At 70.1% G+C, this 115,343-nt stretch carries 96 protein-coding genes (1 of these 96 cut by a window edge); 46 read left to right on the top strand and 50 right to left on the bottom strand.

Annotated elements, in window-relative coordinates; all coding sequences use genetic code 11:
- Both rsgA and bcp read left to right on the top strand, forming a co-directional pair.
- On the top strand, positions 1 to 1,023 hold the 3' portion of the coding sequence (gene rsgA, locus ASE56_RS07685; RefSeq protein ID WP_056226911.1) for a ribosome small subunit-dependent GTPase A. 42 nt of this gene lie to the left of the window's left edge; only the last 1,023 of its 1,065 coding nucleotides appear in the window; its start codon lies beyond the left edge, outside the window; the stop codon is at positions 1,021 to 1,023.
- Positions 1,020 to 1,493: a thioredoxin-dependent thiol peroxidase gene (gene bcp / locus ASE56_RS07680; RefSeq protein WP_056226909.1), complete on the top strand. Its 474-nt coding sequence runs from the start codon at positions 1,020 to 1,022 to the stop codon at positions 1,491 to 1,493. Before rsgA ends, bcp begins: the two co-directional genes overlap by 4 nt.
- Positions 1,494 to 1,558: 65 nt before the next feature.
- On the opposite strand, the gene ASE56_RS07675 is transcribed toward bcp, so the two are convergent.
- On the bottom strand, positions 1,559 to 1,939 hold the full coding sequence (locus ASE56_RS07675) for a hypothetical protein (protein WP_056226908.1): 381 nt from the start codon (positions 1,937 to 1,939) through the stop codon (positions 1,559 to 1,561).
- Between the two features lie 212 nt (positions 1,940 to 2,151).
- On the opposite strand from ASE56_RS07675, the gene ASE56_RS07670 reads away from it, so the two are divergent.
- Positions 2,152 to 2,400, top strand: coding sequence for a WhiB family transcriptional regulator (locus tag ASE56_RS07670; protein ID WP_013583608.1), 249 nt, complete (start codon positions 2,152 to 2,154; stop codon positions 2,398 to 2,400).
- 133 nt (positions 2,401 to 2,533) lie between these two features.
- Here the strand turns inward: ASE56_RS07670 and ASE56_RS07665 are convergent, their stop codons facing one another.
- Positions 2,534 to 4,030 carry a sensor histidine kinase gene (locus ASE56_RS07665; protein ID WP_056226906.1) on the bottom strand — a complete coding sequence of 499 codons (1,497 nt, stop codon included), beginning with the start codon at positions 4,028 to 4,030 and terminating at the stop codon, positions 2,534 to 2,536.
- A 657-nt stretch (positions 4,031 to 4,687) separates the two neighbouring features.
- Between ASE56_RS07665 and ASE56_RS07660 the strand changes: the two genes are divergently transcribed.
- A complete protein-coding gene (locus ASE56_RS07660) occupies positions 4,688 to 5,122 on the top strand; it encodes an Rv3235 family protein (RefSeq protein WP_056226904.1) in 435 nt (144 codons plus the stop codon).
- Positions 5,123 to 5,181: 59 nt separating this feature from the next.
- On the opposite strand, the gene ASE56_RS07655 is transcribed toward ASE56_RS07660, so the two are convergent.
- Together ASE56_RS07655 and secA are read right to left on the bottom strand one after the other, a co-directional pair.
- Positions 5,182 to 6,408: a pyridoxal phosphate-dependent aminotransferase gene (locus tag ASE56_RS07655; protein ID WP_056226902.1), complete on the bottom strand. Its 1,227-nt coding sequence runs from the start codon at positions 6,406 to 6,408 to the stop codon at positions 5,182 to 5,184.
- A 148-nt stretch (positions 6,409 to 6,556) separates the two neighbouring features.
- Positions 6,557 to 9,352, bottom strand: coding sequence for a preprotein translocase subunit SecA (gene secA, locus ASE56_RS07650; protein WP_056226900.1), 2,796 nt, complete (start codon positions 9,350 to 9,352; stop codon positions 6,557 to 6,559).
- Between the two features lie 183 nt (positions 9,353 to 9,535).
- On the opposite strand from secA, the gene ASE56_RS07645 reads away from it, so the two are divergent.
- Complete coding sequence (locus ASE56_RS07645; RefSeq protein WP_056226899.1) at positions 9,536 to 10,843, top strand: hypothetical protein; 1,308 nt, start codon at positions 9,536 to 9,538, stop codon at positions 10,841 to 10,843.
- A 74-nt stretch (positions 10,844 to 10,917) separates the two neighbouring features.
- Here the strand turns inward: ASE56_RS07645 and raiA are convergent, their stop codons facing one another.
- The 5 genes from raiA to mtrA all read right to left on the bottom strand — a co-directional run bounded on the left by raiA (position 10,918) and on the right by mtrA (position 16,462).
- Positions 10,918 to 11,580, bottom strand: a complete 663-nt coding sequence (gene raiA / locus ASE56_RS07640) for a ribosome-associated translation inhibitor RaiA (protein ID WP_056226897.1) — start codon at positions 11,578 to 11,580, stop codon at positions 10,918 to 10,920.
- A 93-nt stretch (positions 11,581 to 11,673) separates the two neighbouring features.
- A complete protein-coding gene (locus tag ASE56_RS07635; RefSeq protein WP_056226895.1) occupies positions 11,674 to 12,342 on the bottom strand; it encodes a ComF family protein in 669 nt (222 codons plus the stop codon).
- A gap of 91 nt (positions 12,343 to 12,433) precedes the next feature.
- Positions 12,434 to 14,092 carry an LpqB family beta-propeller domain-containing protein gene (locus ASE56_RS07630; protein WP_056226890.1) on the bottom strand — a complete coding sequence of 553 codons (1,659 nt, stop codon included), beginning with the start codon at positions 14,090 to 14,092 and terminating at the stop codon, positions 12,434 to 12,436.
- Positions 14,089 to 15,774, bottom strand: a complete 1,686-nt coding sequence (gene mtrB / locus ASE56_RS07625) for an MtrAB system histidine kinase MtrB (protein ID WP_056226887.1) — start codon at positions 15,772 to 15,774, stop codon at positions 14,089 to 14,091. Before mtrB ends, ASE56_RS07630 begins: the two co-directional genes overlap by 4 nt.
- Before the next feature lie 7 nt (positions 15,775 to 15,781).
- Entirely contained in the window at positions 15,782 to 16,462 is a 681-nt protein-coding gene (gene mtrA / locus ASE56_RS07620; protein WP_056226885.1) for an MtrAB system response regulator MtrA, read from the bottom strand.
- Positions 16,463 to 16,625: 163 nt separating this feature from the next.
- On the opposite strand from mtrA, the gene ASE56_RS07615 reads away from it, so the two are divergent.
- From ASE56_RS07615 to ASE56_RS07580, 8 genes are all read left to right on the top strand, one after another.
- Entirely contained in the window at positions 16,626 to 18,005 is a 1,380-nt protein-coding gene (locus ASE56_RS07615) for a glycerophosphoryl diester phosphodiesterase membrane domain-containing protein (RefSeq protein WP_056226882.1), read from the top strand.
- Positions 18,002 to 18,655, top strand: coding sequence for a DUF4129 domain-containing protein (locus ASE56_RS07610; protein WP_056226880.1), 654 nt, complete (start codon positions 18,002 to 18,004; stop codon positions 18,653 to 18,655). The genes ASE56_RS07615 and ASE56_RS07610 overlap by 4 nt, the downstream gene beginning before the upstream one ends.
- Positions 18,652 to 19,830: a DUF4350 domain-containing protein gene (locus ASE56_RS07605; RefSeq protein WP_056226878.1), complete on the top strand. Its 1,179-nt coding sequence runs from the start codon at positions 18,652 to 18,654 to the stop codon at positions 19,828 to 19,830. Before ASE56_RS07610 ends, ASE56_RS07605 begins: the two co-directional genes overlap by 4 nt.
- Before the next feature lie 74 nt (positions 19,831 to 19,904).
- Complete coding sequence (locus tag ASE56_RS07600) at positions 19,905 to 20,834, top strand: MoxR family ATPase (RefSeq protein WP_143017800.1); 930 nt, start codon at positions 19,905 to 19,907, stop codon at positions 20,832 to 20,834.
- Positions 20,834 to 22,135, top strand: a complete 1,302-nt coding sequence (locus tag ASE56_RS07595; protein WP_056226873.1) for a DUF58 domain-containing protein — start codon at positions 20,834 to 20,836, stop codon at positions 22,133 to 22,135. Before ASE56_RS07600 ends, ASE56_RS07595 begins: the two co-directional genes overlap by 1 nt.
- 125 nt (positions 22,136 to 22,260) lie before the next feature.
- Positions 22,261 to 23,283, top strand: coding sequence for a 3-oxoacyl-ACP synthase III (locus ASE56_RS07590; protein ID WP_056226871.1), 1,023 nt, complete (start codon positions 22,261 to 22,263; stop codon positions 23,281 to 23,283).
- On the top strand, positions 23,280 to 25,958 hold the full coding sequence (locus tag ASE56_RS07585) for an alpha/beta fold hydrolase (protein ID WP_056226869.1): 2,679 nt from the start codon (positions 23,280 to 23,282) through the stop codon (positions 25,956 to 25,958). The genes ASE56_RS07590 and ASE56_RS07585 overlap by 4 nt, the downstream gene beginning before the upstream one ends.
- Positions 25,955 to 26,914, top strand: coding sequence for an NAD(P)-dependent oxidoreductase (locus tag ASE56_RS07580; RefSeq protein ID WP_056226867.1), 960 nt, complete (start codon positions 25,955 to 25,957; stop codon positions 26,912 to 26,914). The genes ASE56_RS07585 and ASE56_RS07580 overlap by 4 nt, the downstream gene beginning before the upstream one ends.
- Before the next feature lie 184 nt (positions 26,915 to 27,098).
- Here the strand turns inward: ASE56_RS07580 and katG are convergent, their stop codons facing one another.
- The 3 genes from katG to ASE56_RS07565 form a co-directional block, all read right to left on the bottom strand.
- The gene (gene katG / locus ASE56_RS07575) at positions 27,099 to 29,351 is read right to left on the bottom strand and encodes a catalase/peroxidase HPI (RefSeq protein WP_156371632.1); all 2,253 of its coding nucleotides are present in this window, start codon (positions 29,349 to 29,351) and stop codon (positions 27,099 to 27,101) included.
- Positions 29,348 to 29,809 (bottom strand): Fur family transcriptional regulator, encoded by a 462-nt coding sequence (locus tag ASE56_RS07570; RefSeq protein WP_056226865.1) that lies wholly within the window; start codon positions 29,807 to 29,809, stop codon positions 29,348 to 29,350. The genes katG and ASE56_RS07570 overlap by 4 nt, the downstream gene beginning before the upstream one ends.
- Before the next feature lie 94 nt (positions 29,810 to 29,903).
- Positions 29,904 to 30,899, bottom strand: a complete 996-nt coding sequence (locus ASE56_RS07565) for a stage II sporulation protein M (protein WP_056226863.1) — start codon at positions 30,897 to 30,899, stop codon at positions 29,904 to 29,906.
- 16 nt (positions 30,900 to 30,915) lie between these two features.
- On the opposite strand from ASE56_RS07565, the gene ASE56_RS07560 reads away from it, so the two are divergent.
- Positions 30,916 to 31,746 carry an RDD family protein gene (locus tag ASE56_RS07560; RefSeq protein ID WP_056226861.1) on the top strand — a complete coding sequence of 277 codons (831 nt, stop codon included), beginning with the start codon at positions 30,916 to 30,918 and terminating at the stop codon, positions 31,744 to 31,746.
- A gap of 82 nt (positions 31,747 to 31,828) precedes the next feature.
- Here ASE56_RS07560 and ASE56_RS07555 read toward each other — a convergent pair whose 3' ends face one another.
- Positions 31,829 to 32,035, bottom strand: a complete 207-nt coding sequence (locus tag ASE56_RS07555; protein WP_056226859.1) for a DUF3499 family protein — start codon at positions 32,033 to 32,035, stop codon at positions 31,829 to 31,831.
- Between the two features lie 100 nt (positions 32,036 to 32,135).
- A complete protein-coding gene (locus tag ASE56_RS07550) occupies positions 32,136 to 32,633 on the bottom strand; it encodes a MarR family winged helix-turn-helix transcriptional regulator (protein WP_056226857.1) in 498 nt (165 codons plus the stop codon).
- A 90-nt stretch (positions 32,634 to 32,723) separates the two neighbouring features.
- On the opposite strand from ASE56_RS07550, the gene ASE56_RS07545 reads away from it, so the two are divergent.
- Entirely contained in the window at positions 32,724 to 33,653 is a 930-nt protein-coding gene (locus tag ASE56_RS07545; RefSeq protein ID WP_056226855.1) for an NADP-dependent oxidoreductase, read from the top strand.
- 105 nt (positions 33,654 to 33,758) lie between these two features.
- Entirely contained in the window at positions 33,759 to 34,193 is a 435-nt protein-coding gene (locus ASE56_RS07540; RefSeq protein ID WP_074694109.1) for a hypothetical protein, read from the top strand.
- A gap of 21 nt (positions 34,194 to 34,214) precedes the next feature.
- Here ASE56_RS07540 and ASE56_RS07535 read toward each other — a convergent pair whose 3' ends face one another.
- The 4 genes from ASE56_RS07535 to manA all read right to left on the bottom strand — a co-directional run bounded on the left by ASE56_RS07535 (position 34,215) and on the right by manA (position 40,162).
- Positions 34,215 to 35,609 (bottom strand): DUF5719 family protein, encoded by a 1,395-nt coding sequence (locus ASE56_RS07535; protein WP_056226853.1) that lies wholly within the window; start codon positions 35,607 to 35,609, stop codon positions 34,215 to 34,217.
- On the bottom strand, positions 35,606 to 38,449 hold the full coding sequence (locus ASE56_RS07530; RefSeq protein ID WP_056226851.1) for a glycosyltransferase: 2,844 nt from the start codon (positions 38,447 to 38,449) through the stop codon (positions 35,606 to 35,608). Before ASE56_RS07530 ends, ASE56_RS07535 begins: the two co-directional genes overlap by 4 nt.
- Positions 38,450 to 38,537: 88 nt before the next feature.
- Positions 38,538 to 38,861, bottom strand: coding sequence for a WhiB family transcriptional regulator (locus tag ASE56_RS07525; protein WP_074694106.1), 324 nt, complete (start codon positions 38,859 to 38,861; stop codon positions 38,538 to 38,540).
- A 146-nt stretch (positions 38,862 to 39,007) separates the two neighbouring features.
- Entirely contained in the window at positions 39,008 to 40,162 is a 1,155-nt protein-coding gene (manA, locus tag ASE56_RS07520) for a mannose-6-phosphate isomerase, class I (RefSeq protein ID WP_056226849.1), read from the bottom strand.
- Between the two features lie 61 nt (positions 40,163 to 40,223).
- On the opposite strand from manA, the gene ASE56_RS07515 reads away from it, so the two are divergent.
- The 3 genes from ASE56_RS07515 (at position 40,224) to ASE56_RS07505 (ending at position 44,603) form a co-directional block, all read left to right on the top strand.
- A complete protein-coding gene (locus ASE56_RS07515; RefSeq protein ID WP_056226847.1) occupies positions 40,224 to 41,624 on the top strand; it encodes an O-antigen ligase in 1,401 nt (466 codons plus the stop codon).
- Between the two features lie 97 nt (positions 41,625 to 41,721).
- On the top strand, positions 41,722 to 43,635 hold the full coding sequence (locus ASE56_RS07510) for a glycosyltransferase (RefSeq protein ID WP_056226844.1): 1,914 nt from the start codon (positions 41,722 to 41,724) through the stop codon (positions 43,633 to 43,635).
- Entirely contained in the window at positions 43,632 to 44,603 is a 972-nt protein-coding gene (locus tag ASE56_RS07505; protein ID WP_056226842.1) for a glycosyltransferase family 2 protein, read from the top strand. The genes ASE56_RS07510 and ASE56_RS07505 overlap by 4 nt, the downstream gene beginning before the upstream one ends.
- A 45-nt stretch (positions 44,604 to 44,648) precedes the next feature.
- On the opposite strand, the gene ASE56_RS07500 is transcribed toward ASE56_RS07505, so the two are convergent.
- Together ASE56_RS07500 and glf are read right to left on the bottom strand one after the other, a co-directional pair.
- Positions 44,649 to 46,691 carry an acyltransferase family protein gene (locus tag ASE56_RS07500; protein ID WP_056226840.1) on the bottom strand — a complete coding sequence of 681 codons (2,043 nt, stop codon included), beginning with the start codon at positions 46,689 to 46,691 and terminating at the stop codon, positions 44,649 to 44,651.
- 7 nt (positions 46,692 to 46,698) lie between these two features.
- Positions 46,699 to 47,835 carry a UDP-galactopyranose mutase gene (gene glf / locus ASE56_RS07495; protein WP_056226837.1) on the bottom strand — a complete coding sequence of 379 codons (1,137 nt, stop codon included), beginning with the start codon at positions 47,833 to 47,835 and terminating at the stop codon, positions 46,699 to 46,701.
- Positions 47,836 to 47,984: 149 nt separating this feature from the next.
- On the opposite strand from glf, the gene ASE56_RS07490 reads away from it, so the two are divergent.
- Genes ASE56_RS07490 through ASE56_RS07455 form a run of 8 tightly spaced genes read left to right on the top strand, consistent with a single transcriptional unit; the run spans position 47,985 to position 57,676 of the window.
- Complete coding sequence (locus ASE56_RS07490) at positions 47,985 to 49,910, top strand: DUF6541 family protein (protein ID WP_056226835.1); 1,926 nt, start codon at positions 47,985 to 47,987, stop codon at positions 49,908 to 49,910.
- Positions 49,911 to 51,107, top strand: coding sequence for a glycosyltransferase family 4 protein (locus ASE56_RS07485; protein ID WP_056226834.1), 1,197 nt, complete (start codon positions 49,911 to 49,913; stop codon positions 51,105 to 51,107).
- Positions 51,104 to 52,300 (top strand): glycosyltransferase family 2 protein, encoded by a 1,197-nt coding sequence (locus ASE56_RS07480; RefSeq protein WP_082450348.1) that lies wholly within the window; start codon positions 51,104 to 51,106, stop codon positions 52,298 to 52,300. Before ASE56_RS07485 ends, ASE56_RS07480 begins: the two co-directional genes overlap by 4 nt.
- On the top strand, positions 52,300 to 53,427 hold the full coding sequence (locus ASE56_RS07475) for a glycosyltransferase family 1 protein (protein ID WP_056226832.1): 1,128 nt from the start codon (positions 52,300 to 52,302) through the stop codon (positions 53,425 to 53,427). Before ASE56_RS07480 ends, ASE56_RS07475 begins: the two co-directional genes overlap by 1 nt.
- Positions 53,424 to 54,668: a lipopolysaccharide biosynthesis protein gene (locus ASE56_RS07470; RefSeq protein ID WP_056226829.1), complete on the top strand. Its 1,245-nt coding sequence runs from the start codon at positions 53,424 to 53,426 to the stop codon at positions 54,666 to 54,668. The genes ASE56_RS07475 and ASE56_RS07470 overlap by 4 nt, the downstream gene beginning before the upstream one ends.
- Before the next feature lie 37 nt (positions 54,669 to 54,705).
- Complete coding sequence (locus ASE56_RS07465) at positions 54,706 to 55,767, top strand: glycosyltransferase family 1 protein (protein WP_056226827.1); 1,062 nt, start codon at positions 54,706 to 54,708, stop codon at positions 55,765 to 55,767.
- Between the two features lie 37 nt (positions 55,768 to 55,804).
- Positions 55,805 to 56,686, top strand: a complete 882-nt coding sequence (locus ASE56_RS07460) for a glycosyltransferase family 2 protein (RefSeq protein ID WP_056226825.1) — start codon at positions 55,805 to 55,807, stop codon at positions 56,684 to 56,686.
- 48 nt (positions 56,687 to 56,734) lie between these two features.
- Positions 56,735 to 57,676: a UDP-glucuronic acid decarboxylase family protein gene (locus tag ASE56_RS07455; RefSeq protein WP_056226823.1), complete on the top strand. Its 942-nt coding sequence runs from the start codon at positions 56,735 to 56,737 to the stop codon at positions 57,674 to 57,676.
- Positions 57,677 to 57,752: 76 nt separating this feature from the next.
- Here the strand turns inward: ASE56_RS07455 and ASE56_RS16545 are convergent, their stop codons facing one another.
- From ASE56_RS16545 to ASE56_RS07440, 3 genes are all read right to left on the bottom strand, one after another.
- Entirely contained in the window at positions 57,753 to 58,628 is an 876-nt protein-coding gene (locus tag ASE56_RS16545) for an alpha-1,2-fucosyltransferase (protein ID WP_082450347.1), read from the bottom strand.
- Positions 58,625 to 59,788 carry a lipopolysaccharide biosynthesis protein gene (locus ASE56_RS07445; RefSeq protein WP_162234498.1) on the bottom strand — a complete coding sequence of 388 codons (1,164 nt, stop codon included), beginning with the start codon at positions 59,786 to 59,788 and terminating at the stop codon, positions 58,625 to 58,627. Before ASE56_RS07445 ends, ASE56_RS16545 begins: the two co-directional genes overlap by 4 nt.
- A 71-nt stretch (positions 59,789 to 59,859) precedes the next feature.
- Positions 59,860 to 61,482, bottom strand: a complete 1,623-nt coding sequence (locus ASE56_RS07440) for a DUF2142 domain-containing protein (protein ID WP_056226816.1) — start codon at positions 61,480 to 61,482, stop codon at positions 59,860 to 59,862.
- A 166-nt stretch (positions 61,483 to 61,648) separates the two neighbouring features.
- On the opposite strand from ASE56_RS07440, the gene ASE56_RS07435 reads away from it, so the two are divergent.
- Entirely contained in the window at positions 61,649 to 62,704 is a 1,056-nt protein-coding gene (locus ASE56_RS07435) for a glycosyltransferase family 2 protein (RefSeq protein ID WP_056226814.1), read from the top strand.
- On the top strand, positions 62,701 to 63,792 hold the full coding sequence (locus tag ASE56_RS07430; RefSeq protein WP_056226811.1) for a UDP-N-acetylglucosamine 2-epimerase: 1,092 nt from the start codon (positions 62,701 to 62,703) through the stop codon (positions 63,790 to 63,792). Before ASE56_RS07435 ends, ASE56_RS07430 begins: the two co-directional genes overlap by 4 nt.
- A gap of 40 nt (positions 63,793 to 63,832) precedes the next feature.
- On the opposite strand, the gene ASE56_RS07425 is transcribed toward ASE56_RS07430, so the two are convergent.
- On the bottom strand, positions 63,833 to 64,237 hold the full coding sequence (locus ASE56_RS07425) for a DUF2304 domain-containing protein (protein ID WP_056226810.1): 405 nt from the start codon (positions 64,235 to 64,237) through the stop codon (positions 63,833 to 63,835).
- Positions 64,234 to 64,962: a glycosyltransferase family 2 protein gene (locus tag ASE56_RS07420; protein ID WP_056226808.1), complete on the bottom strand. Its 729-nt coding sequence runs from the start codon at positions 64,960 to 64,962 to the stop codon at positions 64,234 to 64,236. The genes ASE56_RS07425 and ASE56_RS07420 overlap by 4 nt, the downstream gene beginning before the upstream one ends.
- An 80-nt stretch (positions 64,963 to 65,042) precedes the next feature.
- On the opposite strand from ASE56_RS07420, the gene ASE56_RS16900 reads away from it, so the two are divergent.
- On the top strand, positions 65,043 to 67,190 hold the full coding sequence (locus tag ASE56_RS16900; RefSeq protein WP_162234497.1) for a glycosyltransferase: 2,148 nt from the start codon (positions 65,043 to 65,045) through the stop codon (positions 67,188 to 67,190).
- Here the strand turns inward: ASE56_RS16900 and ASE56_RS07410 are convergent.
- The 5 genes from ASE56_RS07410 to rfbA all read right to left on the bottom strand — a co-directional run bounded on the left by ASE56_RS07410 (position 67,187) and on the right by rfbA (position 74,040).
- The gene (locus ASE56_RS07410) at positions 67,187 to 68,383 is read right to left on the bottom strand and encodes an ABC transporter ATP-binding protein (RefSeq protein ID WP_056226804.1); all 1,197 of its coding nucleotides are present in this window, start codon (positions 68,381 to 68,383) and stop codon (positions 67,187 to 67,189) included. The two genes, ASE56_RS16900 and ASE56_RS07410, sit on opposite strands and share 4 nt — an antisense overlap.
- Positions 68,383 to 69,228 (bottom strand): ABC transporter permease, encoded by an 846-nt coding sequence (locus ASE56_RS07405; protein ID WP_056226802.1) that lies wholly within the window; start codon positions 69,226 to 69,228, stop codon positions 68,383 to 68,385. Before ASE56_RS07405 ends, ASE56_RS07410 begins: the two co-directional genes overlap by 1 nt.
- Before the next feature lie 144 nt (positions 69,229 to 69,372).
- Complete coding sequence (locus ASE56_RS07400; protein WP_156371629.1) at positions 69,373 to 71,397, bottom strand: rhamnan synthesis F family protein; 2,025 nt, start codon at positions 71,395 to 71,397, stop codon at positions 69,373 to 69,375.
- Positions 71,280 to 73,163, bottom strand: a complete 1,884-nt coding sequence (locus tag ASE56_RS07395; RefSeq protein ID WP_056226797.1) for a rhamnan synthesis F family protein — start codon at positions 73,161 to 73,163, stop codon at positions 71,280 to 71,282. The genes ASE56_RS07400 and ASE56_RS07395 overlap by 118 nt, the downstream gene beginning before the upstream one ends.
- On the bottom strand, positions 73,156 to 74,040 hold the full coding sequence (gene rfbA / locus ASE56_RS07390) for a glucose-1-phosphate thymidylyltransferase RfbA (RefSeq protein ID WP_056226795.1): 885 nt from the start codon (positions 74,038 to 74,040) through the stop codon (positions 73,156 to 73,158). Before rfbA ends, ASE56_RS07395 begins: the two co-directional genes overlap by 8 nt.
- Positions 74,041 to 74,123: 83 nt before the next feature.
- Between rfbA and rfbB the strand changes: the two genes are divergently transcribed.
- Both rfbB and ASE56_RS07380 read left to right on the top strand, forming a co-directional pair.
- Positions 74,124 to 75,119: a dTDP-glucose 4,6-dehydratase gene (gene rfbB, locus ASE56_RS07385; RefSeq protein WP_056226794.1), complete on the top strand. Its 996-nt coding sequence runs from the start codon at positions 74,124 to 74,126 to the stop codon at positions 75,117 to 75,119.
- Positions 75,120 to 75,124: 5 nt separating this feature from the next.
- Positions 75,125 to 76,561 (top strand): bifunctional dTDP-4-dehydrorhamnose 3,5-epimerase family protein/NAD(P)-dependent oxidoreductase, encoded by a 1,437-nt coding sequence (locus ASE56_RS07380; RefSeq protein ID WP_056226792.1) that lies wholly within the window; start codon positions 75,125 to 75,127, stop codon positions 76,559 to 76,561.
- A 55-nt stretch (positions 76,562 to 76,616) separates the two neighbouring features.
- Here ASE56_RS07380 and ASE56_RS07375 read toward each other — a convergent pair whose 3' ends face one another.
- The 9 genes from ASE56_RS07375 to ASE56_RS07335 all read right to left on the bottom strand — a co-directional run bounded on the left by ASE56_RS07375 (position 76,617) and on the right by ASE56_RS07335 (position 86,485).
- On the bottom strand, positions 76,617 to 79,046 hold the full coding sequence (locus ASE56_RS07375) for a hypothetical protein (RefSeq protein ID WP_056226790.1): 2,430 nt from the start codon (positions 79,044 to 79,046) through the stop codon (positions 76,617 to 76,619).
- Complete coding sequence (locus ASE56_RS07370) at positions 79,043 to 79,564, bottom strand: hypothetical protein (protein WP_056226788.1); 522 nt, start codon at positions 79,562 to 79,564, stop codon at positions 79,043 to 79,045. The genes ASE56_RS07375 and ASE56_RS07370 overlap by 4 nt, the downstream gene beginning before the upstream one ends.
- A gap of 62 nt (positions 79,565 to 79,626) precedes the next feature.
- Positions 79,627 to 80,562 (bottom strand): glycosyltransferase family 2 protein, encoded by a 936-nt coding sequence (locus ASE56_RS07365; RefSeq protein WP_056228394.1) that lies wholly within the window; start codon positions 80,560 to 80,562, stop codon positions 79,627 to 79,629.
- A 25-nt stretch (positions 80,563 to 80,587) separates the two neighbouring features.
- A complete protein-coding gene (locus ASE56_RS07360) occupies positions 80,588 to 81,691 on the bottom strand; it encodes a glycosyl transferase (protein ID WP_056226786.1) in 1,104 nt (367 codons plus the stop codon).
- A complete protein-coding gene (locus tag ASE56_RS07355) occupies positions 81,688 to 83,151 on the bottom strand; it encodes an LCP family protein (protein ID WP_056226784.1) in 1,464 nt (487 codons plus the stop codon). The genes ASE56_RS07360 and ASE56_RS07355 overlap by 4 nt, the downstream gene beginning before the upstream one ends.
- Positions 83,148 to 83,615 (bottom strand): 5-(carboxyamino)imidazole ribonucleotide mutase, encoded by a 468-nt coding sequence (purE, locus tag ASE56_RS07350; RefSeq protein ID WP_056228390.1) that lies wholly within the window; start codon positions 83,613 to 83,615, stop codon positions 83,148 to 83,150. The genes ASE56_RS07355 and purE overlap by 4 nt, the downstream gene beginning before the upstream one ends.
- Positions 83,616 to 83,709: 94 nt before the next feature.
- The gene (locus tag ASE56_RS07345; RefSeq protein ID WP_056226783.1) at positions 83,710 to 84,843 is read right to left on the bottom strand and encodes a 5-(carboxyamino)imidazole ribonucleotide synthase; all 1,134 of its coding nucleotides are present in this window, start codon (positions 84,841 to 84,843) and stop codon (positions 83,710 to 83,712) included.
- A gap of 242 nt (positions 84,844 to 85,085) precedes the next feature.
- Positions 85,086 to 85,643, bottom strand: a complete 558-nt coding sequence (locus ASE56_RS07340) for a PH domain-containing protein (RefSeq protein WP_056226781.1) — start codon at positions 85,641 to 85,643, stop codon at positions 85,086 to 85,088.
- A gap of 59 nt (positions 85,644 to 85,702) precedes the next feature.
- A complete protein-coding gene (locus ASE56_RS07335; protein WP_056228388.1) occupies positions 85,703 to 86,485 on the bottom strand; it encodes a biotin--[acetyl-CoA-carboxylase] ligase in 783 nt (260 codons plus the stop codon).
- 149 nt (positions 86,486 to 86,634) lie between these two features.
- On the opposite strand from ASE56_RS07335, the gene ASE56_RS07330 reads away from it, so the two are divergent.
- The gene (locus ASE56_RS07330) at positions 86,635 to 88,233 is read left to right on the top strand and encodes an acyl-CoA carboxylase subunit beta (protein WP_056226779.1); all 1,599 of its coding nucleotides are present in this window, start codon (positions 86,635 to 86,637) and stop codon (positions 88,231 to 88,233) included.
- Positions 88,230 to 88,466, top strand: a complete 237-nt coding sequence (locus ASE56_RS07325; protein ID WP_056226777.1) for an acyl-CoA carboxylase subunit epsilon — start codon at positions 88,230 to 88,232, stop codon at positions 88,464 to 88,466. Before ASE56_RS07330 ends, ASE56_RS07325 begins: the two co-directional genes overlap by 4 nt.
- 322 nt (positions 88,467 to 88,788) lie before the next feature.
- Here ASE56_RS07325 and ASE56_RS07320 read toward each other — a convergent pair whose 3' ends face one another.
- Genes ASE56_RS07320 through ASE56_RS07305 form a run of 4 tightly spaced genes read right to left on the bottom strand, consistent with a single transcriptional unit; the run spans position 88,789 to position 93,056 of the window.
- Positions 88,789 to 89,823: a hypothetical protein gene (locus tag ASE56_RS07320; protein WP_081349633.1), complete on the bottom strand. Its 1,035-nt coding sequence runs from the start codon at positions 89,821 to 89,823 to the stop codon at positions 88,789 to 88,791.
- Positions 89,820 to 91,055 (bottom strand): ATP-binding protein, encoded by a 1,236-nt coding sequence (locus ASE56_RS07315; RefSeq protein ID WP_235556948.1) that lies wholly within the window; start codon positions 91,053 to 91,055, stop codon positions 89,820 to 89,822. Before ASE56_RS07315 ends, ASE56_RS07320 begins: the two co-directional genes overlap by 4 nt.
- A 13-nt stretch (positions 91,056 to 91,068) precedes the next feature.
- Positions 91,069 to 91,737 carry a response regulator transcription factor gene (locus ASE56_RS07310; protein ID WP_056226776.1) on the bottom strand — a complete coding sequence of 223 codons (669 nt, stop codon included), beginning with the start codon at positions 91,735 to 91,737 and terminating at the stop codon, positions 91,069 to 91,071.
- Between the two features lie 59 nt (positions 91,738 to 91,796).
- A complete protein-coding gene (locus ASE56_RS07305) occupies positions 91,797 to 93,056 on the bottom strand; it encodes a class I SAM-dependent RNA methyltransferase (protein ID WP_056226774.1) in 1,260 nt (419 codons plus the stop codon).
- A gap of 144 nt (positions 93,057 to 93,200) precedes the next feature.
- Here ASE56_RS07305 and ASE56_RS07300 point away from each other — a divergent pair, with 144 nt between their 5' ends.
- Together ASE56_RS07300 and ASE56_RS07295 are read left to right on the top strand one after the other, a co-directional pair.
- A complete protein-coding gene (locus ASE56_RS07300) occupies positions 93,201 to 93,848 on the top strand; it encodes a nucleoside triphosphate pyrophosphatase (RefSeq protein WP_056226772.1) in 648 nt (215 codons plus the stop codon).
- Between the two features lie 77 nt (positions 93,849 to 93,925).
- Positions 93,926 to 95,692 carry a biotin carboxylase N-terminal domain-containing protein gene (locus ASE56_RS07295; RefSeq protein ID WP_056226771.1) on the top strand — a complete coding sequence of 589 codons (1,767 nt, stop codon included), beginning with the start codon at positions 93,926 to 93,928 and terminating at the stop codon, positions 95,690 to 95,692.
- A gap of 202 nt (positions 95,693 to 95,894) precedes the next feature.
- Here ASE56_RS07295 and ASE56_RS07290 read toward each other — a convergent pair whose 3' ends face one another.
- Positions 95,895 to 97,355 carry an NAD(P)H-quinone dehydrogenase gene (locus ASE56_RS07290; RefSeq protein WP_056226769.1) on the bottom strand — a complete coding sequence of 487 codons (1,461 nt, stop codon included), beginning with the start codon at positions 97,353 to 97,355 and terminating at the stop codon, positions 95,895 to 95,897.
- Positions 97,356 to 97,463: 108 nt separating this feature from the next.
- On the opposite strand from ASE56_RS07290, the gene ASE56_RS07285 reads away from it, so the two are divergent.
- From ASE56_RS07285 to ASE56_RS07275, 3 genes are all read left to right on the top strand, one after another.
- A complete protein-coding gene (locus tag ASE56_RS07285) occupies positions 97,464 to 98,297 on the top strand; it encodes a purine-nucleoside phosphorylase (RefSeq protein ID WP_056226767.1) in 834 nt (277 codons plus the stop codon).
- Between the two features lie 29 nt (positions 98,298 to 98,326).
- A complete protein-coding gene (locus ASE56_RS07280) occupies positions 98,327 to 99,991 on the top strand; it encodes a phospho-sugar mutase (protein ID WP_056228377.1) in 1,665 nt (554 codons plus the stop codon).
- Positions 99,992 to 100,295: 304 nt separating this feature from the next.
- A complete protein-coding gene (locus ASE56_RS07275; RefSeq protein ID WP_156371628.1) occupies positions 100,296 to 101,156 on the top strand; it encodes a hypothetical protein in 861 nt (286 codons plus the stop codon).
- Between the two features lie 301 nt (positions 101,157 to 101,457).
- On the opposite strand, the gene ASE56_RS07270 is transcribed toward ASE56_RS07275, so the two are convergent.
- Complete coding sequence (locus ASE56_RS07270; RefSeq protein ID WP_235556947.1) at positions 101,458 to 103,425, bottom strand: transcription antiterminator; 1,968 nt, start codon at positions 103,423 to 103,425, stop codon at positions 101,458 to 101,460.
- 150 nt (positions 103,426 to 103,575) lie between these two features.
- Here ASE56_RS07270 and ASE56_RS07265 point away from each other — a divergent pair, with 150 nt between their 5' ends.
- From ASE56_RS07265 to ASE56_RS07235, 7 genes are all read left to right on the top strand, one after another.
- Positions 103,576 to 103,902, top strand: a complete 327-nt coding sequence (locus tag ASE56_RS07265; RefSeq protein WP_056226764.1) for a PTS sugar transporter subunit IIB — start codon at positions 103,576 to 103,578, stop codon at positions 103,900 to 103,902.
- 20 nt (positions 103,903 to 103,922) lie between these two features.
- The gene (locus tag ASE56_RS07260) at positions 103,923 to 104,198 is read left to right on the top strand and encodes an HPr family phosphocarrier protein (protein WP_056226762.1); all 276 of its coding nucleotides are present in this window, start codon (positions 103,923 to 103,925) and stop codon (positions 104,196 to 104,198) included.
- Positions 104,199 to 104,213: 15 nt separating this feature from the next.
- A complete protein-coding gene (gene ptsP, locus ASE56_RS07255; RefSeq protein ID WP_082450345.1) occupies positions 104,214 to 105,899 on the top strand; it encodes a phosphoenolpyruvate--protein phosphotransferase in 1,686 nt (561 codons plus the stop codon).
- 96 nt (positions 105,900 to 105,995) lie between these two features.
- Positions 105,996 to 107,660: a PTS mannitol transporter subunit IICB gene (locus ASE56_RS07250; RefSeq protein ID WP_056226760.1), complete on the top strand. Its 1,665-nt coding sequence runs from the start codon at positions 105,996 to 105,998 to the stop codon at positions 107,658 to 107,660.
- Between the two features lie 104 nt (positions 107,661 to 107,764).
- A complete protein-coding gene (locus ASE56_RS07245) occupies positions 107,765 to 108,202 on the top strand; it encodes a PTS sugar transporter subunit IIA (protein WP_056226758.1) in 438 nt (145 codons plus the stop codon).
- A complete protein-coding gene (locus ASE56_RS07240; protein ID WP_056226757.1) occupies positions 108,199 to 109,350 on the top strand; it encodes a mannitol-1-phosphate 5-dehydrogenase in 1,152 nt (383 codons plus the stop codon). Before ASE56_RS07245 ends, ASE56_RS07240 begins: the two co-directional genes overlap by 4 nt.
- Before the next feature lie 21 nt (positions 109,351 to 109,371).
- A complete protein-coding gene (locus ASE56_RS07235; protein ID WP_056226755.1) occupies positions 109,372 to 110,154 on the top strand; it encodes an alpha/beta hydrolase in 783 nt (260 codons plus the stop codon).
- 108 nt (positions 110,155 to 110,262) lie between these two features.
- Here ASE56_RS07235 and ASE56_RS07230 read toward each other — a convergent pair whose 3' ends face one another.
- The 5 genes from ASE56_RS07230 to ASE56_RS07210 form a co-directional block, all read right to left on the bottom strand.
- Positions 110,263 to 111,369, bottom strand: coding sequence for an adenosine deaminase (locus ASE56_RS07230; RefSeq protein ID WP_056226753.1), 1,107 nt, complete (start codon positions 111,367 to 111,369; stop codon positions 110,263 to 110,265).
- 23 nt (positions 111,370 to 111,392) lie between these two features.
- Positions 111,393 to 112,682, bottom strand: coding sequence for a thymidine phosphorylase (locus ASE56_RS07225; protein WP_056226751.1), 1,290 nt, complete (start codon positions 112,680 to 112,682; stop codon positions 111,393 to 111,395).
- Complete coding sequence (locus ASE56_RS07220; RefSeq protein WP_013583709.1) at positions 112,679 to 113,080, bottom strand: cytidine deaminase; 402 nt, start codon at positions 113,078 to 113,080, stop codon at positions 112,679 to 112,681. Before ASE56_RS07220 ends, ASE56_RS07225 begins: the two co-directional genes overlap by 4 nt.
- Positions 113,081 to 113,116: 36 nt before the next feature.
- Positions 113,117 to 114,394 (bottom strand): ABC transporter permease, encoded by a 1,278-nt coding sequence (locus tag ASE56_RS07215; protein ID WP_056226749.1) that lies wholly within the window; start codon positions 114,392 to 114,394, stop codon positions 113,117 to 113,119.
- Positions 114,391 to 115,343, bottom strand: a 953-nt coding sequence (locus ASE56_RS07210) for an ABC transporter permease (RefSeq protein WP_235556946.1), incomplete at its 5' end; no start/stop codon positions are given. The genes ASE56_RS07210 and ASE56_RS07215, both read right to left, overlap by 4 nt.

Genomic DNA, 115,343 nt, shown 5'->3' with positions numbered 1-115,343 from the left:
CGCTACGACGAGTCGTCCATCCGCGTCCGCCCCAATCCCAAGGCGAACAGGCCTCGGACGAAGCGGCGTCCCGCTCATGCCGACGCGCAGATCGCCCGCGTGCTCGGTGTCGACCGCGGCCGCTACACGGTCCTCGTCGACGAGGACGGCCCCGACGAACGTCGTGTGCTGGCCACTCGCGCGCGCGAGCTCCGCAAGCAGCCCATCGTCAACGGCGACCGCGCCCGCGTCGTCGGCGACCTCACGGGCGACGAAGGCACCCTCGGGCGCATCATCGGTCTTGAGGAGCGCACGTCGCTGCTGCGCCGCAGCGCCGACGACACCGACCAGGTCGAGCGCGTGATCGTGGCCAATGCCGACCAGATGCTTGTCGTGGTCGCCGCGGCCGACCCCGAACCCCGCGCCCGCCTCGTCGACCGTTACCTCGTGGCGGCGCTGGATGCCGGCATCCGTCCCCTGCTCGTCGTCACCAAGACCGACCTGGCCGACCCGACGGAGTTCCTCGCGCACTTCGTCGGTCTCGACCTGCGCGTGTTCACCAGCGCGCAGGGGCAGATGCCCCTCGACGAGATCGGCGAGGCCCTCGTCGGCCACTCGACGGTGTTCGTGGGGCACTCGGGCGTGGGCAAGTCGACGCTGGTGAACGCCCTCACGGGGTCGGAGCGCGCGATCGGTCATGTGAACACCGTCACCGGGCGGGGGCGTCACACCTCCTCGTCCGCGGTGTCGCTGCGGTACCGCGGACGCGCCGGCTCGGGCTGGGTCATCGACACCCCCGGCGTGCGGTCGTTCGGTCTCGGACACGTCGACCCCGCGCACGTCCTCGGCGCGTTCACGGATCTGGCCGAGGTGGCCGAGGAGTGCCCGCGCGGCTGCACGCACCTGCCCGACGCTCCCGACTGCGCCATCATCGAGGCGGTCGAGTCCGGCCGCCTCGGCCCCGGGGCCGCCGCCCGGTTGGACTCCCTGCAGCGCCTGCTGACGACGTTCCAGGGCATCGAGCGTTCTAGGCTGGAGGGGTGACGAACCTCGAAAAGGGCGACATCGCCCCCGACTTCACCCTCATCGACCAGGACGAACACCCCGTCTCGCTGGGCGACTTCCGCGGCCGCCGCGTGATCCTCTACTTCTACCCCGCGGCTCAGACGCCGGGATGCACCACGCAGGCGTGCGACTTCCGCGACAGCCTCGCCTCTCTCCAGGGCGCCGGGTACACGGTGCTCGGGATCTCGCGCGACACCCCCGAGAAGCTGCGCGCGTTCCGCGACAGCGACGGTCTGACCTTCCCGCTGCTGAGCGACGCCGACCACGCCGTGCACGAGGCCTACGGCGCGTGGGGCGAGAAGCAGAACTACGGCAAGACGGTCACGGGCGTGCTCCGCTCGACCTTCGTCGTCGACGAAGAGGGCAAGATCGTCGAGGCGATGTACAACGTCAAGGCCACCGGCCACGTGGCGCGTCTGCGCAAGACCCTCGGTCTCGCCGTCGCCTGATCCGCGGATGCCGCGACCCCGCCCCGCACGAGCGGTCGGCGGGGTCTTCGCGTCTGCGCCGTGACTCAGTCGTCGTCGCGACGTCGCGGCGCCGCCGCGCGCACCGCCAGCGCGAGCAGCACGAGACCGACGACGGCCGGCACCGCGATGAGCACGGCGATCGCCGGAGACGCCCACTCCCCCGTCACCGCGCCGATGGCGACCGAGAGGATGAGTAGTTGCGTGACGATCCCTCCGGATCGACCGGCCGAGACATCGCGGGCCGTGGCGACGCCGAAGGCACCGACGATGGCCGCACCGATCACGGTGAGGACGATGAGGGCGACCGAGCTCACCACCGAATCGGTGTCGCCGCCGACGAGGGCGACCGTCTGCCAGCCCGCGAGCGCCAGGATGCCGAGGCTTTCGAGTCCGAGCAGGACCGCGGCAGCGAGACGAATCGGCATCCGGAAAGCCTCCCCGGCGGGCGAATCCGCGCCGTTACGATCTGGAAACCTCGCGGTTACCTCTTGATCAGGCGGAATCGCTATGGGAGCATGGAACAAGCCGTGTGCTCCCACAGCGAAGTGGGGCGAGCAATCGCTCGCGTTCCCACCAGGGTACCGGACCCGAATCCCGGTGCCGAATCGACCAATTTTCTGTTACAAGGAGCACCCCTATGGATTGGCGCGACAAAGCAGCCTGCCTCACCGTCGACCCCGAACTGTTCTTCCCGGTCGGCAACACCGGCCCGGCGGTCGACCAGATCGAGAAGGCCAAGTCGGTCTGCGCTCGCTGCACCGTCACCGAGGTCTGCCTGCAGTACGCCCTCGAGTCCGGCCAGGACTCGGGCGTCTGGGGTGGTCTGAGCGAAGACGAGCGTCGCGCGCTCAAGCGCCGCGCCGCTCGCGCCCGCCGCGCCTCCTGACCTCACGGCATCCGCCGTTCGACGAAGCCCGTCCCTCCGGGGGCGGGCTTCGTCGTGCCGCGGTAGGGAGAGGCGCGCAGACCTCGCCCCGAGAACGGCGGGACTCCCGCGTACCCGCGAGCAACGCGATGCCTCAGGCGGACGAGCCGCCGATGTAGCGCAGCGGGATCTCGATGGTGACCTCGGTTCCGCTGCCCATCAGCGTGTGCCAATCGATGGTTCCGCCGAGCTCGCCCTGGATGAGGGTGCGCACGATCTGCGTGCCCAGGCCGCGGCCCACCTGGCCCTCGGGCAGGCCGACGCCCGTGTCGCGGACGCTGACCTCGAGCATCTCGCCGGTGCGTTCGGCGGCGATCTCGACGTCGCCCTCCTGACCGGCGAGCCCGTGCTCGACCGCGTTGGTCACCAGCTCGGTGAGCGCGAGCGCGAGGGGCGTGGCGAACTGGCTGGGCAGCGTGCCGAACTTGCCCGTGCTGCGCGTGCGCGCGCGGGTGTTGGGGGCCGCCGCAACCTCGGCGACGAGCTTGAGCACGCGCGCGAAGACGTCGTCGAAGTCGACGTTCTGCGCGAGGCCCTCCGACAGCGTGTCGTGCACGACGGCGATGGCCGAGACCCGTCGCATGGCCTGCGTGAGCGCGTCTCGCGCCTCGTCGGAATGCGTGCGCCGCGCCTGGATGCGCAGGAGCGACGCCACCGTCTGCAGGTTGTTCTTCACCCGGTGGTGGATCTCGCGGATCGTCGCGTCCTTGGTGATGAGCTCCTGCTCCTGGTGGCGGATCTCGGTGACGTCGCGGCTGAGCACGATCGCGCCGATGCGGTTGCCGCGATCGCGCAGGGGGATCGTCCGCAGCGAGACCTGCACGCCGCGCGCCTCCATGTCGGCGCGCCATGGTGCGCGCCCGCTCACCACGACCGGGAGCGACTCGTCGACGTCCTGTCGCTTCGCCGGCAGGATGCGAGCGGTGACCTCGGCCAGCGACTCGCCCTCGAGCTCGTCGTCGAAGCCCATGCGGTTGAACGCCGACAGCGCATTGGGGCTCGCGAAGGTCGTGATCCCGTCGACGTCGAGACGGATCAGCCCGTCCGACGCGCGCGGGGCTCCACGACGAGGTGCGGTCGGCGCGGACAGGTCAGGGAACTCCGCCGAAGAGATCATGCCGAACAGGTCGTCGGCGCAGTCGTTGAAGGTGATCTGCTGACGCGACGGCGTGCGCGTCTCGCCGAGGTTCGTGTGCCGGGTCAGCACGCCGACGGTCGTGACGGCGTTGCCCTCGCGCGAGAGCTCGCGCACGATCGGCACCGCACGCACGCGCGTGGGGGTCTCCTCGAACCAGTCGGGGGATGCCGAGTCGACGATGCGTCCGCTCTGGAACGCCTCGCGCACCTGGGTGCGCCACTGCGGACGGACGCGGTCGCCGACGATGTCGCGGTAGAAGAGCGTCGCCGCTCCCCCGGGCCGCGTGTGGGCGACGGCGACGAACGAGTCGTCGGGAGTGGGGACCCAGATGACGATGTCGGCGAACGCGAGGTCGGCGAGCAACTGCCCATCGCCCGCGAGCCGGTGCAGCCACTCGACGTCCGCCTCGCTGGAGCGGCCCTGGGCGTAGACAAGTTCACTGAGTGTCGACACCCCTCCACCCTAGGGGGAGCCTCCGACGCGGGCATCCGCACGAGGCGTCCGGCCGGCGCTCGGTGAGGCTGCGGGTGAGGTTCGACCGCCTCGAATGCGTCGGCAGGCTAAGGCGCGGGCGAGAGAAACCAACCCGTCCCCTCGAGGTCTCCTGCCCAGCAGGCCCGGGCGGTGCGCAGGGTGAGGTCGCGACGTCCGCACAACGGTGGACGTGGTGAGGCCAAGACGGAGAGGCACTCACCCCGCGGACGATTTACCGTGACGACGAACGTCGCACAATCGCCCGGAAGCGATCCCGTCCGGGTGGTCGCGCCAGCGCCCGACGATGCGTGCCGCGACCTCGAGGTCTGGGCTCCTCCGCGCCGGGACGCCGATCCCGAAGGCGTTCCCGCGTCCGCCGGCGAGCAGCCCGACATGCCGCGGAGAGCGTCCCTCTCGAGCGACCCGTGGGTGACGAGGTCCGTGGAGCTGAGGGGAAGAGTCGCGGTGTGGGACGGTCGGCGCTGCGACGAGAAGAATGACCGCGGCTCCTCCTCAACCTCACCCCGTCGAAAGCCCTCCACAGACACCGCGAAAACTCCATGGCCCGTGCGATGACTGTCCTACTGTCGGCCTCACCCCGACTCGCCGAACCTACGACGCACAGACAGAGGACCCATGCCCGAATCAGCACGGCGACGCGAACCTTCGCGGCGCGCCCAGCAGAACGCCCGTCCAGCGAGCAATCCGGGTCCGGAGCACGCCGCTGACGGCCTCCCCGCCATCGAGGTCTTCGTCGGCAACATGGTCCGCGGTGTCCTCGAGGTGGTCGCCGGCGTCCGTGACCCGGAGCAGTTGGCACGGTGGATGTCCGAAGAGGTCTACCGTGCGCTCCTCGTGCGAACGAGCCTCGCCGCCCGCGCCCGGAGTGCGCGAGGCGTTCAGATGTACCGCGCCGTCCACCATGTCCGCGGCATCCGCCTCTTCTCACCTCGGGAAGGTGCCCTCGAAGCGACCGTCATCGTCTCGGGTCGTCTGCGCACCCGCGCCATCGCCCTCCGGCTCGAGACGGTCGAGCGACGGTGGCGCATCACGGCGCTCCACCTGCTGTAAACGGCGACCGCCCGACGAGACCGCGCCGACCGTGCGGAGAGGTCCCCGCCCGCCCGGGGTCAGGGACGCCAGGACGCCAAGAAGTTGCCGAGACGCTCGATCGCGTCGGTGATGACGCGAGCCTCGGGGAGCGTGACGATGCGCACGTGATCGGTCGCGGGCCAGTTGAAGCCCGACCCCTGGACCAGCAGCACGTGCTCGGCCAGAAGGAAGTCGCGGACGAACTGCGCGTCATCCGGGATCTCATACACGTCGGGATCGAAGCGCGGGAAGGCGTAGAGCGCCCCCCGCGGCATGACGCACGAGACGCCCGGAATGGCCTCGAGGCCCTGCCACGCGGCATCCCTCTGCTCGTGAAGACGACCGGTCGGGGCGATGAGCGCGTCGATCGACTGCACCCCCGACAACGCCGCCTGCACCGCGAACTGCGCCGGCACGTTCGGGCACAGACGAGTGGATGCCAGCAGGTTGATGCCGTGCAGGAATCCCTGCGCGTGCTCCTTGGGTCCGGTGATCGCGAGCCATCCGGAGCGGTATCCCGCCACCCGATAGGTCTTGGAGAGGCCGTTGAAGGTGAGGCAGAGCAGGTCGGGGGCGATCGTGGCCATCGGGATGTGCACGGCGTCGTCGAACAGGATCCGGTCGTAGATCTCGTCGGCCAGCAGCAGGAGCGAGTGCTCCCGGGCGATGTCGGCGATGCCCTCGAGGATCTCGCGCGAGTACACCGCGCCCGTGGGGTTGTTCGGGTTGATGACGACGATCGCCTTGGTGCGGGGCGTGACCTTGGAGCGGATGTCCTCGAGGTCGGGCTGCCACTCGCGCTGCTCATCGCACAGGTAGTGCACGGGCGTGCCGCCGCCCAGGCTGGTCATCGCCGTCCACAGCGGATAGTCGGGGGCGGGGATGAGCACCTCGTCGCCCTCATCGAGCAGCGCCTGCATCGTCATCGTGATGAGCTCGGACACGCCGTTGCCCAAGAAGACGTGATCGGGGTCGAGGTGGGGGAAGTCGGGCTCCTGCTCGTACCGCGAGACGACCGCGCGACGAGCGGACAGGATGCCGCGGCTGTCGCTGTAGCCGTGGGCGTTGGGGACCGAGGCGATCATGTCGCGCACGATCTGGTGCGGAGCCTCGAAGCCGAAGATCGCCGGGTTGCCGGTGTTGAGCTTGAGGATCGAGTGCCCCTCGGCCTCGAGTCGGTCGGCCTCGACGAGGGCCTCCCCGCGGATCTCGTACAGGACGTCCTTCAGCTTGGATGACTGGTCGAGGGGGCGCAGCGGGCTCATCGGTTCAGGATATCCCCGGGCCGTCGCGGCCAATCGACACCGCGTGGACCCCTCGGTCGGGCCAGTCCCCCGACCGGCGGCCGGACGACGTACCCGGAAACAACGGATGCCGCGCCCCCGACCTCGGGGCGCGGCATCCGTCGTGCGATCACTTCTTCTTGGCTGCGCGACGATCGGCGCGGTTGCTCGCGGCGGGCTCGTCGCTCGGGGCCACCCGCTGCCCGAAGGCTCCGCGGGCGGCGGGGGCCTGCTCGGCAGCCGGCTCGGCCTGCTGCTCGGCCTGACGGAGGCGGTTGGTGGCGGCCTGCTGCACCTGACCGCGGTCGTTGCGGACCTCGACCTCGCCGGCGTCGTTGGCCGCGGAGTACTCGAGGCGCTGGGTCTCGACCGGCGTCGGGGCGAGGCCCTTCGCCTCGACCTGAGCCTCGTCACCCTCGACCTTGCGCACTTCGACCTCGAGGTTGTAGAGGAAGCCGACCGACTCCTCCTTGATCTGCCCCATCATCGACTGGAACATCTGGTAGCCCTCGCGCTGGTACTCGATGAGCGGGTCGCGCTGGGCCATGGCGCGCAGGCCGATGCCGTCCTTGAGGTAGTCCATCTCGTACAGGTGCTCGCGCCAGCGGCGGTCGAGGACCTGCAGCACGACGCGTCGCTCGAGCTCGCGCAGCGCCTGCTCGCCGAGGGCCTTCTCGCGGTTCTCGTACGCGATGCGGGCGTCGGAGATGATCTCTCGCTTGAGGCCCTCGGGCGTGATGCGACCCTTGTTGCCACCCGCCTCGGCCACGACCTCGTCGATCGTGACGCTCACGGGGTACATGGTCTTCAGCTCGGTCCACAGGGCGTCGAAGTCCCACGACTCGGTGTGACCCGAGCCGGTGTGGTCGTCGATGACGGCGGTGATCGCGTCCTCGATGAAGTGCTGCACGCGATCGGCGATGTCGTCGCCCTGGAGCATGTGACGACGGTCGGCGTAGATCGCCTCGCGCTGACGGTTCAGCACGTCGTCGTACTTCAGCACGTTCTTGCGCATCTCGGCGTTGCGCGCCTCGACCTGCGACTGGGCGCTCTTGATCGCGCGCGAGACCAGGCCCGATTCGATCGCGACGTCGTCGGGGAAGTTGGTGCGCGCGAGGATCGCCTCCGCCGCACCCGACTGGAACAGGCGCATGAGGTCGTCGGTGAGCGAGAGGTAGAAGCGGCTCTCGCCGGGGTCGCCCTGACGGCCCGAACGACCGCGCAGCTGGTTGTCGATGCGACGCGACTCGTGACGCTCGGTGCCCAGCACGTACAGGCCACCGGCCTCGACCACCTTCGCGGCCTCTTCGGCCACGGTGTCGCGCATGCTCTGGTACACGGTGTCCCACTCGGACTCGTAGGCCTCGGGGGTCTCGACCGGGTCGAGGTTCTTCGCCTTCATCTCCTGCACGGCGAGGAACTCGGCGTTTCCGCCGAGCATGATGTCGGTTCCGCGACCGGCCATGTTGGTGGCGACGGTGACGGCACCCAGGCGACCTGCGCGCGCGACGATCTCGGCCTCGCGCGCGTGGTTCTTGGCGTTGAGGACCTCGTGACGCACGCCCTTCTTCGCCAGAAGCCGCGAGAGGTACTCGCTCTTCTCCACGCTCGTGGTGCCCACGAGGACCGGCTGGCCCTTCTCATGGCGCTCGACGATGTCTTCGACGACCTGCGCGAACTTGGCCGTCTCGTTCTTGTAGACGAGGTCGGACTGGTCCTTGCGGATCATCGGCTTGTTCGTGGGGATGGGAACCACGCCGAGCTTGTAGGTCGACATGAACTCGGCCGCCTCGGTCTCGGCGGTACCGGTCATGCCGGCGAGCTTGTCGTACAGACGGAAGTAGTTCTGCAGGGTGACGGTCGCGAGGGTCTGGTTCTCGGCCTTGACCGGCACGCCCTCTTTGGCCTCGATCGCCTGGTGGATGCCCTCGTTGTAGCGACGACCCACGAGGATGCGGCCGGTGTGCTCGTCGACGATCATGACCTCGTCGTTCATCACGACGTAGTCGGTGTCGCGCTTGAACAGCGCGATCGCCTTGATCGAGTTGTTCAGAAACGAGATCAGCGGGGTGTTGGCCGATTCGTACAGGTTGTCGATGCCGAGGTAGTCCTCGACCTTCTCGATACCGGGCTCGAGCACGCCGATCGTGCGCTTCTTCTCGTCGACCTCGTAGTCGACGCCGGCCTCGAGCGTGCGGGCGAGCTTGGCGAACTCCGCGAACCAGCGGTTGGCTTCGCCGGATGCCGGGCCCGAGATGATCAGCGGGGTGCGGGCCTCGTCGATGAGGATCGAGTCGACCTCGTCGACGATGGCGTAGAAGTGACCGCGCTGCACGAGGTCTTCTTTGCGCCAGGCCATGTTGTCGCGCAGGTAGTCGAATCCGAACTCGTTGTTCGTGCCGTAGCTGATGTCGGCCTCGTACTGCTCGCGGCGCACCTCGGGGGTCTGTCCTGCGACGACCGTTCCCGTGGTCATGCCGAGGGCGCGGTAGACGCGACCCATGAGCTCGGACTGGTAGCTCGCGAGGAAGTCGTTGACCGTGATGACGTGCACGCCCTGGCCGGCGATCGCGTTGAGGTACGCGGGAAGCGCCGCGGTCAGCGTCTTGCCCTCACCGGTCTTCATCTCGGCGATGTTGCCGAGGTGGAGGGCTGCCCCACCCATGATCTGCACGTCGTAGGGACGCTGGCCGAGCGTGCGCTTGGCCGCCTCGCGAACGGCGGCGAAGGCCTCGGGCATGAGCTGGTCGAGCGTCTCACCGGCTTCGTAACGCGCGCGCAGCTCGACGGTCTCGTTGCGCAGCTCGTCGTCGGTGAGCTGCTCGTAGTCCTCTTCGAGCGCTCCGGTCGCTTTCACGACGCCCTGCAGTCGGCGCAGGATGCGGCCCTCGCCGGCGCGCAGCAGTTTCTCGAGCGGATTGGCCACGGAGCATCTCCATCTGTCGGGTGCGGCGCCCGCGTGGACGCCGGCCTGCGAACAGGCATACATCGCCCATGTTATCCGTGTTACCCGTTCGTGACCTGCGAGGAGGCCGCAATCCGAAAGAGGAGCGCGCGCCCGCAGCGAACACACGGCGACGCCGCCGAACCCGACGCCTAGGATCGACCCATGGCCGGTTTCTGGGGCAAGAGGAAGCGCGAAGAGCAGGACGCGGCGGATGCCGATCTGGCACGCCGAGCGGAGCTCGCGATCGTCGCGGCCGACGAACGCGTGCGCCTGACCTCGGACGAACTCGATTTCGCCCGCGCCGAACTCGGCGACAAGGCGACCGACGACCTCGCGGCGGCCCTCGACTCCGTGCGCACCCACCTCGCCGAGGCGTTCCAGCTGCACCAGCTGAACCACGACGAGATCCCCGACACCAAAGAAGAACTTCGCACGCGCAACGCCCGCATCATCCAGCTGTCGCAGTGGGCCGAAGACCTGCTCGAAGAGCGCACCCAGGTGCTCCAGCCCAAGATCGACGCCGTGCGCCGCGCCCCCGAGACCCTGGCGCGGGTGCGCGCGGATCGCGACCGGCTCGCCGAGCGCATCCCGAACGCCCGCGAGGTCGTCGACCGGCTGTCCCGCCGCTACAGAGATTCGGCGCTGGCACAGATCGGCGGCAACCCCGAAGAGATCGAGCAGTTGCTCGACTTCGCCGTGCACACCGCGGCCGTCTCGGAGCGCCGCCGCGAAGCGGGCCAGCGCGAGCAGGCGTCGGTCGCCCTCGAGGCGGCCACCGAAGCCGTTCGTCGGGCGGAATCGCTCCTGGATGCCGTGGACACCTTCGAGATCGAAGCCCTCCGCGCCGAGTCGACTCTCGCCGCCGTGGTCGACGACTCCCGCAACGACCTGATCGAAGCGCGCCTCGGCGCGCAGACGCCGGCCGTGGTCCAGGCCATGGCCACGCTGCAGCAGGCCTTGACCGCGCTCCCCGCCTCGGGATCGCGCAGCGATCCCTTCCAGGCGCTGTCGTCGCTGCGCCAGGCCAACGCCGATCTCGACCTCGCGCGCGAGCGTGCCGCCCGCCCCGTCCCCTCGCAGGATCAGGTGGAGCACGCGATCGACGACGCCGACCGGCAGATCGCCGTCGCCCGCGGCCTCATCACCGGTCACCGCGGATGGATCGGTGCCGACGCGCGCACCCGCTTCGTCGAGGCCGAACGCCTTCGCGCGGGTCTGCCGCTCGGTCCCGTGCCCGAGGACCGGCGCGAGACGGTTCTCGCGACCGCGCGGCGCGCCGGGTCGCTGGCATCCGAGGCCCTGCAGATCGCTCAGCGCGACATCGAGCAGTCCCGCCCGAACGACTGGGGCGGAGATAACCGCGGCGGCGGGTACGGCCGCGGGGGCGGAATGGGCGGCGGCAACATGGTCGGCGGCATGCTCGGCGGCCTCGTCATCGGCTCGCTGCTGGGCGACATCTTCGACGGCTGAGCCTGCCTTCCACGGCTCGCCCCGCACGACGACGCCCCCGGTCCGAGGACCGGGGGCGTCGTGTCGTTCTCAGGTCAGGATGCGACCCCGACGGCCGGGGCGGCCTGGGTCGCCAGCGCGATCACACCGTAGTCCCAGCCCTTGCGGCGGTAGACGACGCTCGGGTGATCGGTGCGGGCGTCGATGAAGAGGAAGAAGTCGTGGCCGACGAGTTCCATGCGGTCGACGGCGTCTTCGACGGTCATCCACTCGGCGCCGAACTCCTTCTGTCGGATGACCACGGGCGAGTAGTCCTCGTCGTCGGCACCGGTCTCTTGCACGGGCACCGAACCGGTCGCGACGGCACGCAGCACCTCGACGGAGGCGGGCTCGACGTCGATGCCGGCGAGCTCTCCCGTGCCCTTCTCGAACTTCGCGCCCCGGGGGTGGTTTCGCGCGTCGATGCGCTTGTCCTTCGCGCGGCGCACCTGCTCGGAGATCTTGTCGACCGCGAGGTCGAGGGCCGCGAACTTGTCGGTGTCGGTCGCCTCCGCGCGAACGACCGGGCCCTTGCCGTCGAGCGTGAGCTCGACGGTGTCGTCTTCGAGACGACCGTTGCGATAGGAGCGGTGGGTCACCTTGACCTCGAGCGCTTGAGCGCGCGGCGCCAGGTGCTCGATGCGACTGACCTTCTCTTCGACCACCGAGCGGAAACGATCGGTGATACCGACTCCCACGCCGACGATGTTGGTGTCCATCTGTGACCTCCTTGTTCCGGGTTCCGCCCGGTCTAAGGGCGGAACATCCGTCGCCTTCAGTCATCCTTACGCTAGTAGCCCGCCACCCCCGTGTCACGTCTCAATCACCCGGGATTCACCTTCGATGTTCCTGCGACGCGGCGTGTGCGCCAGCGCCACGGCGATCACCTCGTCCGCCCCCGCCGCGCGCAGGGCGCGTGCCGCCTCGGACAGCGTCGATCCGGTGGTCACGACATCGTCGACGACCACGACGACCCCGCCCGGCACCGGTCGGGCGGCGAAGGCTCCCCCGACGTTCTCGCGGCGAGCGCTGCGACCGAGTCCCCGCTGGTCATCGGTCGCGCGGGCCACCCGCAGCAGTCGCTCGTGCGTCCACCCCGCCCGCCGCAGCAGGATGTCGAGGGGGCGGAAGCCCCGTCGCCGGAAGGCCGCACGCGTCCCCGGCACGGTCGTCACGCGCGCGTCGGTAGGCACCGTGAGACGCAGCACGGCATCGAGCGCCGGGGCCAGGTCGCGCGCGAGGCCGGTCCGCCCCTCCTCTTTGAGCGAACGGATGACGCGGGCCGCGACCCCGTCGAACGCGAGCGCGCTCGTGACCGTCATCCCCGATCCGATGGCGCGGCGGATCGGGCTCGGGGCCAGGGCGTCACGGCATCCGGCACAGAGATCGGTGTCGACGACACCGCACCCGGCGCACGCGACGGGGAGCCAGAACGTCAGGGCATCTCGCAACGACGAGGTCAGGGCGGCGGACAGTGACATGCGCTCAGCCTGCTCCGCGGCGCGAGGGCTCCGCCCGCCCCGCCGCCCCATCGGGGCGGAACTGCCCGGACGAGCGCGCTGGGGAGAAGGGTCAGGAGGTCGTGCCCTGCTGGGCCGCGAGCACGCGGATGCCGGTCGCCACCAGGGTCCACGAGCTGCCGCGACGGCTGTAGAGGCGACCGGTGTCGTCGAGGACGCGGACGCTCGTGCTGCCGGCGGCGAGAGTCGTCGCGCCGTCCGGTGCCGCGGCCTCGGTGCCCCGGCCCCCCACATTGAGCTCGCGCAGACGGCTGGCGCCGTCGACATCGGCCAGAACTCCGACCGTGGTGTCGTCGAGCCACGCCAGATCGAACGCCCCCTGCTGCGCGAACGACAGCACGTGCGGAACCCCGAGATCCACCTCGCCGCCCTCGCGCTGGATGCCGGCCACCCACACCTCGCGCGTACCCGAGACCGTCACGATCGCCGCGACCCGTGTGCCGTCGCGCGAGATCTGCATCGCACTGATTTCGGAGGCATCGGGCCACGCGTTGCCCACGTTGCGCGGAACGCCCTCGGCCGTGATGACCCGCAGCTGCGTCGGAGCGGCGCTCGGCACGCTCCAGATCGCCCCCTCGGCATCGATCGTGGGCGCGATGAGCCCCGAGCGCTCGTCGAGGAGGAAGGTGCGCCCGTCGGCGAGCGCGCTCGCGACGGTGCCCTGCTGCGTGCGGACGGCCGCCAGGCTCCGATCGGCCTCGAGCTCCACCGAGGCCGGCGAGAGCGACTCGATCGCGTCGGAGAGCCCGCCGAGCGACTCGACCGTGTCGCCGGCGAGCGCGCCGAACGCCCCCGCCGTCGTGAGCACGGCCGGAGAGGGGTCGACGCGCGTGACGCGGACCGACACCTCGGACGCGGGGACGGGAGTGCCCTCGACCGTCATCTGGACGTCGCTGATCCCCGCCGTGACGAGACTCTTCGACAGCTGGGTCTGCATGCGGTCCAGCGTCGTCCGGTCGAGGCTCAGAGCGGCCCGCGGCAGCTGCACCTGGGCGACCCCGCTCGACGAGAGCGTCACCGACCGCCCCACCAGGGAGAGCTCGTCGGGGAACGCCGTCTTGACCGCCCCCGCGAGCCACGCACTCGGCTGACCGTCGACCAGGGCCGTCGCCACCCGGCTGGCCACCAGAGCCCGCGGGAACCAGCGGACGTCGGGGACGATGAAACTCCACGTGGGATCGAAGTACGCGATGGATGCCGACTGGTAGACGGTCGGGAACACCTCCTCGTACAGCACGACCCCGTCGGGCGCCGAGGTGATGCGCCACTGATCGTCGACGCGCGCGAGGGTGAACGACAGCGTCTCCGCGGTCCCCGAGGCGGTCGGAGCGTAGGCGCCGTTGGCATCCACTCCCGCCATCGTCGTGAGCGAGACCGTCACCCCGGTGCCGTCGGCGTTCGCAGTGGCGCGGCGATCGGCCAGACGGTCGATCGTGACGCGCGCTCGCGGATCCCACTGCGTCCCGGACGCCAGGAACAGCTTCGCCGTGGCCCAGTCGTCGGCGGGACCGGAGCCGGCGCGGAGGAACCCCTCCACGATCTCGGCGGGAGACGCGTCGTCCTGCGGCCCGTCGGGGACGAACGCGAAGGCCTGCGTGTCGTCGACCTGCGGGCCGCGACCGGGGTTGACGTACCCGGAGGTCGGCAGGCCCGTGCAGGCGGTGAGCACGAGGACGAGGGCGAGGCCGACGAAGGCGATAGCGCGTCTCATGTCGTCTTCCTCACTCCCGGACGGGTGGAGATGGGCTGTGTGAGCCCGAGGGCCTCCAGGGCCCCACCCTGCTCGTCGTCGGGGACGAGCGGCAGGGGCGAGCTGCTGACCGGCTCGCCGGCCCGCGGGAGCGTGAGCACGAAGTTCGAGCCGCGTCCCGGCTCCGACCAGACCGACAGGGTCCCCCCGTGCAGCTTGGCGTCGCCGAGCGCGATCGACAGGCCGAGGCCCGTGCCGCCGATGGTGCGCACGCGCGAGGGGTCGGCGCGCCAGAAGCGGTCGAAGACGCGCTCGACGTCGTCGGGCTGCATGCCCAGACCGAAGTCGCGGACGCCGAGGGCCACGGCATCCCGATCACTGTCGACCGACACCACGATCGGGCGTCCCTCCCCGTGCTCGATGGCGTTGCCGAGAAGGTTGCGCACGATCCGGCGCACGCGCCGGGCGTCCATGTCGACCGGGGTGTACCCGCCCGGCGCGACCAGACGCACGTCCGAACCGTGCCCCTCGGCGAGCTGCTCCATCGAGAGGATGACGTCTTCGGCGAGGTGGGCCAGGCTCGTCGGCTCGAGCTCGAGCTGCACGGACCCGGCGTCGTACCGGCTGATCTCGAGCAGGTCGGTGAGCAGCACCTCGAAGCGCTGCACCTGCGCGTGGAGGAGCTCGGCCGCGCGGCCGGTGGCGGGGTCGAACTCCTCGCGCTGATCGTTGATCATGTCCGCGGCGAGCTTGATCGTGGTCAGGGGCGTCCGCAGCTCGTGGGAGACGTCCGAGACGAAGCGCTGCTGCACGAGCGAGAGGTCGGCCAGCTCCTTGATCTGCGACTCGATGCTGTCGGCCATCGCGTTGAACGAACGGTTCAGGGTCGCCAACTCGTCCTCGCCGCGCACCGGCAGGCGCACGCCGAGGTCACCCGCGGCGAGCTTGGCACTGGTCTCGGCGGCATCCGCGATCGGGGTCGTCACCGATCGGAGGACGAACCACGCGATCGCACCGATCAGCAGGACCAGGACGAGCCCGACCACCCACAGCAGCACCTGGACGAACGCGAGGGTCTGCGAGGCGCTGGTGAGGTCGTATCCCATGTACAGCTCGTAGGAATCGACCCCGTCCTCGGCGGGGAAACGCAGTTGATGACCGACCAGGATGCCGGGAACCTCACGGCCGTCGTCGGCGGGCAGCGCCACCGATTGCCACCACTGCAGATCGGGACTCGACTGCACCTGCGTGCGCAGGGCATCGGTGACCATGCTCGACTCGAAAGCCGGGGAGATGAAGGGCTGCGGGGCCAGGGGCGAGGGCGGGCCGATGCGGTACAGCGCGATGAGATCGCTCGACGACTGCTGCGACAGGCGCGTCGCAATGCCGTTCATCAACGTCTGCGCGGCGGCGGGATCGGTCGAGTCGACGGCGGCGTCGAGGGTGGCCTGGGCCGCCGCGGTGGCGCGCTGGGCCTCGAGGAGCACCTGGTCCTTGCGGGCCGTGAACAGCTCGTTCTGGATGACGAGCGCCATCGCGACGCAGGTCACGAGGATGGTCGCCGCCGTGAGCGTCACCGTCAGCACGATGGTGCGGAACCGCAGCGAGCGGCGCCACAGGGTGGCGAGGCGGTCGCGCACCACGCGCCAATCCCGCCATCCCCGCACCCGTGGCCGCGGGAGGGTGCGCACCGCCCCCGTCATGAGGGGTTCAGGCCACCGCGCCGGCGCGGTAGCCCACGCCGCGCACGGTCGTCACGATGCGCGGGTTGTCGGGGTCGGCCTCGATCTTGGCGCGCAGTCGCTGGACGTGCACGTTGACCAGGCGCGTGTCGGCCTTGTAGTGGTAGCCCCACACCTGCTCGAGCAGCATCTCGCGGGAGAACACCTGTTGCGGCTTCTCGGCCAGGGCGACGAGGAGCTCGAACTCGAGGGGGGTCAGGGCGATCGGGACGTCGCCGCGGCGGACCTCGTGCGCGGCGACGTCGACGACCAGGTCGCCGATGCGCAGCGTCTCGTCGACGGGGGCCTGCACGGGACGCAGACGCGTGCGGATGCGCGCGACCAGCTCCTTCGGGTTGAAGGGCTTCATGATGTAGTCGTCCGCACCCGACTCGAGGCCCTTGACCACGTCGGCCGTATCGGTGCGCGCCGTCAACATGATGATCGGGACGCCGGACTCGGCCCGCACGCGCGTGCAGATCTCGATGCCGTCGACGCCCGGGAGCATGAGGTCGAGCAGGATGAGGTCGGGACGCTCGGTGCGCCAGGCGTCGACGGCCTGGGCGCCGTCCGCGCAGAACACCGTGTCGAATCCCTCGGTGCGCAGCACGATGCCGATCATCTCGGCCAGCGCGGTGTCGTCGTCGACCACCAGGATCCGTGAAGTCATTCGGGTGCAGGTCTTCCGTCTCGAACCCGCTCGGGGACGGGTAGAGCGCCCCGGGTGAGGGCGCGTCGTATCGAGAGTAGTCGACCTGCCTGGACGACAGGGGTGCGTGTCGGGGGTGTGTGACACGATGAGGGCACCGCCATGTGACGAGGAGGGGCCCCACATGACCGCGTACCCGGCTTGGACACCGGCATCACGACCGGGCATCGTCCCGCTGCACCCCTACGGGTTCGGCACGATCCTGGCCCGCTCGTTCGTCGCTCTGCGGCACAACCCCAAGGTGCTGCTGGGGTTCGCGCTCGTCGTGCAGGCCGTGGCGTACATCCTCGTGACGGTCGCGATCGGCGGGGTGGCGATCGCGAGCTTCTCGCGACTCGACACCGTCGCCCCGGGCAGCGACGAGTTCGACGCGATCACCGCGGGCTCGGTCGCGCTGACCGGTATCACCGCTCTCGTGCTGGGGGTGCTGTCGGGAGCGCTCGGCGTCGTCGTCCAGGGCGTCGTCGTCGCCGAGGTCGCCCACGCGGTGGTCTCCGAGAAGCCGACCCTGCGGGCCGTCTGGGGCCGTGTCCGCCCGGTGTTCTGGCGGCTGATCGGCTACAGCGCGCTCACGATCGGTGTCGTCGTGATCGTGGTCGGCGTGCTCGCCGGGATCGTGACGTTGCTGGTGATCGCCGCGACCTGGGTCGGAGCGCTCGTCGGCGTGCTGTTCTTCCTCGCGCTCATCCCGCTCTACCTGTGGCTGACCCCGAAGCTGTTCCTCGTCCCCTCGGTCATCATCCTCGAGCAGGCCCCCGTGTTCCGGGCGATCGCCCGGTCGTGGCAGCTGACCCGGGGGCGCTTCTGGTCGACGCTCGGCGTCATCATCGTGATCTCGATGGCGTTCAGCCTCGTCGCCCAGATCATCTCGATCCCCCTCAGCCTCGTGAGCGGGTTGGTGCCGGCCATCATCGCCCCCACGGGCGACAGCGACGTCAGCACCGTCATCGGGTTCATCGCCCTGCAGGTCGTCGGGCAGTTCGGCATCCTCCTCGTCCAGTGCATCGCCCTCGTGGTGCAGTCGACCTCCGCCGTCCTCGTCTACGTCGACGCCCGCATGCGCGTCGAGGCGCTCGATCACGACCTTCAGTCGTACGTCGAGGCCCGCGACGCCGGTGCGAGCGACCTGAGCGACCCATACCTCGTGGGGGTCGGTCGCGTCGTCGAGCGCCCCGCCCCCGTGCCGTTCGGCGCCGCCCCCGCGTTCGCGGGCTACGCGCCGCCCGTGGGCGCCGCGGGTTACGCCGCACCCGCCGGATACGGCCCGCCGTCGGCCGGTGGTTACGCTCCCGCCCTGCAGGGGTACGCAGCGCCGCAGGGGTACGCACCGCCGCAGGGGCCGCCGGCTCCGCAGGGGCCCGCCACCCCGCAGGGGTATGGGCCGCCGCAAGGACCCGCGGTGACGCAGGTGCCGGCGCCCGGCGCCACGACCGAGCCCTCGCCGCCCGCAGCGGACCGCTCCCGAACGACGTGGGCCGCCCCCGGGTCGAGCGAAGACGCGTGATCCTCACCGCGCTGGCGGCGGCGTTCCCGCTGCTCCCCGACCCCGACCAGGCCCGCGAATGGGCCGAGCAGGAACTGCGCGATCCCACCTACCAGGCCGCCGAGCCCACGTTCATCGACCGCATCTCGCAGGCGGTCGGGCGGTTCCTCGAAGACCTCCTGCGCGTCCCTGAAACCGGCGGATGGGGACCGTCGGCCCTGATCGTGCTGGGCGTCATCGTGGTCGCCGCGATCATCGTCGGCATCCTGATCTGGGGCCGCCCGCGGCTGTCGACGCGCGCCACCGAGGCGGCTCGCGCGCTGTTCGACGACGACGATGCGCGCTCGGCCGACGAACTCCGCGCCGACGCCGCCGCTGCCGCCGGCAGAGGCGAGTGGGCCGAAGCGATCGTGCTGCGCTTCCGGGCCGTCGCCCGCGGCCTCACCGAACGCGGGCTCGTCGACCCTCCGCCGGGCGCCACCGTGCGCGCATTCGCCCGCGAGACGGCCGCCGCTCTGCCCTCGCTCGTCCCCCTGCTCGATCCGGCGGCGACGACCTTCGACGACGTCCGATACCTCCGCCGCCCCGGCACCGCCGAGCGCTACCGCGCGGTGGCCGATCTCGACGACGCGGCGGTGCGCGCCCGCGCTCTGCCGGTGGCACCCCGATGAGCGCGCCGACGGCAACCGCCGCTCCCGTGCGCTCCCGGCGCAAAGCCGCGCTCGGGTGGGTCGCACTCGTCGTCGGGCTCCTCGTCGTGGCCCTCGTCGGCGGCACCCTCGTCTTCGGCGGATACACGCAGCGCGCGATCCTCGATCCCGAGTCGGCGGGGCCCGAAGGCAGCCGCGCGGCCGTGCGCATCCTCGAACAGCAGGGGGTCACGGTCACCGTCGCCCGTGACCGGTCCGCCGCCGAGCGCGCCCTCGCGGGCGGCGGGGCCACCCTCGTCATGCGGGACGCGCCGATGCTGTCCGACGAGGGCCTGCGCGATCTGGCCGGACGCGCCGCGCACGTGGTCCTCGTCGAGCCCCGCTCCCGCGCTCTCGACGTCCTCCTCGACGGTTCGGCGCTCGGGGGCTTCTCCGCCGACCTGGCCACGAGTCCCGAGTGCGCCGTCCCCGCCGCGGTGAACGCCGGAACCGCCCGCGTCGGCGAGCTCCTGCGTCCCGGCGACGGCGTCGACGGGTGCTATCCCGTCGACGGCGAGTTCGGACTCCTCCGCTCCGTCGCGGCCGACGGCACGACGGTGACGGCCCTCGACGGCCTCTCGGTGCTGACCAACACCGCACTCCCCCTCGACGGCAACGCCGCTCTCACCCTCGGCGTGCTCGGGCAGACCGACTCCGTGGTCTGGTACGTCCCCTCGCTCTCCGACGCGGATCAGGGGACCACCGCCCCCACCCTCGGCGACCTCACCCCCGACTGGGTGACGCCCGCCCTGCTGTTGCTGCTGACCGCGGCCGTCGCGGCCGCGATCTGGCGCGGCCGTCGCTTCGGGCCCCTCGTCGCCGAGCGCCTTCCCGTCACCGTCCGCGCCACCGAGACCACCGAGGGTCGCGCTCGTCTGTACGCCTCGTCCAAGGACGCCGCGCACGCGCTCGACGAGCTGCGACGCGCCGCCCGCTCCCGCCTGGGACGACTGCTCGGCCTGACAGCACGCACCTCGCCGAACGACGTCGCCGACGCCGTGGCGCAACGCCTCGGCGCGGACCGCGCCCAGGTGCGCGGCATCCTCGTCGACGACACCCCCCGCACCGACCGCGAACTCGTCGCGGCGGCCGATCGCCTCCGCGACCTCGAAGAGAGCGTGCGCGCCGCCGTCCGAACCGAAGGGACCACCCGATGACCGACAGCCCCGAGACCCCCGCAGCCGCGGCCCCCGTCGCGCGCGGCGACGACCACGCGGAGCTGCGCGACGCGATGCACCGCGTCCGCCTCGAGGTCGGCAAAGCCGTCGTCGGACAGGACGGAACCATCACGGGCCTGCTCATCGCCCTCCTCTCCCGGGGGCACGTGCTCCTCGAGGGCGTCCCCGGCGTGGCCAAGACCCTTCTCGTGCGCTCCTTCAGCCGCGCCCTCGGCCTCGACACGCGCCGGGTGCAGTTCACGCCCGACCTCATGCCCGGCGACGTCACCGGGTCGCTCGTGTACGACGCCCGCGCGGGGAACTTCGAGTTCCGCCCCGGTCCGGTCTTCACCCACGTGCTGCTCGCCGACGAGATCAACCGCACGCCCCCGAAGACGCAGGCGGCGCTGCTCGAGGCCATGGAAGAACGACAGGTGTCGTCCGACGGCGAGAGCCGCGCACTCCCCGATCCCTTCCTCGTCGCCGCGACGCAGAACCCCATCGAGCACGAGGGCACCTACACCCTGCCCGAGGCGCAGCTCGACCGCTTCCTCCTCAAGCTCGTCGTCGATCTGCCCGGTCGCGACGCCGAGGTCGACGTGCTGCGGCGGCACGCCTCCGGCTTCGACCCGCGCCGCCTCGACGACGCCGGTGTCGCGCCGGTCGTCACGGCGCCGCAGATCCTCGCGGCCCAGCGTGCCGCGGCATCCGTCGCCGTCGACGACGACCTGCTCGGCTACGTCGTCGACCTCGCCCGCGCGACCCGCCAGAGCCCCTCGGTGCTGGTGGGGGTGAGCCCCCGCGCCTCCACGGGTCTGCTGGCCGCGGCCAAGGCCTGGGCCTGGCTGAGCGGCTACCCCGCGATCACACCCGACCACGTGCAGACGATGCTCGTACCCGTGTGGCGCCACCGGATCCGCCTGCGCCCCGAGGCCGAGATCGAGGGCGTCTCGGTGGATGCCATCCTCACCTCGGTCCTGCAGCAGACCCGCGTTCCCATCTGATGTTCGTCACCGGCCGTCTCGCCCTGCTCGTCGCCCTCGGCGTCGTCCCCCTCGTGCTGTTGAGCACGGGGGGGGTTCCGGCGTGGGCGGTCGCCGGCGGATGGGTCCTGCTGTGCGTCGTGCTGGCGGTCGTCGACACGACGCTCGCGGCCGATCCGCGTCGCGTCGAGATCACGCGCACGCACCCCGAGCGGGCGCTGCGCGATGAACCCGTGGCCGGCGAGCTGAGGGTCCGCAACCTCGGTACCCGCTTGCTGCGCGCGCGCGTGCGCGACGCGTGGCAGCCGACGGCCGGGGCCCCCGACGAGCGCCAGCGCTTCACGGTTCCCCCGGGCGAGCGGCGTGCCGCCCCCCTGCCGCTGCTCCCCCGCCGTCGGGGAGAGCTGCGCAGCGCCTTCGTGGTGGTGCGCGCCCTGGGCCCCCTGGGGCTGGCCGGCCGGCAGGGGCGTGTCGACGCCCCCGCCCGGATCCGCGTGCTGCCGCCGTTCACCTCGCGGCGGCATCTGCCGTCTCGTCTCGCCCGGCTCCGCGAACTCGACGGCAACACGAGCCTGCAGGTGCGCGGGCAGGGCACCGAGTTCGACAGCCTGCGCGAGTACGTGCGCGGAGACGACGTGCGCTCGATCGACTGGCGCGCCACCGCCCGCGCGGGGACCACGATGCTCCGCACCTGGCGGCCCGAGCGCGACAGACACGTCGTGATCGTCATCGACACGGGTCGGACGGCGGCAGCGCGCGTGGGCGACGGGGTGCGCCTCGACGCCGCGATGGAAGCGGCCCTGCTCCTATCGGTGCTGGCGACGCGCGCGGGCGACCACGTGCACCTGCTGATGTTCGACCGCCTGCCCCGGGCGCGCGTCACCCGCGTCGACGGGACCCAGCTGCTTCCCGCCCTGGTGGATGCCATGGCCCCGGTCGACCCGCAGCTCATCGACACCGACTGGGATGCCGCCTTCGCCCACGTCCGCGGGTTCACCGTGCGCCCGGCGCTGGTCGTCCTGCTGACGGCGGCCGACGACCCCGACGCCGCGCGGGCCTTCCTCGCCTCGCTCCCCGCGGTCGCCTCGCGCTCGCGCCTGCTGGTGGCGACCGCCACCGACGGCCCCGGAGACACCCCGGTGCACCGCGACGCGTCGGACGTCTACGCCGCCGCCGCGATCGAGCGGGCACGTCACGACGCCGAGCGGGTCGCCGCGGCCATCGTGCGCGCCGGGGGCGACGCCGTCTCGGCATCTGCCGACGACCTGCCGCCCCTCGTCGCCGACCGTTACCTGGCGCTGAAAGCCGCCGGTCGGCTGTAGCACACCCACCCCCCATGCAGCCTGCGACATATCTCGCGGCTTATCCTGGGGGGTACCCTTCCAGCCGTCGATGCGTTCCCTCCGCGCCCGGCTGCGCCGTCTACGCACAGGATGCGGGAGATCTCTTGCCAGGTAACGCCACCACGCACTTCGACGATGTGGCCCTCGTTTCGGTGGCGAGCGTCTTGCCCAGCCGCGTCACGACGTCGGACGACATCGAAGACCGTCTCGCCCCGGCGCTGCAGCGCCTGAAGCTCAAGCCGGGACTCCTGCGGCGCGTGGCGGGCGTCAACGAGCGCCGCAACTGGGCGGAGGGCGAGTCCTCCGACGAGGCGACGATCGCCGCCGGCAAGCAGGCCCTCGCCGAGGCGGGCGTCGACCCGAGCGAGATCGGGCTGATCATCAACACCTCGGTGACGCGCAAGCACCTCGAGCCCTCGGTGGCCGTACGCCTGCACCACGGCCTGGGCCTGCCGAGCTCGGCGATCAACTTCGACGTCGCGAACGCGTGCCTCGGTTTCATCAACGGCATGAGCCTGGCCGCCGGCATGATCCAGTCGGGTCAGGTCAAGTACGCCCTCATCGTCAACGGTGAGGATGCCGACGAGATCCAGGTCAACACGATCAACCGTCTCGTCCGCGAGGACCTCGACCGCGACGCCTTCATGCAGGAGTTCGCCTCCCTGACCCTCGGCTCGGGAGCCGCCGCCGCCGTCCTCGGCCGCGCGAGCGACCACCCCGAGGGCCACCGCATCGTGGGCGGCGTCACGCGCGCCGCGACGCAGTTCTACGACCTCTGCGTCGGCAGCGTCGACGGCATGTTCACCGACGCCAAGGCCCTGCTGAAGGGCGGGCTCGACCTCGTCGTCTCCGCCTGGAAAGAGGCGAAGGGCGAGTTCTCGTGGACCGGCATGGACCGCTACATCACGCACCAGGTGTCCTCCGTGCACACTTCGGCCATCGTCCGCGCCGCCAAGCTCGATCGCGAGCGCGTCCCCGTGACCTACCCCACCCTCGGCAATGTCGGCCCGGCCTCGATCCCGATTACGCTCGCCGCCGAGCAGAAGACGCTGCGCCGAGGTGATCGCGTCCTCCTGATGGGAGTGGGCTCCGGCCTGAACACCGGCATGCTGGAGCTGGCCTGGTGAGCTTCGCGCGCGTCACAGGACCCCAGGCCACGCTTCCCCCCGCGGGTCTGCCCGGGCTCGACCCGGCCCTGTCGCGCCTCGTGAGCGTCGACGGCCTCCTCGCCGATGCCGGCGCCACGCGCCTGTGGCACGTCCTCGACACGGGCGACGCCCTCGCCGAGCGCGGCCTCGAGCCGATCGGCACGATCGTCGCCGTGCACGGCAATCCCACGTGGTCGTACCTGTGGCGAGCCCTCGTGAACGCCTCCCTCGCGCGCGCCGAAGCCGGAGCGGCCGTGTGGCGCGTGGTGGCCGTCGACCAACTCGAGATGGGCTTCTCGGAGCGATCGTCGCTGCGGCGCACCCTGGCCCAGCGCATCGCCGACCTCGACGCTCTCGTCGAGGGTCTCGGCATCCGGGGTCCGATCGTGACCATCGGTCACGACTGGGGCGGGCCGGTCTCGCTCGGCTGGGCCGTGGAGCATCGCGATCGTCTCGCCGCGGTGATCGCCTTGAACACCGCCGTGCACCATCCCGAGGGGGCGTCGCTGCCGTTCGCGTTGCGCGTGGCCACGGCTCGCGGCATGCTCGCCGCCGGCACGACGGGCACGACGGCGTTCCTCGAAACCACCTTGGCGCTGGCCGAGCTCGATCCGGCGGTCAAGGCCGCGTTCCGGGCGCCGTACGCCACCGTCGCGCGTCGCCGCGGGATCGGCGGCTTCGTCGCCGACATCCCCGCGACCCCCGAGCATGAGAGCACGCCCGCGCTGCACCGCATGTCGGCGGGTCTGCGCGAGCTCGAGGTGCCCGCACTGCTGCTGCGCGGCCCGAAGGACCCGGTGTTCGGCGAGGACCATCTCGACGACCTCACCGACCGCCTGCCGCACGCGGACGTGCACCGTTTCGAGGGGGCCGGCCACCTGGTCGCCGAGGAGCGCCCCTATGCCGACGTCGTGCTCGACTGGCTCGACGAGAAGGTCGTGGATGCCGTCGCCCCCGCGACCCGTTCGCGTCGCTCCGCCGCCGCGAAGCGCGCCGCCGCCGTTCCCGCCCCCGAGGCCGCCGCCGCGCCCTCCGGCCACCTGTGGGACTCTCTCGACGCCCGGCGCGATGACGACGGCACCGCCGTCATCGACATGACCACCGAGACCGACGGGGCACCGCTGCGCGTGAGCTGGCGCCGGCTGTCCGTCCGCGTCGACGAGCTCGCCGCGGGACTCGACGCCTTCGGCGTGCGCGCGGGCGACCGTGTCTCGCTGCTCGTGCAGCCCGGCCCGACCCTCACCGCCGCCCTGTACGCGTGCCTGCGCATCGGGGCCGTGGTCGTCGTGGCCGACCGGGGTCTCGGCATCCGGGGTCTGTCGCGCGCCGTGCGCGGTGCCGTCCCCGACGTCGTCATCGGCGAGGTCGCCGGTCTGGCCGCCGCTCGCGCCCTCGGCTGGCCGGGGCGTCGGATCTCGGCAGCCGCCCTTCCCGCCGTCACCTCCCGCGCGCTCGGTGTCGAAGCGAGCCTGTCCGACCTGGCCCGCGCCGGTCGGGGCCGCGCCGTGCCCGCTGCCCCGGGCCCCGACGCCGACGCCGCGGTGCTCTTCACCTCGGGTTCGACGGGACCGGCGAAGGGCGTCGTCTATACGCACGCGCAGCTGACCGCGTTGCGCGACACCCTCGCCGCGCACTTCGGCGTCACTGCCGAAACGGGCCTGGTCACCGGCTTCGCCCCCTTCGCCCTGCTCGGACCGGCGCTCGGCACGCGCTCAGCGACGCCCGACATGGACGTGTCCGCCCCGCGCACCCTGACCGCGGCCGCCGTCGCCGCCGCCGTCCGGGCGTCCGATGCGCGGATCGTGTTCCTGTCGCCGGCGGCGGTCTCGAACGTCGTCGCGACGGCGTCCGACCTGACCCGCGACGACCGCGCGGCCCTCGAGAAGGTCGAGACGTTCCTCTCGACCGGTGCCCCCGTGAGCGTCGATCTGCTGCGCCGCGCGCAAGAGCTCATGCCGAACGCCGTGGCCCACACCCCCTACGGCATGACCGAGTGCCTGCTCGTCGCCGACGTGACCCTGCCCGAGATCGAACAGGCGCGCGGCGACCGCGGGGTCTGCGTCGGCCGCCCGCTCGGCACCGGCCAGGTGCGCATCTCGGCCCTCGACGCCGAGGGTCGCGCCGCGGGCGAACCCCGGACGGACGCCGGGGTCACCGGCGAGGTCGTCATCTCGGCGCCCCACCTCAAGCGCGGCTACTTCCGGCTGTACCTCACCGACCGCGAGGCCCGGCGCGGGCTTCCCGAACGCTGGCACCGCACGGGCGACGTCGGTCACCTCGACGTCGACGGCCGCCTCTGGATCGAGGGGCGCCTCCCCCACGTGATCACCACCGCCGACGGCCCCGTCACTCCCGTCGGGATCGAGCAGGACGTCGAGTCGGTTCCCGCCGTCGAACGCGCCGCGGCCGTGGGCGTGGGACCGGTGGGCCGACAGGTCGTCGTGACGGTCGTCGAAGCCGGCGTGCGGCGCCCCGGTCTGGCATCCCCCGATCTGACCGAGAGGGTCCGCGCGGCGACGTCGCAGCGTCTCGCGGCCGTGCTCGTGGTCCCGACGCTCCCGACCGACATCCGCCACAACTCGAAGATCGACCGGTCGCGCCTGGCCCGGTGGGCGGAGCGCGTGTTGGCCGGAGAGAAACCGACGGCGCCGTGAAGGTCCTCGCCACCGGGTCGTCCGGCTTCCTCGGCCGCGCCGTCGTTCGCGCTCTCCACGACGCGGGGCACGAGGTGCGGACCCTGCAGCGCCGCCCCTCGGGCGTCGACGGCGCCGACGACCGGCTCGGATCGGTCACGGACCCGGATGCCTTGGCATCCGCCCTCGAAGGCATCGACGGGATCGTCCATCTCGCGGCGAAGGTCTCGCTCGCCGGTGACCCCGCGCAGTTCCGCGCCGTGAACGTCGACGGCACCCGCACCCTGCTCGACGCCGCCGCGGCGGCGGACGTCACGCGCGTCGTGCACGTGTCGTCGCCCTCGGTCGCGCACGCGGGACACGCTCTGGCCGGCGTGGGCGCGGAGCCCGCTGATCCGGATGCCGCGCGCGGCGAATACGCCCGCACGAAGGCCGAGGCGGAGGTGCTCGCGCTCTCCCGCGCCGGCGGGGGGACGGCCCTCGTCGCGATCCGCCCGCACCTCGTCTGGGGCCCGGGCGACACCCAACTCATCGAGCGCGTCGTCGCCCGCGCGCGCCGGGGCACCCTGCCCCTGCTCGACGGCGGCACGGCGCTCATCGACTCCACGTTCGTCGACAACGCGGCATCCGGGATCGTCGCCGCCCTGCACCGTGTCGACGAGGTCAGCGGGCGCGCCTACGTGCTGACCAACGGCGAACCGCGGCCGGTCGGCGACCTTCTCGCCGGCATCTGCCGCGCCTCGGGCGTCACTCCCCCTCGATTCAGCGTGCCCGCGGGAGTGGCCAAGGCTGCAGGCTCGCTCATCGAGCGGGTCTGGGCCGTGCGCCCGGGTCAGGACGAACCGCCCATGACCCGCTTCCTCGCCGAGCAGCTGTCGACCTCGCACTGGTTCGACCAGACCGAGATCCGCCGCGACCTGCGGTGGACGCCGTCGGTGACGATCGACGAGGGCCTCCGCCGCCTCGCGCGCGCCTGACCCCGCGGCATCCGGCCCCTCCGCCGACCCCCGCGTCCCACTTTTCGCAGAGCATGTCCCGAAAAGGGCTGCCTGACCCCCGCCCAGACAGCCAGAAGTGGGACATGGTCCGCCCCGACCCCGGCGCTCCACACGCGCGAAAGGCCCGCCCCCGCGAGGGGACGGGCCTTCCGGGTGCCGCGGCTCAGACCAGGTCGAACCGGTCGAGCTCGGTGACCTTGCGCCACGCGGCGACGAAGTCGCGCACGAACTTCTCCTTGGCGTCGTCCGAGGCGTAGACCTCGGCGAGCGCGCGCAGCTCGGAGTTCGACGAGAACACCAGGTCGACGCGGGTGCCGATGCCGACCTTCTCGCCCGAGCCGTCCTTGGTGCCCTCGAACGCGTGCTTGCCGCTGTCGAGCGGCTTCCACGTCGTGCCGAGGTCGAGGAGGTTCGCGAACACGTCATTGGTCAGGGCGCCGGGGGTGTCGGTGAACACGCCCCAGTCGCTGCCGTCCCAGTTGGCACCGATCGCGCGCAGGCCGCCGACCAGTACGGTCATCTCGGGAGCCGTGAGCGTCAGCAGGTTGGCCTTGTCGAGCAGCAGGAACTCCGCGGGCAGACGCGCCTCGCGCGAGGCGTAGTTGCGGAAGCCGTCGGCGATCGGCTCGAGCCAGCGGAACGACTCGATCTCGGTCTGCTCCTGCGAGGCGTCGGTGCGGCCGGGGGTGAAAGGCACCTCGACCTCGACGCCGCCGGCGAGGGCGGCCTGCTCGACACCGGCGTTGCCCGCGAGGACGAGCAGGTCGGCGATAGAGACCTTCTTCTCGCCCTGCGCGTCGAACTCCGCCTTGATCTTCTCGAGGGTTTCCAGGACGGATGCCAGCTGCTCCGGGTTGTTGACCGTCCAGCTCTTCTGCGGCTCGAGGCGGATGCGCGCACCGTTCACACCACCGCGCTTGTCGCTGCCGCGGAAGGTCGAGGCGGAGGCCCACGTCGTGGTGACCAGCTGCTGCACCGACAGACCGCTGTCGAGGATCTGCTGCTTGAGGACAGCGGCATCCGTCTGATCGATCAGCGGGTGGTCGACGGCGGGCACGGGGTCCTGCCAGACGAGCACCTCGGCGGGCACCTCGGAGCCGAGGTAGCGCTCGCGCGGGCCCATGTCACGGTGGGTGAGCTTGAACCAGGCGCGGGCGAAGGCGTCCTGGAAAGCGGCCGGGTCCTCGGCGAAGCGACGCGAGATCTTCTCGTACGCCGGGTCGACGCGCAGCGCCAGGTCGCTCGTGAGCATGCGGGGCTCGCGGCGGCCGTCGGAGTGCGCCTCGGGGACCATGTCGGCTCCCCCGCCGTTCTTGGGACGCCACTGGTGCGCACCCGCCGGGCTCTGGAAGAGCTCCCACTCGTAGGCGAAGAGGATGTGGAAGAACTCGTTGTCCCAGCGGGTGGGGTGGTAGGTCCACGTGACCTCGAGGCCGCTGGTGATGGTGTCGTCGCCCTTGCCGGTGCCGTGGCTGTTCTTCCAGCCCAGGCCCTGGTCGTTGATATCGGCGGCCTCGGGGTTGGCGCCGACGTGCGAGTCGCTCGCGGCCCCGTGCGTCTTGCCGAAGGTGTGACCACCGGCGATGAGGGCGACGGTCTCCTCGTCGTTCATGGCCATGCGACCGAACGTCTCGCGGATGTCGTGGGCCGACAGCTGCGGGTCGGGGTTGCCGTTAGGGCCCTCGGGGTTGACGTAGATCAGGCCCATCTGCACCGCCGCGAGCGGCTTCTCGAGCTCGCGGTTGCCCGTGTAGCGCTCGTCGCCGAGCCACGTGGTCTCGGGGCCCCAGTACACGTCGTCGTCGGGCTCCCACACGTCGGTGCGGCCGCCGGCGAAGCCGAAGGTGGGGAAACCCATGTCCTCGAGCGCGACGTTGCCGGCGAGGATCATCAGGTCGGCCCACGAGATCGACTGGCCGTACTTCTTCTTGACGGGCCAGAGCAGACGGCGGGCCTTGTCGAGGTTGACGTTGTCGGGCCAGCTGTTCAGCGGGGCGAAGCGCTGCATGCCCGCGCCCGAGCCGCCGCGGCCGTCGGTCACGCGGTAGGTACCGGCGCTGTGCCACGCCATGCGGATCATGAGGGGCCCGTAGTGACCAAAGTCGGCGGGCCACCAGTCCTGCGACGTCGTCATGACCTCTTTGAGGTCGCGCTTGACGGCGTCGAGGTCGAGCGCCTCAAAGGCGGCCTTGTAGTCGAACCCCTCATCGAGCGGGTCGCGCAGGGCGTTGTTCTTCGCGAGGATCTTGACGTTCAGGCTCTCGGGCCACCACACGCGGTTGGCGGAGCCCTGGGTGGGGTGGGGCAGGGCGCCGGCGGGCTCGCTGTCGGCGGGGGCTTCGCCCACGGGCAGTCGGTTGTCGTCGGGGGCGGCACCATCGTGGAAGACGGGGCACCCGTTCAGAGCGTCGCTCATCGGGATCCTCTCGGTTTTTCGGCTTCGGACTTCGCCCGACAATCGGAGCACACGCCCCAGAACGTCACCTCTGCGGTTTCGATGAGAAAGCCGCTTCCCTCCGGCATGTGCAGGCACGGCGCAGACCCGACGACGCAGTCCACGTCGTCGATGCGGCCGCACCCGGTGCACACCACGTGGTGGTGGTTGTCGCCCACGCGCAGTTCGAAGGTTCCGGCGTGGCCGGCGGGTTCGATACGGCGGGCGAGTCCCGCGTCGGCGAAATCGCCGAGCGCGTTGTACACCGACTGCTTGCTCGTTCCGGGGAGGGAGCCGACGATCCGGTCGAAGACGTCGTCGGCAGTGGCGTGCGGCCGGGCGCGGAGGGCTTCGAGGACGGCGACGCGTGTCGCCGTCACCCGCAGACCCGCCCCGCGGATGAGGGCATCCGCGGGAGCGTCCGGTCGACTGTCGAGCATACGACCAGCGTATCTTTTTTTGAGTGAATCAAAAATGACACGCCGGGAAACAGACGGAACCTCGAACCTGGTTCACCCGAGTGAGCGGCTGCCGTCACCCCGCCGTCAGCGTCGGAGTGCCCGCCTCGTACTCGGTGAGGTCGCCCGTCTCGCCCACGCGCGCCGCGCGTCGACCCACGACCAGCATGTAGAAGAGGAAGATCCCGAGGGCCAGAGCGCCGATCGTGATCTTGATCTGCCACGGCCACTCGCGCGGGGTCACGAACCCCTCCACGAGGCCCGACAGGGCCAGGGCGAACACCAGACCCACGGCCACGGTCGCGAGCGACCGACCCGCCGCCGCGAGCGCCTCCGCCCGCGTCCGCCGGCCCGGGGCGACCCACGCCCAGAAGATCTGCAGGCCCGCCCCTCCCGCGACGAAGATCGCCGTGAGCTCGAGCAGACCGTGCGGGAGGATGAACTGGAAGAACAGGTCGCCGCGGTCGAACGAGAACATGATCGCCGCCGACGTCCCCACCCCCACGGCGTTCTGCATGATCACCATGAGCGGCCAGATGCCCGTGACCCCGAACAGCACGCACTGCGCCGCGATCCAGGCGTTGTTCGTCCAGACCGACCCGGCGAAGATCGCGTTCGGGTTCTCGCGGTAGTAGCTCACGAACTGCTCGTCGGCGTAGTTCTGCAGCTGACTCCTATCCCCCAACGCCGCCACGGCCGCGGGGTCGCCCGAGATCCACAGGGCGACGAGCGTCGCCACCACGAGGAAGCCCAGGGTCACGGCGAGCGTGCTCCAGCGCACGCGGTACAACGCCGCCGGAAGCTGCAGCACGAAGAAGCGCGGGAGCTGCCGCAGGACGTTGTCGCGGACGCCCGTGAGACGCAGGCGCGTCCGCGCCAGCAGGATGGAGACGTAGTCGCCCTCGGGCGTGCGTCCGGCCGAGGTCTTGATGTCGGCCAGGTCGGCCGAAGCCGCGCGGTAACGGGTGACGAGTTCGTCGACGTCGGGGCCGCTCAGGCGCTTGCGGCGGCCCAGTTCGTCGAGCCGCGCCCACTCGTCGCGCCGGGCGGCCGTCAGGGCGTCGAGGTCCATGTGGTCAACTGTACGCATGGCTTCGTCGTCGACCCCCGCTCCCGCGGTCGCCCTCGTCCACACGAGCGCCGATGAGACGCTGACCGGAGAGGCCGTCGCCCTCGACGTCCAGCCCGTCGGTTTCTTCTTGCGCGCGGTCGGCGCCGTCATCGACTTCCTCGTCGGGGTCGTCCTCCTCATCGGCGGCGCACTGCTGCTGGTGTCGATGGTCGGGGCGGGCACCCTGCCCGAGTCCGCCGTCCGGATCGGCGTCATCTCGCTGCTGGTGCTCGTGACGGTCGCGATCCCCACCACCGTCGAGACCCTCTCGCGCGGCCGGAGCCTCGGCCGCCTCGCCGTGGGCGCCCGCATCGTCCGTACCGACGGCGGGGCCGCGGGGTTCCGCCAGGCCCTCATCCGCTCGCTCACCGGGGTGCTCGAGGTGTGGTTCACGCTCGGCGCGATCGCGGCGGTCGTCGGCATGTTCACCCCGCGCGCTCAGCGTCTGGGCGATCTGCTCGCCGGGACCGCGAGCGAGCGCACGCGCACGCGCCGGCTTCCTGCTCCGGCCCCGGGCCTGCCCCCGGGCTGGGAGTCCTGGGCGGCGATCGCCGACGTGTCGCGCCTGCCCGATCGACTGGCCGTGCGCGTCGCGCAGTTCGTCCGCGGAGCCGACGCGCTCGAGCCGGCCGCCCGGGTACGCGTGGCCGCCTCGCTCGCCCAGGCCGTGCGTCCCTTCGTCTCGCCGCTGCCCCCGTCCGACCCGGAGGGGCTCGTTCGCGCGGTGTCGGCGGTGCGCCGGGACCGCGAGTACCGCGCGCTGCTGCTCGAGAACGAGCGGGCAGCGACCCTCACCGAGAAAGCCTGAGTCGCCGAAAGCCGTTGCCGCGAGCGGCTATTCCCAGCGACGCGCGCCTGAGGGACGCTCCCTCGCGAGAGCGCTCAGCGGCTCAGGTGCGCAGCGTCTCGTGACGAACGACGACCCAACCCTTGGGCACCGACAGCCGGTCGGCGTGGATCGCGCACAGATCGTGCGCGTGCGGGTCGCCCGAGGGACCGAGGGGGCCGAGGGCCGCCATCTGGTCGCCGTAGTCGTAGGTGAGGGTGCTCATCGCCTCGCGGGCGCATCCCACCTTCGAGCAGAGTCTGTCGCGCATCGCGGGTCAGCCTAGTCAGCCCCTCCGACACCGCGCGGACGCCGCGCCGCGCTTCGCTCGCCGAGCGACCGGCATGGACGGTCCGCCGATCGACCGCTCGTCACGCCTTGCGTCGACGCGGAGCCGCGGATCGCGGCGGATCCGCCCGCAGGTGATCGGCGGCGCGCTGCAGGATCCGCGCCAGGTCGGCGATGTCCGCGTCGGTGAGCGATGAGAAGAGCAGTCGGTGCAACGCATCGATGTGGCCGGGGAAGACGGCGCCGAGCACGTCGCGCCCCGCCGAGGTGAGGGCGACCACCACGCTGCGCTCGTCGTCGGGCGACGGCGCCCGCGTCACCAGACCCCGCCCCTCGAGCACCTGCGCCTGGTAGGTCAGACCGCTACGACTGTAGACGACCCGGTCGGCGAGGTCCGTCATGCGCAGGCGCCCGTCGGGACTGTCACCCAGGATCGCCAGCAGCTGGAACTGCACGTAGCTCAGATCACCGGCATCGCGGAGCTGCTTCTCGACCGCGTGACGCAGCAGGCTGCTCACTTCGGTGAAGGCGAAGTACGCCTGGAGCTGCGTGCGGGTGACTTCCGCGGTGTTCCGTGTCATGCCGGAATCCTATCTTGCTTCGAGTTCGTAGCAGTGTTAGCGTTCCGGTATTGCTTCGAATCCGAAGCACAACGCGAAAGGACATCCCCCATGAAGGCCATGCGATTCCACGAAGTGGGCGGACCCGACGTCTTGCGACTCGACGACGTCGAGCTGCCGACACCCGGCCCGGGGCAGGTGCGACTTATGGTCGCGGCATCCGCGTTCAACGCCGCCGACAACGGCATGCGCGCCGGCTTCCTCCCGATTCCCGTACAGCTCCCCCATGTCCCCGGCTACGACGTGTCGGGCACCATCGACGCGGTCGGTGCCGGCGTCGAGGGCGTCGAGATGGGTCAGGCGGTGATCGGGTTCCTCCCCATGCAGACCGACGGCGGCGCCGCGGAGTACGTCCTGGCCCCCGCCGATGCGGTCACGGCGGCTCCCCGCGCCGTCGATCTCGTCGATGCGGCAGCCCTTCCTTCCGTCGCGCTGACCGCGTGGCAGGCGCTGTTCGACGACGGCGGGCTCCGCGTCGGCCAGCGGGTGCTGATCGTGGGCGCGGGAGGAGCCGTCGGCATCCACGCTGTGCGCCTCGCCCACCGCGCGGGGGCGCACGTCATCGCCACGGCGAGCCCGCGCAGCCTCGACGCCGTCGGTGCGGCGGGGGCCGACCAGATCGTCGACCGCACGCGGGCCTCGCTGCTCGACGTCGTCGACGAACCCGTCGACGTGCTGCTGAACCTCGCCCCTCTCGATCCCGACGACTTCGCCGCTCTGGTCGGCCTGGTGCGCGACGGCGGGGTCGTCGTCAGCACCACGGCGTTCATGGCGACCCCCGGCGACGAACGCCGCGGCGTCGACGCCAAGACCGTCTTCGTCCGGGCCGACACCCCGCGGCTCGCCGCGATCGTCGCTCTCGTCGACGCGGGCGAGCTCATCGTCGCGGTGGACCGGCGCATCGACCTCGTCGACCTGCCCGCCCTGCACGCCGAGGCCATGGCGGGGCGCATCGCCGGCAAGGTCGTCGTCGTCCCGTGAGTCGATCGCGGCCCGCCTCTTCGCCCGACGCGCCGACGCCGACCCGCGGGCCGTCCGGCGTCCGCCGGATGACTTCGGGTCGGCGGGCGAACGTAGGATGAACGCATGATGCGTCGTCGGTCCCGCGAAGCGCGACCCGTGGCCCGCCCCTCGCGGCACGGTCGTCACGGCCGTGAGAATCGCAGCCCGGTCGTACGCCCGCCGTTGCCTCCGATCGACACCCGCGTCGAGAGATTCGACATCGCGGTCGGCGCCGCCGCCGAGTTCCTCCGCTCGGCCTGGACCGACCTGCGCGAGGTCTCGTTCGAGATCGGGATCATGCCTCCCGCCGCGGCCGACGGCATCCCGCGCTGGACCGTCCTGCGCGAAGAGAAGCGCATCATCCTCTACCGCGTGCCGATCGAACGCCTGGGTCACCCCCATCACGACGATGACCTGCACCGGCGGATGATGATCGAGGGCGCGGTCTTCCGGGCGGCCGCCGAGTACCTCGACCGCGACCCGTGGGACCTCGGCCCCGAACGCTTCCGCTTCTTCTGACCCGCACCGGGCGGCGCGACGCTACGGCAGGATCGTGAGCGCCGAGGCCGCGGCATCCGCCGGCCACAGGGGGTACGACGCCAGCGCACCGGCGCCCGCGTACGTGACGGCCGCGCGCACGGGCGCCCCCGTCTCGAGACGATAGACGCCCGCCGCGACCGGCACGGCGACGCTCGCGCCGGCGGCGACCGCCGTGGTCACCGCGGCGCCCCCGTCCGCGGGGGTGAGGGTGACGGTCGTGTCGGTGTCGCCGCCGGCGATCACCAGGTTCGCGCCCACGCCCGAGGCGACCGCGATCGCGCTGGGCGTCGAGACGGCGGGCGCGGGGACGTACCAGGCGAAATCGGAGCCCTCCCCGAAACCGGTGGTCGACCACGTCGACCCGACGATCGGCGCGGTGGCCGACACGTCGACCGTGTACGCGCCGGCAGCGGCACCCGACAGGTTCACCGAGGTGGGCAGCCCCGCCGTGAGGGGGATGTCGGTGGGGGCGGGAGCGCTGACCGAGGGGTCGTTCGGCACGAGCGTCACGGTCGCCGAGGCGTCGGATCCGGGAGACAGCAGGCGCAGCACCGTGCCCGCCTGGCTGGCGTCCGCGGCGGCGGGGACCTGGACGCCAGGCATGATCAGTCGCGTGTCGGCCTGCGCGAGAGGCGCGACCTGATCCACCCCGCCCGGCAGCAGCAGACGCGTCAGCTGCGCCTGCAGCGACGCGTGCACCGGGGCACCCGACGACACCACGCGCACGACCGGGCTCTCTTCTCCGAGCAGCAGACCGGCGAGGGGCACGACACGGCGACCGCCCGCGGGGACCACGAGGTTCTGACCGCTGGGCGGATCCGACACCCCCTTGGCGCCGTAGACCGACAGCTGGACGGTCGCGGGGACGGCTCCGGGATTGGCGAGGACGACCAGATCGTTGGCGCCCGTCGTGGTCGCGCCCCCGACGAGCCACGATTCCGCCAGGGGCGGGCGGCAGGCGGATGCCGCGAAACCGACGAGGTCGCTCGCGGCGGCCGTGGCGGACCCGGCGGCGGCGAGCGGGGACGGGGCGCCGTCACGGGGGGCCGCGCGCAGGGCCTCGGCGTCGCCCGAGGCGTCGGAGGTCGCCCCCGTCAGCGCGGTCGGGGAGGCGTCAGAGTCGGCGGGACCGCTGACCACCTGCTGGCCGGCCGCCGAGCTCAGCGAGCTCGCGGAGTCGGCGCTTCGCCCGAGGGCCAGCAGCGGACCGTCGCACGCGAGGAGCGTGTCGCCGGGGGCCGGCGTGGCCTGCACGCGCACGGGGGTCGCGGAGTACTGCGGCCAGGGCGCGGCGATGCCGACGACCGTGCCGATGACGGCGGCCGTCGCCACCGCGGCTCCCGCGACGACGCGGGCGCTCGTGGCGGCGACACGGACGAGACGACGCTCGCTCATCGGGATCCTCCCGGGTTCGGGCCGACGATGCGCGGCGTCCGGCGGGCGACCCGACGCGAGGCCGCGGTGGGTACCGCGAGCAGGAGCGCGACGAGCACGACACCGAGCGAACCGACGGCGACGAGTCGCTGGAGGCCCAGACGGTGGTCGTCGAGCGCGGGACGCGGCGTGATCGCCGTGTTCACCCGCCACAGGTCGCCGCGTGTGGTCGCCCCCACGGGGTCGAGCAGGTCGCGCTGGTCGAGCGAGGTGGCCGCTCCGAGTCGCGTGCCCCGGATCACGTCGTCCTCGCCGGCGGGGGCCGACTCGAGCAGCACGAACGAGATCCCGCGCGCGGCGAGCCGCGACACGACGTCGTCGGCGGAGGGGGTGACCAGGTCGGCCGCGAGGGCCGCGAGCTCGACGTCCTGATCGTCGGCCGTCGTGCGCGTTGCTTCGACGGTGCTCTGCCCCGAGAGGGTGGCGCTCCCGCCCCACACCACCTGTACGCGCAGCCCGTCGGAGCGCGGGTCGAGGACGATCGTGCCGATGTCGAGCGAACCGCGGCCCTCGGCGGCGACGAACGCCGGGAGGGTCGAGACGGGACCGTTCGTGAGGACGGAGCGGTCGGTGCCGGGGCCGGCGGTCTGCGCGGTCAGGGCTGGGGCGACCGAGACGGCGAGAGCGGCGAGGGCGAGGAGCGCGCCGACGGGTCGGAGCACGCGAACGCGCGCGGGGATGCCAGCGTCCAGGGCCACTACGGCCCCGCCGACGAGCCCGATCCACGCGAGGCTGAGACCCGCTCCCGGCCAGATCGGCACGGGCTCCGAGTGGTCGAACGACACGGCGATCCCCACCGCGGCGAAGGCGGTGGCCAGGCCCGCGACGGCGATGACGATGAGGGCGGATGCCGTTATCCACCGCGGCGTGAGCACGGCGAGAACGGCCAGGACCGCGAGAGGGGCCACGAGCAGGCCCACCCACCAGACCGGTCCCCCGGTCAGGCTGGCCCACCCGCCCGGGTCGGACGTGGGGAACCCGGCCGCCAACAGCGCGCGGCCGAGCGGCGTGGCCGAGGCCTCGGCTCCCGCGTAGACGATGCCGGGGTCGGCGAGCAGGCCCCAGGGGTTGCCGGCGCGCACCTGGGTCCACACGAGGGGGGCGAAGACGACCGCCGAGGGGATCAGGAGCCACACGACGCGGGCGACACCGCGGCCGGCCACGAGCGCGACGACGACGAGCGCCGCCGACCACAGGACCACGACCGCCGGCGCGAGCGAGGGCGCGCACGCGAGGACGGCGACGAGCAGGAGGGATGCCGCTCCCGCGGGAGCCCACGAGCGATGCGCCACGCACGCGGCGTAGAAGAGCCATGGCAGGAGCAGGTGGACGAGCACACCGGCCGGGCGCCCCTCGGTGAGGGACGCGAGGAAGGTGGGGGCGAGCGCCCAGGCGCCACCGGCGACGATGCGCAGCATCGACGACTCGGTCACGCGGGTCGCGGCGAACCACCCGCCCAGCACCGCGAGCGGAAGAGCGAGCACCCACAGCACGACGAACACGCGCGAGGGGTCACCGGGCGACAGTGTGCCGATCAGGGCGACGAGAGCCGAGAACGGGTCGGCCGGGCCGATGGCATCCAGGCCGAGGGGGCGCGCTCCCCACGCGGCGTCCTGCCACAGCTGGGCGACGTTCTGGCGCAGCGGGGCGAGCGCTCCCCCGCCGAGCACGGGCCACGCCAGCAACGGGGCGAAGAGGGCCGCCGAGACCGCGAGGGCGCCGAGCACAGCCCATGCTCCCCCGCCGACGAAGAAGCGCAGTTCCGAGCGCACGGGGGCGTCGGGGTCGGCGACGTCGCTCTCCCAGCGCAGCCGCATCTCCGAGCGGGAGACCCGGAGCGGCGCGAGTCGTGACCATCCGACCACCCGCGAGGAGCGGATGCGACGACGGGCCCGGGCGATGGCCGCCGGTCGGGCCATGACGAGCAGCGTCGCCCCCCACTCGGGGAGGACGCGGTACGGGACCTTCGAGACCAGGTGCAGGATCGTGCGCCACAGGGCGAGCGGCAGCAGCGACAGCCAGTGCAGCGCCACCGCCGGGGCGGGCGCGTAGACCAGACGGCGGTGGAGTTGCGCGGTCCGTGTCGCGAAGGCGCGGCGCCGCGCGCGGCGGCGACCGCGGGCCATCGCCGCGACCCCGTCGCCGGCGACGGCGACACGGGCGGCGGGCACGAGCGAGACGAGGTGGCCCGCGAGACGCGCGCGCACGCCCAGATCGAGCCCCTCGTCGGCGCCGCCCAGCGCGGGGTCGAGACCGCCGAGGGCTGTCCAGGCGTCGCGGCGGACGAGCAGGCCGCGGACGTCGGCGCCGAGCACGTCGGCATCGCCGTCGCGCTGTCCCTGGTCGAGTTCGCCGGCCGCGAGCTCGACGGTGCCGCCGTAGCGGTTCATGCTCACGCCCAGCGAGAGGATCGCGTCGCGGTCGTCCCACGCGACGAGCTTGGGGGCCGCGACGACCAGCGGGGGCGAGAGTTCGAGGGCGCCGGCCAGGCGCACCAGGGCGTCGGGGTCGGGCGCGGTGTCCTGCGCGAGCAGCCAGACCGCATCGCCGGTGAGGCGTGGGGTGGCCAGGGCCGTGGCGGCGGCGAACGAGGTGCCGGCCGGGGCCGTGATGACTCCCTCCGCACCGGAGGAGGCGGCGAGACGCGTCAGCGTGGGGTCGGAGCCGCACAGCACGATCGTGAGGGCGTCGACCGGGCGGGTCTGGGCGGCGAGGGCCGAGAGGGTGCGCTCCAGATGGTTCGCTGCAGGAGTGCGTCCTTCGGGACGCACGACGAGGATGGCGTGAACACGGGCGGGCATGACGCGGATCAGCCTAAGCGCGTGCTCCTCCGATCACGGACGCCGCGCCGTCGGCGCGAGGATCGCTCGAGCGGACGGATGACGCGGATCAGGCGCGACGCTTGAGCTTGCGGCGCTCGCGCTCGCTGAGGCCGCCCCAGATGCCGAAGCGCTCGTCGTTCTGCAGCGCGTACTCGAGGCACTCCGACTTGACGTCGCACGACGTGCAGATGCGCTTGGCATCTCGCGTCGAGCCGCCCTTCTCGGGGAAGAACGCCTCAGGGTCGGTCTGCGAGCAGAGCGCATCGGTCTGCCAGGCGAGTGTGTTCTCTTCGGTGGAGTCGATGTCGCGGCGGACGCCGGGTACACCGAGATCGACCGGATCGACGAACCAATTCTCCGGGACACCGGACCGGTACTGCGACGTCGCCATATCGTCCTCCGCCTCGTTCAAGCCCCCATGACGCGGTTCCGCGCAGTCATAATTACACCCGTGTCATTCCGCTGAGTCAAGTCGCGGATCGTAAACCCTCAAGGGCGAGGTGAACCTTTAGCCGCGTCCCCGGCGTGTCGCGGCTCTCACGCACCGGGCATGGCGACGAAGACCTCGCCGCCACCGTCCGCGGCGAGAGGGGACTCGTCGGGCGTGACGAGGGCGGCCTGACCCGGGAGCACGGTGATGCTCCGCCCCGAGGCGCCCGTGAGCACGGTCTCGCCCGTCACGCCGAGGGCGATCGCGACACCGCGGAGCTCCAGGCTGCCCGCGGCGCCCACCTCGAAGCGACCGAGCGCGAAGTCGGCGATCCCGGGCGCGAAGACCTCGGCGTTCTCCCCCGTCGCGACCGGGCGCAGGAACGGGGGCTCGGCCGGCCGGAAGTCGACCAGGGCAAGCAGTTCGGACACGTCGATGTGCTTGGGTGTCAGGCCCCCGCGCAGCACGTTGTCGCTCGCCGCCATGATCTCGACGCCGAGACCGGCGACGTAGGCGTGCAGGACGCCGGCGGGGACGAAGATCGCCTCCCCGCGGCGCAGCTCGACGAGGTTCATCAGCAGGGCCACCACGATGCCCGGGTCGGCGGGGTACGCCGCGTGCAGCGACCGCGTCAGGGCCAGCTCGGCGCCGAACTCCGGCGCCTCGGCCGAGGCCGCGGCATCCACGATCTCTTCGATCTCGGCGCGCTCGGCCCCGCCGAGCAGCCAACCGATCGCGGAGCGCAGCGGGTCATCGCCGACCAGGTGGGCCCGCAGGGTCTCGACGGCGGGAGCGTCACCCAGGGCCGAGACGAGGGCACGCGTGCGCTCCAGGTCGCGGAGCCCCGCGAGGGCGGTGAAGGTGTCGCTCAGCGCGACGATCACCTCGGGCTTGTGGTTGTCGTCCTTGTAATTGCGCTCCCCCGCATCGCGGGGAACCCCGGCACGCTCCTCACGGGCGAAGCCCTCGACCGCCTGCTCCTTCGAGGGGTGCACCTGGATCGAGAGGGGAGCTCCCGCGGCGAGGAGCTTCAACAGGTACGGCAGCTTCGCGGGAACACCCTGCTCGGCCGCGACGGCCGGCAGCCACGCGTCGAGCGTGCGGGCGGAGCCGTCGTGCACCTCGGCCGGCGATCCCGGGTGGTCGCCGAACCACACCTCGGCTTCGGGGGCCCCGGTGGGCTCGCGCCCCTCCAGGTCGGCGATGAGGGTCGGGCTCCCCCAGGCGTAGTCGCGGGGGGTGTTCGAGATGGCGATCAGCACGGCGTCAGCATAATGTGCGCACCCGACGGCGACGGATGCCGACCGCTACCCTGAACAGACCATGGCGATGCACACGAATCACCCGGTGTCGGCGCTGCCGACGGCACCGGCGCGCGAGACGACCGGGCACCTGCTGCTCCGGGCCTGGTGCGTCCTCCTGCTCGTGCTCGCCCTGGGCGGTGTCGGCCTCGTGCACGCCGTCGGACCGGCCGCGACCGCCGTGGTCGTGGCGGCCACCGCCGTCGTGTCGGCGGTCGTGTGGCTCGTGGTCCGCCCACCCCTCGCGGTCCGGCGACTGCCGTGGATCGCCGCCGGCTACCTCGTCTGGGCGACCGCATCGCTCGCATGGAGCGCGTGGCCCGCGGCATCCGTCCTGACTCTCCTTCTGCTGTGGATCACGACCTTCCAGGGACTGTTCGTCGGCGCCGTCCTCACCTGGAGGGATGTCGTGCGGGCGATTGCGTCCGCCGCGAAGTGGGTAGTCGGGCTCTCGCTCCTCTTCGAGATCGCGGTCGCTCTGATCGTCCGGGGACCGCTGCTCCCGGGATTCGCCGCGCCGACCGCAGGCGCGGATCCGGTCGCCCCCTGGTCCGACGGCGCCCTCCTCACGGGCGGCCGGATCCAGGGGATCTACGGCGACGCCGACCTGTTGGCGGCCGTCATGCTCGTCGCCATCATCGTCTTCGGCGTGCGGTTGGCGGCGGGGGCGCCTCGGCGGGCCCTGCTCATCGTGTGGATCGCGGTGGCCGGATTCCTCTTCGTCCGCGCCGCGTCGATCACCGCCGTCATCGCCGCGGCCTTCGTCGCGCTCGTGCTGGGGACCGTCCTGGTCATGCGGACGGCCAAGCGCCCCGGCGAGCGCACGCGGTGGTACCTGCTCTACGCCGCGATCGGGCTCGGTGGCGCGGCGGCGCTGTGGTTCGGGCGCGACACGATCTTCGAGATGCTGGGCCGCGGCGCCGACCTCACGGGTCGCGAGGGCATCTGGGCCGACGTGCTCACCCGGGCCGACCAGCATCCGTTCATCGGCTGGGGGTTCTCGACGCCGTGGATCACCACGGAGCCGCTCATCGACGGCTGGATCGTCGACCAGGGGCAGACCGTCGCCCAGGCGCACGGCATGTGGCTCGACGCGTACCTGCAGCTCGGCGGGGTGGGCGTGGCACTGCTGGCGCTCGTGTACCTCGCCTACCTGTGGAGGTCGTGGTTCTTCGCCGTCGATCGTCCCCGGTGGGACCTGCGTGCCGACCGCCCGCACTCTCCCCTCACGCTCCTGCCGACCCTCGTCGGCGCCCTCCTCGTCGCGCAGGGACTGACCGACTCGGGCCCCCTGCTGCTGTGGGGCTGGATGTTCGTGGTCCTGTTCGGCGCGAAGATCAAGCAGACCCCGCTCGTGGGGGTCGGCCCGAGCGAACAGAGCATCTCGATCGAACGCGGCGAACTGCAGCGCCCCGCGCTCTGACCGGCGAGCGTCGGACGCTCAGGGTGGCGCGGAGAGCGCCCGGTAGACTTCCCGCTGGCCGTCCGCGGCCGCGGCTCCTCGACCGAAAGATCTCTTCGTGACGTACACCCTGCAGAACGCCGTGCTGCCGCTCGACCGCGACCCCGACCTCCTCCCGTTGTACGTCGACCCCGAGACGTGGTCGACCATCGACGAGGAACCGGTGCGGGTCACCAACGTCGCCCAGCTCAGCAACATCCTCGATCGCCACCGCGCCCGCATCGTCGCGGGTCGACGCGTGTCGTTCGGCACGTACTTCAACGCCTTCCCCGCCTCGTACTGGCAGCACTGGACGGCCGTGCGCCAGGTCCGCCTCACGGTGCACACCTCGGGCGACGCCACGGTGCTCGTGTACCGCTCGAACGGCGGCGGCACCAAGCAGCGCATCGAGACCCGTGAGGTGCACGGCGATGCCGTCGCCACCTCGTTCGACCTCGTCCTCGATCAGTACAGCGACGGCGGCTGGATCTGGTTCGACGTCGCCGCCGACCGCGCGGACGCCATGTTCGAGGGCGCCGAATGGACCACCGAGCAAGAGCCGGTCCGCGGCGGCAAGGCGAGCATCGGCGTCACGACCTACAACAAACCCGACTACTGCGTCGAGACGCTGAAGGCCCTCGCCGACGCGCCCGACGTCCTCGACGTCGTCGACCGGGTGTTCATCATCGACCAGGGCACCGACCTGGTCGAGGCGCAGGACGCCTACCCGGAGGTGGCCGAGCGTCTCGGCGACACTCTCCAGGTGCTGCGTCAGCCCAACCTCGGCGGCTCCGGCGGCTTCGCCCGCGCCATGGTCGAGACCCTCGCCCGCGAGGGCAGCGACTTCGTGCAGCTGCTCGACGACGACGTGCGCATCGAGCCGGAGTCGATCCGCCGCTCCGTGGTGTTCGGACGGTACGCCTCGGTGCCCACGATCGTCGGCGCCCACATGTTCGACCTGCTCGACCGGCCCAAGCTGCACGCGTGGGCCGAGGTCGTCGACGACGCCCCCTTCATGTGGCGCGCGCTGTACCAGGAGCGCCTCCCCCACGACTTCAGCGTCGCCAACCTGCGCCAGAGCCCCCTGCTGCACATGCGGCTCGACGCCGACTACAACGGCTGGTGGATGTGCCTCATCCCCACCAGCATCCTGCGCGAGATCGGCCTGTCGCTCCCCGCCTTCATCAAGTGGGACGACGCGGAGTTCTGCGTCCGGGCTCGGGATGCCGGCTACCCCACGGTCTCCATGCCCGGTGTCGCGCTCTGGCACGTGTCGTGGCTGGGCAAGGACGACTCGATCGACTGGCAGGCGTACTTCCACGCGCGCAACCGCATCGTCGCCGCCCTCCTGCACTCGCGATCGTCGCTGGGCGGGACGCTGATCCGCCACAGCCGTCGCGTCGACCTCAAGCACCTCATGATGATGCAGTACTACCCCGTCGAGCTGCGTCACCGCGCCCTGCGCGACGTCCTGTCGGGTCCCGATCACATGCGCGCGAACCTCGCCACCGCCATGCCCGAGGCCCGGCTGGTGGCGAAGAAGCACGCCGAGACCGTCGTGCACAAGGACTCCGGCGTCCCGCTGCGCTCGCGTCGCGGCCGCCAGGTCTTCAAGCTGCTCAAGAAGCACGAGTTCGACAGCCCGACCGGCCTGTCGCTGCGCACCTTCACGGCGCGGACGCTGGTGTCGCACTGGTTCCACACCCCCAAGCCCGAGAACGTCGCGCAGCCCGAGGTCGAGTTCGGCAAGGGCGACGCGCACTGGTGGCGCGTGCCGCGCTTCGACAGCGCTCTCGTGAGCGCCGCCGACGGGTCGGGCAAGAACATCTACACGCGCGATCGCGCGATGTTCCGCCGCATGCTCATCGACAGCTGGAAGCTGCACCGCCGCCTCCAGCGCGAATGGCCCCGCCTGTCCCGTCAGTACCGCCGCGCCCTGCCCGACCTCGTCTCCGAGGCCAACTGGCGCGCGACCTTCGAGGAGCGTCCGTGACCACGGCCCCGTTCGACCCGAAGACCGCGACGATCGTCGTGGTCACCTACAACCGCACGCACCTGCTGACGCGGTTGCTTGAGAGCATCGAGCGCATGGACCCGGCGCCCGGTCGCCTCGTCGTGATCGACAACGCCTCGACCGACGACACGACCGCGGTGGTCGAGTCGTTCCGCGACCGCCTGCCCACCGAACTGGTCTACCGCCGCCTCGACACGAACACCGGTGGTTCCGGAGGCTTCAGCGAGGGCATGCGCGTCGCCTACGAACTCGGGTCCGAGTGGATCTGGCTCATGGACGACGACGTCGAGGTGGTCACCGACGGGCTCGCCCGCATGGGCCACTGGACCCCCCGCTTCCGCAGCATCCAGGGCCGCCGGTACGACTACGACGGCAGCGAGTTCTACTGGCAGTACCGGGTGGCCGAGTCGATGGCGATCCCCATCCCCTTCGCTCCGGCGGAGTTCGACGACTCCGGCTTCAAGCCGATGAACTCGGGCTGCTTCGAGGGCATGTTCATCCACCGCGACATCGTGGCCAAGATCGGCCTCCCCGATCCGCGCTTCTTCATCTACTGGGACGACCAGCTCTACGGGTGGTTGGCCTCGCGTCAGACGCCGTCGGTCATCGTGAACGAGTTCGTGCTGCGTCGCACGCGCGAGATCAAGCAGTGGGACATGGGCATCCGGCACATGAACGCCTCGAGCGACGCGTACCGGTACTACATCATGCGCAACCGCGCCTACCTGCAGAAGTACTACCGCGCGCTCGGCGTCTACCGCGCGCTGCCCTTCACCCTCGGGACGACGCTCACCTTCGTCAAGGAACTCATCCGCCTCGTCGTCGTCGAGCGCAAGATCACCGGCACGAGCCACCTCTTCCGCGGACTCCGTGACGGCCGGCGCATCCTGCACGACGCGTCGTGGAAGCCCATGCCGCCGCTGGAGCAGTCGCAGCCGGTCAGCTGAACCGATCGCGCGGCTCGACGCGGGGCACGCTCTTGCGCGCCCCGCTCAGCCGATCGTGCCCGGGAGCTGCTCGGCCAGCGACGGGCTCAACGTGCGTGCGTAGAGGCGGCTCAGGTGATTGTCGTCGCGGTAGACCGCGACGTTCCCGATCACACCGACGCAGAGGTCGTCGGGGCAGATCCACGGCGTGAGGTCGAGAAGGTGAAGACCGGCGCGGTCGAGATCGTCGGCGGGGTTCCGGTCGGCGAGCGACGCCGACCGCGGAACCGCGCAGTCGAGCGGGTCTTCCGATGCGACGACGCAGTCGTACATGTTGAACGCGAAGCGCGGGTTGTCGCGCACCCCCAGCACCTGCACCCCTGCGCCGTCCATCCGGTCCAGGAAGCGTTCGATGCCCGGACGCAAACGCTCGTCGTCCTCGCCGGCGTCAGATCGGGTCACCACGGTCAACGCCGCATCGGGCCGCACCCGTTCGACGAGCTCGATCGCCGCCTCGCGCCACCCGTCGCACCGCTCGTCCATTCCCGGCTCGTCGAGCCCCATCGAGCATCCACCCTTGATGAGGAAGACCACGCCCCATCCGTTCGCCTCGGCCACCGGAAGCAGGGCGCTCGTGATCTGTTGAGCGTGCGAGTCCCCGATCACGGCGACCGTGTGACGAGCCCGAGGTGTGCCGGTGGTCTCGGAGCAGGTCCCCCGCAACTCCTCGATGTCATTCGCCCACTCCGCCGAGCACTCGCGGTCCAGATGGACCCACTCGTCGTCGATGAGGGACGGCAGTGGAAGCAGCGGGGCATCGGCGGGAGTCCTGGCCAGCGAAGGATCGCGGAGGACTGCCGCCCCGGGATTGGCCTGCAGCGCCCTCGCCTCGATCGCTCGCTCCTGCACCCACGTCGCGGTCTGCCAGGTGCCGACCGGAACGGCGACGATCGCGACAGCGACCGCGAGAACCGCGACCGGCACCAGTGGGGAGCTGTTGCCGCGTCGCCACGCGCGGACGGGACGGTCGACGGCCCACGTCAGAACGCGAGCGAGCAGCAGCGAGAGCGCGATAATCCCCGCCCCACCGACCAGGCCCACCTCGGTGCGGCCGTTGACGATCAGAAAGGTGACCAGGATCGGCCAGTGGACCAGATACAGCGCGTACGCGTCGCGACCGATCGCCTGCAGCGGACGCGAAGAAAGCAGCGCGGCGAGCGAGAACCGGCCGGTCTCGCCCGAGCCCGACACCACGATCGCCGCCGCGCACAGCACGGGCCACAGGGCGAGGAACCCGGGGAACCCGCCCTGGACGTCGAGCACGGCGCCGAGGACGAGCAGGCCGACCAGCCCGGCCCACCCCACGAGCGTGCGCGCCACCTTCCCGAGACGCACGTGGGGCAGGGCGACGACCACCAGCGACCCCGCGGCGAACTCCCACAGCCGCGCCCCCGTGTCGAAGTACGCCAGCTGCTGAGCCGAGGCGGTGCGGACGACGGAGTAGACGAACGAGATCGCAAACACCGCGCCGAAGACCACACCGACCACGCGGTCGGGGGACCATCCGCGACGCCGGACCACGATCTGGCAGCCCCAGAGCAGGAGCACCCACAGCACGAAGGCCTGCCCCTGCACCGACATCGACCAGAAATGCTGGAGCGGGCTCGGGACGTCGGTGCGGGCGTAGTAGTCCACTGACTCGGATGCCAGCAGCCAGTTCTGCACGTACCCGAGCGATGCCCACGCCTGCTCGGCGACCGAACGCCGCATCGCCTCGGGATATACCGCCCACACCACGGCCAGGATGCCGACCAGGGTCACGGCTGCCGCCGGGAGCAGGCGGCGGAACACACCGAGCAGGTGTCGGATCGGGCGGACCGGAGCCGGGCCCGCCATCCGACGGACGAATCCGCGGGTGAGGAAGAACGCCGACAGCATCAAGAAGACGTCGACGCCGCCCGAGACCCGCCCGAACCAGACGTGGTACGACACCACCAGGAGGATCGCGACGGCGCGCAGCCCGTCGATGTCGCGACGGTACGCCCAACGCCCCTCCGCCGGCCGCTCGAGGGGCACGGGGCGGGTGGGCGACCCGAGGGTCAGATGCACGACGACGTCACGCGAGCTGGTTGTTCCACATCGAGAGGGCGGAACCGATCGCCATGTGCATGTCGAGGTACTGGTATGTGCCGAGACGACCGCCGAAGTGCACGTCCCGTTCCCCCTTGGTCAGCTCGCGATAAGCGAGCAGGCCGGCGCGGTCGTCGGCGGTGTTAACCGGGTAGTACGGCTCGTCCGCGCGCGTCGCGAAGCGCGAGTACTCGCGCACGACGACCGTCTTGTCGGTCGGATAGCGGTCGGCACGCTCGGGGTGGAAGTGCTTGAACTCGTGGATGCGGGTGTACGGCACGTCGGCGTCGGCGTAGTTCATCACGCTGGTGCCCTGGAAGTCGCCGATCGGCAGGACCTCCTGCTCGAAGTCGAGCGTGCGCCACGACAGCTCGCCCTCGGCGTAGTCGAAGTAGCGGTCCACCGGTCCGGTGTAGACCACGGGCACCTGTCCGACGGTCGCCTTCTTGTTCAACGGCTGCGACTCGTCGAAGTAGTCGGTCGAGAGCTTCACGTCGATGTTCGGGTGATCCGCCATGCGCTCCAACCAGGCGGTGTAGCCGTCGACGGGGAGGCCCTCCCACGTGTCGTTGAAGTAGCGGTTGTCGTAGGTGTAGCGGACGGGCAGACGCGAGATCACCTCGGCGGGCAGATCCTTCGGGTCGGTCTGCCACTGCTTCGCGGTGTAATCGCGGATGAACGCCTCGTACAGGGGGCGACCGATCAGGGCGATCCCGCGCTCTTCGAGGTTGGCGGCATCCTTCGCCTCGAACTCCCCCGCGAGCTCGTGCACGAGCGCACGCGCCTGGTCGGGGGTGTAGGCGGCCTGGAAGAACTGGTTGATGGTGCCGAGGTTGATCGGCAGGGGGAAGACGACGTTCTTGTGCGTCGTGTACACGCGGTGCACATAGTCGGTGAACTGGGTGAAACGGTTGACGTACTCCCACACCGTCGGGTTGGAGGTGTGGAAGAGGTGGGCACCGTACTGGTGCACCTCGATGCCCGTTTCGGGCTCGTTCGCCGAGTAGGCGTTTCCGCCGATGTGATGACGCCGGTCGATGACGGTCACCTTGCGACCCGCGGCGGCCGCGCGCTCGGCGATGGTGAGGCCGAAGAAGCCTGAGCCGACGATGAGGAGGTCCATGCAGAGAGGCATCTTTCGTGTCGACGGGTGCGCGAGGACGGAAGCCGCGCTCTCCCAGTCTAAACGGGCACCCCGCCGGGGCCTTCAGGGGCGGGTCAGCGACCGTCCGTTAGCATGGCTGACTGTCGTCGAGCGAGAAATGGGAGTGCATGAGCGATTCCTGGTCGGTGATCGTGATGCCGTTGATCGTCTCGATCCTCGCACTCACCGTCCCCGGAATCCTGGTTCTCGCGGCCGGATGGGGCGTGAGGCGCCTGCGCATCCTCGCCCTCGCGCCGGTCGTGTCGATCGCGCTCCTGGGCGTCTCCGCGACCATCGCCCCGATCGTCGGCCTCGGCTGGTCACCGCTGCCGCTGCTGATCCTGTCGGTCGTCGCTGCGGCCGCCGCGTACGGCCTGCGGCGCTGGGTCGGCCCTGAGGTCGAGGATCGCACGCCGCGCCGCGTCGCGATCGGCGGCTCGCTCGCGCTCGTCGTCGCCGCGGTGGTGATCGCGCTCCAGCTGGCATACGTGTTCGGCGCCCCCTCCAACATCTCGCAGACGTTCGATGCGATCGTTCACCTGAACACCGTGGCGTTCGCCGTGGACACCCACGACGCCTCGGCCTTCCACATCGGCGCCACCAGCGACATCGGCTTCTATCCGAACGGCTGGCACACCGTGGCGGCGCTCGCCGCCGAGGTGACGGGCGTCTCGGTCCCCGTCGCCGTCAACGCGGCGAACATCGCCCTCGGCGCCGTCGCGTGGCCGCTCTCGGTCGTCGCGCTGAGCACTGCGCTGCTCTCGGAACGCCTCGCCGTCGCCGTGAGCTCGGCAGCCCTGGCGACCGGTTTCGGCGCCTTCCCGATCCTCCTGATGTACTTCGGCGTCCTCTACCCGAATGCCATGGGGTACGCCGTCCTCCCCGGCGGCGTCGCCGTGGTCGTGCACCTGCTTCGATCCCGCGGTCTTCCGGCTCTCGTCCGTGCGGGCGTGCTCCTGTTGGTCGCCTCCGCCGGCGTCGGCCTGTCGCACCCGAACGCTTTCCTCGGGATGGTGGCTCTCGGCGCCTCCATCGCCACGGTCCAGCTGGTCACGGACGCCCTCGCGCACCGGAGCCGCCGCCGCTGGATCACGGTGGGCGTCATCCTGCTCGCCATCCTGCTCGTCCTGGTGTTCCTCTGGCGGTTCTCGCGGACGAACGCAGAGATGTCACGCTGGGCCCCCTGGCAGAGCACCGCCCAGTCGATCGGTGAAGCCCTCCTGCTCTCGCCGCACGGCTACACGATCACCATCACCGTGTCGGTCCTGGTGATCACCGGCCTCGTGACGATCCTCCGCACGCCTCGACTCCTCGTCGTGGCCGCCCCGATGGCGGTGGCGTCGGTCCTGTTCGTGCTCGTCTCGGGAACGGCCGTCGGCAACCCGATCCGCGAAATGTTGACCAACCCCTGGTACAACGACTCGTTCCGGCTCGCCGCTCTGCTCCCCGCCGCCGGCATCCCCGTCGCGGTGCTCGGTGCGGTGACGATCTGGGACCTCGCCTCGCGGGCGCTGCGCGCGCGGTCGTCGCGGCGATCGCTGCAGGTCGCGCTAGCGGTCGTCGGCGTGCTCGTCGTCTTCTCGGTCGGAGCGAGCCCGAACATCATCCGGGCCGCCCAGGAGGCGCGCGGCGCCTACGCGTTGACGCCGACCTCTCCGTTGTTGACCTCCGACGAGGAAGCCCTGTTGGAGCGCCTCCCCGTGACGACGCCGCAGGACGCGCTCATCGCCGGAAGCCCCTGGACGGGTACCTCCTTGGCGTACGCGATCGGCGACCGTGAGGTCCTGCGCAAGCATGTGTTCGGAACGTTCGGCCCCTATGAGGAGCTGCTGAACAACGACCTGCGCGACATCGAGTCCGACCCGCGGGTCTGCGAGGCGGTCGACCGCCTCGGCATCGACTACGTGCTCGACTTCGGCTCGCAGAACGTCTGGAACAACCCCGGCGTGGGACTCGACCGCAAGGGTCTGTACGACCTCACCCCCTCGCAGCACCTCGTGCTCGTCGACTCCCAGGGGCCGAGCGCCCGGCTCTTCCGTATCGAGGGGTGCTGAGTGGAGCGCTCTTCGACGGTCGCCGTCGCTTACGACTGCCTCTTCCCCTTCACCACGGGCGGCGGCGAGCGCCAATACCGCGCCACGGCCGAGGTTCTCGACGACCTGGGCTTCGAGGTCGACTACCTCACCTCGCGACAGTGGGACGGCGAGACCCCCACGGTTGAGAGTTTCCGCGTCCTTCCGATCACCCCTCGCCTGTCGCTGTACGACGACCGGGGCGTGCGGCGCATCCCCGCGGCTGTGCGCTTCGCCGCCTCGCTCTTCACCTCGCTGGTGCGCCGGCGCCGGCGATACGCCGCCGTGATCGTCAGCGGACTGCCGATCTTCAACGTCTTCGCTGCGCGCCTCGCCCTTCTCGGATCGGGGACCGCGCTCGTCATCGACTACCTCGAGGTGTGGCATCGCCGCCAGTGGGTCGAGTACGCGGGACCCGTCACGGGAACGATCGCCTGGGCGCTGCAGCGCGCCGCCGTCGCGATCACACCGGTGGCCACGTGCCACTCGCAGTTGACCGCCGACCGGCTGCGTCGCGAGGGCCTGCGTCGAGCGCCCCTCGTGAGCCCTGGTTTGATCGACGGTGCGGTGAAGGTGGCCGAGCCCGGCCCGGCGGCCCGCCCGCCCTACGTCCTTTACGCCGGCCGACACATCCCCGACAAGCGCGTGGACGTCCTCCCCGCCGCGATCGCCGCGGCCCGCGAGCACATCCCCGACCTGCGCCTCGTGATCCTCGGCACCGGTCCCAGCTCCGAAGCCGTCCGGGCCGAAGTCCGCCGCGTGGGCGGGGAGTCGTGGACCGACTTCCCCGGCTTCGTGTCCGAGGCCGAGCTGGACCGCCTCATGCACGGCGCCCTCGCCCTCGCGAACCCCTCGCGCCGCGAGGGGTACGGTCTCGTCGTCGTCGAGGCGAACGCGCACGGCACCCCCGTCGTCCTCGTCGCCGACGAGGGCAACGCGGCCACCGAACTCATCGAAGACGGCGTCAACGGCGTCGTCTCGCCCACCACTCGACCCGCCGACCTCGCCCGGGCCATCCGGGACGTCGCCGACGGAGGTGACGACCTGCGCCGCTCTTCGCGCGCCTGGTACGACACCGCCGTCGGCACCCGAACCATCCGCCGCACCGTGGAAGGCATCCTCTCGGCACTGCCGCTGCCGAGCCCCGCCACGGTGAAGACGAAAGAAGACAGCCCGTGACAACTCCCGCACCGTCCGACCTCGAGTTGACGATCCTCATGCCCTGCCTCAACGAGGTGGAGACGCTGGAGGTCTGCATCCGCAAGGCGCAGGGCTTCCTCGAGCGCAGCGGCATCCAGGGTGAGATCCTCATCTCCGACAACGGGAGCACGGACGGCTCGCAGGCCCTCGCCGAAGGTCTCGGTGCGCGGGTCTCGCACGCCCCGCGCCGTGGCTACGGTGCCGCGCTCATCAACGGCATCGAGACGGCCCGCGGTCGGTACATCATCATGGCGGACGCCGACGACAGCTACGACTTCGAGAACCTCGAGCCGTTCGTCGAGCGCCTGCGCGCGGGCGCCGACCTCGTCATGGGCAACCGGTTCCGCGGCGGCATCGAGCCGGGTGCCATGCCCCCGCTGCACAAGTACCTCGGCAACCCGGTGCTCTCGTTCATCGGCGAGCTGTTCTTCAAGCCGGGCATCCGCGACTTCCACTGCGGCCTGCGCGGCTTCAACCGCGCGCGCATCCGCGAGCTCGACCTGCAGACCACGGGAATGGAGTTCGCCTCCGAGATGGTGGTGCGCGCCTCGCTGGCCCGCTTCCGCATCGAAGAGGTGCCGACGACACTTAAGAAGGACGGGCGCTCGCGTCCGCCGCACCTGCGCAGCTGGCACGACGGGTGGCGCCACCTTCGCTTCCTCCTGCTGTTCGCCCCCCGGTGGCTCTTCGTCTACCCGGGGCTGGTCGCCTTCTTCCTCGGCGCGATCGCGGTGGGGGTGCTCGCCTTCGGCGGCATCCGCGTCGGGGGCGTGGGCTTCGACGTCACGACCATGGTCTACGCGAGCGCCCTGTGCGTGATCGGGTTCCAATCCCTGCTGTTCTTCTGGTTGACCAAGCTGTACGCCACCCAGGAAGGGTTCCTGCCCACGAGCGAGAGATACCGACGCATCGTGGCGAAGTGGTCGGCCGAGCGCGGCCTGTTGATCGGTGTGGGTCTGTTCTTCCTCGGCATCATCATCGGCATCGTCCAGGTGGCGCTGTGGGGCAGCCTCGACTTCGGTGCGCAGAATGCCGCGCAGGCCGTGCGCATCGCCGTGCCGAGCGCGCTGTTGATCATCCTCGGTTTCCAGACGGCGATGATGAGCTTCTTCTCGGGCGTGCTGACCACGCCCCGGCGCGAGCAGCGCCCCGAAGCCGTCATCGAGAGCTGATGGCCGCGCGCCGCGTCCTCGTCGACCTCCTGGGATTCACCGGCTCGCGCGGGGGCACCGAGACCTACGTCCGCGAGCTGCTCCCCCGCATCGCCGATCTTCTGCCCGACACGCGCTTCGCCGCGCTCACCGGGCGCGATGGCACCGACCGCGTGTCGGCGTTCTTCCCCGGCCACGTGCAGACGGTGTCGTGGGTGGGTTCCGACCCGGCGACGTGGGCTCTGGGCGCGGTCGCGGCGACCGATCTGCTCGCTCGGCGGGGGCGCGCCGATCTCGTGTGGGCGCCGGCGAACTTCGGTCCCGTCTTCCGCGGAGTCCCCCGGGTCGTCACCGTGCACGACGCGATCTACGACGAGGTGCCCGGCGGTCTCGCCCAGCGGGCGCAGCGGAGTGCGACCTCGCTCCTCATGCGTCGCTCGGCGCAGACGGCCGACCGAGTCGTGACGGTCTCGCACGCCGCCGCCGACAGCATCGGGCGCTTCCTCGGCGTTCCCGCCTCGCGTATCGCGGTCGTGCACAACGGCAGCTCGGAGCCGGCTCCGGTCGCCGCACCGGGCGGCATCCTGTCGACTCTGGCCCTGCCCGCGGATCGCCCGGTCGTGCTCAGCGTCGGCAACCGCATGCCGCATAAGAACTTCCCGGGGCTGCTCCGCGCCCTCGCGAGCATCGCACCCGCCGAACGCCCCGTGACCGTCATCGCCGGCAGCAAGCTGCCCGACCCGCTCGCCGACGACGTCGCCCGGCTGGACCTGGAGCGCGACGTGATCCTGCCCGGCTGGGTCAGCGACGAGCAGCTCGAGGCGCTCTATCAGCGCGCCGATCTCTACGTCTGCCCGTCTCTCGCCGAGGGCTTCGGTCTGCCGGTGGTCGATGCGCTGCGCCGACGCGTTCCCGTTCTCGCCCACGATGTCCCCGTCCTGCGGGAGGTCGGTGGCGACGCTGCCCGCTACGCCGATGCCCGGGATGCCGACACCTTCGGCGCCGCGATCACGGCGGCGCTGCGGGCCCCCGTCGATGACGTCGCGCGGGCGGACGCGCAGCGGTGGGCGTCGCGGTTCACGTGGGATGCCGCCGCCGAGGCCACCGCAGGAGTGCTCGACTCCGTCGCTGCGGGAGCTCGACGGTGACCGCCGCGCCCTCCATGAAGCGGCGGCTGCTCGGCTTCCTGCTCATTCCCGCGATCGCGGCGCTCTCGCCGCTGATCGCTCTTCCGGCCGTGACCGCCATCGCCGGTCCATCCGGGTGGGCGAGCGCGATCGCGGGCGAGTCCATCGGCACCTTCGCGGCCATCGCGATCGGCTGGGGGTGGGCCACCGTCGGACCGGCCCTCATCTCGATCGCCGGCGACGACGACGAGCGGGCCCGCCTGTACCGGGAATCGATCGCCGTGCGCCTGTCGATCTCGGTGATCGCGCTTCCCGCGCTCGCCGTCATCTGCTGGTTCGTCGCGTCGCCCGGTTCGGAATGGCTCACCATCCTGATGGGCATGCAGGGCGCGCTGATCGCTCTGTCGTTCACCTGGTTCTGCGCGGGCGTCGGCGACCCTCGCACGATCGTGATCTTCGACGCCGCGCCTCGCCTTCTGGCGAACCTCGCGGCGGCCGGTCTGGTCCTGACCACCGGGGTCGTGGTCCTCTACCCGCTCGCGGGCATCGTGGTCACCCTCGTCGGCACCTCGATCTTCACGGTGCGGTTGCTGCGGCGGCATCCGGGATCCTGGCCCCGCGTGCGCGACCTGCCTCGCCTCCTCCGGGCGAACCTCGCCGTCGCATTGAACGACGCGGGCCTGAGCGGATACTCGAGCGTTCCGGCCCCGGTGGTCAACGTCACCGCGATCCCGTCCGCTGCGGCCGGGTACGCGACGGCCGACAAGATGCTCAAGCTCGGGCAGTTCATCCCGATGACGCTCGCCAACGCACTGCAGGCCTGGGTGGGCGAGGCGCACGGGCACCACCGCGGGCGTCGCATGAGCATGTCGATCGGGCTGGCGGCAGTCGCCGGTCTGCTGGGGTGGGCGGGCTTGGCGCTGGTCGGCCCCTGGCTGACCCAGACGTTCCTGCCCGCCGCTCCCGCTCCCTTCGACATCCTGTTCGTCATGGGCCTGGTGTTCTTCTTCTTCTCCGTCCGCACCGCCGTGGCCCGCCTGGTGCTCTTCCCCGCCGGGCAGGCATCGGCGGTCATGCGCGCGACGCTGCTCGCCACGGCCGCAGGAATCCCCCTCATGATCGGCCTCGGCATCGCCTGGGGCCCGATCGGCGCGGCCCTCGGCTACGCGTTCACCGAGGGAGCCGCCGCTCTCCTGCTCACCCGCCGCTGCCTGCGCGTGCTGCACGACCTGCGCCACACCCCCGCCGAGGCCGCGGCGTGAGCCCTCACGCTGCACGCCCCCACGAAAGGACCGCGCGATGACCATCGCCGTCAACGGCCGCTTCCTCATCGACTCCTTCGGCGGAGTGCGACGCTTCGCGACCGAGCTGACCCACCACCTCGCCGAGTCCCGCGACGACATCGTGCTGCTGGTTCCGGCGTCAGCCGACACCTCCAGCGTGGAGGGGATCCGCACCGAGACGGTCGGGCGCCTCGCGGGGCCCGCGTGGGAGCAGCTCGAGCTGCCGCGCTGGCTGCGGCGGCACGGATCGCCACTGCTGCTCAACCTGGCGAACATCGCGCCGATGACGTACCGCCACCAGATCACCGTTCTGCACGACATCGCCCCCGCCATCCGCCCGCAGGACTTCACGCTTCCGTTCCGCCTCCAGTGGCAGCTCGCGGTCCGTTTCGGCATGCTCCGTCGCGGGCAGCGCCTCGTCACCGTCAGCCACGCCTCGCAGCGAGAGATCGCCGAGCGGTTCGGGGTGGACCCCACCGCGATCGAGGTCGTCTACGAGGGGGCGGACAGCCTGCCGCTCATTCCGCGGCAGACGCCGCCCGGCGAGCGCCGCACGCGCGTGGTCGCCTTCGGACGCCACGGGGCCGCCAAGAACACCCGCGCCGTGATCGACGCCCTCGCCCTCCTGCCCGCGTCATCCGACGTCGACGTGGAGTTCGTGGGCAACCTCGACCCCGAGCTGGAGCCCCACGCCGCGTCTCGGGGCGTTGCGCCGGCGAGGATCCGATGGACCGGCCCGGTGAGCGACGACGAGCTCGCGGCCGCCTTCGCCCGGGCGGACGCGTTCGTGTGGCCGTCGCTGCACGAGGGCTTCGGGCTGCCTCCCCTCGAGGCGCAGCGACTGGGTGCTCCGGTCCTGGCATCCGACATCCCCATCAACCGTGAGATCCTCGGCGATTCCGCGCGGTACTTCGCGCCCACGCAGCCGGAGGAACTGGCATCCCTCCTCTCGGAGATCTCCGACTCCCCCGCGCTTCGCGAGACCCTGTCGGAGGCGAGCCTCGCCAACGCGGAACGCTTCACATGGGATGCCACGACCACCGACTGGAACCGGATCATCGACCGCGAGGCGCGCTGATTCCCGCACCGGGCTCCCCGACAGGCAGAATCGTCTGGTGAACATCGGATTCGTCGTGACGACCCTGGGTCGCTTGGACCCCCTCCGCGCCCTCCTCACCTCCCTCGAGGGGCAGCTGCGCGACGGCGACCACGTCGTCCTCGTCGCGCAGGGGGCGCAGGACGAGGTCGCGGCCCTCGCCGCGGAGTTCGCCGAGCGCGGCGTCGCCGTGTCGGCCACGACCTCCGGACGGGGTGCGTCCCTCGGCCGCAACACCGGGGTGGCGGCCCTCCCCGCCGGTGAAGCCATCGTGACCTTCCCGAACGACAACACGACCTACCCGGCGGGAACCGTGGCCGCCCTGCACGACGCCGTCGACGACGCAACCTTCCGCGCCGGGGGGTTCACCTCGTGGGACGAGCGCGGCCCCAAGACGACGCTGCCCGAGCCGGGCACCCCTCTCGACAAGTACAACGTGTGGTCGGTGATCGAGATGGGGATCCTGATGCGTCGGTCCCTCTTCGACGCCGTCGGCGGTTTCGACGAGCGGATGGGACCGGGGGCCTCGACACCGTGGCAGGTCGCCGAAGGAACCGACCTTCTGCTGCGCGCCCTGGCGCACGAGCCGGGTCTCGTCCGCGACTTCCGATGGCTGCCGGCATCCGTCCACGTCGACGGGATCTCGACGGGATTCGGTCTCGGGGCAGCCGAGCGTCGCCGCAAGCTCCGCGCCTACGGTCGCGGCACGGGCCGTGCGTTCGCCGTGCACGGCTACCCCCTGTGGTGGCGGGCGGCGTTCACCGGCGCTGGTCTGCTCTACGGCGTCCGCAACCCCCGGCCGATCACTGTCCTGGACGGCTGGCCCATGTTCGTAGGGCGTCTCGAGGGCGCGCTGGGGAGGACGTTCGGGCAGGCCCGGATGGTGTCGACCACCCGCTGATCGGGTCCTTCCCCGGGCACCGCCGACCCCCGCTGATAGGGTGGGGAAGTGTCATCCAGAGTTCTGATCACCGGCGGAGCCGGCTTCATCGGGTCCCATTTGTCGGAACGCCTCCTCGCCGAGGGCAACGAGGTCATCTGCGTCGACAACTTCTTCACGGGTTCCCGCCGCAACGTCGAGCACCTCTTCGACAACCCGCGTTTCGAGCTGATGCGTCACGACGTGACCTTCCCGCTCTACGTCGAGGTCGACCAGATCTACAACCTGGCGTGCCCCGCCTCCCCCGTGCACTACCAGCACGACCCGGTGCAGACCACCAAGACGAGCGTCATGGGTGCGATCAACATGCTCGGTCTCGCCAAGCGCCTCCGTGTGCCGATCCTGCAGGCCTCGACCTCCGAGGTCTACGGCGACCCCGCCGTTCACCCGCAGACCGAGGACTACTGGGGCAACGTGAACCCCATCGGCACCCGCTCCTGCTACGACGAGGGAAAGCGCGCCGCCGAGACGCTCTTCTTCGACTACCGGCGCCAGCACGACCTGTCGATCAAGGTCATCCGCATCTTCAACACCTACGGCCCGCGCATGCACCCCAACGACGGCCGAGTCGTGTCGAACTTCATCGTGCAGGCCCTGCGCGGAGAACCGATCACCATCTACGGTGACGGCTCGCAGACGCGCTCGTTCTGCTTCGTCGACGACCTCGTCGACGGCATGGTGCGCCTGATGAACACCGACCACTCGGTGACCGGCCCGATCAACGTCGGCAACCCGGGCGAGTTCACCATGCTCGAGCTCGCGAACGCCGTGCTCGAGATCACGGGCAGCACCTCGACCATCGAACACCGGGAACTGCCTCAGGACGATCCCAAGCAGCGCCAGCCCAACATCGACCTCGCCCGTCGCGAGCTCGGCTGGGAGCCGACGATAGCCCTGCGCGCGGGCCTCGAGCGGACGGTGGAGTACTTCCGCGGGGTGCTCGCCTCTTGACGTCTGCGTCCTGACGACGAAAGAGCCGCCCGGTTCGTTCGCAGGACCGGGCGGCTCTCTCGTTCGTCGCGCGGGGTTACCGCGCGTCGAGGGTGATCCAGTCAGGCCCCAGCAGGTCGGCCTTCGCCGTACCGCCTGCCGTCCACGGGCGCGGCCCGATCACGATAGGCGAGGTGCCACGGTGTTCCATGAGAGTGGCGGCCCACCAGCTGAAACTCGAATTGCTCATGATCATCGCTGATCCCGACGCCATCGCCTTGATCGTGCTCCAGATCCCCAGCGAACGGTCGTCGACGAAATCGAACTCGGCCTCGACATCAGCGAGTTCGTCGCGCACCAGGTCGACCGAGTCCGAGAACACGCGCACGGGCAGGCGGAGGCCCAAATAGTCGAGCAGGCGGAGCGCACGGCGTGCGTATCCCACGGAGGCGATGAACTGACGATCCGACGGTACGGCGAGGTAATCGCCTCGCCGCAGGTGCAGCGTGATCGCCGGCTCACTCCGCATGCGTTGAAGAGTCGCAGCTTCGACGTCGGTCTCGGGCATGCCCACCATCGCCTCGAGCAGGCGGGGTCCCACGGTCGGGAAGTACCGCGGCGACTGGAAATATCCGACGAGGGTCGTCCCCGGACGAACGGATTGAATAGACGGGGAGTATCGATCGGCGTCGCGTTCGAGATGAATACGACCCAGTCGCGTCGGGAACGGCAACACGCGCTCCGACGATATGCGCACCGACCTCCAGCTCTCGCCAGGATCGAGAACCCGTGCCGGGGTGGGCAGAGCGTCCAGCTCGAACCCACGGGTCCCCGTAACGCCGAAGTGGGAACGGTCCAGGAGCAAAGGAACCCCGAGGCGCTCCGCCTGTTCCCATGCCGCGCCGAGGATGAAGAGCTGGTTGCCCAGGCCTCCGGCGATATACCCGGTGATGCCTTCGCGACGGCGGTTCATCTAATACTCCGATCTGACGACACGCGCCTGAGCCTGATCATGATTGCGGCGACGAGAACGCCGCACAGCACCCACCCCAAGATGCCGAACGCCACGAGAGTGGCGCCGAGATCGGGCAGGAAGACGAAGAAGACGGCGGCCTGGACACCGACGGCCATCACGAGTGCCACCGCCGCTACGCGAGACGCGTCCGAGATGAGCTGGATGAGCAGACCCTGGAGGATGATCCAGGGGACGTACGCGGCGGCGATGGGGACGAGCAAGGGTTTCGCCCCGGCGTAGCCGCCGGACAGGATGACGTCGATCACCGGGCCACCGACGAGCCAGAACGCCAGCAGAAGGACGAGTCCCGCAGCAGCCGAGACACCGATCGACGCGAAGACACCGACGCGGGTGAGCTCCACGCTCTCCCTGTTTCGTGCGAACCGCGGCAATAGGTAGAGCGACAACGTCGACGGAAGGATGAAAGAAGCCTTCACCAGCACGGCGACCGACGCGTACTCCCCCGCGAGAACGGGAGGAGCGAGAACGCGGAGGAAGAACACATCAGCGCTCGTCAACCACGCCAGGGCGATCGTGATCACCATGATCGTCGCGCCATCGGCGGTGAAGATCGTTCGACGCGGGGCCGGAGTCCGTCGGGCCGTGATCGCCGCCCCCACCGTCGCCAGGCCAGTCGCCGCTACGACTGCACCCGCCGCGCCGCCCACTCCCGCGCCGAGCAGCAGCGTGGGCACAGCGATGAGGACACGCAGCACGAGGGATGCCGTCGACCATCCCACCGCCGCAGTGGCACGCCCTGCACCCTGGATGCGTCCCACGTAGGCCGCGAATAGGAAGCTGAGGGGAATGCTCAGCGCCGCCGCCACCACGATGCCCAGGCTGGATCCGAGGGCATCAGCCAGTAACGGCGAGATGGCGACGACGAGGGCGCCGCCGACGAGCCCCACGATGAGGGCGTCGACGGGCACTCGCACACCCGAGCGGACCGTCATCGAGCCACCCTCCGCAGTCTGAACCGCGACGGAGTTCTGCAGTGCCGAGCTACCGATGGCCGCCACGTTGACGATCGAAAAGAAAGCCGCGAGCAGGCCGAAATTGTCGGGTCCGATGATGCGCGCCGTCACGACTTGGAACGCGAAAGCGGCAACGGCACCCACGATGCTCGCCACACCCACCGAACCCAATGCCGTGGCGTGTGATCGAACATGCCCCCAGCGACCGGAGGAGGTCACAGCTGCCCACCGGGAGTGGCCCCGGGTTCGGCTCGCGTCGCCGGGGCCGCGGCATCGCCCACGTGGAGGCTCTGAACCCCGAGCCGCTGCGGCACGGTCGTCGAGTCGCCCAGGCTGGGAACGTCCTCGAGGACGCCCGCAGCACGCGCAGCTCGCGTGCTCGTGTCCACCCCGTCGGCTCGAGGCCAGGCGAGGGAAAGGAGGAACAAAACCGTCAGGGCGAATGCGAATGTGCCCATCACCCACAGCCCCATGGGTGAGACCGGAGCGTTCCACCACCACTCGATGTCACGGTCGAGGTTGATCCCGACGCGGTCGAGGCCGGTGACGTATCGACGCAGGTTCACGTGCAAAGCGACACTGTTCGCAACGACCAGACCGACCGCCGCAACGGTCAACTGAACGCGACCCATTCCCAGGGAGGAGCGCGCGAACCCGAACACTGCAATGCCGGCGAACATGACGATCAAGGGGAAGACGTACCGGGGCTGCACCCCGTTACCGACGACGACGCCGTCATGCATGAGGATGTAGAGCGGGACAGCAATGACACCCGCGCCGACCCCCGCGAGAGCCAACCATTTGCGGGCATCGCCGAGTCGCAGCCCCCAGAACACCACGCCGGCGAACACCGTCAGCGCCGTCACCCAGACGATTCCAGGCATGTAGGTGTCGAGCCATCCCAGTCCCCACGTGCCGAGGAATCCTGCGAGAAGTTGCGGCAGCGCCTTCAGATTGATGAACAGCAGCTCGGAGAATGTGTAGGTGTCGTTCTTCACCACCGTGGCCCCGCCCACCACGGCCGACTGTCCCGCGGTGAAGAAGAGGGCCGCCGCGACGACCACCAGGCCGACCGGCAGTAGGAGATCGCGCACATAGCGGCGGTCGCGCCGGAATGCGATCACGGCTCCCGCGATGAGCGCCAGCACCGAGTACGCGGCCGAGTCACCACGAGCGCCCGCGCCGATGACGACGAGAAGGACCGTGAGGACGCCGGCGCCCGCCTTTCGCCAGCCCGACTGAACGAAGAATGCCCACACCGCGAGCCAGAGCCCGGATGCGGAGATGACCGCCCACGAGCTGGGATTGACACTCGCCACGATGAACACGCCGAGAGGTACGGAGGTGACCAGAGCGCCCCACACGAGAGCCCGTCGCCCCGCACGGGGTACGAGGACGAAGAGGAGAGCGAGGATGCCGACGTAGAGCACGGAGTTCACCGCGCGAATGGTGACGACGGCGACGGAGAGATCGTGCCCGGCGAAGGCGTGCATCACCGCGTAGTAGACCGGTGGATACGCTTCACCATTCCAGTTGCCACGGGTACTGAGCTTGTCCGACTCGGCGTCGAGTCGGCAGTTCGCCGCCTTATCGGGATCGAAGGCGAAGCAACTGGAGGCTTCGAGCACATCAGCCGGGAGCGCCCGCTCCGACGGGACTCCGGTCTGCTCGCAGAGATCCGTCGAATCGGTCGTTCCGCACCAGATGCTGGCCATGTGGTAGTCGTCGTCGGGGCTGGACCCCGGAGGCGACGACACGGCCCATGCCAGCAACGCGATCAGCGCGGCAACGACGACGATGACCGGGCGAACGGCGCGGCTCAGACGGCGGAGTCTCATGGATCCAGGCTCCTCGAGGGAATGAAAGCGGGAGAAGAAGGGCAAGAAAGGGGCGGCGCCGGCGGCACGGCTAGTCTGGGTATGTGTCTCCCTGCCCCGCTTCATGTTATCCGGCACGGTGCTCTGGACCTGAGCGTGCCGTGACCCTCGGGGGTGACGGCAGCTGATGAGCTCTGACCTCAACTCGCCGGAGCTGAGCGTGGTGATCCCCTCGTACAATTCCGCCCCGTGGCTGCCGAGCACTCTCGACACCCTACGGACGGCGATCGATCGTGCAGCCATCAGCGCCGAGGTGATCGTCGTCGACGACGGCTCCACGGACGACACGGTCGAGGTTCTGCGCGGCTGGCACGACGACACCGTCGCCCCCGTGCGGGTTCTCTCCCAGCCGAACACCGGCCGATTCGCGGCCCGGCGCGTCGGCCTCGAGGCCTCCTCCGCCTCGATCGTCATGCTCCTGGACTCACGCGTCCTGATCGATGCCAACAGCCTTGTACGCATCTGGGCTGAGGCACAGCAGGGCGTACGCGTTTGGAACGCCCACATCGAAACCGATCCCGACGCACCCCTGGTCGGTCGATTCTGGGACGTTCCGACGCGACTGTTCTGGGGGGACTACCTTCGCCGTCCGCGGGCGATGACCTTGACCTCCGAGAACTTCGACACCGCGCCCAAGGGGACGACCCTCCTGCTCGCTCCTCGCGATGTGCTCTCCGAGGCGTTCCGCCAGGCTGCTCCCACCGTCGCCTCACCGCTGGTGTCCGATGACACCAAGATCTTGCGGTGGGTCGCCGAGAATCACGGCATCCAAATCGATCCGCGCTTCACGGCGGTCTATCGACCACGGACGACCGTGACGGGATTCCTGCGACACGCCAGAGATCGTGGGACGCTCTTCGTCGATTCCTACGCGGGGACGACACCTGCTCGATCGGCGATCCTCGTCGGTTTGGCCGCCGCCCCACCGGCCGTCTTCGCACTTCTCGTCGCGCTCGTCATGAAACGGAAAGCACCCTGCGCACTGGCAGTCGTGGCCGCGGGCGGTCTCGCCGCTGCGGCGCCCGCGATCGTCGCCGCGGCCCAGCGGGCGCCGCGACGCGCAGTACTGGCTTACCTCACCTACATCGTCCCCTTCGCCGGTCCCTTCTGGGCGGGGATCGTCCGCGGCATCGTGGTACATCGCTCCGCCTTCTCGCCTTCGTCGAAAGAACCGACCCCATGATCGTCTTCATCTACGGAACCACCGCCGAGGCAATCAAGCTGGCGCCTGTGATGCGTCGACTCGACGCCCGCGGCATCGAGTACCAGCAGTGGGTGACCTTCCAGCACACTGAGGCGCTTCGCACGGCGATGCCGCAGCTCGGCCTGCGGGCTCCCGATCGCGTGATCGCGGACGGCTGGAGAGGGAAACCCCTGAAGAAGCCGATCCAGATGGTCGGCTGGATGACGACGGTCGGCCTGTGGACGCTCAAGAACCTCGGGTCGTTGCGCCGAGCGCCTCGTCCGAGCATCGTCCTTGTCCACGGAGACACCATGACGACGGTGCTCGGCACCTTCATCGGACGGCTTGCCGGACTACCCGTCGCTCACGTCGAGGCGGGATTGCGCTCGGGCGATTGGAGGCACCCTTTCCCCGAGGAGCTGGACCGCCGGATCGTCGGCCGACTGGCCGAGGTTCACTATGCACCGACCGACGAAACGGCGTCGAATCTGTCCGCCCGACGCAACGTCATCGTGACCCATGGCAACACGGTCAAGGACGCCGTCCGGGACAGCGCAGCAAAGCGCCCGACAGAGCCTCGCGGCCATGACGCTGAGGAGCCGTACGGCCTCGTGCTCCTCCATCGTTTCGAGTTCATCTCCAACGTGGCGCTCGTAAGGGACACGCTTCAAACGCTCAACGACCACAGCCCGGTCGCCCTACAGGTCGTCGTCGACTCTTATTCACGCGACGCTATCGAGAGCGTCATCGAGCAAATGGGGCTGGACCGCCTCAGCACAGCTCCGAAGCTTGAACACGCCGCCTTCGTCGAGCGCCTCCAGAACGCGCATCTCGTCGTGACCGACTCGGGCGGTGTGCAGGAGGAGACAGCGGTGTTCGGCATCCCGACGCTCATCCACCGGATGGCGACCGAGCGGAACGAGGGCTTGGGAACCAGCGCTCTGCTCTCCCGCTGGGATCAGGACATCGTGCGCCGCTTCCTGCAAGAAGCCGACACCCACCGTGCCGGGAACGACGAGGCCACGGCGTCACCCTCCGACATCATCGTCGAAGACCTCCTCGCGCGCGGGTACGGCTCTCCCGCCTGAGGATTCCGATTGTCAGCGATGTCACCTCGCTGAACGGATCTCAGGACACAGGTGGTCCGTCGCGATCCTCGGCTTCTCCCGAAGGGGAGGCCGAGGCTTCATCTATCGACGCCTGAAGCCGCTCGACCTCTGCCCGGAGGATCGCCACCTCTTCGGCCACCCGTCGGATTTCTTCCTCAGCCCGCGAAAGCTCCCAGGACAGATGCAGTGTCACGCCGATCAGAAGGGCGACGGCGAGGGCGAAAAGCAGGTTCGACGGGACGATCACGCCCAGCAGTCCCGCGAGCGCCCCGAGGAGATCGGGGAATAGCGCCAACACGAGCATGGCCGCGCCGATGAGCAACCACATGACCGCGTACTTCTCGCGAAGGTGGCGCCGCATGAGCATCGTCACGATCAGAGCGAGGATGATGAGGGCGAAAGCGATTCCCACGGGGACGATCATGCGCGCGGTCTCCGTCGTAGCGCGCCGCGCATGAGCGCGAGCGAGATGGCGAACACGGATCGCACCAGGTAGACGGTAGATCCGATGACGTTTTGACTCGGTTTTCCGTGCATGCGCGGTCGCATTGCGACCGGGACCTGGGTCACGGTGAGACCCGAGTGCACCGCCTCGACGAGAGAGTCGAGCGTGTCGCCGAGGTACTCCGCCGGGTAGTAGCGGACGTATTGCCGGATCGCCCGCTGGTTCGCGGCACGGAACCCACTGGTCACGTCGGTCAGGCGCACTCCGGCGACACGGGAGACGACGAAGGCAAGAAAGACCATCGCCCACTTGCGCGGGCCGCGGACCGAATAGTCGCCCACGTCTGCAAAGCGCGCGCCGATCGAGATATCGGCGCGCTCCAAGCCATCGAGGACCAGCCGGATGTGCTCCGGGTTGTGCTGACCATCCGCGTCCACTTGGATAGCACGGCGGTAGCCGCGTCGGTCGGCGAATGTGAAGCCGGTGCGCATCGCACCGCCGACACCGAGGTTGAACGGGAGGACGAGTACTTCGGCACCCGCCTCCTGGGCTGCGGAAGCCGTTCCGTCGACGGATCCATCATCGATGACGATGACGTCGTACAGGGGATCGGCCGACCGGATCTCTTCCACTGTGTGCCCGACGTTTCGGACTTCATTCCACGCCGGCACCAGTACGGCGACGCGATCACCCAGTTCGGTCATAACGCCTCCAGTCTAGGGGGCGGATGCCGGGAGCTCCGGGGAGCGCGTCTCCCTCAGCCGCCTCTTCGTATACTCGGGGGATGCTGAGACGAGCCCGGGCCGTCTGGCGGCACGCCCGTTCCCTGCCCCTGCTCGCCCCCGCCTTGCGCGAGATCGACCGATTGTGGTGGGCACGGACCATTGCTGCAGCCGACGTGGTGGACCTCGATTACGTGCGCGCCCAGGGCGGGCCGCGATCGAGCCGTGCGGCGATCCGGCACTACACACGCGTGGGCTACCGCACGGACTTCGCCCTCAACCCGCTGTTCATGGAGCGTCTCGTCTCGTCGCAGCTTCCCGATGCGGGCCGCGTCCCCGCCCTGTACGCCTATCTGATCAGCGATGCAGAGGACATCGAGTTGTCCGTCGCCTGGGATGCCGTCGGCTACAGCCGACGAGTGCCCGGGTCTCGACAAGCCCAAGGCCGAGAGCTCGGGCACAGTTGGCGGGCCGCGCGCTCCTCGGGGACGATCCAGTTGGGGCGTGACTCCGACGGGGCACTCGTTGACTGGAGTTCCGCCCACCGGCAGGCACGAGAAGCGGCCGCGGGACGAGTTCAACGCGAACTCCCCCCGCTCACCGGCGACGTCGTCGTGTGCCGCTTGGCTCGAGACGAGGGGCTGCCCGCGCGTCCCCTCGACGAAGCCGTCCGCGCCGCCGACGGCCTATCTGCTGCCCTCGTCCTGGCCGTCGCGTCAGGAAGCACGGAATCGGCGTCAGCGGCGGCGCTGCTCTGTGCCGCTCGGGCGCAGACGTTCCTCATGCTCGACGATGAACTTCTCCTCGAACGTGTCGAAGACGCTGCGGTCGACGGCACGACCCTCGTCGTGCGTGGACCACACAGCGAGATCCCCGCCCAGTCGCTCATCCGGCTCGCAGAATCGGCCGCGCAAGGCCCTGTCGCTCCGCTATGGCTCGGCTGGGACGGCGCGGTGGCCTCCGCCGGACGGGGTGTACACGGTGGGCGTGCGTTTCATCTTCTGTCGGGCGCCCCCAGCGAGGACGCCGTCGCTCTCGGCCCAGAGATACACCCTTGGCGCATCGCAGGCTCGACCTTCGCCCGCCGCGTGGGAGTCGGGTCGACGGCACACCGGACTCTCACGGAACTCGTCGTTCGCGCCCCCGCCTCGGACGAAGACGTGGACCGGGATGCTTCCGGAGCCTCCGATACGGACGTTCACTCCCTCGTCGCACGGCGAGGATGGCAGGTCGCCGGCTGGGGACCGTCAGGGCCGTCGTTCGTCCGTCGGCCGACCCCCGTTTCGCTTGCGGACGGTCGACGCGTCCCGTCGCTGCGTTGGGCCCTGAAGATTGCGGCACCTCCGGGCCCCCCGGGAGAAGCCTGGGGAGACACCCATTTCGCGCGGGGCTTGGCGAATGCACTGAGACGACTGGGGCAGGAAGTAGTCATCGACGCATATGCCGCACGCCACCGGTCCACGACGAGCCTCGATGACGTGGTACTGGCGTTGCGGGGTCCGGAACCTCTCGAGCCTCAGGTCGACGCGGTGTCGTTGTTGTGGATCATCAGCCACCCGGACGAGATCGACTCGTCCGATCTGGACGGGTTCGGTGCGGTGTTCGCGGCCTCGCAGGGGTGGGCGGACGAGAGGTCAGCCGCCTGGGGCCGATCGATCACGCCGCTCCTGCAGTGCACGGACGCGCGACGGTTCCAGCCTCACGGGGTCGCCCGCACAGACCGGTTCGTCTTCGTCGGCACTGCCCGGGGTATCGCACGACCGTCGGTGGTCGAGCCCGTGCGCGCTGGGCTCCCTGTCGACGTATATGGGCCCGACTGGCGGGGTTACATCCCCTCCTCCGCCATCAAAGCGACGGGAGCGCCGAACGCGGACCTCCCCCGCCTCTACGAAGGCGCGCGGGCCGTACTGAATGATCACTGGCCCGCAATGCAGCGCCACGGTTTCGTATCCAATCGCCTCTTCGACGTGGTCGCCGCGGGCGGTCGCGCCGTCAGCGACGACGTCGCGGGGATCGACGAGCTGTTCCAGGGAGCCGTCGCCACCTATCGCTCGGTACCTGAGATGCTACGAATCCTCGAAAACGACCTGGACACGGTATTACCCGCCGGTGATCGTCTGCAGGCAATCTCTGCGTCCGTGCGCCGTGAGCATTCCTTCGACGCCCGCGCGGACACATTGCTCAGAACTGCGCTGGCTCTACGTTCCTAAAGCTCGTGGACCGAGACCGAGACGTCGGCCGTGGTTGTTCCAAGGGTCTGCTCAGGCGTCTCGATGGTGAAAGTCGCCCCGTGCGAGATGCCGTGGACTCCCCCTTCTTCGGACGCGACCGCGTTCGCGTGCACATGATACGTGCCGGCGCCGAGATGGAGGGCGTCGATCCGGAATCCAACCGTCATTCCGCCGTTTATTGTCGGAAGCGCAGTCCCCAGCAGGTCGGTGTTCGACGCGAAGACCATGTGACCCAGAGGAGTGTTGACGCTGAACCCCGCGGCCCAGTTCGAGATTGCGTGATCGGACTCGAGGGCGAGTCGAACGCCGATCGTCTCCGCGGATCGAAAGACCCGGCGCTTCTCGCCGCGGTCGTCGAGGATCTCGACGCCAGCGACGCGGATGGGGGCCCGTTCCGCGGCCTCGGCGGCGCTGGCGTCATCGCGACCCTCGAGGACGTCGCGGAGGACGCCGATCGCTTCATCGACATCGCCGTCATGAACGACCTCGCCCTTGCGGAGGACTATTCCGCGATCGCACAGCTCGGCGACTTGCTGCGCGGAATGACTCACGAGGATGATCGTGCAACCATTCGCGCGGAACTGGGCGATGCGGTCCATGCACTTTCGCTGGAAGGCCTCATCGCCGACGGCTAACACCTCGTCCACGAGCAGGATGTCGGGGTTGGTGTGGATCGCCACCGAGAAGGCGAGACGTACATACATTCCGGATGAGTAGAACTTCACCGCGGTGTCGATGAAATCCGCGATACCGCTGAACTCGACGATCTCGTCGAATCGGGCATCAATCTCCGGGCGGGTCAGACCCAGAATCGACGCGTTCAGATAGATGTTCTCGCGTCCGCTCAGGTCCGGGTGGAATCCCGCCCCCAATTCCAACAGCGCCGCCATGCGCCCGCGGGTCTTGACGGACCCCGAAGTGGGGGCCACGATTCCGCCGATGAGCTTGAGCAGGGTGCTCTTCCCCGAACCGTTCGCTCCCATCAACGCGACCGTGGTCCCCGCCTCGATGTCGAGCGATACGTCCTTCACCGCGATGAAATCTTCACGGTGGGTTTTGCCTTGCCGACCAAGATGGACGATGCGGTCCTTGAGGTTGTTGTCCCGGCGGACACGGAAACGCTTACGTACGTTATCGATGCGCACGACGACGGGGGCCTGGGTGATGCTCATTACAGCTCCTGAGCGAAGTTGCCCTGCAGACGGGTGAACACCCGATGCGAGATGAACAGGAAAACGAGTCCCACGACACCCGCCGCAAGCATTCGGAGCTCCAGTCCTGGGGGATAGTCCTGTGGAGTGCCCGCGCCCCAGAAGGCCTTGTGGAAGCCGAGGATTGCGAGGGTCAACGGGTTGGCCAGGTATATCTCGAGAACCCACGACGGCAGCGAGAAGCGATCTATGACGTCGCTCACCATGCGCCACGAGTAGACGATCGGCGAAGCCCACATCGCCAGCATGAGCACGACGTCGGTGAGGTACTGGATATCACGGAGGTAAACGTTCACCGCGCTGAGCAGCAGACCGATCGCGGTCCCATAGAGGAGTACCAAACCGAGGGCGGGGAAGAACCACAGAACCTGGATGGGCTCGGGTAGCGCTCTGAAGATCAGGGCGGCGATGACGAGGACTGCCAATTGCACGAGGAACATGAACCCCGCGCCGCCGACGCTTGCGAACGGGAAGATCTCTCGAGGGAGGTAGATCTTTTTGACCAGCCCCCCGTTCATCAGGATCGAGCCGGTGGCACCGGCCACGGTGTCATTGAAGAACTGGTACAGAGTCAGCCCGGCGAAAAGGTATATCGCGAAGTTCGGGATGCCCTCTGCAGCTCTCAAGAACTGCCCGAGCACGATGAAGTACATCAAGAACTGGATCAGCGGACGGATGACCGTCCAGAGGAATCCGAGGAAACTGTCTCGGTACCGGGCCTGAAGGTCGCGACGGACGAGCAGAAAGAGGAGATCGCGCCGGGAGTACAGCTCGCGGAGCTTCCCCCCACGGCCGGGGAAGCTCATTCCTTTCGAGTCGACCGTTGAGAACGGAAGCTCTTTCAGGGCCGCGAATCGTTCTGTTTTTTCCAAGCCTGACCATCGTCTTTCGGGAGAGCTCGATCTTACCGGGCGCCGCCTGCGTACTCTCTCACGCGGCTCACAGGAGTCTCAGCTGCGCCGCGATCCGAACCGGCGACGGACCACGTCGACAATCCGGCGCGGCCGTGCGAGGACATCGCGCACCCTCTCCCACCGGGCGACCTCACCAGGCTTGTTGTAGCGCAGGTACATCCAGAAGAAGTCCGAGGCGCGCCCCGTGCCGATCCACCCGGCCCGGTGCAGGAAGAGCGTCTTGTCCCGAAGGGAGCCTGGAAGCGTTGCCGCCATCTCGTCGACCTTGAACTCGAGGGACGTGTGGCTCAGAGCGGCGTACTCGGCAGTCAGGACCGTCCGGGTATGGAAACCCAGCTCAGCCGCCGCATAGGAGGGAAGCCGTTCGAGCACGTGGGCCAGACCACCGTCCTTGTACGCGTCCTTCCCACCGAATTCCTCGTAGCGCCATTGATGTTCGGCGAGTAGCCGGAGCGCCTTGGGGCGCGCTGCATACATCGACCCGAAGGGAGCGAGCGGCGAGACGTTGTCGATCGGTACGGCGATCCCGAGCTGCGCCGCTACCCGCTCGAAGCGTGGGCGATTGCCCCACCAGGCGTGGCCCAGGGTCCCGTGTCCGATGTGGATCATCGGCGGGTAGGCGAGCCCCAGCCCCTCCTCGCGTTGGAACAGTCCGAGGAGATTGGACGCGTAGCCGGCATTCGGAAGGAGGTTGTCGAGCTGCTGGCCCTTGAAATGCTGTCCGACGGCGTAACCCTGCTGCGGCGTCCGCTTCGTGTGCACTTTCACGATGACGTCGTACGTGTCCCCGAGGATCACGTCGCGACATGCGATGAGAAACGCACTCTGGTCGCGCCCATCATTCGAGGGCAGCACACGTACCTCGGTGCGTCGTCCGGGTCGCTTCCGAGCCCGCAGAATGTCCTCGATTTCGCGAGCACGCTGGGCGTCAGGGGTCGTGACGATCAGGTCGTAATCGCACGGCAGGAGGTCCCCTCGGTCGAGGATCTCATCGGTCATGTCGACGTAGAAGATATGGGCAACGAGCGCCACACGGAGGGGATTCGCCGGATCGTAGGATTCGGTGACGTCCGGAAGGATGTCGAGCATGCCCAGATCCGTCGTGAGGTCACGCGGAGGGGAGTTCCGAGCCAGATTGGGGAGGATGAGGTCACGCGGGTATCCGTAGGACTCGACCTTCTCCATGAGCCACTTGCCGATGGAGGCCTCGTGGTCCATCGTGATGGGCCAGAAGAAGAAGGGCTTCCGCTTGACGACGGGGCAGCCGTCGTCAAGCATCTGCTCGGCGTTGAAAATGGACGGATTCTCCGTGTCGTAGCGCTCGTGGCCGAAGGCCACCCCGTGCGTGAATCCCGCGGAGGCGAAGCGCTCGGTGAACGTCACTTCGTGGAGCGTCACCGCTTCCGTCCAGTCGTCGAGGACGGGGAGCGAGCGCCAGTACTCGCGCCATACGTCAGAGGTGAACATCCGTCGACGGACCGCGATCCAGAAGGACTGAAGATGGTACGGGATGACCTCGCCCGTCCAAGACGCGTTCTGCTCGACGCGGCGGTGATCCGTGAGACCCCAGAAATCGATCTCGGCGGCGTCCATGGAAGCGAAGACGGGAGCGAAAGGACGCACCGGACCGAACCAGGTATCGTTCGTCAGCACCACTTCGTCATAGCGCGCGATCTCGTCCCCGAGGAGGTCGAGGCCGGCCTTCTGCCCCCAGATGTCCATCCCGGTGTTCTCTCGTTCCAAGACGTCGTCCGCCACCGCCTCGAGTCGCGCGCGGGAGTCTTCGAGCAGCTCTCCGTTGACGACCGCGACAATCCGATCGGCATGCTCGCGAAGACGGGACAGCGCGTGAAGGACGAAATCATCGATGCGACCGCGGCGGTCATAAATGACGTAGACGACGGCACGTGACCCCGCCTCGGGGAAACGGTCGGAACCGGACATCAGTTTTCCTTCTTGTCGGGCCGGACGCTTCGGCGAACGACGCGCCGCGCCACCCGTGCGATCCGGCCGAAACGCGAGATGGCACGCCACCAATCCGGATGCCGGTATCGAAGCCACATGCGTGCGAAGTCCAGACCACGTCCGGATCCCACCGGCCCAGCCCGGTGAAGGAGGGAGGTGTAGCCCGCCGGGTAGCCATAGGAGGTCATCGCCATGTGATCGCCGACGTACTCGAGCGAACCGTGACTCAGGCCCGCGTGCTCGCTCGTGGCCGCCGTCCGGGTGTAGTACCCGCGCTGTCCGGCCGCGTATGCATGGAGACGAGAAAGCACGGCGCTGGTGTCGGCGTCGGTTCCCCACCGCTTGTCGGCGAGCAGCCGCACAGCGTCGGGGCGGCCCCACCACATCCCACCCACTGGTCCGTGCGGGCTCGCCCAGTCCAGAGGGACGCTGATGCCGAGTTCTTCGAGTTCTCGTTCGGCTCGATCGCGCTGGCCGATCCAGCCGTCACCGAGAGTCGACATCCCGATGTGCGGCGTCGGGGGGAAGACGAGGCCCAGCTCAGCTTCTTGGCGGAAGAGCTCCACGACGTTCGCCGTATAGCCGACGCTCGTCCCGAGGATGCAGTCCAACTGCTGACGCCGGAAGTAGCGCGCCGCGTTCTGTGAGAGACGACTATCGATCCCTGTATGAAGCGCGACGACGAGATCGATCTCTTCGGAGAACACCACGTCACGGCACTCATCGAAGACGACGGCCGTGTCGGCCAGACGCCGGCTTGTCGCCGCTCGGATCTCAAGCGGCACCGAGCCGGCCGCGGACGTGGCGTTCCAGGCGCTCTCGACGGCGGACCGTGCGGATTGCTCCGACAGCGTGAAGACCGCGCGCACGAGCCCGGGGATTCGAGCGAGCCGCTCGGCGATGTCGGGGACGACATGGGTGTCGATGACGTGGACGATCGCGAGGATACGCATCGGCTCGCGCCCCGGAGCACGCTCGACGGTGGGGAGGATCTCGAGCATCGCGCCGTTCGTGTGCACGCGCTTGGGCTGACACGTGCGGGCGAGATCGGACCACATCAGCCCCACCGGGTATCCCCGGGCAGCCATCGCGGCCGCGATGCGACGCCCGGAGATCGCGTGCTGGTCGTAGAACAACGGATATCCGTCCAGCACCTCTCGAGCGACCGCGGGGCAGCCGTCCTCGATGAGCAGATCGACGTTGAACATATCGGGATGCTCAGCAGGGTAGTCTTCGCTGGCGAAAGCCGCGCCGATGCGGAAGCCCGCGCGGGTCAGCACCTCGCTCAGATGCGACTCCGTGTTGCGCACCTCCCAACTGTGCCCCGGTCGCGTGGGGAGGTCCGACCAGAACTTGTGCCATGCGGCCGAGTCCCGGACACGACGCCGGACCGCCAGCCAATAAGTGCTCAGGCGCACCGCGCCGTCGCGGCCCTCCGAACGATCTCGATGCCGGGTGTCGCGGCGATCGGTGAGCGACCACATGTCGAGGTAACGGGTCTCCATGCGCTCGATCACGGGCCCCAGGGGGCTTACCGGGCCGAACCACCCGTCGCCTGTGAGGATGATCTCGTCGAAGGAGCGCTCCCCCGGACCCCAGGCCTTCAACGCCTTGGCGTAGGCCCACAGACCGTGGACATCTGTTCCGATGTCGACGACGCGATCGACGTATGACTCTGCGAGAGAACGCCCGTCAGCGTCGAGGCCGCCGACCGCGAGAATCAGATGGCCCACGTGATCTCGCAATGCCGACAGAGAGAGGAGGGCGGCGTCTGTGAGGCGGCCGCCGCGCGCCTGGGCGACGAAGATCGCGCCGCGCGTCCCGCCGAGGGGGAATCGGACGGGAACGGTGGTGTCACTCACCCGGTCGCACCTGCCCCTGCGCCATCGCCTTGATCAGGTAGTCGCCGTAGCCGCTCTTGGCCAGACTCTCGGCACGAGCGCGCAGCTCGTCATCGGTGAGGAACCCCATGCGCCAGGCGACTTCCTCCGGGCAGCCGATCGACAAACCCTGTCGCTTCTCGACCGTGCGGATGAACTCGGTCGCCTCGCTGAGCGAGTCGAACGTCCCGGTATCGAGCCAGGCTGTCCCGCGGGGAAGAATCTCGACTTTGAGCTTGCCCTCCATCAGGTACGCCCTGTTGACATCGGTGATCTCGAGCTCTCCTCGCGGCGAAGGCTTCAGATCGCGGGCGATGTCGACCACGGTGTTGTCATAGAAGTAGAGTCCCGGCACCGCGTAGTTGCTCTTGGGATGCTGCGGTTTCTCCTCGAGCGACACCGCCGCACCCGTTGCGTCGAATTCGACGACGCCGTATGCGGAGGGATCATCGACCCAGTAGCCGAAGACCACACCGCCGTCGAGATCGTTGTACCTTCTCAACCGCGTTCCCATTCCCTGGCCGTAGAAGATGTTGTCTCCCAGCACGAGGGCCACTGAATCGTTCCCGATGTGCTCGGCCCCGAGGACGAACGCCTGCGCGAGTCCATCGGGCGATGGCTGCTGCTTGTAGGAGATGGAGACGCCGAAGGCCGAGCCGTCTCCGAGGAGACGTTCGAATTGCCCAGCGTCTGCGGGGGTCGTGATGACCAGGATGTCGCGAATACCCGCCAGGATCAGCGTGGACAGCGGGTAATAGATCATCGGCTTGTCGTAGACAGGGACGAGCTGCTTGGAAACGCCGAGCGTGATGGGGTGCAGTCGCGACCCGGTTCCGCCCGCGAGAATGATGCCGCGCATGAGGCAAGTCTCGCCGATGTGCGTGGACTGGGCCAAACCGATGCACCGCGGAACGAACGGGCGATCCCGACTAGCCTGACTTCATGCGTCTTCTCGTCACCGGTGGGGCCGGTTTCATCGGGTCCAATTTCGTGCACCACGTCATCTCGCACACCGACCACACGGTGACCGTGTTGGACAAGCTCACCTACGCGGGTAATCGCGCTTCCCTGGCCGGACTGCCCGCTGACCGCGTCCGATTGGTCGTCGGAGACATCGCCGACGCGACCGTTGTCGACCCGCTCGTCGCCGACGTCGACGCCGTCGTGCACTACGCCGCGGAGTCGCACAATGACAACTCCCTGCACGATCCGCGGCCGTTCCTCGACACGAACATCATCGGCACGTACACCTTGCTCGAGGCCGCGCGTCGCCACGACGTGCGTTTCCACCACATCTCCACCGACGAGGTCTACGGCGACCTGGAGCTCGACGACCCGGCGCGCTTCACCGAGCAGACGCCGTACAACCCCTCCTCCCCGTACTCGTCCACCAAGGCGGGTTCCGACCTGCTCGTGCGGGCGTGGGTGCGCTCGTTCGGTGTCCGCGCCACCATCAGCAACTGCTCGAACAACTACGGGCCCTATCAGCACGTGGAGAAGTTCATCCCCCGGCAGATCACCAATGTGCTGCGGGGAATTCGCCCGAAGCTCTACGGGACCGGCGAGAACGTCCGCGACTGGATTCACGCCGACGACCACTCCTCCGCCGTCCTCTCCATCCTCGACAAGGGCGAAATCGGCGAGACTTACCTCATCGGCGCCGACGGCGAGAAGGACAACAAGAGCGTCGTCGAACTGATTCTGCAGATCACCGGTCAGCCGGCGGACGCCTACGACCTCGTCACCGACCGGCCCGGCCACGACCTCCGTTACGCGATCGACTCGAGCAAGCTGCGCACCGAGCTCGGCTGGACCCCCACCTATGGCGACTTCGAATCCGGACTCGCCGCGACCATCGAGTGGTATCGCGACAACGAGGCCTGGTGGGCGCCCGCCAAAGACGGTGTCGAGGCCTTTTACGCGAGCAAGGGTCAGTAACCGCGATGTCGATCGCCTTCGGCAAGACCCTGTCCGTGCGCGAGACGCCCATCCCGGGTCTCGTCGTCCTCGACCTTCCGGTGCACGGAGATGCACGCGGATGGTTCAAGGAGAACTGGCAACGCGAGAAGATGACCGTTGCCGGCATCGATCTGCCGGACTTCGGCCCGGTCCAGAACAACATCTCGTTCAACGACGCTGTCGGCACCACCCGCGGGATTCACGCGGAACCGTGGGACAAGTACGTCTCCGTCGCTACGGGACGTATTTTCGGCGCCTGGGTCGACCTTCGTGAGGGAGAGAGCTTCGGCGCCGTCTTCACGACCGACCTCGACCCGTCGACTGCGGTCTTCGTTCCCCGCGGAGTCGGCAACTCTTATCAGACCCTCGAAGCCGACACGGCCTACACCTACCTGGTGAACGACCACTGGTCTCCCGACGCGACGTACACGTTCCTCAACCTCGCCGATGAGACAGCCGCGATCGAGTGGCCCATCCCCCTGTCACAGGTAGAGATCAGCGCGAAGGACAAGGCGCACCCCCGTCTCGCCGACGTTGTCCCCATGCCGCCTAAGAAGATCCTCATCACCGGCGCGAACGGCCAGCTCGGCCGCGCTCTCCGCGCGGAATTCGGTGAGCACCCCTGGATCGAGTACGCGACGCGCGATGAGCTCGACCTCACGTCCCCCGATCTGGATGGCGCGCGCCGCTGGCGCGACTACGACACCATCATCAACGCCGCCGCGTTCACCAACGTGGATGCCGCAGAAACGCAGGAAGGGCGCGCCCTGGCGTGGGCCGCCAATGTGGGCGCCGTCGCGGCTCTCGCACGCGTCACATCGGCGAACGGGATTACTCTCGTTCACATCTCGAGCGACTACGTGTTCGACGGCTCCGCACCGGATCCCTACGTCGAGTCATCGGCGTTCTCGCCGCTGAGCGTCTACGGTCAGACCAAGGCCGCCGGAGACGCGATCGCGTCGACGACCCCGCGGCACTACGTTCTGCGTACCAGTTGGGTCATCGGATACGGCTCGAACTTCGTCCGGACCATGGCTTCGCTCGCGCAGAAAGGCGTCGATCCGAAGGTGGTGGACGACCAGATCGGTCGACTCACCTTCACCGACGACATCGCGTCGACGATCCGTCACCTGCTCCGGACCGGCGCACCCTTCGGAACATACAACGTGACCGGTTCCGGCGACGCACTCTCGTGGTACGACATCGCTCGAGAAGTCTTCCGTCTCACGGGACACGACCCCGACCGCGTCGGTGCAGTGTCGACCGAACAGTACTTTTCCCACGCGCGAGGACCGGTTGCGCCGCGCCCCCGCAACAGCGTCCTGGACTTGAAACGCGTGCAGGCCGTCGGGGTCGAGACCCCGTCCAGCCTCGACGCCCTCGCCCTTTATCTCCGGACCTCAGCGGCCCGAGCGGTCTGAACGCAGACGCGAAGGAGGGGCGACCAGATGCCTGGTCGCCCCTCCTTCGCGTCTGTCAAGGAACGGTGACGCTGCGACAGCCCAGGAGGATGTTCGGCCCCACCCCGTTGTCGTTGATCGGGTACACACACACGTTGTGGGACCCGCGACTCGCAGGAACCGTCGCCGAGAAGCCGTGGCGATCACCGAGCCCGAACGCCGCGCCGATGTCGCCCCGCGGAACATTGGCGAGGATAGCTCGACCGACACCATCGACGTAGACGTGCACGGCGATCGGATCGGTCGTGTCGGGATCAAGAGCCCATCCGCCCACCACGACCGCGCCTGAAGTGGCACCGACGGATTCGAGATTGCCGATGGGCGGGCGGGAATGGTCGGCGACAGTGATCGATCGACAGCCGATCAGTGTGTTACCGCCGTCGCCGTTGTTGATCGCGTAGACGCAGACGTTCGATTGTCCGGGCGGTGCGGCGATTCTCTCCGAGTAGCCATGCTGACCACCCTGGAGCGGGTAGGCCGCTCCGACGTCGGGACGGGACTTGTCAGCCGTGTAGGCAGCTCCTGCGTTGCCCACGTAGATGTGGACGGGGATCGATGCGGCCGTGTCGAGATCGAGTGCCCACCCGCTGACGTTCACGGAGTTGCCGGATACTGATACGTCGTCGATGATGCCGATCGGAGCACGAGACAGATCAGGGACCGCGACGGTGACCGATCGGCATCCGAGTGTCGTGTCTCCCCCGGCGCCGTTGTTCACCGCTACAACGCAGACCTGATACGACCCTCCCATCAACGTGAGCTGCGATGCGAAGCCGTGGTTGGCCCCATAGCTCGGGTACGCCGCTCCCACGTCTGAGCGAGGAAGGTTCGCTGTAGCGTTCGAAGACTTTCCGTTGGCAGTCATCCGCACCTGGATAGGCAGTGCGGTATCAGGGTCGATGGTCCATCCGCTCGCTGTGACGACGGCGCCGTTCACCGTGATTGCGTCAAGGGCTCCGAAGGGAACGCGCCCCTGGTCGACGGGGGCCTGCACCACGACCGTCCGACAGCCCAGCTGGACATTCGCACCCAGGCCGACGTTGATGCCGTAGGCGCAGACCGTGTGCGAGCCAGGGTCAGCGGGCAGGACACCTCCGAAGCCGTGATTAGCCCCATAGGCGGGGTACGAGGAGCCCACGTCGTTGCGCGGGCTGTCGGCGGTGAGGGCAGTGCCCGCGCCGTCGATGTAGACGTGTACGGCGATGGGCGATGCCGTGTCCGGATCGATGGCCCATCCACCGACGGAGATTCCGCCGGCACGAGGATCGACCCCTTCGAGGTTTCCAAAGGGCGACCCGGCCATCGCGCTGACGCCGGAGCACTTGAGCTGCTGGTCGCGCCCCGCACCGACGTTGACGCCGGTCACGCAGACACTGTTGTTCCCCTCCTGCACGGCGGGGACGTACGCGGAGAATGCGTGGTTTCCGCCCAACGCCGGGTACGCCGCCGCAACATCGGCGCGGTATCCATCAGCGGTGACCGTGGTGACAGCGCTTTCCACGCGGATCTGGATCTGGATCGGGTTCGCCGTATCCGGATCGGCAGTCCAGCCCTCGACACGGAAGCCCCCGGGAACTGCGTAAATGGTGTCGACCGACCCGAACGGCCCCGAGGGGTTGCCCTGTGCTCGTGTGGAACCGAACCAGTCGGTGAAGGTGCGCCAGAAGTTGCGGTTGCCGTAAGCGGAGCATCCGTCACCCGTGCCGTAGAGATTGTTCAGCGCGGCCTGGTTCGGCACGTACGGGGTGTAGATGTACAGGCCCGCGGTCGCCGCGTTCTCGATGAACACACGCTGCGTGCCGCACCCGCCGTTGGGGTTGTAGAGAATGTTGTTCCACCGGCCGGACTGATAACCCCACCATGTGGGGTTGAGGCGGTAGACCTCGAACTGACGGGCCGCGTAATAGACCTGGTAGAAGAACCCGGCGGTCGCCGCGTCGCACGGAGCCGTGTCGGGGCACCCCTGACCGGTGGCGGCTGAGTAGTTCCACGATGACGGCGCCGTCGACGTGATCAGGCCCTGCTCCTTCTGAAGCAGGACGAGAAGGGCTTTCTGGCTGATGCCGCACGAGCGCGCGACCTTGTCGATGATGGTCGAGGCGCTTTCATTGGGCGCGCCCGAGTATCCATTGCAGTATTTGTCGACAGGTCGATTGTCGGTGTTCTGACGGTAGTCCTTGACGCAGGTGTAGCCCGACTGGCAGTTGCGCACTTGGCGCTCCATGAAGGCCTGGATCTCGGGGGAACCCATCGCGTTACCGTCGTAGAAGACGGAATCGTCGATGATGTTGCCGGGGTTCCAATCCGCGGCATCGGCAGCGGCGGCGGAATCGACCGGAGCGATCGTGGCCGGCAGTGCAAAAGGCGCGGCGACGAGCAACGCGAGCGCACAGGCCCACACCGCGACCGTCGCCGCGAAACGGCGCCGGCGGGTGGGACGGATCACGAGGTCGGCTCGACCGTCGTCACTGCCGACTTGGCCGCGGTCGTGCGCGACGAGTATGCGACCTGGAAAGCCGGATCGGTTTCGTGGCCGACGGCGATCGACATGAGACCGCAGTACGTCACGTCCTTACCCTCGTTCGCGGAGGAGTCCACCTTCGCCCCCGAAGCGACGAGCGTGAGGGAGCACGTCCCACCCGACTCGGAAACTCCCGGAACCATGGCGGAAACCTGCAGAGTACCGTCGCGGACCTCTGAGGTGACGATGAGGATCTCCCCGTTGAAGGGGGCGTCCGTTGCCTCGGAGCCGCCCGAGGTCGGAGTTGGCGACGGCGTCGCGGTGGCTTCCGGCGAGGTCGTGGGCGTAGCAGTGGATTCAGAATCGGTCGGGGTCGGAGCGGCAGAACCCGAGGCTCCGGCGCATCCGGAGAACGACAGCAACCCGGCGAGGAGCAAGACAGGCAGCGCGACGCGCGTGCGCCGAAGGGAGGACGAAACGGCGGCGTCGGTGGCGTACTTCACGGCAACATTATGCGGGCGCGACGAGAGACCCGCTGCCGCCCACGCCGCGAAACACCAGGTCGTTACCGACGGGATATCCGTCGACGCAGCCTCCGCACGCGCGACCACAACGGCTGGTGCGCATCGAGCTCGTGTCGAAGATCATTCCGGATCTCCGCGCGCACCCGGGCCGCACTTTCCGCAAGCCGCTCATCGACGTGCGCCTTGAGCTCCGCCTGCAACGCCGCCAGATACAGCGGCAGCCCGTCGCCCTCGCGCCCGATCCATTCGGCGAGCGCCCGGTCCCGCACCCGCCCATCGTCGACGGCGTGCACCTCGGTGAGGGCGAACATGCTGTTGGCGTCGAGGCCCGTGGCATCCGGTCTCTGCGTCCAGAAGGCGAGCGCTTCTCCCGGAAGGAAGCCGATCCCACCGTGCCGGAGGATCCGAAGGTAGAGATCCCAGTCCTCTACCGCGTCGAGCGACTCGTCGTACCAACCGATCTCGTCGTGGATCGAACGTCGATAGAGCACGGAGATGGGGACGGCTCGGTTGACGCTGAGCATCTCGGTCAGCGAGATGCGTTGCATGCCCGCCCAGAACGGTGCGCGCCCGACCTCGACCCACGCCCCGCCGCGCTTCTCTTCGTAGACGATCTCGGTCGGCACGGCGGCGGCCGCGTCAGAGGTCGTCGCGTCGAGCCACGAGACGGTTCGGGTGAGGAATTCGGGATGCCAGCGGTCGTCGTCGTCATGAAGCACGACGTACTCGGTACCGGCTTCGCGAACGCCTCGATTCGCGGCGACGCAGCGCCCTCCCTCACCGTCGACGATGTGGAGGACGGAGACCTCGAATGCGGCCTCCGCGACGATCGCCTCGACCTCGGCGGGGTCTCCCCCGTCGTTCACCACGATGACCCGGTGGTCGGCGTAGGTCTGAGCGCCGATGTCGCTGAGCGCCCGGCGGAGGAAGTCCGGGCGCCGTCGGGTACGGACGACGATCCCGACGCGCGCTGTCATGCTGTCGAGCATAGGGGCGCCCGCCTCACAGCTCCGCGTGCAGCGCCCACACCCGGTCGGCCGAGGCTCCCCAGGCGAATCCCTTGGCGCGGTCGCCGGCCAGCACGCGCAAGCGCTCGGCGTCCTCCCCGAGGGCTCGCGAGAGCGCGGCACCCAGTTCGTCGGCCGGGGCGAAGGCGGCGGCGTCGGCGAGGACCTCGTGGAGGACGGGGCTGTCGACCGCCGCGACGGGGATGCCCACGGCGAGGGCGTCGACCGCGCGCCACGGCCAGTCCGCGCGCGCGGACGAGGCCACGAACGCCGCCGCGTGCGAGAGCACGGCCGCCCGGTCCCAGCGGTCGAGCGGGCCACGGGCGTGCACGCGCCCCTCGGCCAGCCCCGCGGCGGCGGCGAGGTCGATCACGGCGGGCTCGTCGCCCTCGGGCATGTCGAGGACGACGACGTCGCCCTCCCACCCCGAGGCGACGACGGCGGCGAACGCGCTCCCGAGGGCGTCCGAGGCAGCGCTCCCCCCGGCTGTCGCGACGAAGGTCTGCGGCAGGTCGAGGGCGCGCAGGCGCCCGACGGCGTCGGAGGGCACGCGCAGTCCCGCGGCGGGAGCGCCACCGATGACGCGCAGCTTCTTGACGAGCTTGGGCTTGGCCACTTCGGCGAGGCGCTCGGCCATCGCGTGCGTGGGCACGATCACGGCGTCCGCGTGCTTGGTCACGCGCGAGAGCAGAGCGCGGCCGGCGAGGATCTCGGCCTTGGGCAGTTCCTCGGGGGTCTCCCACGCGCGCAGATCCCACAGGGTCACCACGATCTGGTGCGTCTCGTTGACGCGGTCGTGGCGCACGAGTGGCGCGAGCGGGGTCGGCGAATGGATGAGTCCCTTGCCGATTCCGGGGGCGACGCCGAGCTGCCAGGATGCCGCGAGCTCGCGGCGGCGCATCGACAGACGGGTCTCGGAGCTCAGGCCGGCGATGGCCTCGCTGTCGGGTATTCCGGGCGAGGGGACGATCGCGCCGACATCGCACCCGCGGGGGGCGGTGGCGATGAGGGCCTCGGTCAACGAGGCGGACGCTTCGGCGAGGTCGAGGGAGGTCGGGGCGACGAGCTGGTCCAGCACGACGCGCAGGGTCACGGTCACGAGGAGGGCGCCTCCGTCTCGGTCGGCGGGTGCAGTTTGTCGTGCACCATCTGCTGCACCTGGGCGTAGTCGGGATCGAACTCGTCGACCCCACCCGCCGGGGTTAGCTCGAGCGTTCCGACCGGCTGGCCCTTCGCCTCGAGGGCGAGGTTCACGAGGGTAGGGGCGATGAGCCCCTGCGGCAGGTCGGTCTCGACGATGTTGGTTCCGGCGGTGGCCACGTCCTGGAAGTGCGCGAGCACGTTCTGCGGGGTGGTCTGCGCGAGGATCGCCTCCTGCAGCTCGCGCTGGCGGCGCATGCGGTCGAAATCGCTCGTCGTGTACCGCGAGCGGGCGTACCACTGGGCGGTGTCGCCGTTCATGTGCTGCTGCCCGGGCTCGATCCAGCCGAAGGCCCAGTCGTCGACCGGCTGACCGTCGTAGGCGGGGCCGCCCTTGGGCAGGCGTTCCTTGACGTCGATGTCGACACCGCCGAGCGCGTCGACGAGGTCGGCGAAGCCTTTCATGTCGATCAGCACGTAGTACGGGATCTGGATGCCCATGATCCCCTCGGCGGCGTCCTTCGTCGCCTCGATGCCGGGCTCGGATCCCCGCGAGACCGCGTCAGGGTAGAGCTTGTTGCCGTCCTGGCACACCTCGACCTCGGTGCGGAGCTGGTTGATACCGCTGCCCCAGCCGCACGTCGCGTTGGCGTATCCGGTGTGCCCGTCGGGGTACTTGTCCTGCATCGGCCCCGGCGCGAAGGGGAAGTGCGGCATGTCGCGCGGAATGCCGGTGATCGTGGTCGCGCCCGTGTCGGCGTTGATCGAGACGACCGAGATGCTGTCGAAGCGCATGGAGTCGCGCCCCTCGCCGGAGTCGGCGCCCAGAAGGAGGATGTTGTAGTAGCCGTCGGACGGCGGGACGACGGGGGCGGACTGCGCGAACAGCTCCGAGAAGGTGTCGCGGGTCGTTCCCGCCGCCTGCGCCGCCCACGCCGCGCCCGAGCCGGACACGACGAGCAGCGCCACCGAGACGACGGCGATGGCCACGCGGGACAGAGGCCCGACCTTGACTAGTCGGACCAACCGCAGCGTGTCGATGGTCAGCACGATCCAGAGCACGGCGTACGCGATGAGCGCGATCTGCACCAGCGTCAGCGGCAGCGGCCGGAACCACGACAGGAAGTCGGGGATGAACGATCCGGTCGCCAGGGCGAACAGTCCGCTGGGCATGAGCAGGGCTCCGAGACCGGCGAGCACCAGGATCGTCCACATCGCAAGGGTGGCGCCGAGGCCGAACCGGCCGAGCCGCCTGTTGCCCGCCAGAACCTGAGCGGAACCGGGAAGGAGGAAGTTGAGCGCGACGAGCCACCACCCGCGACGGGTCATGACCGCCCGCGAGTTCGCGTCGGGGTGACGCATCGGACGCTGCTCGACGACGTGCGTCCGAGAGCGGGGCCGGGCGGCGGCGAGCGTCATAGGGAGTCCTTCAGCCGACGGTTCTTCTCTTCGACCTGCGCCTCGAGATCGCGCGCGTAGTCCTCGACGCGCTCGGCGAGCGCGGTGTCGGCGCTGCCGAGGATCCGCGCTGCGAGGAGGCCGGCGTTCTTCGCCCCGTTGATCGAGACGGTGGCCACGGGGATGCCCGCGGGCATCTGGACGATCGAGAGCAGCGAGTCGAGGCCGTCGAGCGTCGCCAGCTGCACGGGGACGCCAATGACGGGGAGGGCGGTGACGGATGCCAACATGCCCGGCAGGTGCGCGGCTCCCCCGGCCCCCGCGATGATGGCGCGCAGCCCGCGCCCACGCGCCTCGCGCCCGTAACGGACGAGTTTGTCGGGGGTGCGGTGGGCGGAGACCACCTCGACCTCATGCGGGATGCCGAACTCGGTCAACACCTCGCTGGCGGTGTTCATCACGCGCCAGTCGGAGTCGGAGCCCATGACGACGCCGACCACGGGCGTCTCGGAAGAATGCAGCGGCCGGGTCACCGGTCCAGGGTAGGGCGGCTCGCTGGAAGATCTCGGAACGGCGCGCTCAGTCGAAGAACGCGGCGGCCGCGCGACCCTCGTACACGACGTCGTCGAGGTCCTCCCCGATGACGTTGACGTGGCCCACCTTGCGGCCCGGGCGCGGGGCCTTGCCGTAGGTGTGGATCTTCGCGGCGGGGTGCGCGGCCATGGCGGCGGCGAACCGCTCGTCGAGGCCGCCCTCGGCGGGGCCGCCCAGGACGTTGATCATGACCGTCCACGGGGCCACGGCATCCGTCGATCCGAGGGGCAGGTCGAGGACCGCGCGCAGGTGCTGCTCGAACTGGCTCGTGATCGCACCGTCCTGCGTCCAGTGACCGCTGTTGTGCGGACGCATGGCGAGCTCGTTGATCAGGATGCGCTGGTCGCTCGTCTCGAACAGCTCGACGGCGAGCATGCCGGTCACGCCCAGTCCCTCCGCGACCGCGACGCCGATCTCGGCGGCGACGCGCTGGACGCGGGCGTCGGCGCGGGGCGCCGGGGCCACGACCTCGGCGCAGACCCCGCCGCGCTGCACGGTCTCGACGACGGGGTACGCGCGCACCTCGCCGGAGGGGCGTCGGGCGACCTGCTGGGCCAGTTCTCGGGTGAAGTCGACCAGTTCTTCAGCGAGGAGGGCACCGCCGTTGCCGTCCTCGGCGAGCGCGGCGAACCAGTCGTCCGCCTCGGTGGCGGCGGAGACCACCCGGACGCCCTTGCCGTCGTACCCGCCGCGCGGCGTCTTCACGACCGCTCGCCCACCGTGCGCGTCGAGGAATTCCTGCAGGTCGGATGCCGTGGACACGGCGGCCCAGTCGGGCTGAGGAAGCCCGAGCTCGGCCATCTTCGCGCGCATGACGAGCTTGTCCTGAGCGACGCCGAGGGGTGCGGGTCCGGGGTGGACGGCGACGCCGGCGTCGACCAGGGCGGCCAGCACGTCCTGCGGCACGTGCTCGTGGTCGAAGGTGATGACGTCGACGTCACGGGCGAAGGCGAGCACCGTCGCGGCGTCGCGGTAGTCGCCGACGGCGGTCGCGGCGAGTGCCGCCGACATGCCCTCGTCCTCCGCGAGGACGCGGATCTCGACCCCCATCTCCACGGCGGGCGCGATCATCATCCGCGCCAGCTGTCCGCCACCGACCACTCCGACTCGCAGCGCCATGCCGCTCCTTCCGTCGGCATCCATTCTGTCGGGCCGCCCGCGAGGGCGCGAGCCGGTCCGGATGGCCGGGCGATGGGGACCGGCGCGATCCGCCGGCGCACCTTGCGCTGAACACAACGCAGGAGATGTGCGCGCGCGACCCCGGCCGCAGCGCGATCTCGGCCGGAAGAGCGTGCGTCTCCTGCGTTATGTCACCAGGGGGCGGGTTCGCACGCCGGGGCGAGCGGTGGCCGCGACGCGGGTCAAAGCCCGCCGACGGCGCCCGAGCCGAAGGTCTGCGCGTCGCGGTGGGCGAGGATCTGGTTGACCTCGACCTGGTCGACGAGCGTCTCGTGGACGAGCACCGCGTGCGGGATGTTCTTCAGGCGCAGCGGAGGCTCGACGCCGTTCGAGAGCGAGAGCGTGCCCGCGCCCCACATCCGCTGCAGGATGCCACGCCGCATCTCGATGGCGTACCCGCGCACGTGGGAGACTTCGCGCCGGTTGGCCCCGAACGGACCGGAGCGCTCGATCACGCGGCGCGTCGTGATGGTCCAGGTGTGCGAGAGCCATACGAGGTAGGGGACGACCACGAGCAGCAGGACGAGCACGCCCGCCGCGGTCAGCAGCATCCAGTTCTCGTAGGGCGCGGGAAGGTTGTCGTAGAAGAAAGCTGTCGCCCCCGCGACGCCGATCAGGACGAGCGCCGACCAGAACAGGCGCCGCGCGTGCGAGCGCAGTCGAGCGATGCGCAACTCGGGCGCGGCCGTCCCCGGCGCCGGCATCCGCGGGCGCCCGATCGAGTTCGACGGCTGGGTCACGGTCTCATTGTGCGACGCGCGGGGCCCGGCGGGCCGGTGCCACGCGGGGCGCCTCGCCGTCAGCGGACGTGGACCACGTCTCCGGCCGAGACGACGGTCTCGATGGTGCCGGCCTCGACGACGAGGCGCCCGTCCCGGTCGAGGCGCGTGGCCGTGCCCTGGAGGGTGGAGCCGTCGGGCATCGCGACGGTCACCTCTTTGCCGACGGTGACGCAGAGTTTCTCGATCTCGGAGTGCACGCGCTCGACGTCGTCGTGCGCGAGGCGCGAGAGCATCTTGCCGAGATCCTCGAGGTAGTCGGCGAGGAGGCGGTCGTCGTCGCACTCCGCGCCGATCGCGGCGAACGAGGTCGCGGTGGTGACCGGAAGATCGGCGCGGCTCATGCGCGTGTTGACGCCCGCCCCGACCACGACCGTGTCGGCCGCGCCGGGTACGACCTCGGCCAGGATGCCGCAGATCTTGCCCCCGTCGACGAGCACGTCGTTCGGCCACTTCAGCTCGGCCGACCCGCCGTGACCGGTGAGCTGAGCGCGCACCGCACGCGTCATGGCGGCCCCCGCGACCAGCGGGATCCACCCGCGCTGGGCGATCGGGACCATCGCCGCGTCGACGACGACCGAGACGGCGAGCGCGGTTCCCGCCGGCGCCGTCCAGCTTCGGTCGAGCCGCCCGCGCCCGGCGCGCTGGTCGTCGGTCACCAGCAGCGACAGGTGCGGCCAGCCCTCGGGATCGGCGGTGACCGCCGCGATCACGTCGGCGTTCGTGGAGTCGGTCGTCTCGACGACCTGCACGCGCGGGCTGTGGGCGGCGGCGAGCGGGTATCCGGCGGCGGGGATCGGCATGAGCACACCCTAGAGAACGCACCGGTCTCGCGGCATCCTCTTGCGCTCGTCGCGGCGGCCCGACACGGGAGGACATGGGCGGATGCCACAGTGCCTCGCGCATTCGCTTGTGCGCACCCTCCAACGCGGGCGCCGACGCTGTCGCTAGGGTGGAAAGCGTGACCGACCAGCCCGATCTCTTCACCACCGCCGGCAAGATCGCGGACCTGCGCAACAGGTTCCAGGAGGCGGTCGTCGACGCCGAAGCCGCCGCCCGCGACAAGCAGCACGCGAAGGGCAAGCTCACCGCCCGCGAGCGTCTCGAGATGCTTGTCGACCCCGGCTCGTTCGTCGAGCTCGACGAGTACGTGCGCCACCGCACCTCCGCGTTCGGCATGGACAAGTCGCGCCCCTACGGCGACTCGGTCGTCACCGGCACCGGCACGATCCACGGCCGCACGGTCGCGGTGTACGCGCAGGACTTCTCGACCTTCGGCGGGTCGCTCGGCGAGGTCGCCGGCGACAAGATCATCAAGGTGATGGAGCTGGCGCTGCGCAGCGGCATCCCGATCATCGGCATCCTCGACTCGGGCGGAGCCCGCATCCAGGAGGGCGTCGTCGCCCTCGGCAAGTACGGCGAGATCTTCCGCCTGAACACCGCGGCATCCGGGGTCATCCCCCAGATCTCGATCATCATGGGACCCGCCGCCGGCGGAGCGGTGTACTCCCCCGCCCTCACCGACTTCGTCATCATGGTCGACAAGACCAGCCAGATGTTCGTCACGGGCCCCGACGTCATCAAGACCGTCACCGGCGAAGACGTGGGAATGGAAGAGCTCGGCGGAGCCCACACCCACAACACCCGCTCGGGCGTCGCGCACTACCTCGCCGACGACGAGGACGACGCGATCGACTACGCGCGCGGCCTCATCAGCTACCTGCCGGACAACAACCTCGCCGAGATCCCGGTCTACGACACGCCCTTCGAATTCGAGACGACGGATGCCGACCGCTCGCTGAACACCGTCATCCCCGACTCCCCGAACCAGCCGTACGACATCCACACCGTGATCGACGGCATCGTGGACGCGGCGGAGTTCCTCGAGGTGCAGCCGCTGTTCGCGCCCAACATCGTGATCGGCTTCGGCCGGATCGAGGGCCGCACCGTCGGCATCATCGCCAACCAGCCCTCGCAGATGGCCGGAACCCTCAACATCGACGCGGGGGAGAAGGCCAGCCGCTTCGTGCGCTTCTGCGACGCGTTCTCGGTGCCGATCGTCACCCTCGTCGACGTGCCCGGCTACCTCCCCGGCACCGACCAGGAGTGGACCGGCGTCATCCGCCGCGGCGCGAAGCTGCTGTACGCCTACGCCGAGGCCACCGTGCCCCTGGTGACGGTGATCCTGCGCAAGGCCTACGGCGGCGCGTACATCGTCATGGGCTCCAAGCAGCTGGGCGCCGACATCAACCTCGCGTGGCCCACGGCCGAGATCGCCGTCATGGGCGGCCAGGGCGCGGTCAACATCCTCTACCGCGGTGAGATCAAGCGCGCCGAAGAGGCCGGCGAAGACGTCGCGGCCGTGCGCACGCGCCTGGCGAACGAGTACACCTACAACGTGGCATCCCCCTTCCTGGCCGCCGAGCGCGGCGAGCTCGACGGGATCATCGAGCCGGCGCAGACGCGCGTCTCGATCGCCAAGGCCCTGCGGGCGCTGCGCAACAAGCGCGCGAGCCTGCCCGCGAAGAAGCACGGGAACATCCCGCTGTGAGCGACACCGTCGACCCCGACGCCCCGCGACCCATCGTCGCGGAGGTCGTACGCGGCACGCCCACCGAAGAGGAACTGGCCGCGGCGATCGTTGTGGTGAGCGAGTCCTACGTGCGCGAGGTGGCCGACGCCACGGTTCCCGACGAGACGCCGCGCTCCCGCTGGGAGCTGTCGGCTCGCGGCCTGCGCACCCCGCTGAACCGCACCGCCGGATGGCACGGTTTCACCGGCTGACACGTGTTCGAAATGTCCCCCGAAATACCTACAGACGGGCGAGGGACACTGCCGAATACTGGAGGAGCTGGAACGCATCACGCGTTCGGTCGGACCGCTCCTTAGAGCCGGATTCGACCGCGCGGACGGTTTTCGGGTAACCGTTCGCACGGGTGAGGGGCAGGCGCATTCGCCGCCCCTCACCCCCATCCTCTTCCCCCGCGGAGGGCATGGCAGCGTCGACGGACCCCCCTCACGTCGTCGCCGCCGGCCGCGGGGGCGCGCACACGCGGGGCTCGATCACAGCCGAGATCACGGTCGCGGCACTGGTTCCGCCTGCGGGTCAGCGCGGGCGACGGATCTCGCGCCAGAGGTCGACCTGATCGTCGTCTCCCCCGGCGCTCTCACCACTCGAGCGCCCGACGATCGTGACGGCGATCTCGTGGTGCGGAGAGGTGCGGATGATCACGCGCTCCGACACGGACTCCCGCAGGATGCCCGCCAGCTCGGATCGGATGCCCTTCAGATCCGCGGCGCCGAGTCCCTCGAGACCGCCCTCGTCGAACAGACTCACCGCGGACCCCCGCCGGCGCGCGGCGTCGATCTCGGCCCGCACGTCGTCGTCGAGCAGGCGGTTGCCCCGCAGCTCGTCGCGCAGGCTGGCCTCGGCGCGTCGAGCGGCCTGCTTGTCGGCCGCGCGCAGGTTGCCGCCGTTCTCGATGGTGCGGGCGAGGATGGGGCCCGCCGCCTGCAGCGCGCGCTGAACGTGAAGTCGACGCTCTCGTTGCCGGCCGCTCTGCGAGGCCTGCCACGCGGATGCCGCTTGCTGGAGCTCGGCGAGACGCTCGGCGTCCCGCGCCGCGCGGTCGAGGGCGATGGTCACGAGCTGCGCCGCGGTCACCCACACGATCGAGCCGACCAGGCCCAGGCTGAGCGCCTGCAGCGGCCCCAACCAGAACGACGTCGACACGGCGAGGATCAGCATCCCGACCCATGCGACGATGGGCCGGCGCCGCACCATGACGATGGTCATGAGCGCGCCGACACCGCCGATCACCCACGTGACGAAAGGCTGCGTGCGACCGGCCTCGGTGACCGCGAGGAACGTCGCGTTCGACACCACGATCGCCACCACGAGAGCGAGCACGACCCCCCAGGCGGGCAGTCGCGCACCCGCGGTCGGCGCCGGCTGTCCCCGCCGACCGCGCGCGCCGATCGCGAAGATCCACATCCACGTCACCGGGAGGTAGAGCACCAGGGCCGCCACGATGAGCCACCCGCGCTCGACGGTCTCGGGAGAGGTCCAGATGAGGCCGCGCGCCGCGAGGTAGGCGGTGAAGGCCAGTCCGATGACCGACAGGATGGCGCGAACGGTCACCAGCGGTCTCCGCTCTCCCACTCGAGCGTCACCGTCGTGCCACCGGCGTGCGAGTCGATCTCGCTGCGACCGCCCACGGCCGCCAGTCGCGCGTCGATCGAACCGCGGATGCCGAGTCGGTCGGCCGGGATGGCGGTGACGTCGAAGCCGGGGCCCGTGTCGCGCACCCGGACCGACACGCTTCCCGGGGAGGCGTAGCCCGTCAACTGCACCGTGAGGCCCTGCGCATCGGCGTGCTGTACGGCGTTGGCGACGGCCTGCATCGCCGCGAGGACGAGAGCGCGGGCGATCCGCCCGGGGACGTGCGGTGTGCCCTCGTCGACGTGGCGGACGACGGTCAGGTCGACCCCGAGCTCGCGAGCGGCGGCCTCGATGTCGTCGGCCAGGCGCAGCGCGGGGACCGGCTCGTCGCTTCCTTCGAGGGAGTCCTTCTCGGCGTTCGCCAACCGGGTCAGCGCCTCGCGCGCCATGCTGACGGCCAGAGTGCGCTCGCGCGGGGTCGTGGCGCGGTCCGCCGCGAGCAGGGCGCCCAGGACGCTGTCGTGCATGAGAGCCGCCACCGCGACCCGCTCGTGCTCGGTCGCGGCCGTCGCGGCCGCGGCCGCGTAGCTCGACACGGCCGACGCGCGGGCCTGGTCGACGTTCGCGGCGATCGAGCGGTACATCCAGCCGAGGGTCACCAGGACGCTGCCGAGGATCAGCGCGAACGAGACGTCGAGCGAGATCGGCAGGATGAACTCTCCCCGCCCGCCGGCCTGCAGCAGGCGCACCACCCCGAACAGCAGCGGCGCGGCGACCGTCCAGACGATCTGCAGCGAGAGGGGGAACGCGACCACGGTGGCGACCGTGGCGACGTTGATGAGGTAGAAGATCCAGGGGTTCTCGGTGGGGACCGGCGTGGGTCCGCCGGCCGTGGCAACGGGCCAGAACGCGAGGGCGAGCATGAAGACGACCGCGAAGACACCCGAGAACACCCGCGCGAAGCGTCCCACGGTGCATGCGACGATCATCGCCACCAGCGGCACGAAGACGGCGAGGACGAGAGGCATGTGCCACCCGGCCGCCTCATCTCCCGGGCCGAACGCGGCGACGAAGGCCTGCAGCCCCAGCACGAGAGAGCCCGGGCCCACGATCAGGGTGATGACGCGCTCGATCCGCGTCTGCGTGAACGACCCCTGCTCCGCCTGCCCCTCGCGGGTGTGGGGGATCCGCCCCCAGGCTTCGTCGAGCACGGACCGATGGTTCTCAGCCATGGCGGGGAGCATCATCGGGTGCGTCCTGCAGGATGCCGTCCTCCATGGCGCGCCGCAGCAGGTCGACCTTCGTCGGTGCCGGGCGCCCCACCTCGACGTACTTCACGCGGACGCGGGTGATGTTCTCCTTGGCGGTGGAATAGGCGACGCCGAGGCGGTCGGCGACGGCCTTGAGCGGAAGGCCCGCGGCGTACAGGCGCAGGACCTCGCGCTCTCGAGCGGACAACTGCGCGTCGGCGAACTCCCGATCGCCTTCGACGGCGCTCGCCCACTCGACGTTGTCGAGCACCTCGCCCCGGGCGACGGTGCTGATGGCGCCGAGCACCTCGTGCGTCGGCGACGACTTGCTGACGATCCCCGCGGCGCCCGCGGCGAGTGCCTCGCGCACCGCGGCGGCGCGGTCGGCGACGCTGTGGATGATGACGCTGGAGCCGTCGCGGACGACGCGGTCGACGTTCTCGGAGACCGTCGTGCCGTCACCGAGCGTCAGGTCGAGCACCACGACGTCGGCGGGGTTCGCGGCCGCCGCTTGACGCCAGGACAGGTACGAGGCGACGTTCGCGCCCGAGAAGACGACCTCGGTGGCCTCGGTGCGCGCGAGGGCGGCCTCCAGCCCGAGTCGGACCGACTCGTGGTCATCGATGAGGGCGACGCGCGTCATCCCCACATCGTATCGGCGCGGGGGCCGCCGCGCGGGTGAAGGTCGCGCGACCCGGCGCGTCAGCGGCGCAGCACCGTGACGGCCTCGACGTGGTGCGAGTTCGGGAAGAGGTCGACACCCCGGATGCCGCGCTCGGCGCGGTACCCGAGTTCGGCGAACAGCGCCAGGTCGCGGGCGAGGGCCACGGGGTCGCACGCGACGTAGACGACGGCGGACGGGGACAGCGCGGCGATGCCCTCGACGGCGACCCGGCCCGCACCCGCCCGCGGCGGGTCGAGCAGCACGACACCGCGCTCCAGACGCTCGCGTTCCCGCTCGGAAGCGCCGGCGGCGAGGTTCTGGACGTAGCGATCGACCCGTGCCGTCTCGGCCCGCGCCCCGACCCACTCGGCGAGGTTCTCACCGGCGTGCTCCGTCGCCCGGGGGTCGGATTCCACGCTCACCACGCGCGTCGACGACCCGCCCAGCTCGGCGAGCGCGGCGGCGAAGAGGCCGACGCCGCCGTAGAGGTCGAGGTGCATCGCCTCGGGGTCGAGGGCCTCGACCGAAGCGGTGAGCTCCGCCGTGACGAGAGAGGTCAGCGTGGACGCGGCGAGGCGGTGCACCTGCCAGAACCCGCCCGCATCGACGCGGAAGACGCGCTCACCGACGATCTCGTCGACGACCTCGGGGGCAGCGGTCGAGCGCTCGCCCTCGGGCCGTGGCAGGACGCGCACGCGTCCGTCGGCCGGCTGGACGAGGTCGACGCGCCCGGGGCGCGCTCCCCCGCGCACCTCGGCGGCCGCGCGAGCGACGCCCTCGGTCGCGAGGGGGAAGTCGGGGGTCTCGACGACGTGGTGCGACCGCGCGGCGTAGGCGCCCACCCGGCCCCGGTCATCGACGTGGAGGCTCACGCGCGTCCGCCAGCCCGTTCCGTCGACGGACTCGGGGTGATCGGCGTCGCCGGCGGGGCGCACGTCGACCGGCAGCTCGAGCCGGCCCACGCGCTCCATGGCCTCGCGGATCACGCGCTCCTTGAGGGCGCGCTGGTGCGCGAGGTCGATGTGACCGAACTCGGCCCCGCCCACGCGTTCCGCGGGATCCACACCGATATCGGCCGAACGCCAGACGTGCGGACGGCGCTGGGGAGCGGCATCCACCACCTCGACGGCCTCGGCCCGCCAGAACGCCTTCTTGCGGGTGTCGGTCAACCGCGCGCGGACGCGTTCGCCGGGCATCGTGTCCGAGACGAAGACGACCCGCCCCTCGTGCCGTCCGACGAAGACGCCGCCGTGGGCGATGCCGGTGATGTCGAGTTCGATGAGGTCGCCGTCGTGCATCCTCCGAGCCTGTCATACACGGCCGGGAGACCGCCGGGGGCGGACGCGGCGACGCCCGACCGCCCCGGTAGGAGGTCCCTGAGCTCGTCGAGGGGTCCGGGCGGCGCGGAGACCGCCGCCCCCGCACCTGGGTAGCGTTGTCGCATGCGCGTGTGCTTGGCATCCACTTCTCCCGCTCGTCTCATGCTGCTGCGCCAAGCGGGCATCGAGCCCGAGGCGCGGGCGCCCCACGTCGACGAGGAAGCCGTGATCGCCGAGGTCGAGACGGCCGAGGCCCGGCGCCTGCCCGCCCCCGAGCACGTCCTGCTGCTCGCGCGACGCAAGGCCGCCGACGTCGCGCACCGCCTGCGCGCCGAGGAGCCCAACTTCGACGGCTTCGTCATCGGGGGCGACTCGATGTTCGCCCTCGGCGACGAGATCCTCGGAAAGCCGTATACCCCGGATGCCGCGACCGCACGCTGGCGCGGGATGCGAGGGCGCACCGGGGTGCTGCACTCCGGTCACAGCGTCTTCCGCCTGTCCCCCGGCTCCGAGCCGCGCGAGGCCTTCGCCGTCGCCGAAGCCTCGGTGACCTTCGCCGCCGACGTCGACGACGCCGAGATCGCCGCGTACGTGGCCACCGGCGAGCCCCTGCTGGTGGCGGGGGCGTTCACCGTCGACAGCCTCGGCGGGGCGTTCATCGAGCGGGTCGACGGGGACCCCTCGACGGTGGTGGGCATGTCGCTCTCGACGGTCCGCCGACTTGTGCGCGAACTGGGCGGTTCGTGGACCGACCTGTGGAACCGTTCGTAGACTCCCTCACACGTTTTTCGGCGTTTCTTATCGAGGAGGGTCAAAAGGCCGGGGTAACCCCTCGCTAGGCTGGGAGGATGCCGAAGATCGCCAAGGTCCTTGTCGCCAACCGCGGCGAGATCGCCGTCCGAGTCATCCGCGCCGCCCGTGATTCGGGGAAGGCCTCCGTCGCCGTCTACGCCGATCAGGATCGCGACGCCCTGCACACCCGCCTCGCCGACGAGGCCTACGCCCTCGACGGTGCGACCAGCGCCGACACCTACCTGTCGATCGAGAAGATCCTCTCGGTCGCCCGCCGCTCCGGCGCCGACGCCGTGCACCCCGGCTACGGCTTCCTCGCCGAGAACGCCGACTTCGCCCGCGCCGTGATCGGTGCCGGCCTCATCTGGATCGGCCCCTCGCCCGACGCCATCGAGGCCCTGGGCGACAAGGTCACCGCGCGCCATGTCGCCGAGAAGGTCGGCGCACCCCTGGCCCCCGGAACCCCCGGCCCCGTCTCGGGTGCCGACGAGGTCATCGCCTTCGCCAACGAGGTCGGTCTGCCGATCGCCATCAAGGCCGCGTACGGCGGCGGCGGACGCGGGCTCAAGGTCGCGCGTGAGCTCGACGAGGTCGCCGAGATGTTCGAGTCGGCCACGCGCGAGGCGGTCGCCGCCTTCGGCCGCGGCGAGTGCTTCGTCGAGAAGTACCTCGACAAGCCGCGTCACGTCGAGACGCAGTGCCTGGCCGATGCCGCCGGCAACGTCGTGGTCGTCTCCACGCGCGACTGCTCGCTGCAGCGCCGCCACCAGAAGCTCGTCGAAGAGGCCCCCGCGCCGTTCCTGACCGACGAGCAGAACGCCATCCTCTACTCGGCGTCAAAGGCCATCCTCAAGGAGGTCGGCTACGTCGGCGCCGGAACCTGCGAGTTCCTCATCGGCGCCGACGGCACGATCTCGTTCCTCGAGGTCAACACCCGCCTGCAGGTCGAGCACCCCGTCTCCGAAGAGGTGACCGGCATCGACCTCGTGCGCGAGCAGTTCCGCGTCGCCGAGGGCGAAGAGCTCGGCTACGACGACCCGGCCCCGGTCGGTCACTCGATCGAGTTCCGCATCAACGGCGAGGACCCGGGTCGCGGGTTCCTCCCCCAGCCGGGCCCGATCCACGTGTTCAAGACGTTCGGCGGCCCCGGCATCCGTCTCGACTCCGGCGTGACCGCGGGCGACAGCGTCTCTGGCGCCTTCGACTCGCTGCTCGCGAAGATCATCGTGACCGGCCGCGACCGCGCCGAGGCCCTCGAGCGCTCGCGCCGCGCCCTCGACGAGTTCGAGGTCGCCGGCATGCCGACCGTCATCCCGTTCCACCGCAAGGTCGTCCGCGACCCCGCCTTCACCGCCGAGAACGGCGCGTTCGGCGTGTTCACGCGCTGGATCGAGACGGAGTTCGTCAACGACATCCCCGCGTGGGACGGCGAGCTCGAAGCCCCCGCCGCAGCCCCCGGCCGCCACACGGTGGTCGTCGAGGTCGGCGGCAAGCGCCTCGAGGTGAGCCTGCCCGACCGCATCACGGCCGCGGCTCCCTCGGTCGGTCGTCCGGCCGCCGCTCCCCCGTCCCGCCGCGCGCACGGCGCCTCGCCCACGGCCGGCGCCACCGGCGACGCGGTGAAGTCGCCGATGCAGGCCACCGTCGTCAAGGTGGCCGTCGAAGAGGGCCAGCAGGTCGTCAAGGGCGACCTGGTCGTGGTGCTCGAGGCGATGAAGATGGAGCAGCCCATCCAGGCCCACAAGGACGGCACCGTCGCGAGCATCGACGCCTCGGCCGGTACCACGGTCGCCGCGGGGCACCAGCTGCTGCTGATCAGCTGACGGGCCCCTCCGTTCGACACGGCGCCGCGCTCCTTCGGGGGGCGCGGCGCCGTCGTTCGTGCGGGGCGCATTCATGAGCGCGCGCTGCACCGGCAAACGCACGCGAAAGCGTTTCTCCGTGCAGGGAGCGTTTATCGACGACCCCGCCCCGCCGGGGCACCGACGGGTGACGGGTGCCGCGAGGCCGCGGCATCCGGAGGGCTCAGTCCTCGCCGGGGTCGTCGCGATCGACGATGTGCATGGCGCGCGCAGCGTCGGTGATGCTCGAGGTCAGCGAGGGGTACACCGCGAACACGCGCGCGACCTGGTCGACGGTGAGGCGGCGCTCGACGGCGATCGCGATCGGGTAGATGAGCTCCGACGCCTTCGGGCCGACGATCACGCCGCCCATCACGGTGCCGCTGCCCTCGCGGGCGATCAGCTTGACGAAGCCGTCGGTGATGCCCTGCATCTTCGCGCGGGGGTTCGCCGAGAGCGGGAGCTTGCGCACCTTGCCGGCGATCCGCCCCTCGGTGATGTCCTGCTCGCTGAAGCCGACCGTGGCGATCTCGGGCGCGGTGAAGATGTTGGCCGTGATGCGGCGCGTCTCGAGCGGGATCACGATGTCGCCGAGGGCGTGGAAGATCGCCTGACGCCCCTGCATCGAGGCGACGGATGCCAGGGGGTAGAAGTTCGTGCAGTCGCCCGCCGCGTAGATGTTGGGCACCGAGGTGCGCGCGACGCGGTTGACGCGGATGTGACCGGATGCCGTCATCTGCACCCCCGCCTGCTCGAGCCCGATGCCGGCAGTGTTGGGGATCGACCCGACCGCCATCAGGCAGTGGCTGCCCTCGATGGTGCGGCCGTCGGAGAGGGTGACGGTGACGCCATCGCCGGTGTTGACGACCGAATCGGCCCGCGCCTTCGCCAACAGGGTCATGCCGCCGCGCTGGAACACGCGCTCGAGCACGGCCGCGGCATCCTGATCCTCACCCGGGAGCACCTGGTCGCGGCTCGAGACGAGCGTGACCTTGGCACCGAGGTTCATGTACGCCGAGGCGAACTCGGCGCCGGTCACGCCGGAGCCCACGACGATGAGGTGCGAGGGCACCGACTTCATGTTGTAGAGCTGCGTCCACGTGAGGATGCGCTCGCCGTCGGGCTTGGCCGAGGGGAGCTCGCGGGGAGACGCACCGACTGAGACGACGAGGGTCTCGGCCTCGACACGGTCGAAGTCGGTTCCGCCGGCCTCGGTCGAGACCACCACGGCGCCGTTGCCATCGAGACGTCCGTGGCCCGAGATGATGCGGACACCCGCCTCGAGCAACGAGGCGCGCATGTCGTCGGACTGCTGCCGCGCGAGCGAGAGCAGGCGCTGGTTGACCGCGGCGAGGTTGATCGCCACCTCGGGGGTCAGCGGCTTGCCGCGGTCGTCCTTGGCGAACAGCTGCACGCCGAGGCTGCTGGCATTGCGGATCGCGACGGCCGCGTCGGCGGTGGCGATGAGGGTCTTCGAGGGGACCACGTCGGTGATGACGGCCGAACCGCCGACTCCCGCGCGCTCGACGAGGGTGACGTCGGCGCCGAGCTGCGCGGCGGAGAGAGCCGCCTCGTATCCGCCGGGGCCGCCGCCGACGATCGCGACGGACTGCTTGCGCTCGAAGCTCTGCACCATGGCATCCATTCTGTCAGCGCTGGGCGGATGCCGATGCGCCACACAGCTGCGCCCGACACGATGATCCGAGGTGTGTGCCGTCTGGCCCGCAGGCCCCACAGTTTCTAGAGTGGGGGAATGTCCAACAGCACCTCACACCCGCTCGACGACCCCGCGGTCGACCCGTTCGAGATCGCCGCCGCCGCGGCTGCCGACATCGCCCGCCTCTCGGGCGTCGAGCACCACGACATCGCCGTGACCCTCGGGTCCGGCTGGGGACGCGCCGCCGAGCTCATCGGCGAGGAGACGGCGTCGTTCCCCGCGACCGAGGTCGTCGGTTTCTCCAAGCCCGCCCTCGAGGGGCACGTCGGCACGCTCCGCAGCGTCCGCACCCCCGGCGGCAAGAACGTCCTCGTCATCGGCGCCCGCACGCACTACTACGAGAACCACGGCGTGCGCCGGGTCGTGCACAGCGTGCGCACCGCGGCCGCGACGGGTGCGAAAACGATGATCCTCACGAACGGCGCCGGCGGCATCCGCGAGACGTGGAAGCCCGGCCAGCCCGTGCTCATCAGCGACCACATCAACCTCACGGCCGACTCGCCCCTCGAGGGCGCGACCTTCATCGACCTCACCGACCTGTACTCGAAGCGCCTGCGCGACATCGCCCGCTCGATCGACCCGTCGCTGGACGAGGGCGTGTACACGCAGTTCCGCGGGCCGCACTACGAGACGCCCGCCGAGGTGCAGATGGCCAAGACCATCGGCGGCCACATCGTCGGCATGTCGACCGCCCTCGAGGCCATCGCCGCGCGTCAGGCCGGCATGGAGATCCTGGGCTTCTCGCTCATCACGAACCTGGCCGCCGGCATCCAGCAGACGCCCCTCAGCCACGAAGAGGTGCTCGAAGCCGGCCGCGAGGCCGAGCCCGTGATCTCGGCGCTGCTCGCCCGCGTGATCGGCGCGTTGTGAGCGCGTACGTCGACGCGGCCCGCGCCTGGATGGCGCAGGATCCGGATGCCGTGACCCGAGAGGAACTGTCGGAGCTGCTCGCGCGCGTCGAGGACGGCGATGCGGAGGCTGCGGCCGACCTCGAGGATCGCTTCTCGACGCGGCTGGCCTTCGGCACCGCGGGACTGCGCGGAACGCTCGGCGCCGGCTCCAACCGGATGAACCGCGTGCTCGTCGCCCAGGCGGCGGCCGGGTTCGCGGCGTACCTGCTCGAGCGCTCGGGCGGCGAGGCGCCGACCGTCGTGGTCGGGTACGACGGACGCCGCAACTCCGATGTGTTCGCGCGCGACTCGGTCGAGATCTTCGCCGGCGCGGGCCTGAACGCGATCCTGCTCCCCCGCCTGCTGCCCACACCCGTGCTCGCCTTCGCCGTGCGCCACCTCGGTGCGGACGCGGGCGTCATGGTCACCGCGAGCCACAACCCGCCCGACGACAACGGCTACAAGGTCTACCTCGGCGGCGCCGACGAGGGCGCGCAGATCGTCTCTCCGGCGGATGCCGAGATCGCCGCCCACATCCAGCGGATCGCTGACGAGGGCAACATCACCACCCTCCCTCGCTCGGTCGGCTACGCCAACGCCCCCGAGTCGGTCGTCGAGGCGTACGTCTCCGCCACCGCCGCGGTGGCACCCGCACCCGCCGCAGCCGAAGGCCTCAACTGGGTCTACACCGCCATGCACGGCGTCGGGTGGGAGACCGTCTCGCGCGTGTTGACCGAAGCGGGCTACCCCCAGCCCACCGTCGTCGAGGCGCAGATCCACCCCGACGGGCGCTTCCCGACCGTCGCGTTCCCCAACCCCGAAGAGCCCGGGGCCATGGACCTCTCGTTCGAGACGGCGCGCGCCGTCGACGCCGAGCTCGTCATCGCCAACGATCCGGATGCCGACCGCCTGGCCGTCGCGATCCCCGACGCCGACTCCGAGGGCGGGTGGCGACGACTGACCGGCAACGAGATCGGGCTGCTGCTGGGGTGGCGCGCGGCGCGGCTCGCGGCGGAGGGTGCGGGTTCGGGCATCGGCGGAGACGCCGGGGCGCCGGCATCCCTCGCCTGCTCTCTGGTCTCGTCGCCCGGACTCCAGGCCGTCGCCGAGCACTACGGTCTCGAGTTCCACTCGACTCTCACCGGGTTCAAGTGGATCTCGCGGGCGCCCGGCATCGTGTTCGGCTTCGAGGAGGCCCTCGGCTACCTCGTCAACCCGACGACCGTGCGCGACAAGGACGGGATCTCGGCCGCCGTGGCTCTTCTGGGCATGGCATCCGAGGCTCGCGCTCAGGGCCGCACCGTGGCCGACCTGCTGCAGGAGTTCCGCGAGACGTTCGGCGCCTTCGCGAGCGACCAGATCTCGGTGCGCGTGAGCGACGTCAGCGAGATCGCCGGGATCATGGCCGCGCTGCGCGCAGAGCCCCCCGCCGCGGTGGGCGAGATTGCCGTGTCGCGCATCGACGACCTGCTGCAGGGTGTCGACGGGTTCCCGCCGGGTGACGTGCTGCGCCTCTGGCTCGACGACGGCTCGCGGCTCATCGTGCGTCCCAGCGGCACCGAGCCCAAGCTGAAGCTGTACCTCGACGTGCGCGGCTCGTCGGCCAAGAAGGCGCGCCGGCGTCTGGAGGCCCTGCGCGCCGGGGCCGAGGAGCTGCTGGCGTCGCTGCGCTGACGGGCGTCGGCGGCCCGCGAGGGTTTTCCCGGTTTGGGGCGCATTCTGTCGTTTGGGGCGTATCTTTGTCGCCCCGAGCGACGGGATTCGCCCCAAACCGCGTTGGGGGCTATTCGGCAGCAATTCCTCCACAAGCACGATCGTCCGACGACTGTCCCCAGAAGGGGCCGACAGACGGATGCCGTCGCCCGGCGATGCGCACACTCGGATCATGCTCGCGCTCCCTCCTCTTCTGTCATGGGAGGACCTGCGGGCTGAAGGCCTCGGACCGGTACGGACGAACCGGTTGATCAAGCAGGGCGACATGGTTCGACTCCGGCCCGGCGTCTACACCCGAATCGACCCTGCGCAGCCGCCCACTGCGGAGGAGTGGATCGTCTTACGGGCTCGAGCCCTCGCCCAGACCACCTCGGAGCCTCCGCTTTTCTCTCACCTCACCGCGGCCGCCCTACACGGGCTCCCGGTTCGGGCGCCGGCCTCGACGAAGGTCCACATCACCCTGCCGCCCGAGCGGCCCGGCGCGCAGTCGCTCGTGGTCAGGCACCGCGGCGAGGTACCTGACGACGAGCAGGTGGAGCGCCACGGTGTCCGATTCACGAGCCTCGAGCGCACGATGGCCGACGTCGCGCGCACCGCGTCGTTCGAGACCGCGGTCTGCGCACTCGACGCTGCGTTCCGGCCGGTGACCGCCCCGGAACCCGGCGTGAACGACATCGCTGCGGCCGGCGAGCTGCGTGCGAGGGTGCTCGAGATCACGTCGCGCTCGGCCCATGGTCGCGCTCGTGCGCTCCGCGCCCTCGCCTTCGCCGATGGACGCGCCCAGCTGCCGGGAGAGAGCATCAGTCGCATCCGCCTCACGGAGCTGGGGTTCACCCGGATCGACCTTCAAGTGCCCGTCGCCGGCCCTTCCGGCCAGAACTACTACGTGGACTTCGGCCTCGACGACGCGAGGGCCTGGGGCGAGTTCGATGGTGAGAAGAAGTACCGCGACGAAGCGATGCGATCGGGTCTTTCTCTCGAAGACGTCGTGCTGCGCGAGAAGCAGCGCGAGGACTGGATCCGAGGGACCACCCAGCGGCCGTTCGCTCGGTGGAAATGGGCCCACCTCCGCTCGGCAGAGACCCTCGCCCAGCGGCTCAAGAGCTTCGGGATCCGCGCGCGCTGAGGCGGGCCCCCGTGCCCCCAGTTTGGGGCGGATCTCGCTGTTTGGGGCGAAATTTACCCGCCCCAAAGTGCGGATCCCGCCCCAAACCGAGGTTATCGGCCGTTCCCCGGCATGGCGCCGACATTCCGCACCCGGGCGTGATCACGCCGCCGGGCGTGACGGAGAAGGGTGGCGGCCGGGTTTGGGTCGAGATTTGTCAGTTGGGGCGTGAATATCACGCCCCGAGGTGCGAAATCCGCCCCAAACCGAGGAGGGCGACCCGTGCCGGGCCAGCCCCGCGTCAGCTCGGGGAGGCCGAGCGTCAGCCGTCGATCACCGCGACCAGTTCGTCCAGGAACGCGGGGAACGACACCGCGCGGCGGACGATGCGCTGCACGCTGTCGCGCTCGCTGAACACCTCGACGAACTGCTCGAACACCGTCTGGAAGGCCTCGCGGTCGGTCTCGCTGAAGGCCACGAGCGCCACGACCTGCACGCGACCCTCCCCCCATGCGATCGAGGGGTCGGCGATGCCGATGGCGATGCGGGTCTGGGTCGCCGTCATGCCCATCGCGTGAGGCACGGCGAGCGCGTCGGTGAACGCGGTGGACGAGATGGCCTCGCGCTCCACGGCCCGAGCCACGTAGGCGTCGTCGATCACGCTCTGCTCGACGAGCATCCCGCCGAGGCGTCGGATGACGCCGGCCTCGCCGTCAGCGGCATCCAGCCCCCGCACGAATGCCTCGGGCGCGAAGTACCGTTCGAGCTCGGCTCGCAGGCGCGCCAGACGCCGCCCGCGGCGGATACGACCGGCGGCGGCTTGCACGCGCTCGACGTCGGCGTCGGTGAGGAACGGCTGGATCCGCACGAACCTGTCGCCCGGCCGCGGCGGGTCGATGGTCGTGAGCACGAGGTCGGTCTCGATCGAATCCCACGCCGGGTCGATGCGCGTCTCGACGCCCACGACCTCGATCGCCTGGCCGAGCGAGCGGTCGACGCTCGAGCGCAGGAGCTCGTGCAGCTCGTAGTACCCGGGGCACACGATGGTCGCCGTCAGCAGCTGGTCGGCGCGGCGGCTGCGCTCGAGACGACCGCCGACGTGCATCGCGATGTAGGCGATCTCGTCGTCGAGGATCGGGATGCCCAGGCCGTCCTGCAGCCCCTTGGCGATGTAGACCGCGACCTCGAAGATCATCGGGTACGTCGACTTCAGCGACCGCGTCAGCGGATTGCGCGACCACGCCTGCTCACGCGAGCGGTGCAGAAGGTTCTGCACGTGCAGCGCCAAGCGCAGGATGAAGTCGTCGTGGGCGATGTCGACGAGGAACTCGGATGCCGCGTTCTCGACGACCCGCCGGACGGCCACCTCGACCGCCGGGTCGAGGCGGGAGCGCACGTCGTCGCCGGCCGGGGAGCCGGGTGCGACGATGCGGGTCAGCACGAGGGTCGCGAGGTGGCGCAGGTCGCCCGAACCGAGTTGCACGCCGATGTGCTTGACCGTGAGCCGGTCGAGCAGGTCGACGACGGCGGCCGCGGCATCCGACGAATCCCCGCCCGGGGAGCCGAGGGCCCGATCGCGCGTGGTGCGGTCGGCGGCGATCGCGATGTGCATCACCACGTCGCCGATGCCGATCTCGTTGACGTAGTAGCCGAGGGCGCCGAGTTCGGCGACGAGTTCGGCTTTGAACGGCCCGAACGCGCGGGCGCCGACCGACTGCTCGCCGAGCGTGCGCCGCAGGGCGTCGAGGTCGAAGAGCCCGGCGTCCATCTCGTCGTGCGCGAGTTTCGACAGGAGCCGGCGTTGGGCGACCTCGGTTCCGCGCAGGCGGGCGGTGGATGCCGAGCGCTCGAGCGTCAGCTCGGTTCCGCCGAGCAGTCCCCGCACGCGTGACAGATCCGCCTCGAGGGTCGCGGCACTCACGTGCAGGGCGTCCGCCGTGTCGAAGACGTCGATGCCGTCGGCGGAATCCAGGAGCCGCCGGACGAGGGTGTGCAGACGGTCGCGGGGGGTGCCGGCATCCGTTCCGGTCAAGGCCCGAAGGGCTGCGGCGGCGTCGGACCCGGCGCGATAGCCGAGGGGCCCGGACTCGATCGCCGCTCCGCCGGGGACACGGGCGTTGATCGCCGTGACATAGGACCGGACACTGCGCGGGGTCACCCCGAGCGCGTCGGCGAGAGACGCCGCGGTCGACCATTCCCCGTCCCGCAGCAACAGGGCCAGCAGGCGGTCTTGGCGAGCCTTCGTCGTCACGATCCGTCCTCCGCACCGCCCCGGTTGGCAGCGTTCCATCCATCCTTTCACGCCCGTCCGCACCGGGCGCGGCTCGGGACGGCGCGCGCAGGAGGCGGCTGCGGCATCCGCGTTCCGGGGGGTGGGAAACGAACCTGGTTGTCCGCTGTGAGACAGGTGCGGACAATCGAGAGGAAGAAAGGCCGGTCGATGAGGATCCTCGTGGTGTGTGGAGCGGGTGCGTCGAGCACGTTCGTCGCGCAACGCGTCCGTCGTGCTGCGCACGAGAAGGGCCTGGACTACTCCGCCTCGGCGGGAACCTCGCGGTCCCTCCCGATCGACCTCGACGCCGCCGATCTCGTGCTGGTCGGCCCGCACCTCGCCCCCGAACTCGAGCGCATCCGCCTCGAGGCCGCCCCGCGCGGCGTGACCGTCGTCCTGCTGCCCGACGACGTCTTCGCCGACCAGAGCGGCACCCGAACCCTCGCCCTGGTCGAGGACGCCTTGCGTTCCGCCCAGCCCGCGGACACGATCTGAACTCGACGGAGAGGACACCCATGCCCCACCTGACACGCACCGTCCGCATCGGATCGTCGCACGGCCTGCACGCGCGCCCCGCGAAGCTCTTCGCGCAGGCGGCGAAGGACTCCGGCATCCCGGTGACCCTCGCCAAGGACGCGGGGAAGCCGATCAACGCCGCGAGCATCCTCGGGATCATCGCGCTGGGACTCGAGCAGGGCGACTATGTGACCCTCACCGCCGACGGCGACAACGCCGAAGCGACGCTGGAGCGCCTCGCGGAGCTCCTCACCACCGACCACGACGCCGAGTAAAGGAAACACAGCACCATGACGGAACTCCGTGGAGTCGGAATCGGACTGGGCGTGGCCCAGGGACCCATCGCGCGCATGGCCGAGCCCCTGCCCGCCCCGAAGGACGCCAAGAGCGAGCTGAGCGTCGACGACGAGACGGCGCGCGTGCGCGAGGCCATCGGTGCCGTCGCCCGCGAGCTCGAAGCCCGCGGCGCCCAGGCCGGCGGCGCCGCCCGCGACGTGCTCGAGGCGCAGGCGATGATCGCCGAAGACCCCACCCTCGAAGCCGAGGTTGACGCGCGCCTGGCCGCCGGCAAGACCGGCGAGTTCGCCGTGCACGACGCCTTCGCCTCGTTCCGCGAGCAGCTCGTGGCCCTCGGCGGCTACCTCGGCGAGCGCGCCGCCGACCTCGACGACGTCGCCCAGCGCGTGATCGCGCGCCTGCGCGGCGTCGCGGCCCCCGGCATCCCCGACCCCGGTCACCCCTTCGTGCTGGTCGCGAAGGACCTCGCCCCCGCCGACACCGCCCTGCTCGACCTCGACAAGGTGCTGGCGCTGGTCACCACCGAGGGCGGCCCGACCTCGCACACCGCGATCCTCGCGCGCGAGAAGTCGATCGTCGCCGTCGTGGGCGCGGCCGGAGCGAAGGACCTCGTCGACGGGCAGTCGGTCATCGTCGATGCCGCCGCCGGCGTCGTGACCGTCGACCCGAGCGACGACGAGAGGGCGCGAGCCGCCAACCGTGCCGAGGCGCGCGCAGCCGCGGCATCCGCCCCCATCACCGACGGCGCCCTCGCCGACGGCACGAAGGTTCCGCTGCTGGCCAACCTCGGCAAGCCCGGCGGAGCCGCCGAGGCCGTCGAGCTCGGCGCCGAGGGCGTGGGCCTGTTCCGCACCGAGTTCCTCTTCCTCAGCTCCAGCTCGGCCCCCACCGTCGAGGAGCAGCGCGCGGCGTACACCGAGCTGCTCAGCGCCTTCCCCGGCAAGAAGGTCGTCGTGCGCGTGCTCGACGCCGGCGCCGACAAGCCTCTGCCGTTCCTCAACGACGCGCACGAGGAGAACCCCGCGCTGGGTCTGCGGGGCCTGCGCGCCCTCCGTGCCAGCGAGGACATCCTGCGCGAGCAGCTGACGGCTCTCGCCGAAGCGGATGCCGCGACCCGGGCGTCCGAGGCCGGCCCCGCCGACCTGTGGGTCATGGCGCCCATGGTCTCGACCGTGGAGGAGACCCGGTACTTCACCGCGCTGGCGAAGGACTACGGCCTGAAGACCACCGGCGTCATGGTCGAGGTCCCCTCGTCGGCCCTCCTGGCCGACCGCATCCTCGAGATCGCCGACTTCGCCTCGATCGGCACGAACGACCTGACGCAGTACACGCTCGCCGCCGACCGCCTGCTCGGCTCGGTCGCGTCGTTCCAGGACCCGTGGCATCCGGCCGTCCTCCGCCTCATCCGCGAGGTCGGCGCCGCGGGCCGCACGCACGGCAAGCCCGTCGGCATCTGCGGCGAGGCCGCGGCCGACCCGATGCTCGCCGTCGTGCTCGTCGGGCTCGGCGCCACCACGCTGTCGATGGCCCCCACGGCCCTCGCCGACGTGCGCGCGACCCTGCTCACCCACACTCTCGACGATGCCCGCCGCATCGCCGAGGCCGCCCTGGCCGCGGATGACGCGGCCTCCGCCCGCGAGGCAGCGCAGGCCGCCTCCACCCTCGTCCACACCCCGTAAAACCCCGGGGCGGTTCCGGCCGCCCCGTCGACACCGCGGCATCAGCCGCACCCCCCATACGGCCCCGGCCGTGCAGTCAGTCAAGGAGACACAGCAATGACGACGACGTCACCCACCAAGAAGCCGGGAGGGGCACGGATCGCAGTCCAGCGATTCGGCACGTTCCTCTCCGGCATGATCATGCCGAACATCGCGGCATTCATCGCATGGGGCTTCATCACCATGCTCTTCATCCCCGCCGGATTCTTCGGTGCCAACAGCCCCTTCGGCTGGCACTGGGCCCCCGTCGCCGAGATCCTCGGCGGAGGCGGAAACGCCGCGACCATCAACTGGCCCGGCGCGATGACCGCGCTCACGGCCAACGAAGACGGCAGCACCTACCAGGGCTACGTCGGCCTGGTCAGCGTCATGATCACCTACCTGCTGCCGCTGCTCATCGCCAACACCGGTGGACGCATCGTCTACGGCGCCCGCGGTGGCGTCGTGGCGACCATCGCCGTGATGGGCGTCATCGTCGGCACCAACATCCCGATGTTCCTCGGCGCGATGATCATGGGCCCGCTCGCGGCCTGGGTCACCAAGCAGATGGACAAGCTGTGGGACGGCAAGATCCGCCCCGGCTTCGAGATGCTCGTGAACAACTTCTCCGCCGGCATCCTGGGCATGATCCTCGCGATCATCGGCTTCTTCGCCTTCGGTCCCGTGTTCCTCGGCATCAGCGCGGTCCTCGGCAGCATCGTCGCGTTCCTCGTGCAGTTCAACCTGCTGCCGGTGCTGTCGATCATCGTCGAGCCGGCCAAGGTGCTGTTCCTCAACAACGCCATCAACCACGGCGTCTTCACCCCGCTCGGCATCGAACAGGCGGCTGAGTCGGGCAAGTCGATCCTGTTCCTCATCGAGGCGAACCCCGGCCCCGGCCTGGGTCTGCTGCTCGCCTTCACCTTCTTCGGTGTCGGTGCGGCCAAGGCCTCGGCCCCCGGCGCGATCATCATCCAGTTCCTCGGTGGCATCCACGAGATCTACTTCCCGTACGCCCTCGCGAAGCCCATGACGATCCTCGCGCTGATCGCCGGTGGCGCCTCGGGTGTCGCGACCAACATGATCTTCCAGGGCGGACTGGCCTTCCCGGCCGCACCCGGCAGCATCATCGCCGTCACCGTCGCCGCCATCGGCGCCGGTCCCGCCAACCTCCTCGTGGTCTACCTGTCGGTCGTCGTGGCCGCCGCGGTGACCTTCCTGGTGGCCGGCGTCATCCTCCGCGCCTCGCGCAAGCGCGACCAGGAGGCCGAGGGCGACAGCTTCGCCGCCGCGATCGACCAGACCGCGGCCAACAAGGGCAAGGAGTCCTCCGCCCTCGGTGCCCTCCGCACCCGTGCCGCCGGAACGACCGGCTCGGGGACAACCGAGGCGGCCGACCGCGACGTCGACGCCGCCCTCGGCGGCGCCGCCGGTGCCGTGGCGACCAAGCAGCTGAACAACATCGTGTTCGCCTGCGACGCCGGCATGGGCTCGTCTGCCATGGGCGCCAGCGTCCTGCGCAACAAGATCAAGAAGGCCGGCATCGACGGCGTCACGGTCACCAACCAGGCGATCGCGAACCTCGACGGCTCGGCCGACCTGGTCATCACGCAGAACCAGCTCACCGACCGCGCGAAGGCGCAGTCGCCTGACTCGCTCCACGTGTCGGTCGACAACTTCATGAACTCGCCGAAGTACGACGAGGTCGTGGAGATGGTGCGCGCTCAGCACGAAGCCAAGTAATCCCCTAGCACGCCAGGGGTCGGTGCGTCAGCCCGGCCCCTGGCGTCTTCCCGTCCGGCTCGCGGTTTGCGAGGCTGGACAGCACGACGAGAAAGGCGAGAACCATGTCGAACGTCCTCCGTAGCGAATCCGTCCGCATCCACCCCGGCAGCGCCACCCGCGAGGAGGCGATGAAGGAGGCCGCCGACCTGCTCCAGGCCACCGGCGCCGTCACCGCCGACTATTTCGCCGCCATGCAGCAGCGCGAAGAGACCGTGTCGACGTACATGGGCAACGAGCTCGCGATCCCGCACGGCACGAACGAGACCAAGCAGGCGATCCTCGAGTCCGGCCTGTCCGTTGTGCGGTACGACGGCGGCGTCGACTGGGGCGGGGAGCCCGTCACCTTCGTCATCGGCATCGCCGGCAAGGGTGACGAGCACCTCGAGATCCTGTCGCAGATCGCGATCCTGTTCTCCGAGGAGGACGACGTCGCGCGCTTGAAGGCCGCCTCCTCCCCCGAGGAGCTCTTCCAGGCCCTCTCGGGCTCCGTCAACGCATGAAGGCCGTCCACTTCGGCGCCGGCAACATCGGCCGGGGCTTCGTCGGTCTGCTCCTGCACGAGGGCGGGTACGACCTCGTCTTCTCCGACGTCTCGGCGGCCCTCGTCGAGGCGATCAACTCCGCGTCGTCGTACACCGTCCACGAGGTGGGCGAGGGCGGCGTCGACAAGGAGGTGACCGGCTTCCGCGCGATCGACAGTTCGGTGGATGCCGAGGCGCTCGTCGACGAGATCGCCACCGCCGACGTGGTGACCACCGCCGTCGGCCCGACGATCCTGAAGTTCGTCGCCCCGCACATCGTCGCGGGTCTCGCGCTTCGCGACCCGTCGCTCCCGCCGCTGCAGATCATGGCGTGCGAGAACGCGATCGGGGCCACCGACCAGCTGCGCGAGCACGTGGTCGAGCTCGCCGGTGAGTCCTGGGATGCCCTGGCATCCCGTTCGATCTTCGCCAACACCGCGGTCGACCGCATCGTCCCGGCCCAGTCCGGCGGCGGCGTCGACGTCACCGTCGAGCCGTTCTACGAGTGGGCGATCGAGCGGCCGCCCTTCGGCGACAACCCCCCGCACATCCCCGGGGCGCACTTCGTCGACGACCTCGAGCCCTACATCGAGCGCAAGCTCTTCACGGTGAACACCGGGCACGCCACCACCGCGTACTTCGGTGCGCAGGCGGGCATCGAGCGCATCTCGGACGCCCTGGCGAACCCCGAGATCGCGGCGAAGGTCGAGGCCGCGCTGGAGGAGACCAGCGCGCTGCTGGTCGAGAAGCACGAGCTGGATGCCGGCGTGCAGGGCGAGTACCGCGCGACGATCCTGCGCCGTTTCCGCAACGCCGCCCTGCCCGACACCGTGTGGCGCGTGGGCCGTCAGCCGCTGCGCAAGCTCTCGCGTCACGAGCGTTTCATCGGACCCGCCGCCGAGGCCGTGGAGCGGGGGCTGCCGGTCGACGCCCTGGTCGCCGCCATGGCCGCCGCCCTCGAATTCTCGGATGCCGAGGACGCCCAGGCCGTCGACCTGCAGCGCATGCTGCGCGAGCTCGACGCCGAGGCGTTCACGGCGGAGGTCACCGGCCTCGATCCGGAGCACCCGCTGTACGCGCGCATCGTCGAGATCGTCGCGGCCCGCAAGGCGGCACTGCCCGCCTGAGCCCCGCGTTACCCTCGAGAGGTGACCGACACGACCCCGTCCGACGCCGGCGGAGCGCCCCGAGCGCCCCGCCGGCGTCGTCGTCTTCTGCGCTGGATCCTCGGTGGCCTGGGCGCGATCGTGGTGCTGGTGGTGGGCGGCATCCTGATCTACAGCCAGGTGGGCGTCATGGGCGCCGAACCCGGGCCGCTGTCTGAAGCGCAGGCGAACCCCGGGCTCACCATCACCGACGACGGGTCCGGCATCGTCCTCTCCCCCACCTCGGGCGCGACCGGGCAGGGGCTCGTGTTCATCCCGGGGGCGAAGGTCGAGGCCGAGGGCTACATCGCGACCTTCGCCGACACGGTCGTCGACGACGGCGTCACCGTCGTCATCACGAAGCCCTGGCTGAACCTCGCGTTCTTCGACCCGCGTCCGCTGTCGACCTTCACGGAGCTCGCGCCCGACGTGTCGACCTGGGCGGTCGGCGGTCACTCGCTCGGCGGCGTGCGGGCCTGCCAGTTGGCATCCGACGCCGATGCCCTCGTGCTGTTCGCCTCGTACTGCGCGAACGACCTCTCGGCATCCGGTCTGCCCGTTCTGAGTCTGTCGGGTTCGGAGGACGGCCTGTCCACACCGCAGAAGATCGCGGATGCCAAGGTCGAACTCCCCGCGAATGCGACGTTCGTGGAGATCCCCGGCGCCTCGCACGCCTCGTTCGGCGCGTACGGCCCGCAGTCGGGCGACGGCACCCCGACGGCGGACCCGGCCGAGGTCGACCGCGTAATCGCCGCGCAGCTCGCCGGCTTCCTCCCCCGTCCCTGACGTGCGGTCCCGGCGGCCGGTCGTCGCGGGCAGGGCGGTGACGACCGCGCCCTCACACGACGGCGGCGCCCACCGGACCGGTGAGCGCCGCCGAAACGAATCCGCGCGTCAGCGCTGGAAACCCTCCGAGATGATTTCGATGAGTTCCTCGCGCTCCTCCACCGGCAGGAAGGCCCCGGCGGCGGCGTTCAGCTGGAAGGCCTCGAGGTCGTCGAGGTCGTACTCGAAGGCCTGAGCGAGCAGACCCAGCTCGCGCGTGAGCGTCGTCGCGCTCATCAGGCGGTTGTCGACGTTCACGGTGACCGAGAAGTCGAGCTGGTACAGCAGGTCGAACGGGTGGGCGTCCATCGTGTCGCCCCAGGCCGTGACGGCCCCGCTCTGCAGATTCGACGTCGGCGACAGCTCGAGCGTGATCTCGCGGTCGCGGACCCAGCGGGCGAGGTCGCCGAAGGTGACCTGCACCTCCTCGCCCTCGCGCGAGACGACGTCGAGGTCGTTGGCGATGCGCACGCCGTGACCGAGGCGGAGCGCCCGTCCATCGAGCAGAGCGGAGCGGATGGATGCCAGTCCCGCCCCCTCCCCCGCGTGCACGGTGGTGGGGAAGAACTGCTCGGCGAGGTAGTCGAACGCCTCGCGGTGCCGCTGCGGCAGGAACCCGTCCTCGGGCCCGGCGAGGTCGAACCCGACCACCCCGCGCCCGCGCCACGAGACCGCCAGCTCGGCGATGTCGCGGGCGTTGTCGTTGTGGCGCAGCGCCGTGAGCAGCTGACCCACGCGGATGTCGCGACCGCGCGCGTCCGCGGCATCCTCTCCCGCTTCGATGCCCTCCTGCACGGCATCCACGACCTCGTCGAGGCTGAGCCCGCGCGTGAGGTGCTGCTCGGGCGCCCAGCGGACCTCGCCGTAGACGACGCCGTCCGCGGCGAGGTCCTCGACGAACTCCTTCGCCGTGCGCACGAGGCCCTCTCGCGTCTGCATCACGCCGACGGTGACCGAGAACTTCTCGAGGTAGTCCTCGAGAGAGCCGCCGTCGATGTGGTCCGAGAACCAGGCCTCGAGACCCTTCGCGTCGTCCGCGGGGAGGTCGAGATCGACCTCGTCGGCCAGCTCGAGGACGGTCTGCGGGCGCAGACCGCCGTCGAGGTGATCGTGCAGCGAGACCTTCGGAAGATCGCGCAGTTTGCGGCCGCCGATGCGGAGGTCGTCGGATGCCATGGTGCTCCTCTTTCCGGATGCCATCACGCGGTGATGCGCTCGCGCACGATCGGGGACGCCACGGGCGCGGTGTCACCGATCTCGAGGGCACCCTCGACGGCGCCGAGGGCGCGTTCGAAGCGCGACTCATCGTCGGCCGACAGGGTGAACAACGGCTGACCGGCGGCGACCGTCTGACCGACGGTCACGTGCAGGTCGATACCCGCGGCGTGCACGACGGCGTCCTCGGCACGGGCGCGGCCCGCACCCAGACGCCAGGCTCCGATGCCGAAGGGCAGCGCCTCGACGCGCGTGACGACGCCCGAGCGCGCGGCCACCACCGTGTGCGTCTCGCGCGGCGTCGGGAGGGCGGCATCCGGGTCTCCGTCCTGCGCGCGGATCATGCGCTTCCAGACGTCCATCGCGCGGCCGTCCGACAGGGCCGCCTCGACGTCGGCGTCCGGCTGCCCCGCGAGGCTGAGCATCTCGCGCGCCAGAGCGACCGTGAGCTCCACGACATCGGCGGGGCCGCCACCGGCGAGCACCTCGACCGATTCGCGCACCTCGTTGGCGTTGCCGATCGCACGTCCCAACGGGGTGTTCATGTCGGTGAGCAGGGCCGTGGTGTTCACCCCCGAGTCGGTGCCGAGGGCCACCATCGTCTCGGCGAGCTCACGCGCACGGTCGATGTCCTGCATGAAGGCGCCGGAGCCGAACTTCACGTCGAGCACGAGCGAGTCGGTGCCCTCAGCGATCTTCTTCGACATGATGCTCGACGCGATCAGCGGGATCGCCTCGACGGTGCCCGTGACGTCGCGCAGCGCGTACAGCTTCTTGTCCGCGGGAGCCAGGCCCGTGCCCGCGGCGCAGATGACCGCGCCCACGTCGCGCAGCTGCGCCATGATCTCGTCGTTCGACAGCGCGGCGCGCCAGCCGGGGATCGACTCGAGCTTGTCGAGCGTTCCGCCGGTGTGACCGAGACCGCGGCCCGAGAGCTGCGGGACGGCGACGCCGAACGCGGCGACGAGCGGAGCCAGCGGGAGGGTGATCTTGTCGCCCACGCCCCCGGTGGAGTGCTTGTCGCCGGTGACCTTGCCGAGCGAGCCGAAGTCCATGCGCTCGCCCGAGGCGATCATCGCGTCGGTGAGCACGCGAATCTGGTCGCGGCCGAGGCCGTTCAGCAGGACCGCCATGGTGAACGCCGACATCTGCGCGTCCATGACGTACCCACGCGTGTAGGCGTCGACCAGCCAGCGGATCTCGCCCTCGGTGATGGCCCGCCCGTCGCGCTGGGCGCGGATGATGTCGACGGCGTCGTACTGCTCGGCGCTCATCGTGCCGCCTCCTCGAGGTCGCGGGGTCCGAAGGCGTCGGGGAGCACTTCGTCGATGGTCCGGATGCCGCTGACGGTCTCGAGCAGCATGCCCGGGATCGCGTGCTCGAAGAGCAGCTGACGGCAGCGACCGCACGGCATGAGCGTGCGACCTTCACCGTCGACGCAGACGAAGGCCACCAGCTGGCCGCCGCCGCTCATGTGCAGGTCGGACACCAGTCCGCACTCGGCGCACAGCGTTACGCCGTAGGAGGCGTTCTCGACGTTGCACCCCGAGACGATCCGTCCGTCGGCGACGAGCGCGGCGGCTCCCACCTTGAATCGGGAGTAGGGCGCGTAAGCGCGGTGCATGGCATCCGTGGCGGCCGAACGGAGTTCGTCCCAGTCGATGTCGGTCATCGTGGAGTGGTGGATCCTCTCGTGAAGGGAAGGGGGTCAGCCCTTGATGTAGGGCTTTCCGGCGGCCGCGGGCCCCCGGATCTGGCCGGCGAAACCCGCCACCGCGATGATCGTCACGATGTAGGGCAGCATGAGCATGAACTCGCTGGGGATCGGGGTGCGCAGCACGGTCAGCAGGTTCTGCAGGTTGGTCGCGAAGCCGAACAGCAGCGCCGCGAGCGTCGCGCGGATCGGGTCCCAGCGACCGAAGATGACGGCGGCGAGGGCGATGAAGCCCAGGCCGGCGGTCATCTCTTTGGTGAACTGCCCGACCGAGACGAGGGTGAAGTACGCCCCGCCGATGCCGGCGATGGCGCCCGCGAGCGAGACGTTCCAGAAGCGGCTCGAGTTGACCTTGATGCCGACGGTGTCGGCGGCCTGGGGGTGCTCGCCGACCGCGCGCAGACGCAGGCCCCAGCGCGTGCGGTACAGCCCCCACGCGACCACGGCGACGACGGCGTACATCAGGTAGACGATGAAGGTCTGGTTGAACAGCACCGGTCCGATGATCGGGATGTCGCCCAGCAGCGGGATCTCGATGCGGGGGAAACGCTCGGGGCGGTTCAGCACGTCTTCGTTCGGGACGAGCAGCGCACCGTAGAGGAAGCCGGTCAGACCCGTGACGAGCACGTTCAGCACGACACCGACGATCACCTGGTCGACGAGGTACTTGATCGAGAACGCCGCGAGGACGAACGCGACGAGCACGCCGCCGACCATGGCCGCGACGAGCCCGAGGAAGGGATTGCGGGTGAGGGATGCCACGAGCGCGGCGCTGAACGCTCCGAACAGGAACTGCCCCTCGATCGCGACGTTCACGACACCGACGCGCTCGCCGATCACGCCGCCCAGGGCGCCGAAGATGAGCGGGACCGAGAGCGAGAGCGCTCCGAAGAGCAGACCGGTCACGGGGACCAGTCCGTCGGCCGCGGCCCACACCAGGAACGCGAAGACGGCCAGCGCGCCGAAGGCGATCGGCAGCCAGAGCGGGGTGCGGCGGTAGCCCACGGCATCCCAGACCGACCACGCGGTGAGCAGGACCAGCAGGACGAGCACGCTCCAGCTGGTGACCGCGGTGGGAACCGCGACGCTGCCGAGGTCGATGTCGGAAGCCGGGTCGCCGAGGCGGAAGGTGCTCTGCCCGTCTCGCGGGACGAGGGCGAACAGCAGGGCGAGCAGCACGGTCACGACCGCGAGGCTCACCGCCAGCTTGATGTGGCGCACACGCACCGTGGTCAACTGGATCGCGTCATCCGCGAGATGCGTCGCGGTCATGCCGCCACCGCCTTCTTGGCCGCCTTGGCCCGGTCTTTGGCCGCGCGCTCGGCCTCGCTCTTGGGGAGGAAGAAGATCGTGCGCACCAGCGGCGGCGCCGCGATGAAGAGCACGATGAGGGCCTGCACGACGAGCACGATGTCGACCGGGATGCCCTGCGACGCCTGCATGGTGAACGAGCCCGACTTGAGGGCACCGAACAGGATGCCGGCGGCGAACACGCCCCACGGACGGCTGCGGCCGAGCAGGGCCACGGTGATGGCGTCGAAGCCGATGCCGGAGTCGATGAGACCGTCGAAGCCCGTGGTCACCGCACCCTGGATCTGGTTCATGCCGGCGAGGCCCGCGAGTCCACCGGCGAAGAGCATCGCGTAGACGTACATGCGGGGCACCGAGATTCCCGCGGCGCGCGCGGCGTGGGGGTTCTCCCCCACCGCACGGAGCCGGAAGCCCAGGCTCGAGCGCTCCATGAGCCACCAGACGAAGACCGTCGCGGCGATCACGAAGACGAAACCGAGATCGAGCAGCGGGAACTGCGGACCGAACAGCTCGGGGAACTGCGCGTTCGCGGGGGTCGCCGACGAGATCGGCTGGTCACCGGCCGGGCGCTGCAGCAGGCCCGGAGTGCGCACCATCCACGTCACCAGGTAGTAGGCGACGTAGTTGAGCATGATCGTGAGGATGACCTCGTGCGCGCCGGTGCGCGCCTTCAGCAGACCCACGATCCCGCCCCAGAGCGCACCACCGGCGATACCGACGATGAGCGTCAGCGGCAGCTGGATGATCATCGGCAGGTCGAGGTTGAACGTGACGAGTCCGGCGAACGCGCACGCGATGAGGATCTGACCGCGCCCACCGATGTTGAACAGGCCGACGCGGAACGCCAGCGCGACGCCGAGACCGGCCGCGATCAGCGGAGCCGCGAACCCGAGGGTGTTCGTGAGGGGGC

It is taken from the genome of Microbacterium sp. Leaf203, assembly GCF_001421275.1.
GTDB lineage: Bacteria > Actinomycetota > Actinomycetes > Actinomycetales > Microbacteriaceae > Microbacterium > Microbacterium testaceum_A.
This window is presented reverse-complemented; position numbering and strand designations above follow the sequence as displayed.

Bases quoted from the DNA above. Each gene is read 5' to 3' on its own strand.
- ASE56_RS07675 (WP_056226908.1), bottom strand. From the start codon at position 1,939: ATGCCGATTCGTCTCGCTGCCGCGGTCCTGCTCGGACTCGAAAGCCTC.
- ASE56_RS07670 (WP_013583608.1), top strand. From the start codon at position 2,152: ATGGATTGGCGCGACAAAGCAGCCTGCCTCACCGTCGACCCCGAACTG.
- ASE56_RS07660 (WP_056226904.1), top strand. From the start codon at position 4,688: ATGCCCGAATCAGCACGGCGACGCGAACCTTCGCGGCGCGCCCAGCAG.
- ASE56_RS07655 (WP_056226902.1), bottom strand. From the start codon at position 6,408: ATGAGCCCGCTGCGCCCCCTCGACCAGTCATCCAAGCTGAAGGACGTC.
- ASE56_RS07645 (WP_056226899.1), top strand. From the start codon at position 9,536: ATGGCCGGTTTCTGGGGCAAGAGGAAGCGCGAAGAGCAGGACGCGGCG.
- raiA (WP_056226897.1), bottom strand. From the start codon at position 11,580: ATGGACACCAACATCGTCGGCGTGGGAGTCGGTATCACCGATCGTTTC.
- ASE56_RS07635 (WP_056226895.1), bottom strand. From the start codon at position 12,342: ATGTCACTGTCCGCCGCCCTGACCTCGTCGTTGCGAGATGCCCTGACG.
- ASE56_RS07630 (WP_056226890.1), bottom strand. From the start codon at position 14,092: ATGAGACGCGCTATCGCCTTCGTCGGCCTCGCCCTCGTCCTCGTGCTC.
- mtrB (WP_056226887.1), bottom strand. From the start codon at position 15,774: ATGACGGGGGCGGTGCGCACCCTCCCGCGGCCACGGGTGCGGGGATGG.
- mtrA (WP_056226885.1), bottom strand. From the start codon at position 16,462: ATGACTTCACGGATCCTGGTGGTCGACGACGACACCGCGCTGGCCGAG.
- ASE56_RS07615 (WP_056226882.1), top strand. From the start codon at position 16,626: ATGACCGCGTACCCGGCTTGGACACCGGCATCACGACCGGGCATCGTC.
- ASE56_RS07605 (WP_056226878.1), top strand. From the start codon at position 18,652: ATGAGCGCGCCGACGGCAACCGCCGCTCCCGTGCGCTCCCGGCGCAAA.
- ASE56_RS07600 (WP_143017800.1), top strand. From the start codon at position 19,905: ATGCACCGCGTCCGCCTCGAGGTCGGCAAAGCCGTCGTCGGACAGGAC.
- ASE56_RS07595 (WP_056226873.1), top strand. From the start codon at position 20,834: ATGTTCGTCACCGGCCGTCTCGCCCTGCTCGTCGCCCTCGGCGTCGTC.
- katG (WP_156371632.1), bottom strand. From the start codon at position 29,351: ATGAGCGACGCTCTGAACGGGTGCCCCGTCTTCCACGATGGTGCCGCC.
- ASE56_RS07570 (WP_056226865.1), bottom strand. From the start codon at position 29,809: ATGCTCGACAGTCGACCGGACGCTCCCGCGGATGCCCTCATCCGCGGG.
- ASE56_RS07565 (WP_056226863.1), bottom strand. From the start codon at position 30,899: ATGGACCTCGACGCCCTGACGGCCGCCCGGCGCGACGAGTGGGCGCGG.
- ASE56_RS07560 (WP_056226861.1), top strand. From the start codon at position 30,916: ATGGCTTCGTCGTCGACCCCCGCTCCCGCGGTCGCCCTCGTCCACACG.
- ASE56_RS07555 (WP_056226859.1), bottom strand. From the start codon at position 32,035: ATGCGCGACAGACTCTGCTCGAAGGTGGGATGCGCCCGCGAGGCGATG.
- ASE56_RS07550 (WP_056226857.1), bottom strand. From the start codon at position 32,633: ATGACACGGAACACCGCGGAAGTCACCCGCACGCAGCTCCAGGCGTAC.
- ASE56_RS07545 (WP_056226855.1), top strand. From the start codon at position 32,724: ATGAAGGCCATGCGATTCCACGAAGTGGGCGGACCCGACGTCTTGCGA.
- ASE56_RS07540 (WP_074694109.1), top strand. From the start codon at position 33,759: ATGATGCGTCGTCGGTCCCGCGAAGCGCGACCCGTGGCCCGCCCCTCG.
- ASE56_RS07535 (WP_056226853.1), bottom strand. From the start codon at position 35,609: ATGAGCGAGCGTCGTCTCGTCCGTGTCGCCGCCACGAGCGCCCGCGTC.
- ASE56_RS07530 (WP_056226851.1), bottom strand. From the start codon at position 38,449: ATGCCCGCCCGTGTTCACGCCATCCTCGTCGTGCGTCCCGAAGGACGC.
- ASE56_RS07525 (WP_074694106.1), bottom strand. From the start codon at position 38,861: ATGGCGACGTCGCAGTACCGGTCCGGTGTCCCGGAGAATTGGTTCGTC.
- ASE56_RS07515 (WP_056226847.1), top strand. From the start codon at position 40,224: ATGGCGATGCACACGAATCACCCGGTGTCGGCGCTGCCGACGGCACCG.
- glf (WP_056226837.1), bottom strand. From the start codon at position 47,835: ATGGACCTCCTCATCGTCGGCTCAGGCTTCTTCGGCCTCACCATCGCC.
- ASE56_RS07490 (WP_056226835.1), top strand. From the start codon at position 47,985: ATGAGCGATTCCTGGTCGGTGATCGTGATGCCGTTGATCGTCTCGATC.
- ASE56_RS07475 (WP_056226832.1), top strand. From the start codon at position 52,300: ATGGCCGCGCGCCGCGTCCTCGTCGACCTCCTGGGATTCACCGGCTCG.
- ASE56_RS07465 (WP_056226827.1), top strand. From the start codon at position 54,706: ATGACCATCGCCGTCAACGGCCGCTTCCTCATCGACTCCTTCGGCGGA.
- ASE56_RS16545 (WP_082450347.1), bottom strand. From the start codon at position 58,628: ATGAACCGCCGTCGCGAAGGCATCACCGGGTATATCGCCGGAGGCCTG.
- ASE56_RS07440 (WP_056226816.1), bottom strand. From the start codon at position 61,482: ATGAGACTCCGCCGTCTGAGCCGCGCCGTTCGCCCGGTCATCGTCGTC.
- ASE56_RS07435 (WP_056226814.1), top strand. From the start codon at position 61,649: ATGAGCTCTGACCTCAACTCGCCGGAGCTGAGCGTGGTGATCCCCTCG.
- ASE56_RS07430 (WP_056226811.1), top strand. From the start codon at position 62,701: ATGATCGTCTTCATCTACGGAACCACCGCCGAGGCAATCAAGCTGGCG.
- ASE56_RS07425 (WP_056226810.1), bottom strand. From the start codon at position 64,237: ATGATCGTCCCCGTGGGAATCGCTTTCGCCCTCATCATCCTCGCTCTG.
- ASE56_RS07420 (WP_056226808.1), bottom strand. From the start codon at position 64,962: ATGACCGAACTGGGTGATCGCGTCGCCGTACTGGTGCCGGCGTGGAAT.
- ASE56_RS16900 (WP_162234497.1), top strand. From the start codon at position 65,043: ATGCTGAGACGAGCCCGGGCCGTCTGGCGGCACGCCCGTTCCCTGCCC.
- ASE56_RS07410 (WP_056226804.1), bottom strand. From the start codon at position 68,383: ATGAGCATCACCCAGGCCCCCGTCGTCGTGCGCATCGATAACGTACGT.
- ASE56_RS07405 (WP_056226802.1), bottom strand. From the start codon at position 69,228: ATGAGCTTCCCCGGCCGTGGGGGGAAGCTCCGCGAGCTGTACTCCCGG.
- rfbA (WP_056226795.1), bottom strand. From the start codon at position 74,040: ATGCGCGGCATCATTCTCGCGGGCGGAACCGGGTCGCGACTGCACCCC.
- rfbB (WP_056226794.1), top strand. From the start codon at position 74,124: ATGCGTCTTCTCGTCACCGGTGGGGCCGGTTTCATCGGGTCCAATTTC.
- ASE56_RS07380 (WP_056226792.1), top strand. From the start codon at position 75,125: ATGTCGATCGCCTTCGGCAAGACCCTGTCCGTGCGCGAGACGCCCATC.
- ASE56_RS07365 (WP_056228394.1), bottom strand. From the start codon at position 80,562: ATGACAGCGCGCGTCGGGATCGTCGTCCGTACCCGACGGCGCCCGGAC.
- ASE56_RS07355 (WP_056226784.1), bottom strand. From the start codon at position 83,151: ATGACGCTCGCCGCCGCCCGGCCCCGCTCTCGGACGCACGTCGTCGAG.
- purE (WP_056228390.1), bottom strand. From the start codon at position 83,615: ATGGGCTCCGACTCCGACTGGCGCGTGATGAACACCGCCAGCGAGGTG.
- ASE56_RS07345 (WP_056226783.1), bottom strand. From the start codon at position 84,843: ATGGCGCTGCGAGTCGGAGTGGTCGGTGGCGGACAGCTGGCGCGGATG.
- ASE56_RS07335 (WP_056228388.1), bottom strand. From the start codon at position 86,485: ATGCCGATCCCCGCCGCCGGATACCCGCTCGCCGCCGCCCACAGCCCG.
- ASE56_RS07310 (WP_056226776.1), bottom strand. From the start codon at position 91,737: ATGACGCGCGTCGCCCTCATCGATGACCACGAGTCGGTCCGACTCGGG.
- ASE56_RS07305 (WP_056226774.1), bottom strand. From the start codon at position 93,056: ATGCACGACGGCGACCTCATCGAACTCGACATCACCGGCATCGCCCAC.
- ASE56_RS07300 (WP_056226772.1), top strand. From the start codon at position 93,201: ATGCGCGTGTGCTTGGCATCCACTTCTCCCGCTCGTCTCATGCTGCTG.
- ASE56_RS07295 (WP_056226771.1), top strand. From the start codon at position 93,926: ATGCCGAAGATCGCCAAGGTCCTTGTCGCCAACCGCGGCGAGATCGCC.
- ASE56_RS07290 (WP_056226769.1), bottom strand. From the start codon at position 97,355: ATGGATGCCATGGTGCAGAGCTTCGAGCGCAAGCAGTCCGTCGCGATC.
- ASE56_RS07285 (WP_056226767.1), top strand. From the start codon at position 97,464: ATGTCCAACAGCACCTCACACCCGCTCGACGACCCCGCGGTCGACCCG.
- ASE56_RS07280 (WP_056228377.1), top strand. From the start codon at position 98,327: ATGGCGCAGGATCCGGATGCCGTGACCCGAGAGGAACTGTCGGAGCTG.
- ASE56_RS07275 (WP_156371628.1), top strand. From the start codon at position 100,296: ATGGTTCGACTCCGGCCCGGCGTCTACACCCGAATCGACCCTGCGCAG.
- ASE56_RS07270 (WP_235556947.1), bottom strand. From the start codon at position 103,425: ATGGAACGCTGCCAACCGGGGCGGTGCGGAGGACGGATCGTGACGACG.
- ASE56_RS07265 (WP_056226764.1), top strand. From the start codon at position 103,576: ATGAGGATCCTCGTGGTGTGTGGAGCGGGTGCGTCGAGCACGTTCGTC.
- ASE56_RS07260 (WP_056226762.1), top strand. From the start codon at position 103,923: ATGCCCCACCTGACACGCACCGTCCGCATCGGATCGTCGCACGGCCTG.
- ptsP (WP_082450345.1), top strand. From the start codon at position 104,214: ATGACGGAACTCCGTGGAGTCGGAATCGGACTGGGCGTGGCCCAGGGA.
- ASE56_RS07250 (WP_056226760.1), top strand. From the start codon at position 105,996: ATGACGACGACGTCACCCACCAAGAAGCCGGGAGGGGCACGGATCGCA.
- ASE56_RS07245 (WP_056226758.1), top strand. From the start codon at position 107,765: ATGTCGAACGTCCTCCGTAGCGAATCCGTCCGCATCCACCCCGGCAGC.
- ASE56_RS07240 (WP_056226757.1), top strand. From the start codon at position 108,199: ATGAAGGCCGTCCACTTCGGCGCCGGCAACATCGGCCGGGGCTTCGTC.
- ASE56_RS07230 (WP_056226753.1), bottom strand. From the start codon at position 111,369: ATGGCATCCGACGACCTCCGCATCGGCGGCCGCAAACTGCGCGATCTT.
- ASE56_RS07225 (WP_056226751.1), bottom strand. From the start codon at position 112,682: ATGAGCGCCGAGCAGTACGACGCCGTCGACATCATCCGCGCCCAGCGC.
- ASE56_RS07220 (WP_013583709.1), bottom strand. From the start codon at position 113,080: ATGACCGACATCGACTGGGACGAACTCCGTTCGGCCGCCACGGATGCC.
- ASE56_RS07215 (WP_056226749.1), bottom strand. From the start codon at position 114,394: ATGACCGCGACGCATCTCGCGGATGACGCGATCCAGTTGACCACGGTG.